This window comes from Acinetobacter sp. H1(2024), from assembly GCF_046557555.1.
Lineage (GTDB): Bacteria > Pseudomonadota > Gammaproteobacteria > Pseudomonadales > Moraxellaceae > Acinetobacter > Acinetobacter seifertii.
Window position 1 is genome coordinate 634,385 of the sequence record NZ_JBKGFO010000001.1, and the last position, 115,343, is coordinate 749,727.

The 115,343-nt window shown below is 38.9% G+C and carries 111 protein-coding genes and 1 pseudogene (2 of these 112 running past the window's edge); 51 read left to right on the forward strand and 61 right to left on the reverse strand.

Annotation, left to right across the window (positions count from 1 at the left end; translation table 11 throughout):
- Both ACLCEG_RS03005 and ACLCEG_RS03010 read right to left on the reverse strand, forming a co-directional pair.
- A protein-coding gene (locus tag ACLCEG_RS03005) for an acyl-CoA dehydrogenase family protein (protein ID WP_410565657.1) crosses the window boundary here: on the reverse strand, positions 1-920 show its 5' portion. Its footprint begins 376 nt before the window's first position; the window shows 920 of its 1,296 coding nt (coding positions 1-920); the start codon lies at positions 918-920; the stop codon falls past the left edge of the window.
- 118 nt (positions 921-1,038) lie between these two features.
- Complete coding sequence (locus tag ACLCEG_RS03010) at positions 1,039-1,857, reverse strand: hypothetical protein (protein WP_410565660.1); 819 nt, start codon at positions 1,855-1,857, stop codon at positions 1,039-1,041.
- A gap of 654 nt (positions 1,858-2,511) precedes the next feature.
- Here ACLCEG_RS03010 and ACLCEG_RS03015 point away from each other — a divergent pair.
- From ACLCEG_RS03015 to ACLCEG_RS03035, 5 genes are all read left to right on the forward strand, one after another.
- Positions 2,512-3,957, forward strand: a complete 1,446-nt coding sequence (locus ACLCEG_RS03015) for a cytochrome ubiquinol oxidase subunit I (RefSeq protein WP_410565663.1) — start codon at positions 2,512-2,514, stop codon at positions 3,955-3,957.
- Entirely contained in the window at positions 3,950-4,957 is a 1,008-nt protein-coding gene (gene cydB / locus ACLCEG_RS03020) for a cytochrome d ubiquinol oxidase subunit II (RefSeq protein WP_019458891.1), read from the forward strand. Before ACLCEG_RS03015 ends, cydB begins: the two co-directional genes overlap by 8 nt.
- Before the next feature lie 14 nt (positions 4,958-4,971).
- A complete protein-coding gene (locus ACLCEG_RS03025; protein WP_348910075.1) occupies positions 4,972-5,106 on the forward strand; it encodes a DUF2474 domain-containing protein in 135 nt (44 codons plus the stop codon).
- Positions 5,107-5,199: 93 nt separating this feature from the next.
- The gene (locus ACLCEG_RS03030) at positions 5,200-6,618 is read left to right on the forward strand and encodes a PLP-dependent aminotransferase family protein (RefSeq protein ID WP_410565666.1); all 1,419 of its coding nucleotides are present in this window, start codon (positions 5,200-5,202) and stop codon (positions 6,616-6,618) included.
- 298 nt (positions 6,619-6,916) lie between these two features.
- Positions 6,917-8,104: an MFS transporter gene (locus ACLCEG_RS03035; RefSeq protein WP_410565669.1), complete on the forward strand. Its 1,188-nt coding sequence runs from the start codon at positions 6,917-6,919 to the stop codon at positions 8,102-8,104.
- Positions 8,105-8,112: 8 nt separating this feature from the next.
- On the opposite strand, the gene ACLCEG_RS03040 is transcribed toward ACLCEG_RS03035, so the two are convergent.
- Both ACLCEG_RS03040 and ACLCEG_RS03045 read right to left on the reverse strand, forming a co-directional pair.
- The gene (locus tag ACLCEG_RS03040) at positions 8,113-8,706 is read right to left on the reverse strand and encodes a GNAT family N-acetyltransferase (RefSeq protein ID WP_017392935.1); all 594 of its coding nucleotides are present in this window, start codon (positions 8,704-8,706) and stop codon (positions 8,113-8,115) included.
- Between the two features lie 42 nt (positions 8,707-8,748).
- Positions 8,749-9,384 (reverse strand): FMN-binding negative transcriptional regulator, encoded by a 636-nt coding sequence (locus ACLCEG_RS03045; RefSeq protein WP_410565672.1) that lies wholly within the window; start codon positions 9,382-9,384, stop codon positions 8,749-8,751.
- 114 nt (positions 9,385-9,498) lie between these two features.
- Here ACLCEG_RS03045 and ACLCEG_RS03050 point away from each other — a divergent pair, with 114 nt between their 5' ends.
- Complete coding sequence (locus ACLCEG_RS03050) at positions 9,499-10,989, forward strand: PLP-dependent aminotransferase family protein (RefSeq protein ID WP_410565675.1); 1,491 nt, start codon at positions 9,499-9,501, stop codon at positions 10,987-10,989.
- Positions 10,990-10,996: 7 nt separating this feature from the next.
- On the opposite strand, the gene ACLCEG_RS03055 is transcribed toward ACLCEG_RS03050, so the two are convergent.
- On the reverse strand, positions 10,997-11,686 hold the full coding sequence (locus ACLCEG_RS03055) for an LrgB family protein (protein WP_002157453.1): 690 nt from the start codon (positions 11,684-11,686) through the stop codon (positions 10,997-10,999).
- A gap of 12 nt (positions 11,687-11,698) precedes the next feature.
- Positions 11,699-12,130, reverse strand: coding sequence for a CidA/LrgA family protein (locus ACLCEG_RS03060; RefSeq protein ID WP_410565678.1), 432 nt, complete (start codon positions 12,128-12,130; stop codon positions 11,699-11,701).
- A gap of 110 nt (positions 12,131-12,240) precedes the next feature.
- Between ACLCEG_RS03060 and ACLCEG_RS03065 the strand changes: the two genes are divergently transcribed.
- The 3 genes from ACLCEG_RS03065 to yghU all read left to right on the forward strand — a co-directional run bounded on the left by ACLCEG_RS03065 (position 12,241) and on the right by yghU (position 14,787).
- A complete protein-coding gene (locus ACLCEG_RS03065; protein ID WP_410565681.1) occupies positions 12,241-13,146 on the forward strand; it encodes a LysR family transcriptional regulator in 906 nt (301 codons plus the stop codon).
- Between the two features lie 120 nt (positions 13,147-13,266).
- Positions 13,267-13,893, forward strand: a complete 627-nt coding sequence (gene yfcF, locus ACLCEG_RS03070) for a glutathione transferase (RefSeq protein ID WP_410565684.1) — start codon at positions 13,267-13,269, stop codon at positions 13,891-13,893.
- Between the two features lie 33 nt (positions 13,894-13,926).
- A complete protein-coding gene (gene yghU / locus ACLCEG_RS03075; protein WP_410565687.1) occupies positions 13,927-14,787 on the forward strand; it encodes a glutathione-dependent disulfide-bond oxidoreductase in 861 nt (286 codons plus the stop codon).
- Positions 14,788-14,824: 37 nt separating this feature from the next.
- Here yghU and ACLCEG_RS03080 read toward each other — a convergent pair whose 3' ends face one another.
- Positions 14,825-15,745, reverse strand: coding sequence for a LysR substrate-binding domain-containing protein (locus ACLCEG_RS03080; protein WP_410565690.1), 921 nt, complete (start codon positions 15,743-15,745; stop codon positions 14,825-14,827).
- A gap of 125 nt (positions 15,746-15,870) precedes the next feature.
- Here ACLCEG_RS03080 and ACLCEG_RS03085 point away from each other — a divergent pair, with 125 nt between their 5' ends.
- The 5 genes from ACLCEG_RS03085 to ACLCEG_RS03105 all read left to right on the forward strand — a co-directional run bounded on the left by ACLCEG_RS03085 (position 15,871) and on the right by ACLCEG_RS03105 (position 21,421).
- Positions 15,871-16,608 carry an SDR family oxidoreductase gene (locus ACLCEG_RS03085; RefSeq protein ID WP_410565693.1) on the forward strand — a complete coding sequence of 246 codons (738 nt, stop codon included), beginning with the start codon at positions 15,871-15,873 and terminating at the stop codon, positions 16,606-16,608.
- A 239-nt stretch (positions 16,609-16,847) separates the two neighbouring features.
- The gene (locus ACLCEG_RS03090) at positions 16,848-17,357 is read left to right on the forward strand and encodes a rhodanese-like domain-containing protein (RefSeq protein ID WP_410565696.1); all 510 of its coding nucleotides are present in this window, start codon (positions 16,848-16,850) and stop codon (positions 17,355-17,357) included.
- Between the two features lie 18 nt (positions 17,358-17,375).
- The gene (epsC, locus tag ACLCEG_RS03095; protein ID WP_410565699.1) at positions 17,376-18,317 is read left to right on the forward strand and encodes a serine O-acetyltransferase EpsC; all 942 of its coding nucleotides are present in this window, start codon (positions 17,376-17,378) and stop codon (positions 18,315-18,317) included.
- A gap of 235 nt (positions 18,318-18,552) precedes the next feature.
- Complete coding sequence (locus ACLCEG_RS03100; RefSeq protein ID WP_001107602.1) at positions 18,553-19,485, forward strand: family 2A encapsulin nanocompartment shell protein; 933 nt, start codon at positions 18,553-18,555, stop codon at positions 19,483-19,485.
- Positions 19,460-21,421, forward strand: a complete 1,962-nt coding sequence (locus tag ACLCEG_RS03105; protein WP_410565702.1) for a family 2A encapsulin nanocompartment cargo protein cysteine desulfurase — start codon at positions 19,460-19,462, stop codon at positions 21,419-21,421. Before ACLCEG_RS03100 ends, ACLCEG_RS03105 begins: the two co-directional genes overlap by 26 nt.
- 632 nt (positions 21,422-22,053) lie before the next feature.
- On the opposite strand, the gene ACLCEG_RS03110 is transcribed toward ACLCEG_RS03105, so the two are convergent.
- Positions 22,054-22,692, reverse strand: a complete 639-nt coding sequence (locus ACLCEG_RS03110; protein WP_410565705.1) for a LysE family translocator — start codon at positions 22,690-22,692, stop codon at positions 22,054-22,056.
- Positions 22,693-22,783: 91 nt separating this feature from the next.
- On the opposite strand from ACLCEG_RS03110, the gene ACLCEG_RS03115 reads away from it, so the two are divergent.
- A complete protein-coding gene (locus ACLCEG_RS03115) occupies positions 22,784-23,719 on the forward strand; it encodes a LysR family transcriptional regulator (RefSeq protein WP_410565709.1) in 936 nt (311 codons plus the stop codon).
- Positions 23,720-23,795: 76 nt separating this feature from the next.
- Positions 23,796-23,915 carry a hypothetical protein gene (locus ACLCEG_RS03120; protein ID WP_289738579.1) on the forward strand — a complete coding sequence of 40 codons (120 nt, stop codon included), beginning with the start codon at positions 23,796-23,798 and terminating at the stop codon, positions 23,913-23,915.
- A gap of 43 nt (positions 23,916-23,958) precedes the next feature.
- On the opposite strand, the gene ACLCEG_RS03125 is transcribed toward ACLCEG_RS03120, so the two are convergent.
- The 5 genes from ACLCEG_RS03125 to ACLCEG_RS03145 form a co-directional block, all read right to left on the reverse strand.
- Positions 23,959-24,825 (reverse strand): cysteine ABC transporter substrate-binding protein, encoded by an 867-nt coding sequence (locus tag ACLCEG_RS03125; protein ID WP_004709351.1) that lies wholly within the window; start codon positions 24,823-24,825, stop codon positions 23,959-23,961.
- Positions 24,826-24,908: 83 nt separating this feature from the next.
- Entirely contained in the window at positions 24,909-25,769 is an 861-nt protein-coding gene (locus ACLCEG_RS03130; protein ID WP_069030610.1) for a transporter substrate-binding domain-containing protein, read from the reverse strand.
- A 30-nt stretch (positions 25,770-25,799) separates the two neighbouring features.
- On the reverse strand, positions 25,800-26,531 hold the full coding sequence (locus ACLCEG_RS03135) for an amino acid ABC transporter ATP-binding protein (protein ID WP_410565713.1): 732 nt from the start codon (positions 26,529-26,531) through the stop codon (positions 25,800-25,802).
- A 2-nt stretch (positions 26,532-26,533) separates the two neighbouring features.
- Positions 26,534-27,199, reverse strand: coding sequence for an amino acid ABC transporter permease (locus tag ACLCEG_RS03140; protein ID WP_279718467.1), 666 nt, complete (start codon positions 27,197-27,199; stop codon positions 26,534-26,536).
- Entirely contained in the window at positions 27,189-27,848 is a 660-nt protein-coding gene (locus tag ACLCEG_RS03145) for an amino acid ABC transporter permease (protein ID WP_032047610.1), read from the reverse strand. Before ACLCEG_RS03145 ends, ACLCEG_RS03140 begins: the two co-directional genes overlap by 11 nt.
- 64 nt (positions 27,849-27,912) lie before the next feature.
- On the opposite strand from ACLCEG_RS03145, the gene ACLCEG_RS03150 reads away from it, so the two are divergent.
- Complete coding sequence (locus ACLCEG_RS03150) at positions 27,913-28,017, forward strand: hypothetical protein (protein WP_079378143.1); 105 nt, start codon at positions 27,913-27,915, stop codon at positions 28,015-28,017.
- A 115-nt stretch (positions 28,018-28,132) separates the two neighbouring features.
- On the opposite strand, the gene ACLCEG_RS03155 is transcribed toward ACLCEG_RS03150, so the two are convergent.
- A complete protein-coding gene (locus tag ACLCEG_RS03155; RefSeq protein ID WP_001025680.1) occupies positions 28,133-28,417 on the reverse strand; it encodes a GNAT family N-acetyltransferase in 285 nt (94 codons plus the stop codon).
- Between the two features lie 263 nt (positions 28,418-28,680).
- On the opposite strand from ACLCEG_RS03155, the gene ACLCEG_RS03160 reads away from it, so the two are divergent.
- Complete coding sequence (locus ACLCEG_RS03160) at positions 28,681-29,886, forward strand: MFS transporter (protein ID WP_410565717.1); 1,206 nt, start codon at positions 28,681-28,683, stop codon at positions 29,884-29,886.
- Here the strand turns inward: ACLCEG_RS03160 and ACLCEG_RS03165 are convergent.
- Positions 29,864-30,754: a LysR family transcriptional regulator gene (locus tag ACLCEG_RS03165; protein ID WP_410565720.1), complete on the reverse strand. Its 891-nt coding sequence runs from the start codon at positions 30,752-30,754 to the stop codon at positions 29,864-29,866. The two genes, ACLCEG_RS03160 and ACLCEG_RS03165, sit on opposite strands and share 23 nt — an antisense overlap.
- Positions 30,755-31,039: 285 nt before the next feature.
- On the opposite strand from ACLCEG_RS03165, the gene ACLCEG_RS03170 reads away from it, so the two are divergent.
- Both ACLCEG_RS03170 and ACLCEG_RS03175 read left to right on the forward strand, forming a co-directional pair.
- The gene (locus ACLCEG_RS03170) at positions 31,040-31,516 is read left to right on the forward strand and encodes a cyclophilin-like fold protein (RefSeq protein WP_049064328.1); all 477 of its coding nucleotides are present in this window, start codon (positions 31,040-31,042) and stop codon (positions 31,514-31,516) included.
- A gap of 45 nt (positions 31,517-31,561) precedes the next feature.
- A complete protein-coding gene (locus tag ACLCEG_RS03175) occupies positions 31,562-32,632 on the forward strand; it encodes an alpha/beta hydrolase (RefSeq protein ID WP_410565723.1) in 1,071 nt (356 codons plus the stop codon).
- A gap of 45 nt (positions 32,633-32,677) precedes the next feature.
- Here ACLCEG_RS03175 and ACLCEG_RS03180 read toward each other — a convergent pair whose 3' ends face one another.
- Positions 32,678-33,637: a response regulator gene (locus ACLCEG_RS03180; protein ID WP_410565726.1), complete on the reverse strand. Its 960-nt coding sequence runs from the start codon at positions 33,635-33,637 to the stop codon at positions 32,678-32,680.
- A complete protein-coding gene (locus tag ACLCEG_RS03185) occupies positions 33,634-37,098 on the reverse strand; it encodes an ATP-binding protein (RefSeq protein WP_410565730.1) in 3,465 nt (1,154 codons plus the stop codon). The genes ACLCEG_RS03180 and ACLCEG_RS03185 overlap by 4 nt, the downstream gene beginning before the upstream one ends.
- Before the next feature lie 194 nt (positions 37,099-37,292).
- On the opposite strand from ACLCEG_RS03185, the gene ACLCEG_RS03190 reads away from it, so the two are divergent.
- Complete coding sequence (locus ACLCEG_RS03190; protein ID WP_410565733.1) at positions 37,293-38,909, forward strand: purine-cytosine permease family protein; 1,617 nt, start codon at positions 37,293-37,295, stop codon at positions 38,907-38,909.
- A gap of 57 nt (positions 38,910-38,966) precedes the next feature.
- Here ACLCEG_RS03190 and ACLCEG_RS03195 read toward each other — a convergent pair whose 3' ends face one another.
- A complete protein-coding gene (locus tag ACLCEG_RS03195) occupies positions 38,967-39,422 on the reverse strand; it encodes an Lrp/AsnC family transcriptional regulator (RefSeq protein WP_000376211.1) in 456 nt (151 codons plus the stop codon).
- 156 nt (positions 39,423-39,578) lie between these two features.
- Here ACLCEG_RS03195 and ACLCEG_RS03200 point away from each other — a divergent pair, with 156 nt between their 5' ends.
- Positions 39,579-40,190 (forward strand): LysE family translocator, encoded by a 612-nt coding sequence (locus tag ACLCEG_RS03200; RefSeq protein ID WP_410565736.1) that lies wholly within the window; start codon positions 39,579-39,581, stop codon positions 40,188-40,190.
- A gap of 70 nt (positions 40,191-40,260) precedes the next feature.
- Here the strand turns inward: ACLCEG_RS03200 and ACLCEG_RS03205 are convergent, their stop codons facing one another.
- Positions 40,261-40,872 carry a LexA family protein gene (locus ACLCEG_RS03205; protein ID WP_024433330.1) on the reverse strand — a complete coding sequence of 204 codons (612 nt, stop codon included), beginning with the start codon at positions 40,870-40,872 and terminating at the stop codon, positions 40,261-40,263.
- Between the two features lie 282 nt (positions 40,873-41,154).
- Here ACLCEG_RS03205 and ACLCEG_RS03210 point away from each other — a divergent pair, with 282 nt between their 5' ends.
- Positions 41,155-41,391: a hypothetical protein gene (locus ACLCEG_RS03210; protein ID WP_004702323.1), complete on the forward strand. Its 237-nt coding sequence runs from the start codon at positions 41,155-41,157 to the stop codon at positions 41,389-41,391.
- A 63-nt stretch (positions 41,392-41,454) separates the two neighbouring features.
- Here ACLCEG_RS03210 and ACLCEG_RS03215 read toward each other — a convergent pair whose 3' ends face one another.
- Positions 41,455-42,666, reverse strand: coding sequence for a KGG domain-containing protein (locus tag ACLCEG_RS03215; RefSeq protein WP_410565739.1), 1,212 nt, complete (start codon positions 42,664-42,666; stop codon positions 41,455-41,457).
- A gap of 483 nt (positions 42,667-43,149) precedes the next feature.
- Between ACLCEG_RS03215 and ACLCEG_RS03220 the strand changes: the two genes are divergently transcribed.
- Together ACLCEG_RS03220 and ACLCEG_RS03225 are read left to right on the forward strand one after the other, a co-directional pair.
- The gene (locus tag ACLCEG_RS03220) at positions 43,150-43,554 is read left to right on the forward strand and encodes a DUF6367 family protein (protein ID WP_410566545.1); all 405 of its coding nucleotides are present in this window, start codon (positions 43,150-43,152) and stop codon (positions 43,552-43,554) included.
- Between the two features lie 140 nt (positions 43,555-43,694).
- Positions 43,695-44,573 (forward strand): SDR family oxidoreductase, encoded by an 879-nt coding sequence (locus ACLCEG_RS03225; protein WP_410565742.1) that lies wholly within the window; start codon positions 43,695-43,697, stop codon positions 44,571-44,573.
- 55 nt (positions 44,574-44,628) lie between these two features.
- Here the strand turns inward: ACLCEG_RS03225 and katE are convergent, their stop codons facing one another.
- Entirely contained in the window at positions 44,629-46,773 is a 2,145-nt protein-coding gene (katE, locus tag ACLCEG_RS03230) for a catalase HPII (protein WP_410565745.1), read from the reverse strand.
- 53 nt (positions 46,774-46,826) lie between these two features.
- Positions 46,827-48,236 (reverse strand): iron-containing redox enzyme family protein, encoded by a 1,410-nt coding sequence (locus tag ACLCEG_RS03235; protein WP_410565748.1) that lies wholly within the window; start codon positions 48,234-48,236, stop codon positions 46,827-46,829.
- Between the two features lie 312 nt (positions 48,237-48,548).
- On the opposite strand from ACLCEG_RS03235, the gene ACLCEG_RS03240 reads away from it, so the two are divergent.
- The 3 genes from ACLCEG_RS03240 to surA1 all read left to right on the forward strand — a co-directional run bounded on the left by ACLCEG_RS03240 (position 48,549) and on the right by surA1 (position 49,954).
- Entirely contained in the window at positions 48,549-49,028 is a 480-nt protein-coding gene (locus tag ACLCEG_RS03240) for a CinA family protein (RefSeq protein ID WP_134261528.1), read from the forward strand.
- A 285-nt stretch (positions 49,029-49,313) separates the two neighbouring features.
- Positions 49,314-49,532 carry a hypothetical protein gene (locus ACLCEG_RS03245; RefSeq protein WP_049064913.1) on the forward strand — a complete coding sequence of 73 codons (219 nt, stop codon included), beginning with the start codon at positions 49,314-49,316 and terminating at the stop codon, positions 49,530-49,532.
- 104 nt (positions 49,533-49,636) lie between these two features.
- Positions 49,637-49,954 (forward strand): surface antigen protein 1, encoded by a 318-nt coding sequence (gene surA1, locus ACLCEG_RS03250; protein WP_410565751.1) that lies wholly within the window; start codon positions 49,637-49,639, stop codon positions 49,952-49,954.
- A gap of 232 nt (positions 49,955-50,186) precedes the next feature.
- On the opposite strand, the gene ACLCEG_RS03255 is transcribed toward surA1, so the two are convergent.
- Together ACLCEG_RS03255 and ACLCEG_RS03260 are read right to left on the reverse strand one after the other, a co-directional pair.
- Positions 50,187-50,615 (reverse strand): hypothetical protein, encoded by a 429-nt coding sequence (locus ACLCEG_RS03255; RefSeq protein ID WP_004702333.1) that lies wholly within the window; start codon positions 50,613-50,615, stop codon positions 50,187-50,189.
- 266 nt (positions 50,616-50,881) lie between these two features.
- Positions 50,882-51,028 carry a hypothetical protein gene (locus ACLCEG_RS03260; RefSeq protein ID WP_166739875.1) on the reverse strand — a complete coding sequence of 49 codons (147 nt, stop codon included), beginning with the start codon at positions 51,026-51,028 and terminating at the stop codon, positions 50,882-50,884.
- A gap of 964 nt (positions 51,029-51,992) precedes the next feature.
- On the opposite strand from ACLCEG_RS03260, the gene ACLCEG_RS03265 reads away from it, so the two are divergent.
- Complete coding sequence (locus ACLCEG_RS03265) at positions 51,993-52,280, forward strand: hypothetical protein (protein WP_134261527.1); 288 nt, start codon at positions 51,993-51,995, stop codon at positions 52,278-52,280.
- A 4-nt stretch (positions 52,281-52,284) separates the two neighbouring features.
- On the opposite strand, the gene ACLCEG_RS03270 is transcribed toward ACLCEG_RS03265, so the two are convergent.
- Entirely contained in the window at positions 52,285-53,190 is a 906-nt protein-coding gene (locus ACLCEG_RS03270; protein WP_134261526.1) for a LysR family transcriptional regulator, read from the reverse strand.
- Between the two features lie 111 nt (positions 53,191-53,301).
- On the opposite strand from ACLCEG_RS03270, the gene ACLCEG_RS03275 reads away from it, so the two are divergent.
- Positions 53,302-54,540, forward strand: a complete 1,239-nt coding sequence (locus ACLCEG_RS03275) for an SGNH/GDSL hydrolase family protein (RefSeq protein WP_410565756.1) — start codon at positions 53,302-53,304, stop codon at positions 54,538-54,540.
- Between the two features lie 46 nt (positions 54,541-54,586).
- On the opposite strand, the gene ACLCEG_RS03280 is transcribed toward ACLCEG_RS03275, so the two are convergent.
- The 4 genes from ACLCEG_RS03280 to ACLCEG_RS03295 form a co-directional block, all read right to left on the reverse strand.
- Positions 54,587-55,870 (reverse strand): DcaP family trimeric outer membrane transporter, encoded by a 1,284-nt coding sequence (locus tag ACLCEG_RS03280; protein ID WP_410566547.1) that lies wholly within the window; start codon positions 55,868-55,870, stop codon positions 54,587-54,589.
- 242 nt (positions 55,871-56,112) lie between these two features.
- The gene (locus ACLCEG_RS03285; protein WP_410565759.1) at positions 56,113-56,784 is read right to left on the reverse strand and encodes a class I SAM-dependent methyltransferase; all 672 of its coding nucleotides are present in this window, start codon (positions 56,782-56,784) and stop codon (positions 56,113-56,115) included.
- Between the two features lie 72 nt (positions 56,785-56,856).
- Positions 56,857-58,551: an AMP-binding protein gene (locus ACLCEG_RS03290; RefSeq protein ID WP_410565762.1), complete on the reverse strand. Its 1,695-nt coding sequence runs from the start codon at positions 58,549-58,551 to the stop codon at positions 56,857-56,859.
- Between the two features lie 110 nt (positions 58,552-58,661).
- Positions 58,662-59,279, reverse strand: a complete 618-nt coding sequence (locus tag ACLCEG_RS03295; protein WP_000120687.1) for a TetR/AcrR family transcriptional regulator — start codon at positions 59,277-59,279, stop codon at positions 58,662-58,664.
- Positions 59,280-59,423: 144 nt separating this feature from the next.
- Between ACLCEG_RS03295 and ACLCEG_RS03300 the strand changes: the two genes are divergently transcribed.
- From ACLCEG_RS03300 to ACLCEG_RS03320, 5 genes are read left to right on the forward strand one after another with little or no spacing between them, the layout of a single operon-like run.
- Positions 59,424-60,596, forward strand: a complete 1,173-nt coding sequence (locus ACLCEG_RS03300; protein WP_002114559.1) for an isovaleryl-CoA dehydrogenase — start codon at positions 59,424-59,426, stop codon at positions 60,594-60,596.
- Positions 60,597-60,620: 24 nt separating this feature from the next.
- Positions 60,621-62,222, forward strand: coding sequence for a carboxyl transferase domain-containing protein (locus ACLCEG_RS03305; protein WP_042076048.1), 1,602 nt, complete (start codon positions 60,621-60,623; stop codon positions 62,220-62,222).
- Between the two features lie 9 nt (positions 62,223-62,231).
- On the forward strand, positions 62,232-63,035 hold the full coding sequence (locus ACLCEG_RS03310; protein ID WP_410565766.1) for an enoyl-CoA hydratase/isomerase family protein: 804 nt from the start codon (positions 62,232-62,234) through the stop codon (positions 63,033-63,035).
- An 11-nt stretch (positions 63,036-63,046) separates the two neighbouring features.
- Complete coding sequence (locus tag ACLCEG_RS03315; RefSeq protein ID WP_410565769.1) at positions 63,047-65,038, forward strand: acetyl/propionyl/methylcrotonyl-CoA carboxylase subunit alpha; 1,992 nt, start codon at positions 63,047-63,049, stop codon at positions 65,036-65,038.
- Positions 65,035-65,937 carry a hydroxymethylglutaryl-CoA lyase gene (locus tag ACLCEG_RS03320; RefSeq protein ID WP_410565772.1) on the forward strand — a complete coding sequence of 301 codons (903 nt, stop codon included), beginning with the start codon at positions 65,035-65,037 and terminating at the stop codon, positions 65,935-65,937. The genes ACLCEG_RS03315 and ACLCEG_RS03320 overlap by 4 nt, the downstream gene beginning before the upstream one ends.
- A 250-nt stretch (positions 65,938-66,187) precedes the next feature.
- Here the strand turns inward: ACLCEG_RS03320 and ACLCEG_RS03325 are convergent, their stop codons facing one another.
- Positions 66,188-67,129 carry a LysR family transcriptional regulator gene (locus ACLCEG_RS03325; RefSeq protein WP_057085100.1) on the reverse strand — a complete coding sequence of 314 codons (942 nt, stop codon included), beginning with the start codon at positions 67,127-67,129 and terminating at the stop codon, positions 66,188-66,190.
- A gap of 204 nt (positions 67,130-67,333) precedes the next feature.
- On the opposite strand from ACLCEG_RS03325, the gene ACLCEG_RS03330 reads away from it, so the two are divergent.
- Positions 67,334-70,816: an indolepyruvate ferredoxin oxidoreductase family protein gene (locus tag ACLCEG_RS03330; RefSeq protein ID WP_410565775.1), complete on the forward strand. Its 3,483-nt coding sequence runs from the start codon at positions 67,334-67,336 to the stop codon at positions 70,814-70,816.
- A gap of 72 nt (positions 70,817-70,888) precedes the next feature.
- On the opposite strand, the gene ACLCEG_RS03335 is transcribed toward ACLCEG_RS03330, so the two are convergent.
- Entirely contained in the window at positions 70,889-71,692 is an 804-nt protein-coding gene (locus ACLCEG_RS03335) for a thioesterase family protein (protein ID WP_410565778.1), read from the reverse strand.
- Between the two features lie 534 nt (positions 71,693-72,226).
- Between ACLCEG_RS03335 and ACLCEG_RS03340 the strand changes: the two genes are divergently transcribed.
- Positions 72,227-72,853 (forward strand): LysE family translocator, encoded by a 627-nt coding sequence (locus ACLCEG_RS03340; RefSeq protein WP_410565781.1) that lies wholly within the window; start codon positions 72,227-72,229, stop codon positions 72,851-72,853.
- Between the two features lie 227 nt (positions 72,854-73,080).
- On the opposite strand, the gene phnX is transcribed toward ACLCEG_RS03340, so the two are convergent.
- The 7 genes and pseudogenes from phnX to ACLCEG_RS03375 form a co-directional block, all read right to left on the reverse strand.
- Positions 73,081-73,896: a phosphonoacetaldehyde hydrolase gene (gene phnX, locus ACLCEG_RS03345; protein WP_410565784.1), complete on the reverse strand. Its 816-nt coding sequence runs from the start codon at positions 73,894-73,896 to the stop codon at positions 73,081-73,083.
- A 36-nt stretch (positions 73,897-73,932) separates the two neighbouring features.
- Positions 73,933-75,120, reverse strand: coding sequence for a 2-aminoethylphosphonate--pyruvate transaminase (gene phnW, locus ACLCEG_RS03350; RefSeq protein ID WP_410566549.1), 1,188 nt, complete (start codon positions 75,118-75,120; stop codon positions 73,933-73,935).
- Positions 75,121-75,146: 26 nt separating this feature from the next.
- Positions 75,147-76,302, reverse strand: a pseudogene (locus ACLCEG_RS03355) (TIGR03364 family FAD-dependent oxidoreductase).
- 101 nt (positions 76,303-76,403) lie between these two features.
- Positions 76,404-78,113 carry a putative 2-aminoethylphosphonate ABC transporter permease subunit gene (locus tag ACLCEG_RS03360; RefSeq protein WP_410565787.1) on the reverse strand — a complete coding sequence of 570 codons (1,710 nt, stop codon included), beginning with the start codon at positions 78,111-78,113 and terminating at the stop codon, positions 76,404-76,406.
- Positions 78,107-79,309 carry an ABC transporter ATP-binding protein gene (locus ACLCEG_RS03365; RefSeq protein ID WP_410565790.1) on the reverse strand — a complete coding sequence of 401 codons (1,203 nt, stop codon included), beginning with the start codon at positions 79,307-79,309 and terminating at the stop codon, positions 78,107-78,109. Before ACLCEG_RS03365 ends, ACLCEG_RS03360 begins: the two co-directional genes overlap by 7 nt.
- 22 nt (positions 79,310-79,331) lie before the next feature.
- Complete coding sequence (locus ACLCEG_RS03370) at positions 79,332-80,369, reverse strand: putative 2-aminoethylphosphonate ABC transporter substrate-binding protein (RefSeq protein WP_410565793.1); 1,038 nt, start codon at positions 80,367-80,369, stop codon at positions 79,332-79,334.
- A gap of 91 nt (positions 80,370-80,460) precedes the next feature.
- The gene (locus tag ACLCEG_RS03375; RefSeq protein WP_000434318.1) at positions 80,461-81,183 is read right to left on the reverse strand and encodes a UTRA domain-containing protein; all 723 of its coding nucleotides are present in this window, start codon (positions 81,181-81,183) and stop codon (positions 80,461-80,463) included.
- A 1,246-nt stretch (positions 81,184-82,429) separates the two neighbouring features.
- On the opposite strand from ACLCEG_RS03375, the gene alr reads away from it, so the two are divergent.
- Entirely contained in the window at positions 82,430-83,722 is a 1,293-nt protein-coding gene (gene alr, locus ACLCEG_RS03380) for an alanine racemase (protein ID WP_068936012.1), read from the forward strand.
- A 148-nt stretch (positions 83,723-83,870) separates the two neighbouring features.
- Here the strand turns inward: alr and pobA are convergent, their stop codons facing one another.
- Positions 83,871-85,085, reverse strand: a complete 1,215-nt coding sequence (pobA, locus tag ACLCEG_RS03385) for a 4-hydroxybenzoate 3-monooxygenase (protein WP_410565797.1) — start codon at positions 85,083-85,085, stop codon at positions 83,871-83,873.
- Between the two features lie 141 nt (positions 85,086-85,226).
- On the opposite strand from pobA, the gene pobR reads away from it, so the two are divergent.
- Positions 85,227-86,042, forward strand: a complete 816-nt coding sequence (gene pobR, locus ACLCEG_RS03390) for an IclR family transcriptional regulator PobR (RefSeq protein WP_151761624.1) — start codon at positions 85,227-85,229, stop codon at positions 86,040-86,042.
- Between the two features lie 56 nt (positions 86,043-86,098).
- Here pobR and ACLCEG_RS03395 read toward each other — a convergent pair whose 3' ends face one another.
- Positions 86,099-86,695: an NAD(P)H-dependent oxidoreductase gene (locus tag ACLCEG_RS03395; protein WP_410565801.1), complete on the reverse strand. Its 597-nt coding sequence runs from the start codon at positions 86,693-86,695 to the stop codon at positions 86,099-86,101.
- Between the two features lie 98 nt (positions 86,696-86,793).
- Between ACLCEG_RS03395 and ACLCEG_RS03400 the strand changes: the two genes are divergently transcribed.
- The 3 genes from ACLCEG_RS03400 (at position 86,794) to ACLCEG_RS03410 (ending at position 88,627) form a co-directional block, all read left to right on the forward strand.
- The gene (locus ACLCEG_RS03400; RefSeq protein ID WP_410565804.1) at positions 86,794-87,711 is read left to right on the forward strand and encodes a LysR family transcriptional regulator; all 918 of its coding nucleotides are present in this window, start codon (positions 86,794-86,796) and stop codon (positions 87,709-87,711) included.
- Positions 87,712-87,926: 215 nt separating this feature from the next.
- The gene (locus ACLCEG_RS03405) at positions 87,927-88,277 is read left to right on the forward strand and encodes a hypothetical protein (RefSeq protein WP_410565807.1); all 351 of its coding nucleotides are present in this window, start codon (positions 87,927-87,929) and stop codon (positions 88,275-88,277) included.
- Entirely contained in the window at positions 88,274-88,627 is a 354-nt protein-coding gene (locus ACLCEG_RS03410) for a hypothetical protein (RefSeq protein WP_410565810.1), read from the forward strand. Before ACLCEG_RS03405 ends, ACLCEG_RS03410 begins: the two co-directional genes overlap by 4 nt.
- A gap of 156 nt (positions 88,628-88,783) precedes the next feature.
- Here ACLCEG_RS03410 and ACLCEG_RS03415 read toward each other — a convergent pair whose 3' ends face one another.
- The 3 genes from ACLCEG_RS03415 to ACLCEG_RS03425 all read right to left on the reverse strand — a co-directional run bounded on the left by ACLCEG_RS03415 (position 88,784) and on the right by ACLCEG_RS03425 (position 91,916).
- Entirely contained in the window at positions 88,784-89,347 is a 564-nt protein-coding gene (locus ACLCEG_RS03415) for a TetR/AcrR family transcriptional regulator (RefSeq protein WP_410565813.1), read from the reverse strand.
- Positions 89,348-90,056: 709 nt separating this feature from the next.
- A complete protein-coding gene (locus tag ACLCEG_RS03420; RefSeq protein ID WP_410565816.1) occupies positions 90,057-90,971 on the reverse strand; it encodes an alpha/beta hydrolase in 915 nt (304 codons plus the stop codon).
- 24 nt (positions 90,972-90,995) lie between these two features.
- Positions 90,996-91,916: an alpha/beta hydrolase gene (locus ACLCEG_RS03425; protein ID WP_114271596.1), complete on the reverse strand. Its 921-nt coding sequence runs from the start codon at positions 91,914-91,916 to the stop codon at positions 90,996-90,998.
- A 106-nt stretch (positions 91,917-92,022) separates the two neighbouring features.
- Here ACLCEG_RS03425 and ACLCEG_RS03430 point away from each other — a divergent pair, with 106 nt between their 5' ends.
- Together ACLCEG_RS03430 and ACLCEG_RS03435 are read left to right on the forward strand one after the other, a co-directional pair.
- Positions 92,023-92,673 carry a LysR family transcriptional regulator gene (locus ACLCEG_RS03430; RefSeq protein WP_410565820.1) on the forward strand — a complete coding sequence of 217 codons (651 nt, stop codon included), beginning with the start codon at positions 92,023-92,025 and terminating at the stop codon, positions 92,671-92,673.
- A gap of 19 nt (positions 92,674-92,692) precedes the next feature.
- Positions 92,693-92,911: a LysR substrate-binding domain-containing protein gene (locus ACLCEG_RS03435; protein WP_410565823.1), complete on the forward strand. Its 219-nt coding sequence runs from the start codon at positions 92,693-92,695 to the stop codon at positions 92,909-92,911.
- A gap of 53 nt (positions 92,912-92,964) precedes the next feature.
- On the opposite strand, the gene eat is transcribed toward ACLCEG_RS03435, so the two are convergent.
- Positions 92,965-94,380 (reverse strand): ethanolamine permease, encoded by a 1,416-nt coding sequence (gene eat, locus ACLCEG_RS03440; RefSeq protein WP_410565826.1) that lies wholly within the window; start codon positions 94,378-94,380, stop codon positions 92,965-92,967.
- Between the two features lie 181 nt (positions 94,381-94,561).
- On the opposite strand from eat, the gene ACLCEG_RS03445 reads away from it, so the two are divergent.
- The 3 genes from ACLCEG_RS03445 to ACLCEG_RS03455 all read left to right on the forward strand — a co-directional run bounded on the left by ACLCEG_RS03445 (position 94,562) and on the right by ACLCEG_RS03455 (position 98,305).
- A complete protein-coding gene (locus tag ACLCEG_RS03445) occupies positions 94,562-95,563 on the forward strand; it encodes a phosphotransferase enzyme family protein (protein WP_410565829.1) in 1,002 nt (333 codons plus the stop codon).
- Between the two features lie 74 nt (positions 95,564-95,637).
- Positions 95,638-96,963: a haloacid dehalogenase-like hydrolase gene (locus tag ACLCEG_RS03450; RefSeq protein ID WP_410565832.1), complete on the forward strand. Its 1,326-nt coding sequence runs from the start codon at positions 95,638-95,640 to the stop codon at positions 96,961-96,963.
- Between the two features lie 307 nt (positions 96,964-97,270).
- On the forward strand, positions 97,271-98,305 hold the full coding sequence (locus tag ACLCEG_RS03455) for an AraC family transcriptional regulator (protein ID WP_198078839.1): 1,035 nt from the start codon (positions 97,271-97,273) through the stop codon (positions 98,303-98,305).
- Between the two features lie 152 nt (positions 98,306-98,457).
- Here ACLCEG_RS03455 and ACLCEG_RS03460 read toward each other — a convergent pair whose 3' ends face one another.
- The 4 genes from ACLCEG_RS03460 to ACLCEG_RS03475 all read right to left on the reverse strand — a co-directional run bounded on the left by ACLCEG_RS03460 (position 98,458) and on the right by ACLCEG_RS03475 (position 102,520).
- A complete protein-coding gene (locus tag ACLCEG_RS03460) occupies positions 98,458-99,798 on the reverse strand; it encodes an aspartate aminotransferase family protein (RefSeq protein WP_174740809.1) in 1,341 nt (446 codons plus the stop codon).
- 235 nt (positions 99,799-100,033) lie between these two features.
- On the reverse strand, positions 100,034-100,618 hold the full coding sequence (locus ACLCEG_RS03465; protein WP_410565835.1) for a TetR/AcrR family transcriptional regulator: 585 nt from the start codon (positions 100,616-100,618) through the stop codon (positions 100,034-100,036).
- A 685-nt stretch (positions 100,619-101,303) separates the two neighbouring features.
- Positions 101,304-102,029 (reverse strand): hypothetical protein, encoded by a 726-nt coding sequence (locus ACLCEG_RS03470; protein WP_410565838.1) that lies wholly within the window; start codon positions 102,027-102,029, stop codon positions 101,304-101,306.
- 32 nt (positions 102,030-102,061) lie between these two features.
- Positions 102,062-102,520, reverse strand: a complete 459-nt coding sequence (locus tag ACLCEG_RS03475; protein ID WP_410565840.1) for a hypothetical protein — start codon at positions 102,518-102,520, stop codon at positions 102,062-102,064.
- Positions 102,521-102,907: 387 nt separating this feature from the next.
- Here ACLCEG_RS03475 and ACLCEG_RS03480 point away from each other — a divergent pair, with 387 nt between their 5' ends.
- Complete coding sequence (locus ACLCEG_RS03480; RefSeq protein ID WP_410565842.1) at positions 102,908-103,354, forward strand: hypothetical protein; 447 nt, start codon at positions 102,908-102,910, stop codon at positions 103,352-103,354.
- Between the two features lie 38 nt (positions 103,355-103,392).
- On the opposite strand, the gene ACLCEG_RS03485 is transcribed toward ACLCEG_RS03480, so the two are convergent.
- The 5 genes from ACLCEG_RS03485 to ACLCEG_RS03505 all read right to left on the reverse strand — a co-directional run bounded on the left by ACLCEG_RS03485 (position 103,393) and on the right by ACLCEG_RS03505 (position 106,906).
- Positions 103,393-103,854 carry a hypothetical protein gene (locus ACLCEG_RS03485; protein WP_410565845.1) on the reverse strand — a complete coding sequence of 154 codons (462 nt, stop codon included), beginning with the start codon at positions 103,852-103,854 and terminating at the stop codon, positions 103,393-103,395.
- Complete coding sequence (locus ACLCEG_RS03490) at positions 103,829-104,542, reverse strand: hypothetical protein (protein ID WP_410565848.1); 714 nt, start codon at positions 104,540-104,542, stop codon at positions 103,829-103,831. The genes ACLCEG_RS03485 and ACLCEG_RS03490 overlap by 26 nt, the downstream gene beginning before the upstream one ends.
- A gap of 132 nt (positions 104,543-104,674) precedes the next feature.
- Positions 104,675-105,214, reverse strand: a complete 540-nt coding sequence (locus tag ACLCEG_RS03495) for a hypothetical protein (RefSeq protein ID WP_410565851.1) — start codon at positions 105,212-105,214, stop codon at positions 104,675-104,677.
- Positions 105,211-106,539, reverse strand: a complete 1,329-nt coding sequence (locus ACLCEG_RS03500) for a glycoside hydrolase family 19 protein (RefSeq protein WP_198071284.1) — start codon at positions 106,537-106,539, stop codon at positions 105,211-105,213. The genes ACLCEG_RS03495 and ACLCEG_RS03500 overlap by 4 nt, the downstream gene beginning before the upstream one ends.
- On the reverse strand, positions 106,532-106,906 hold the full coding sequence (locus ACLCEG_RS03505) for a hypothetical protein (protein ID WP_198071285.1): 375 nt from the start codon (positions 106,904-106,906) through the stop codon (positions 106,532-106,534). The genes ACLCEG_RS03500 and ACLCEG_RS03505 overlap by 8 nt, the downstream gene beginning before the upstream one ends.
- A 76-nt stretch (positions 106,907-106,982) precedes the next feature.
- On the opposite strand from ACLCEG_RS03505, the gene ACLCEG_RS03510 reads away from it, so the two are divergent.
- From ACLCEG_RS03510 to ACLCEG_RS03520, 3 genes are read left to right on the forward strand one after another with little or no spacing between them, the layout of a single operon-like run.
- Positions 106,983-107,678 (forward strand): hypothetical protein, encoded by a 696-nt coding sequence (locus ACLCEG_RS03510; RefSeq protein ID WP_410565855.1) that lies wholly within the window; start codon positions 106,983-106,985, stop codon positions 107,676-107,678.
- A complete protein-coding gene (locus ACLCEG_RS03515) occupies positions 107,666-107,869 on the forward strand; it encodes a hypothetical protein (protein ID WP_198071287.1) in 204 nt (67 codons plus the stop codon). The genes ACLCEG_RS03510 and ACLCEG_RS03515 overlap by 13 nt, the downstream gene beginning before the upstream one ends.
- Positions 107,866-108,300 carry a hypothetical protein gene (locus ACLCEG_RS03520; protein WP_191102749.1) on the forward strand — a complete coding sequence of 145 codons (435 nt, stop codon included), beginning with the start codon at positions 107,866-107,868 and terminating at the stop codon, positions 108,298-108,300. The genes ACLCEG_RS03515 and ACLCEG_RS03520 overlap by 4 nt, the downstream gene beginning before the upstream one ends.
- A gap of 172 nt (positions 108,301-108,472) precedes the next feature.
- Here ACLCEG_RS03520 and ACLCEG_RS03525 read toward each other — a convergent pair whose 3' ends face one another.
- From ACLCEG_RS03525 to paaG, 8 genes are all read right to left on the reverse strand, one after another.
- A complete protein-coding gene (locus tag ACLCEG_RS03525; RefSeq protein ID WP_410566551.1) occupies positions 108,473-109,018 on the reverse strand; it encodes an SMI1/KNR4 family protein in 546 nt (181 codons plus the stop codon).
- Positions 109,019-109,172: 154 nt separating this feature from the next.
- Positions 109,173-109,556: a PaaI family thioesterase gene (locus tag ACLCEG_RS03530; RefSeq protein WP_198071289.1), complete on the reverse strand. Its 384-nt coding sequence runs from the start codon at positions 109,554-109,556 to the stop codon at positions 109,173-109,175.
- 77 nt (positions 109,557-109,633) lie between these two features.
- Entirely contained in the window at positions 109,634-110,239 is a 606-nt protein-coding gene (locus ACLCEG_RS03535) for a DapH/DapD/GlmU-related protein (protein ID WP_410565860.1), read from the reverse strand.
- Entirely contained in the window at positions 110,226-111,191 is a 966-nt protein-coding gene (paaX, locus tag ACLCEG_RS03540; protein WP_000062822.1) for a phenylacetic acid degradation operon negative regulatory protein PaaX, read from the reverse strand. The genes ACLCEG_RS03535 and paaX overlap by 14 nt, the downstream gene beginning before the upstream one ends.
- 53 nt (positions 111,192-111,244) lie before the next feature.
- A complete protein-coding gene (paaK, locus tag ACLCEG_RS03545) occupies positions 111,245-112,534 on the reverse strand; it encodes a phenylacetate--CoA ligase PaaK (protein WP_199944787.1) in 1,290 nt (429 codons plus the stop codon).
- Positions 112,535-112,574: 40 nt separating this feature from the next.
- Positions 112,575-113,783 carry a 3-oxoadipyl-CoA thiolase gene (gene pcaF, locus ACLCEG_RS03550; RefSeq protein ID WP_032058582.1) on the reverse strand — a complete coding sequence of 403 codons (1,209 nt, stop codon included), beginning with the start codon at positions 113,781-113,783 and terminating at the stop codon, positions 112,575-112,577.
- Positions 113,784-113,795: 12 nt separating this feature from the next.
- The gene (locus ACLCEG_RS03555) at positions 113,796-115,334 is read right to left on the reverse strand and encodes a 3-hydroxyacyl-CoA dehydrogenase (protein ID WP_410565865.1); all 1,539 of its coding nucleotides are present in this window, start codon (positions 115,332-115,334) and stop codon (positions 113,796-113,798) included.
- 2 nt (positions 115,335-115,336) lie between these two features.
- Positions 115,337-115,343, reverse strand: the 3' portion of a protein-coding gene (paaG, locus tag ACLCEG_RS03560) for a 2-(1,2-epoxy-1,2-dihydrophenyl)acetyl-CoA isomerase PaaG (RefSeq protein WP_410565868.1). Its footprint extends 785 nt past the window's final position; only the last 7 of its 792 coding nucleotides appear in the window; its start codon lies off the right edge, out of view; the stop codon is at positions 115,337-115,339.

Genomic DNA, 115,343 nt, shown 5'->3' on the forward strand with positions numbered 1-115,343 from the left:
CCTACTACTTGTAAAATTTGTGGATCCTGTTTTACAAATTGAGCATTCGCATGCGTATAGTTTCGGGTACGTTTAGCAACAGCTTGAGAAACATCATAGGTTGCAGCACGCCCTAGACCTGTAATGATTGCCAGTTGGACCAGTTGATAGTAAGCCGCTGAATATTTAAAACGATCATCATCAGGTAAAATTTCAGTTTCATCGACCAATACATCATGGAAATATGCTGTACCACTTGCAGTGAGTTGCTGACCAAAGCCATTCCAGTCATCAACAATTTCGACACCTTCATCTTCACGGCGAACAACGACCGAGCCAGATTCACCCTTTAAATCTGTTACACCAACGTCAACCCAGTCAGCATACAAGCTACCAGTGGTGTAATATTTTTTTCCTTTAACGCGAATTTTTCCTTCACCGTCTCGATACAAATGAGTTTCGAACTGATCAATTGACTCTTTCCCGCCTTCAGACCATGCACTACCGACTGTTTCTCCATTTGCAATTCGGCTAAGCCAACGCTGTTGAAACGCTTTGTCTTTACTTACCAAGACATCTTCAGTGAAACCAAAATGCACACGCAAAGCTTGCGGTAAGTTTGAGTCAGCTTCTGCAAGTTCAATGAGCAATGCAAATAGTTCAGGAATGGTTGCATCAAAGCCACCATGAGCTTTGGGAAGTCTTAGCCGTGTAAAACCAACATCTTTGAGCCACTGAAGTTGTTCATAGGGCAAAATATGCTGCTGCTCACGGATTAAAGCCCCTTCTTTAATACGGGCAAAAGTTGGTCTGAAATTTTTTGCCAATTCATCATAACGTTCTGAAGGCCCTTCACCCCACACGCGAGAAATGATTGAAGCCTGACTAAGTGCTGCATGCGTTAGTGAACCGAGATGATGCTCAAAATTTAAATTTGTCATGTAAGTAAAACCAATATTGCTTTGCTTTTACCATAAAATATTTATTTCACATGAAAACGATTATTTTTTTATAACAGTATTCAATCTTGATATAACACCAATTAAAAGCATGACAGCCCTAAGCGATCTCTTTCTTGGTAAGACTATGCTGACTTTGCAATAAGGTTTGCATATATTCTGAATAGACAGAAAGTTTTTCGAAAATATGCTCTGAATAAAACATATCATCGATTAAGTGCGTCATTTGACTAGTAGTAAAGGTATCGCATAGGCCGACCAGTGCTGCATTCATTTGCGCAAAATGAGCACATAACTGTACATATGCTTCATCTTTATTTTTAAATAATAATTTTCGCATATCCAACTGATCTACACCTTTTAGACCCTCATCTTTTACGACTTTTACCCAATGAATTTTTATTTTTAAGAACTGTTCAAGTTGCTTTAAAGCCTCTAAATCAAGCTCTAAATGGGTGATTAAAAAAACTGTAGAGATATCACTTCGGCACAATGCTTTGATTAATTTTAAATAAATAAAGTCAGCTTCTCCCATCTCTATTAATTCTAAATCAAGATATATTTTTAGGCTTTCTAAAACTTCATCTATCTTAAATACGACCTTCTTGTCTGCTTGATAGTATTTATTCAGAATAGTAAGCACAGGTGGTGTTGCAGGTGTTGTATAAATAGCAGCCTTGTTTAAGTTCGCAAAAATAAATGGCGAGAATAGATAAGCCAAACTACTTTGCTGTGGCTCAATATGCGACTGAATTAAATACACGATTTGAGTTTTAGAAAAATCCCTGAGTACTTTCGCTCTAAGTAAGGTTGCTTCAAGGTTCACATAAGTCTGTTCTAACTGATCTATTACCAAGGTAGAAATAGACTGATTTTTAATAATTTTATGTAGAACATTCAGTTGAGAAGTAATAAACATTTTTTAACATCCAAGCTATTTTAGAAGCGCTACACTTACACTTAGGTCTTTAAGAAACACGCAGCAACCGAACCCTACACAAAACAACAATGGAAATAGAAAAGAAGAACATAATCATGTGCTTAAAAAAAATCTAAAGCAGCGTTCACATTGAGTCTTGAAGGTTGGTTTAGGTCGACGGTAAATCCTGTTCATTTTTATTGTGAACTTTAGAGGACTGAATATATAGCTACAGATGATTGAAAAAAAACTATAGCACCCCCTCGAAACAACACTGAACTGTTATAGTTTTATAAAAAATTTCTGTATCTACATATACAAATAGAGCGAGTGCATGATTAAGAAAACTTCTTAAGGTAGGTAGTTTTCATGAGACGATCTATTGCATATCACCAGATATTTCATCAATGTTTCAATGCAACATGCATTTTTACAAATGCAACATCAAGCATAAACTTTGCTAACAGATTGAAAACAATCAATCGCCCTATTCTACTGAAATATCAAGCAATTATATTGCTTTACCCTGTTGGCATTTTACTTGCTAAGAACATTTATCACAGAAGTAAGTTTAATCGCCAGAGTACTTTTTTACCTGAAAATAAGTATTTAACTCATTCAATCATCATCAGCTAGTTCACAGGGGGAAAGTTTATGAGCCTCGGTCTAACCGCTCTAGAATTAGCGCGAATACAATTTGCTTTCACAGTATCCTTCCATATTATTTTTCCAGCCACTTCCATCGGACTTGCCTGCTTTTTGGCAGTTTTAGAATGGAAATGGTTAAGAACGCAAAACCCAATTTATAAAGATCTATTTAAATACTGGATTAAGATCTTCGCCGTTGCGTTTGGTATGGGAGTTGTTTCCGGTGTCGTAATGAGCTACCAGTTTGGTACCAACTGGAGTGAATTTTCACGCGTAGCCGGAAGTATTACTGGTCCTTTACTTACCTATGAAGTGTTAAGTGCCTTCTTCTTAGAAGCAGGTTTCTTAGGCATTATGCTGTTTGGCTGGGGCCGTGTTGGTCCTAGAGCCCATTTCTTTGCAACGCTTATGGTTGCCATCGGAACATGTATTTCCATGTTCTGGATTTTATCTTCCAATAGTTGGATGCAAACCCCGCAAGGTTTTGCGATCGAAAATGGCATTATTGTGCCTAAAGACTGGCTAGCTATCGTTTTTAACCCATCGTTCCCTTACCGCTTTGCCCATATGGGTGCTGCTGCCTTCTTGGTTTCATCTTTATTGGTCGTAGGAACATCTGCATGGCATTTAGTAAAAGGCCGTCGTGATGAACTGGTGAAAAAATCATTCTCGATGGGTCTTTGGATGGTACTTGTGACTTCATGTTTACAAGTGGTGATTGGTGATAACCATGGTTTAAACACTCGTGAACATCAACCTGCCAAACTTGCCGCAATGGAAGGTCACTGGGAAACCAATCACAATAAACCTATGCCATTACTGTTATTTGCTATTCCAGATATGAAAGAAGAACGTAACCACTTTGAAGTGGGAGTTCCATATTTGGGTAGCTTAATTTTGACTCACAGTTTAGATGGTCAAGTCACTGGTTTAAAAGATTTCGCACCTGAAGATCGTCCAAACTCGACCATTATTTTCTGGAGCTTCCGTGTGATGGTTGGCCTTGGTGTCCTTATGGTTACGTTATCACTGATTGCCCTTTGGCTGCGTAAAAGCGGAAAACTTTATGAAACATCATGGTTCCACAAATTTGCTTTACTAATGGGTCCAGCAGGTTATGTTGCATTACTTGCAGGCTGGGTCACCACTGAAGTAGGACGTCAACCTTGGGTAGTGTACGGCATTATGCGAACCAAAGATGGCTTATCTCATACGGTGTCGGCAGATCAAGTCGGCCTCAGTCTCTTTATTTTTGTAGTGGTGTATACCATCGTTTTTGGTAGCGGTATTTACTACACCTTAAAACTCATTAATAAAGGCCCATCATTTATCGATACACCAAATATCGAATCTGGTGGTGTTGGACACTTTAAAACACCAATGCGCCCACTCAGTGCAGTTGATGAAAATATTGACAGCAACCAAAAATCTGGGGAGAACCGTCATGATTGATCTTTCTTTAATATGGGTCGGTATTATCGGTTTAGGTGTCATGATTTATGTGGTCATGGATGGCTTTGACTTAGGAATCGGGATCATGTTCCCATTCATTAAGAACAGCCAAGAACGTGATGTGATGATGAATACCGTTGCCCCTGTCTGGGATGGTAACGAAACGTGGATGGTACTCGGAGGTGCTGGTCTATATGCAGCATTTCCACTGGTCTATTCAACAGTTTTATCAGCACTGTATTTACCGATCATTTTCATGGTGATTGCACTGATTTTTCGTGGGGTTGCTTTTGAATTCCGCTTTAAAGCTCATCGAACCAAACATCTTTGGGACTTGGCTTTTATTTGGGGTTCAGTTTTAACAAGCTTCCTTCAAGGAATTATTTTGGGTGCCTATATCCAAGGGATTAAAACCGAAAATGGTATTTATGCTGGTGGGTCTCTTGATTGGTTATCACCATTTACGATCTTTACAGGTATTGGCGTAGTGGCTATGTATGCCACTTTAGGTTGTGGCTGGCTCATTTTAAAAACTGAAAAAGGCTTACAGCAACGTATGTATGAGCTTATGCCTAAGCTAATTATTGCACTACTCATTATTTTTGGCGCTGTAAGTTTATATACGCCTTTGACTCATCCTGAAATTGCAGATCGCTGGTTCTCTTTACCAAATCTGTTCTATTTTAGCCCTGTACCTATTTTGGTCTTATTGTTTGTTGGCCTAATTTTATCGGCATGTAAAAAGCAGAATCACGACCTCAAACCATTTGCATATACATTGGCTCTCGTTTTCCTTGCCTTTACTGGTTTTGTGATTAGTTTATGGCCCTATATTATTCCGCCATCAGTCACCATCTGGCAGGCTGCAGCGCCTCATTCTAGCCAAATGTTTGCTTTGGTTGGTGCGCTTATTTTGATTCCAATCATTATTGCTTACACCATTGTTTCTTATTGGGTATTTAGAGACAAAGTCCGTGTAGGTGATGAAGGCTATCATTAAGTATGGAGGGTTTTATGAAAAAGTCATCCGTTAAGCTCAACCAAACCCAATGGTTTATTCTGCTATGGCTTGGAGGTTTTTTTGCCTTAGCTTTAATTGCGGGATTGTTTAAAGTGATATTGATTTATGCAGCCCCTTACTTAAAGTAATTCCATCCTTATAGACAAATGCCGTTTGTAGATTCTGCAAACGGCATTTATTATTGATTCAGTGCATCTTTTTTTATTTCGTGCAGCTCATACATGTATAAATCAGAACAACTCGCCCATAGCATTCGCCAACTCATTGAGAGCGGTACTTTAAATGCACATGAAAAATTACCTTCGTTAAGAGATCAGGTACAACGCTCTGGTTTTAGTCTAATGACCGTAATGAATGCTTACCAAGAACTTGAATCACAAGGTCTGATTTATTCAAAAGAAAAATCTGGATACTTTGTTGCAGAGCAAATTGCACTAAAGCCACTCGAGCAATATTCAGTTGTTTCATTAAATTCTAAAATTGAAATTAACTCATTAGTTTTTAAATATCTTAAGTCAATTCAACATGAATCTGTTGTGCCTTTTGGTTCAGCTTTTCCAGATAGTCAGCTTTTAGCTGCCCCCAAACTTATTCAAATTATGGGGCAACTTGCGCGTCAAAGACAAAGCTATGATCAAACAGCAAGTCTACCTCCCGGTAATTTAGCGTTAAGGAAACTGATTGCTCAGCGCTATTGTATGCAAGGCATACAGACTGATCCTGATGACATTGTCATTACATCAGGAGGTTTAGATGCACTTAATCTTTCATTACAAGCAGTCGCTAAACCAGGCGACTATATTCTATTGCAACAAACCGTGTTTTACGGCGCTTGGCAAGCTGCAGAGCGCTTAGGACTTAAAGTCATTACCATTCCTGAACATCCTCAACATGGTTTTGACCTAGAAGCTTTTGAACAAGTTATTCAAACATATCCTATCAAGGTATGTTGGCTCATGCTGAATGCCCAGAACCCGATTGGTTTTACTGTTAGTGATGACATTAAATATAAAATTGCCAAATTGCTTCATGAACACCAAATTTACTTAATTGAAGATGATGTGTATGAAGAGCTTTTTTATGGCGGTCAAAAACCACTTTCGATGAAGTACTTTGACCAACAAAATCTGGTACTGCACTGCTCTTCATTTTCTAAAACTTTAGGGGCAAGTTTTCGGGTAGGTTGGGTCTATGCGGGTAAATTTTCAGACCATATTCAACACTTGCAGCTTATGAGCACCATTTCAGTAAATGCACTTATTCAAAATGCATTGGTTGAGTTTTTATCTCATCATCATTATGAAAAGCACTTGCGTACACTTAGACTTTCACTTGAGCGTTATAAAAAGCAGTTTTATCACTATTTAAAGCAGCATTTACCGAGCTCTTGCGAAGTGTATTACTACCCAAGTGGCTATTTTCTATGGGTCAAACTTCCTAGTACGTTAGACAGTATGCAAGTTTATGAAGCGTTGATTCAGCAAGATATTGGCGTTGCACCAAGCCCTTTGTTTAGTGTTTTACCCGCACAACAGCATTATTTGCGAATCAACTGTTCTTTTGAATGGAACACTAAAATTCAAAGCGCATTAGATCAGGTTATCAAAACCATTCAACAAAGAGTTGAAGTAGGTTTATAAGAAGGTACGACGCCTTAATGAAATCGAGAGAATAAAGACAACATCCCCTATGTAAATGGACTTATTTAGGAAAATTGGGGCTTCGACTGTTTTGTATCAAACTATCAGATGATAGAATATTAAGTCTGATAATTAAGCTGCAGTTACTTGATAAAAAAATAGTTTATGCCAAAGAAATATTGTTATCTCTACCGCCAAAAACGCCTCAACATTTTCAAGCTGAGCTGTTGATACTTTCTTCCTATGTAAAAACGCAGCATCCAGACTCATCGATTAACACATATAATTAAAGGTTCTAATGCTTCAAAATACGATGCATCGCCAAGTTCTTATTTTGGCGAGTTCTCAGTCACTTTACCAAACCGTATCGATCATGGTCATGACGATTGGTAGTTTGGCTGGGGCAAATATTTCTAATACACCGATACTTGCAACTTTACCCATCGCATCTATGTTTTTGGGGACAGCCTTAATGATGTTCCCTGCATCAATGTTGATGGCATATGTGGGACGGCGTAAGGGTTTTCTTTTCGGCGCTTTTTTAGGTTTAATTGGCGGTATTATTGCCGCCATTGGTATCTTTTATAGTTCACTTACTCTCTTAGCCTTAGGCACGTTATGTGTCGGAGCCTACCAATCCTTTGCCCAGTTTTATCGTTTTGCTGCCAGTGAAGTAGCAGATGATGCATTCCGTTCACGTGCTATTTCTTGGGTTATGGCAGGTGGAATTGTTGCCGCACTGATTGGTCCGACTTTGGCGCGCTTTGGTGGCCCATTATTTCAACATTTAGAATATATCGGTTCATTTTTAATTATTAGTATCATTTCACTTGTGGCAATGGGTATTTTATCTAGCCTACATATTGCCAATACAGTTGAGCAAAAATCTGATTTTACTGCTGGTCGCCCATGGCAACAGATTGTCTTTCAACCCACCTATCTAGTTGCTCTGTTTGGTGCAGTCACAGGCTACGGCATCATGATTTTAGGTATGACCGCAACACCCATTGCCATGCGACATTCACACCATGAACTAGGCACGATTACAACTGTCATTCAGCTTCATGTGCTTGGTATGTTCCTACCTTCATTCTTTACAGGACATTTAATCGCTCGATTCGGTGTGCTTAAAATCATGTTTGCAGGTCTTTTATTATTTGCCTGCTATATCGGATTTGCTCTCTCCGGTATTCAGTTCGCATCGTTTGCAATCTCACTCATTTTATTAGGTGTGGGATGGAACTTTTTATTTATTGGCAGTACTTCTTTACTCACAGGAACCTATTCCGTGGCTGAAAAAGCCAAGGCCCAAGCCATTAACGACATGACTGTTTTTGTTGTCGGTTTAATCTGCTCTTTTAGCGCTGGTGCTTTACTTGATTTATTTGGCTGGGAAGCAATGAATATGGCTTTAATACTGTGGCTGGTAATTGCAGGGGTTTCTCTTTTCTGGTTAAGCCAAAAAAGAGAAAAGCAGCTTGCTTAAAATTCCTTTTAACGCGGTTTATTCAACATCCATTCCAAGTTTTGGCGAACCGCAGGCCACTCATGTTTCAAAATGCTGTAAACGTGAGTGTCCCGTAAAATATCATCTTTTACAATTTGATGGCTTCTGAGTACACCGTCTAACTTTGCACCCAAGCGTACAATCGCGGCTTGACTTTGAACATTTAAAGAAGATGTGCGTAACTCGACTGCAATACAGTTTAAAGTCTCAAATGCGTGAGCCAGCAATAGCTTTTTACACTCAGTATTTACAGGCGTACGCTGTGCAGACTTTCGATACCACGTCGAACCAATTTCTACACGGCGATGTGCTTCTTCAATATGCATTAAAGTCGTCATACCCAACGCCCGACCTGTTTTTCGGTCTTCAATATAAAAAGGCAACATAGAACCAGATTTTTGTAAACCGAGACGTCTTTCAATTTCAGCAGTCATCTGTTCAGGTCTTGGCACACGGGTATACCAAAGATTATAGAGTTCCCCATCGCAAACGGCCTCTGCCAGCGATTCAGCTTGAGTGACATCTAGTGGCTTTAAAATAACGTGTTCGCCTACCAACTCAACAGGTGTAATCCAAGCCATCTTTATCTCCTCCATTAATATTAAGCTTTTACATTTCCAAAGTTATTTATTTAAATCAGCCACACTATACATAGCGTCTGCTATGGTTTGATGACCAGATTTCGATAGACCATCTGCCGCGCCCAAAATGTCTCGACGTTCTTTGTTTTGCCCAAGTTTTGATTTACCTCTCAGCTTGGTAATTTCAATCTCAATCCCTACAATGGCTTTTAACATCGGTTCAAGATAGTCCTTTGGTGCATCGGACATTTTCCATGGTTCAGATTGAGATGCTTCATGAGTACGGGTTAAACGAGCCACAACACCACGGACATATCGTTCATCATCTCGAATGGTTACTTTGCCATAAGCATGCACAACCCTATAGTTCCATGTCGGTACTTGTCTGTGCTCTTCATGTTTGGATGGGTACCAGTTTGGTGAAATATAAGCATCGCCTGCTTGAAACACGACGAGTACCTCATCTCCATTTTTAATGTCCTGCCAGACTGGATTAACTCTAGACACATGCGCACGTAGTACACCCAATTCCCCTTCGCTTGCCTGTAATTCGAATGGAAGATGATTTGCATCTAAGCCATTACTTCCATGCGTAAAAAGCACACCAAACGGATATTCGGTAATAAGAGAGTGCAATACATCCAAACGGTTTTCTGCATAATCATCGGGGATATACATGGCTAAAACCTCACTGTAAATATCAGGGTTATTTATATTTTGTGTTGTAAATTTTCTGGTTTCTGTGGTTTATTAAAAAGAACCACTTTGTATTTTTTTAAGTAGACCAGAATTATGGCAAGAATGGCAAAAGTTGTTGAACTTCCGTCGATTGCAAAGATTAATAAAAGCCAAGGAAAGATAAGTGCTCAACTGACCCAAGCTTTGCGTGAAGCTGTACAAAGTGGTGATTTACAGCCTGGCGATCCGCTGCCTTCTTCTCGTGAACTGGCTCAAACACTTGGGGTCGCTCGCGGAACGATTATTGAAGCGTATGATCAGCTTTTAGCTGAAGGTGTTTTTGACTCTCAAGCACGAACGGGCACCTATGTGTCTCATGCTTTAACTAAAAAAACTACGCCGCAACATTCTCAAAAAGAAACCATACCTAGCGTAATCCCTTTGACGAAGTCGGCACTTTCCTATGCCCAAGTGCTTAAAGAGTTTAAACCACTTCCTCATGCCCCTTTTGCAGTGTCTGTCCCGATTGCGCGCACCCAACCGAGTGATATTTGGCGTAAGTTTGGTAATAAATTTAGATCTCGAGGTGCAGGCGCTCCTTCGGGTTATGGCGAACCTCAAGGCGTTTTATCACTCAGAGTTGCTATAGCAGACTATGTACGCCGATCACGCTCTGTCCACTGCGAACCTGACCAAATTGTGATTACTCCTGGCATCCAGCAATCACTTTATATTTGCAGCCAGATTTTATTTGAAGCAAAAGATGAAGTTTGGATTGAAGATCCAGCTTATCGGGGTACAACAGCTATTTTTGAACATACTGTACAAAACATTCGGATGGTACGTATTCCTGTCGATGAAGAAGGCATTCAGGTTGAAACTGGAATTAAGCTTTCTAAACATGCACGTGCTGCGTTTGTGACACCATCTCACCAATATCCACTTGGCATGCCGATGAGTCTAGCAAGACGCACGGCATTATTGGCTTGGGCAAAACAGCAAAATGCATGGATCATTGAAGATGACTATGACAGTGAACTTCGCTATAACGGACAACCCTTCCCATCTTTACAAGGTATGGCGCCCGACCAAGTCATTTATCTTGGGACTTTCAGTAAGGTCTTATTTCCATCCCTTAGACTTGGCTATGCAGTATTGCCTAAAGAATTGGTGGCACCTTTTTGTGGGCTCAGAGTGTTAATTGATCGACACCCACCGGCTGCCGACCAGCATGTTTTGGCTGCTTTTATTCAAGAAGGCTATTTAGAGCGGCATATCCGACGGACTCGGAATGTCTATGCGGAAGTTCGGCAATACATTATTGGCTTGATTGAAAAATACATACCTCAAGAACTGGCTTGGTTACAGCCGGGCGATCAAGGCATGCATATGGTGTTATGGCTTGCTCACCATATTAATGACATTGAAGTTGCAAGCTCAGCAGTCGATGCAGGCATTGCCATTAAAGCAATTTCACCGACATTTTCAATAGAGCAACAACGTTCGGGGTTAATTGTTGGCTTAGGCGATTTTGAACCTGAACTGATGAGACAAGCTATCAAAAAACTATCAAAGATTATTCAACAACATGACAAATCAAGTTAGATAAAACCTACAACAGCAACCATAGATGAATCGCAAATGGCCCAATCAGTACCATTAAAATACCGGCAATAACCATGGTTAAACTGGCAATCACACCTTCTTCACTATTGCGCTGCTGTGCTCTAACTGTACCAAAACCATGCGCTGCATTGCCGAAAGCTGCCCCATTTGCCACATTAGAACGGATTTTAGTAATCGCTAAAATCGCATCGCCGCAAATCATACCAACCAAACCAGTAATGACTGTAAATAGTGAAACCAAAGCTGCCGAACCGTGAATATCTTCCGCTAAAATCATGGCAAATGGTGTTGAAATAGAACGGGCCATCAAACTATTGGTGACTTCAGGGCTAAAGTGGAACCACTGTGCCATTTCATAGGCAGACATCACACCTACACTCATCCCCACAATAATCGCAATCGAAAGGACCCCAAGGTTTTTACGAATCGTTTCCCGATAACGATAAATCGGTACAGCAAACGCAACCGTTGCTGGTCCTAATAAATTAACAATCCACTGCGTATCTTCAGCATAAGTTTGATATGAAATTCCAAAAATCGTCATCAAAATGATGGTGAGTACAGGCACGCTAATCGCGGGTGACAACCAAAGTTTTGGATTTTTCTGATAGATCCGCTTTGCCACAACATAGGCTGCCAGAGTCCAGATCAGACAAAGAATTGACCAGATATTCATGTCGTTTGCTCTTTAGATATGCTTATGTTGAAGACGTTTTCGAGCCTGTAAATAAACTTTCAAACGATTGTAAAAGTGAATCGTCAGGCAGGTACTGAGCATGACCGAAATGGTTCCGACTGCGATGCTCAAGACAATTTGCCAGCCTTCAGTCATAAACAAAGTTTTATATTGAACTACGGCAACCACAACAGGTACGAAAAACAGCAACAGTTCACCTAAAACAACGGTTGCTCCCATTGCTACCTGATCCATTTTGATAATTTTAAAGAACAGGCATAAAAGCAATAAAAACATACCTAAAATACCTGCCGAGACAGGTACGCCAAGTTTTTGATGTAAGAGATATCCGACCCACCAAAATCCAGCCAGAATCAAAATTTGTTTAACTAACACGAATAGTGAAGGTTGTGTGGGTGTGCCAGAAGCAGATTCAGTACTCATTTTGCGAAATTAAATGGTTAACTACACCATTATGCTATCTTGGTTAAATCTGCTAAATATGAATTATTCATGTTAATATTATTCCAAAATTGAATAATTTATTCTTTATTATGCTTTCTCTAAAATCACTACAGTGCTTCGTTACGCTGGTAAAAACTAAAAGCTTTACACGTACGGCTGAAGAGTTGTATCTGACTCAACCCACTATTAGTAAAATATTACAGCAGCTTGAAGAGCAACTTCAGGTACAGCTTTTGGTTAAACCCAATCACGGCCGTAAAAGACAAATCGAGTTAACTGAAATTGGAGAGCGCATTTATCAACATGCGATTGAGCTTATTCAGGCAGAACAGAACATCTTTCTTGAAATTGAAAACTACCAACAATTAAAAACAGGAACTTTAAAACTTGGCGTTCCGCCTTTAGGCTCGCAGCTCTTAACGACTGCCCTGTTTGATTATCATCAGCAATTGCCAGATATTGAATTGGCTTTTATGGAAGTGGGTTCACGTGGTATTGAACAGGCCTTGCTTAATAATGAGTTAGACGTTGGTGTTTTATTGCAGCCTTTTGATACGCAAATTTTCAATAGCATTGAGCTATGTAACTACCCTTTAATGGTTCTTTTACGTCGGGATGCCACTTGGGCAACCCGCAAAAAAATAAATTTAGAAGAGCTACAACACCAATCATTTTTAATGTTTCCTGAAAATTTCTCTTTAAACAGTATTATTCTCGATGCCTGTAAGCAGCATGGTTTTTATCCAACCATTGCTTGCCGCACCAGCCAATGGCACCTCTTGGCAGATATGGTGCTACAACGTATGGGGATTGCGCTTCTCCCACAGTATTATACCGACATGCTTGACCCTAGTTTATTTGCAGCAGTGCCACTTGAAAAACCAAATATTCAGTGGCACTTGGTGATGGCTTGGAAAAAAAATCTTCCTGTATCACCAGCAGTACAAGCGTGGCTGAACATTGTTCGTGAGCATTTCCAGCACATTAAGCCCTAACATTGAACACTGAAATAGCTTAATTCAAAAACCGATAAAGCTTTTCCACAAAAAAGCTACCCAATCTTGGATCAGCTCACTTAGACTAGATTCGATTGTTTTATGACATGGACAATAACAATGAATAATGAATATTTTAAGCTGTACACAGATTCACAATTTCTAAGCCCCTATGCATTTACAGTTTTTGTAGGGCTACATGAAAAACAAATTCCATTTGAAATAGCGACCATCAACTTAGGCCAGCAAGGCCAATTTGAAAAATCTTATGTAGCAAAGTCATTAACTGCCAAAGTGCCTGTACTTGAGCACAATGATTTTGCCTTATCAGAATCTTCTGCCATTTTGGAATATTTAGAAGAGCTTTATCCAAACACATCTATTTATCCAAAAGATATTCAAGCACGTGCAAGAGCAAGACAAATTCAGGCATGGCTCCGATCAGACTTAGTGGCACTAAGAACTGAACGTCCAACCGATGTTATTTTTATTCAGCCCAAGTCCACTCCACTTTCAGAAGAAGGCAAAAAAGCTGCGGAGAAACTTTTCTCTGTTGCAGAAAAACTTCTTGCACCCGATGCCGAATTTCTTTTTGGTACATGGAGCATTGTGGATGCTGAACTTACCCTGATGTTGCAACGCCTTATTCAAAATGGTGATGCTGTACCAGAACGTTTAAAAAACTATGCATTACAGCAATGGCAATGTCCGACCGTACAAAAATGGCTTGCCTTGCGACATAAATAAATCCTTATATTTACACCAAACACGAGATAAAAAATGAGTGATTCAAACTATATTCCTCCACAAGTTTGGCAATGGTCTGGAGAAAAAACTGATTTAAACCAACCTACTTCGGGTGCGCGTTACGAACATGAACTTCCTGTCGGTAAACATCCGCTTCAGCTCTATTCTTTAGCAACGCCTAATGGTCAAAAAGTCACTATTTTGCTTGAAGAGCTTTTAGCATTAGGACATCAAGATGCTGAATATGATGCTTGGTTGATTAAAATCGGTGAAGGACAGCAATTTGGCAGTGGCTTTGTAGACATTAATCCAAACTCTAAAATTCCAGCATTGGTTGACCATAGCCAAAACCCGCCATTAAGAGTATTTGAATCTGGCTCAATTTTGCTTTACTTAGCTGAAAAGTTTAAAGCTTTCATTCCAACTGATATTGCTGCACGTACTGAATGCCTTAATTGGTTATTCTGGCAAATGGGCAGCGCACCTTACCTAGGTGGCGGTTTTGGGCATTTTTATGCTTATGCACCCATTAAAGTTGAATATGCAATTAACCGCTTTGCCTTGGAAACAAAACGCTTGCTTGATGTGTTAGATAAGCATCTAGCAAAGCATGAATATTTGGCAGGCTCTGAATATAGCATCGCCGATATTGCAGCATTCCCTTGGTATGGCGGTCTTGTTAAAAACTGGGTCTATAACGGCGCGGAGTTTTTAGGTGTCGATCAATATAAAAATGTTCAGCGCTGGGCAGATGCGATTTTAGCTCGCCCTGCGGTTCAACGTGGTCGTATGGTCAACCGTACTTTTGGTGATTTAGCTACACAGTTGCATGAACGCCATGATGCCAGCGATTTTGAGACCAAGACTCAAGATAAATTGCAGAATCAGTCTTAAAAAGATCATTCAGTTTTTGACTTACCCGCAAGATATTTCATTTTTGCGGGTATTCAAAGTTGGCAAAATACCCCGTATATAATTCATTCAGCCAAGCGACAAAAACTCGTACGCGTGGCGAGAGCTGCCGATGCTGCGGATATAGTGCAGAAACTGACATCTTCGGGATTTGCCATTCAGATAAAACCTCAACCAGTTGTCCGTCTTTTAACTCATTCGCTACATGATAGCGCGGAACCTGAATTAGACCTGCCCCACGTAAAGCAGATAATACATAGTTTTCAGCATCATTTACCGCGATCCAACTTTTCAAAAAATAATCTTGTTTTTTTCCATTCACCATTAATTCAAATGGATAATTCCGCCCGCCTGATGTCGAAAAGAAATTAACGCAATAATGTGATAACAAATCTTCTGGTTGCTGTGGCATTCCATGTTTATTTAAATAGTCAGGACTCGCACAAATCACTTGTGGCATATCCACCAAATGTCTAGCAATTAAAGTGGAATCATCCAAACGCCCCGCTCTCACCACACAGTCTATCCCTTCCCGAATCAGATCAACTAAACGATCGCCTGTACTAATTACGAGTTCAATGTCGGGATATAACTCGTGAAATTGATCGATATTGGGTAAAACAATTTTAGTCGCATGTGCACCTGATAAATCGATACGTAGTAAACCACGGGGCTGAGCAATTACATTACGTAAGGACGATTCGGCATCATCGAGTTCCGATAATATTTGTGTACAACGCTCATAAAATGCCTGTCCATCTAGTGATGGCCTTACATGCCGAGTCGTTCGCTCTAGTAAACGGCACTGTAAATTATTCTCTAAATCTTTAATGGCATTACTTGCTGTAGCACGTGGGATATTGAGCTGATCGGCTGCCTGACTAAAACTACCCAGCTCTACGATGCGGGTAAAAAGTTGTAAGGTATCAAATTTATCCATGGTGCTCGCTTTTAACCCTATCTATTGTTAATAAATATGGAATTATCTTATCCAATTATGAAGATTTATCCCATATTTCTATATTATTAAAATAAGCCATACCTACTCAAACAGGCAATTTAAAAATGAATATTTCAAGAAAAACAGCTCTTGTTACTGGTGCATCACGCGGTATAGGTCGTGCTATTGCAGAACGTTTAGCTCAAGATGGTTTTTATGTGATTGTTAACCATGCGGGCAATAAGGTGCATGCCCAAGCAACTGTAGATCATATTATTGAGCAAGGTGGTCAAGCCTCAGCTATTCAAGCAGACGTTGCAAATAAACATGAAGTGAGCCGTTTATTTCAAGAAGCTAAGGCGATTAATGGTCAAGTAGATGTGGTAGTTCATAGTGCTGGTATTATGCCTATGGCAAAAATTACACCTGAAGATCTGCCAGATTTCGATAAAGTAATTCATACCAATTTACGTGGTGCATTTTTAATATTGGCGCATGCAGCCGAAACAGTTCCAGATGGTGGCCGAATTATTACGCTTTCAACGAGTGTAATTGCTAAATCTTTTCCAGCATATGGTCCCTATATTGCCTCGAAAGCGGGTGTAGAAGGCTTAGTACATGTGTTAGCAAATGAGTTACGCGGCCGAAATATTACTGTGAATGCCGTTGCGCCCGGCCCGACAGGTACTGACCTTTTTTATAATGGAAAAACTGAAGAGCAAGTAGCGGCTATTGCAAAACTTGCTCCCTTGGAAAGAATCGGAACACCTGAAGAAATTGCCAGTGTAGTTGCCATGCTAGCTGGCCCAGATGGACGTTGGATAAATTCACAAGTCGTTCGAGTAAATGGTGGATTTGCTTAATTTTTAAAACCGTGTGAATTAAAAATAATCCACACGGTTTTCTTAACTATTAAAATAATTATTCCATGAATTTCAATTAAAAAACTATATAAGCTTAATTAATACTTTTTCTATAAAAATATCCCCCATTCTTATTTATAAAAATAATATATATAAATAGATATTCCTTATTTTTGCTTATATTTAAAACCACGTAAATTGAACAATAACAATCTGAATCGAAGATAAGGATATATTAAATGAATGCTAAATTAAATACAGAGGCTCCACAAAGCTTTATCTCAAATGGTTCAAATACATCTTTTTCAGCCCAAGAAATTGTTTCTAAAGCACAGCAATATGCACAAGACCATGAATTGAATTTTAGTGGCAGTTTATCACCTACTGATGCATGGCAACTCGTACAACAAGGCGAAGCTGTTTTAGTTGATGTGCGTACCAATGAAGAACGTAAATTTGTGGGTTATGTCCCTGAAAGTGTTCATATTGCTTGGGCAACAGGCACATCGTTTAACCGTAATCCACGCTTTTTAAAAGAACTCGAATCAAAAGTTGGCAAAGACAAAACCATTCTTTTGTTATGCCGTAGTGGCAACCGTTCAGCACAAGCTGCCGAGGCCGCATTTAATGCTGGTTTTGAGCATATTTATAACGTTCTTGAAGGCTTCGAAGGCGACTTAGATGATAAGCAACAACGTAACCAGAAAAATGGCTGGCGCATCCATCAACTTCCTTGGCAACAAGACTAATATTTTAATCAATTTTCAGTGAATCAAGGAAAGCTTGTGACTCAATGGAACATTAATGCTGTTGTACAAGGTTTACAACAAGCAAGGCATGACTGGCGTCAGCAGCAACACAGAACCAAAGAATTTGGGGGCCGTGAACTTCCATCTAAAGAAGCTTTAAAAGCTATTTTAGATGACCTGTGCGGAATTTTATTTCCAATGCGTTTAGGCCCTGCCGACTTACGTCAAGAAACTGAAGATTCTTATATTGCCTATACTTTAAATCGGGTACTGACAGCCTTACATGCTCAAGTACAACTGGCTTTAAATTATGAAGCAAAACGTCATTTGGGTCATTCAAGCACAGACCAGCAGCCACAAGAACTTGCTCAAAATATTGTGCAGGATTTTGCCAACACCTTGCCTTCTATACGGCGCCTTTTAGATGGTGATGTGCGAGCGGCTTATGAAGGTGATCCGGCAGCACATAGTGTAGATGAAGTACTGCTCTGCTATCCGGGCATATTTGCGATTATTTATCACCGAATTGCCCATCAGCTCTATGCCCAAGTGCCTTTATTGTCTCGCATTATTTCTGAGTTGGCGCATTCTGCAACAGGTATTGATATTCATCCGGGTGCAAAAATCGGTAAAGGATTCTTCATCGATCATGGTACTGGTGTGGTGATTGGTGAAACTTGTGTGATTGGAGAGCGTGTCCGTATTTATCAGGCAGTAACTCTTGGAGCAAAACGCTTTGAAACCAATGATGATGGTGCTTTGAAAAAAGATTATACACGCCATCCAATTGTTGAAGATGACGTGGTGATCTATGCAGGCGCGACTATTTTAGGCCGTATTACGATTGGTCGAGGGTCCATTATTGGGGGAAATGTCTGGCTTACGCATAGTGTTGCAGCAGGTAGTCAGATTTTACAGTCTCCTAATGAGTCTTATCAAAAAAATCATATTGCCGGTTAAACACTATAGATGTGAAATAAATAGATAAGGAGATAAATAAACAAAGAACGTGCAGATTAATAAAATGCTTATTTCTAGTTTAAATATATTTTTATTTAGAAAATAGATAACTCATTAATAAGCTCAGTATTTAAATTACAACGCTATTTTAATTTTAAACCAGAACTAATTCTAGTTTATATGCACCCTAGAATTTTTATTTTCAAAAAGCCAATGTAATAAGGAAAAATGATTCATGGCGAAAAATACAGACAAAGCCCAACTTGCACTTGGGGATCACGCAGCGCGTCAACTAGCCAATGCGACCAAGACAGCTCCCCAACTTTCTACGATCACTCCCCGATGGCTGACTCACTTACTTCAATGGCTTCCTGTTGAAGCAGGTATTTATCGCTTAAACCGTGTAAATAATACCGATGATATTCAAGTAGCTTGCACCCAACGTGATGAAGCCACTTTACCTCAAACTTTTGTTGATTATGACCCAGAGCCACGCGAATACTTTTTAAATGGTGTATCTACTGTTTTAGATGTACATACACGTGTTGCTGACCTTTACAGCAGCCCACACGACCAAATTAAAGAACAGCTCCGTTTAACGATTGAAACCATTAAAGAACGTCAAGAAAGTGAGCTTATCAATAACCCTGAATACGGTTTACTGGCAAGTGTGACAGATGACCAACGTATTTCGACTTTAAATGGCCCACCTACTCCAGATGATCTTGATGATTTGTTACGTAAAGTCTGGAAAGAACCAGGATTTTTCCTAGCGCATCCTGATGCAATTGCAGCATTTGGACGTGAATGTACACGCCGTGGTGTACCGCCTCCAACAGTTAGTCTGTTTGGTTCGCAGTTTATTACATGGCGCGGTATTCCACTCATTCCATCAAATAAAATTCCTGTAGAAGATGGCAAAACTAAAATCTTGCTGCTTCGTGTTGGTGAAAAGCGTCAAGGGATTGTTGGTTTGTTCCAGCCGGGTCTTGCAGGTGAACAGTCACCGGGGCTTTCAGTACGTTTTATGGGAATTAACCGTAACGCAATTGCGTCGTATCTAATCTCATTATATTGCTCACTTGCAGTACTCACTGATGATGCGTTGGCAGTATTAGATGATGTGGAGGTGGACAAATATCATGACTACCCAGTTAACTACAAGTAATCTGCAAGATAGTCCAACAGGGCCTGATGTGACTGGTGTTAACCCACCAGCCAACTTCCCTGATGAGTCCACCATTGCTCGACTTGCTAATGAGTTTTTTTCAGCATTGCCAAGCTCAAGCAGTTCAGCTTCTCCATCAGGCCTTAACTTAGACTTACCTGTCGGAGCGCCACCACACCCTCCACAACCGGGTGAACCATTCTCTGCTCTCAGTGGTCGTGCGCCCAATATCGCCTTTCAGAAAAGTCTTAATCCGGAATATCCTGAGCATATTCCAAATTTGCCAGACTACCCTGAACGCCGAATTGTAACGTCTGCGCCTGTGGTGGGTGGAGCTAATTTGCCACGCCCACCATTTGAACCACATTTGCCACAAGCTGCTCATAGTGAACCCAATGTGCCACGCATTGAACCAAACTTACCTACTGGTGCAGGTGAATCACCTTATTATTTTTTAAATGATTTTTCTGCTCCCAATGCAGCAGAACCGTCTGTTAAAGGTGTTGAAGATAATTATTCGGTTGCACAGTCTTTTCAATTGCCACATGGTGACCAGCTGAAATCATTGCTAACGGAAGATCGTTTTGCAACAAACACGCCTCCCCAAAGTTCGGCAAGCTCTGGATTTTATTTTTTAGACTTGCCTCAAAGTGGACAAAGTTATAGTCACTATCAACCATCGCAACCCACTTTTGTAGCAAGTAGTGCTCAACCACTCGATGTACATGCTATACGTCGCGACTTTCCAATTTTACAGGAACGCGTCAATGGCCGACCTCTGGTCTGGTTGGATAATGCTGCGACCACACAAAAACCGCAGCGCGTGATTGACCGGATTGCTTATTTTTATCAGCATGAAAATTCAAATATTCACCGTGCTGCACATGAGTTAGCGGCTCGTGCAACCGACGCCTATGAGCATGCAAGAAATGTAGTTGCCCGATTTATTGGTGCACCCTCTTCTAAAGAAATTATCTTTGTTCGAGGAACAACCGAAGGCATTAACCTGATTGCAAAAACATGGGGTGAACAAAATATTGGCGAAGGTGATGAAATTATCGTTTCTCACTTAGAACACCATGCCAATATTGTACCTTGGTATCAACTCACTAAAAAAACTGGAGCGAAATTACGAGTCATTCCTGTGGATGACACGGGCCAGATTATTTTAGAAGAGTTGCCAAAACTGATTAATGAGCGCACTAAACTGCTATCGATTACTCAAGTTTCGAATGCTTTAGGAACAGTCACACCTGTTGCTGAAGTCATTAAAATTGCGCATGCCAAAGGTGTTCGTGTTTTAGTTGATGGTGCTCAATCTGTTTCTCATATACCCACTGATGTACAAGCGCTTGATGCTGACTTTTTTGTGTTTTCTGGTCATAAAGTGTTTGGGCCGACGGGTATTGGTGCGGTCTATGCGAAACCAGAGTTACTAGAAAGCATGCCTGTTTGGGAAGGTGGCGGTAACATGATTCAGGATGTTACATTCGAACAAGTAGTTTACCAACCTGCACCAAACAAGTTTGAAGCTGGAACTGGAAACATTGCCGATGCTGTTGGTTTAGGTGCTGCACTTGAATATGTTGAAAGTCTAGGTATTCATAACATTGCTCGCTATGAACATGATCTGCTCGAATATGGTCAAAATGCACTGAGCAGTGTGTCTGGTTTACGCTTGATCGGAACAGCGTATCATAAAGCCAGTGTTATGTCCTTTACCTTACAAGGCTATTCAACTGAACAAGTCGGTAAAGCTTTAAATCAACATGGCATTGCGGTACGTTCTGGGCACCACTGTGCACAGCCAATTTTACGTCGTTTTGGTGTAGAACAAACCGTGCGTCCGTCTTTAGCTTTTTATAACACGACTGAAGAAATTGATTTATTGGTATCGGTGTTACATCAACTGACGCGTAATAGGCGTACCAGTTAAATATATTTCTAGACTAGAAAAGGCTGCTTTTGAGCAGTCTTTTTTATAATCAACATGCCATTATTAAAATTCAATTTTTCTATGAGGAAACCATTAAAACTCAAATACCCCTAGCACTACATTTACTCGAGCAAAAGTCGTCTGCAACCTGCGTAACATCAAAAAAATTCTGTTTCTGTGAAATATTAGTTAAATGAAATAAGTCGACAGATTTTGCAGATGACAATGCTTTTGCTTACTTTGAGCGAAACCACAGTAAGTCCAGCCGAAGGCGACTGAAGAAATTAAAACTTTAAGCGATAATACTCTGTCGTGCTATGCAATAGTTCGCAGATGACTTTAGGTTGAGCTAAAAATTATTAGTGGTTATCACGGCGGAGTCTTACCGTTTTACTCCAAAGAAAGTAGCTAATTCCATTACTTTTTTAAAAAAGTAACCAAAAACTTTCTCATCCACAGAACCTGTTCTCTGTTTTCATTTTTCAAAAAATATTGCAAATACATTATCTTTATAAATTATGGGCAGGCTGTGGATGAAATTCAGCACGAGCAAATACAGGTATGAATGTCGTGAAAACTATATATACAATTCACAATCGTACTTCTGTAATATCCTCAAATACCCAAAGCAGTTAAACAAACAATCCCCAAATCAATCTCAATGCAATCCCAATTAATAAAACTCCCATCACCCGCTCAAAATAAACCCCAAACTCTAAAAATCTTTTACGTACAATAGGCTGTGCAAACAGTACACTCACCACCATAAACCAGATGGCATTGACCATACACATCCAGACCCCATAAAAAAACTGAACTTTCATTGGTGTGGTTGTACTCACAATCGTCGTAAAAATTGCTAGAAAAAAGATAGTGGCTTTGGGGTTTAACGCATTGGTAAGAAAACCCATTGTAAAAACTTTAAATAAACTCGGTGTATCACTGTCTGCTTGGCCATTAATCTCAATATTGGTATTCGGCTGGCTACGTAAACACTGCCATCCTAAATACACTAAGTAAGCTGCCCCCGCTGTTCTGATCAGTGACATGAGCCATTCGCTTTGTTGAATCAAAAACCCAATACCAACCAGTGTATAAAAAACATGTACTGAAATCCCGAAGCCAATACCAATTGCGGTTAGACATCCAATCAAATAACCATAACGAACACTTTGTCTTACCGTAATCACAAAATCTGGTCCCGGTAAAATCACCGCCATAAAGTGAATAAGAGCTAGCGTTAAAAACTCATGTCCATACAACTGCCACATAACAATTTAGTTTCCTGAAAATCACCTAAAAGATTGTATTGCGATTTTTTAAACGCGATAATCCAATCAAAATCCAAATAACTTTTGCCTCATGAGCACAAATCAAAGTCTGGTTCTGTTAAATGAAATGGCGACTTTCGTTAAGGTTGTCGAGTCGGAAAGTTTTTCTGAAACGGCCCGCCAGCTTGGTACAACACCTTCTGCTGTTAGTCGTGCGATTGCCCGTTTAGAACGTGCTTTAGGTACACGATTACTCTACCGGACCACACGAAAACTTCGTTTAAGTGAAAGTGGACAACAAGTCTATCAACGTTGCTTAGATATGGTGAATGCTGCGCAAGCAGTCATGGAAAGTTCTGGCCAATTTCATGTCGAGCCAGAAGGTATTATTCGTATGAGTGTTCCCAAAGCTGTGGGACATTTTATGATTCATCCGCATTTACCCGAGTTTTTAGAACGCTACCCGAAAATTGATATACAAATGCTTTTAGAAGATCGTTATGTAGATCTCATTGATGATGGAGTCGATTTAGCACTTCGAATTACAGAGCAACCACCAGGTGGCCTTATGGGTCGAAAACTCATTGATATTGATCACTTGGTTTGTGCTACGCCTGAATATTTGGCAAAGCATGGCACTCCGAACCACCCTCATGATTTAAAGCAGCATGAATGTATTTACTTGGGCGAACAAGCCAGTGACTCAAAATGGAAATTTCAGCAAGGAAACAAATTGATCAGTGTGGCTGTGCGTGGGCGTTATGCAGCAAACCATACAGGTGTTCGTTTAAGCGCAGCCCTACAGCATTTAGGTATTGCGAGCTTACCTTACTTCGTTGCACGCCATGCTCTACAACAAGGTACCTTAGTTCAGGTTTTACCAGATTGGTATTTTAAGACATATTATAGTGGTGGGCTGTGGTTACTTTACCCACCGACACGGCATGTCCCGCCTAAATTGAGTGTATTGATTCAATATTTGGCTGATAAATTAGCAGCAGAGCCGACTTTATTTAAATTAAAGTAATATAAAGTCAAGGAGTTAGCACGATGAAATCCTACCTTTTAACCTCTAAAGCACTCAGCTAATTCTGTTACTTTTTTTGAAAAAAGTAACCAAAAAACTTTCTCATCTACAGAACCTGACCACTATTTACATCTATAAAAAATATTGCAAAAACATTATCTTTATAAATTATGGGCAGGCTGTAGATGAATCTTAGCTCGAGCAAAGACTATCTAGAATTCTAATCGTTATTAGCACGATTACTCAACCAATAGATCTTTTGGATTAATGGTATCACCATAGACTGGTTTTAACGTTTTTTCATAAGCCTGATGAATCACGCCTTCTTTAGCCAGTTTCTCTAAATCTTGGTTCAACCAGTCCAATAACTCTTTATCGCCTTTTTTCACTGCTGGTGCAATTAAGTCCTGCTCACCTAAATTGGTAATGCCAACAGTGTAATTTGGATTTTCTTTAGCCCAAGCTAAAACCAGCAAGTTATCATGTGCTAGCGCAGCACCACGACCATCTTTTAAAGCATCGAAAGTTTCTGTGTTTTGCTCATACTTTTGTAGCTTAATTTCAGGGTGAGTCTTAGTGAAGAATGAATCAGCCGTTGTACCTTTGTTTACCAACAAAGTTTTATCTTTAAGTTGAGCAACATCGGTAATCGGATGACTTTTTGGAGAAACCACACCTAGTGCCACTTTTAAATAAGGCTTTGCAAAATCGACAACTTCCTTACGTTCTGGCGTAACAGTAAAGTTGGCAAAAATAATATCCACTTTATTGGCTTTTAAGTATTCGACACGGTTAGCCGCTTCAGTTAAAACAAACTCAACTTTGTTTTCATCACCCAGCAGATCTTTAGCGACATGCTTAGCAATTTCTACATCAAAGCCCTGATTCTTACCTTGGGCATCTAAATATCCAAACGGCGGTTTATCACTAAATACACCAATTCGTACCACGCCATTCTTTTTGATCTGTTCAATACTCGACACCTTTTGTGTGGTATCGGCCGCTTTTTCAGTAGATTGAGTTCCTTTGTCACATGCAACCAAACCTAAACTCAGTAAAGAGGCAGCTAAAATATGTTTCACGTTTTGAAATGTTAATGTTGTCATTATTTCACCCTATCGTTCTTGTAAAAGTCTTATTTAAAAATAGCAGCACCTACTTTTAGGCACTGCTCTAGCGATATCGAAAATTATTGGCCTACATCTAAAAACACATTTGGATTGACCGAGTCACCGTAAATTGGCTTCAAGGTTTCATCATAAATTTTCTTAATTTCACCGCTTGTTCTTAGCTGCTTAATTTCAGTATTGAGCCAATTCAATAATTGGGTATTGCCCTTTTTAACTGCTGGTGCAATAAACTCTTGATCACCAATAGACTGAATACCCGCCACATAACTTGGATTCTTCGCGGCCCACGCCAAAGCATAGGTACTATCTTGTGAAATTGCGTCACCACGACCGTCGGTTAAGGCTTTGAAGGCATCCGAATTTCTTTCAAACTTGAGTAAATTTACTTTCGGATAATGCTTGGTAAAGTAGGTATCTGAACTTGTGCCTTTATTTACAATTAAGGTTTTACCTTCTAATTGAGCAATGTCAGTAATCGGCTTGGCTTTAGGCGAGACTATACCAAAAGCACCTTTTAAATAAGGCTCGGCAAAATCGACAACCTCTTTACGTTCTGGCGTTACCGTAAACGTCGCGAACACCACATCGGCGCGATTCGATTTTAAAAACTCCACCCGATTTGAAGCTTCAGTCACAATAAACTCAACTTTCTTTTCATCACCGAGCAAATCTTTAGTCACACGTTTTGCTAAAGCCACATCAAAGCCCTGGTTATTCCCCGCACTATCTACGTAACCAAATGGCGGATCATCGGCAAAAACAGCAACTCGTAGAACTCCATTTTTTTTGACTTGCTCTAAAGAATGGTCTTCTTGAGTATTACTTGCCTGTTCAGTGGATGGCGTTTTACTACATGCAGTTAATAACACCCCAGCAACGGCAATACTGCTTAATATTTTTATTGAATTACGTTTAAACATTCACTTCCTCATGATTCAAATAATAAAAATTTAGTACGACAAAATATTTAAGAAAGCTTTCGCTCGTTCTGTTTTCGGCTGTTCAAAAAATTCTTCGGGTGAAGCCTGTTCAATAATCTTGCCCTTATCCATAAAAATAATGCGGTCAGCAACCTTACGGGCAAAGGACATCTCATGTGTCACAATCAGCATGGTCATTCCTTCATTCGCTAACTTGAGTACCACATCGAGTACTTCCCTAACCATTTCCGGATCAAGCGCAGCGGTAATTTCATCAAGTAAAATCACTTGAGGTTGCATGACCAGTGAACGGACAATGGCTATACGCTGTTTTTGTCCACCAGAAAGTTGGCGTGGATAATCAAGTTTTCGCTCATATAGCCCGACTCGCTTTAACAACTCATCTGCGACTTGCTCTGCTTCATCACGGTGGCGTTTTTGTACTTTGAGTGGCCCCAGCAAAATATTGTCAATAACGTTCATATGCCCAAATAGCTCATAGTTTTGAAAAACCATGCCAATTTTTTGACGAGCATTAGTCCAGTCCACATCTTTACCGAGCACGCCTGAACCAGTTAAACGAATCTCACCACCCTGAATCGGTTCTAAGCCATTAATAGAGCGCAATAAGGTACTTTTACCGCAGCCCGATGGACCTAAAATAACAACCACCTCTCCTTGTTCTACATCCAGATCAATGCCTTGTAAAATATGACTTTGTGCAAATGATTTCTGTAATTGTTGTATCGATAACAAAGGCATAATTACTCCCAGACCTTTTCTAAATGTGCCGCCAAACGCGATAAGGGGTAGCAAATCAGAAAATACAAAATAAAAATAAAGCCATAAATCCAAAGAGAAGCGCTTGGCACAGTCAACAGCGAATTTTCAATAATTTGCTGGCCAACTTTAATGACCTCAACTACACCAATCAGGACTGCCAAGGAACTAGTTTTCACCATTCGGGTAAATAAATTAATCGCGCCAGGAGTTACTCGTTTTAAACTTTGCGGAAAAATGACATAGACCAAAGCTTGAACATGGGTAAGTCCGAGCGCATAGGCCGAATCACGTTGATGCTGATCAATCGAAGTAATGGCAGCACGAACCAAATCGCCCATTTCAGCCGTACCCCATAAAACAAACACAACAATGCACACCCACATTGCAGAAAACTGCCAGTTAAACCATGTCGCAAAGCCGAAATAAAAAACAAACAGCAAAACTAAAATTGGAATGATTCGAATGGCTTCTAAATACAGACGGCACAATGCTTTAACCACTATGTTCTTAGAAGTCATAATGACGCCGAAAACTGTGCCGAAAATTGCAGAGAAAAACACTGAAATAAATGCAATTTTTGCAGTTACCCAAAGTCCCCACATTAAACGTTCGAGGTGACTCGCTTGAAATAGATAATCAAGTTCCATGGCTCACCTTCCGACTTCTGTGCTCCAGATAGCTGGTTAAAATAGACACGGGCAATAAAATAATCAGATAAGCCATAATGAGTAAGAACAAAGCTTCGGTGGTTTTATAGTCCATGCCAATTAAGTCTTTGGTGACAAAAAGCAGCTCAACAACAGCAATGGCACTGACCACAGAACTTTCTTTAATTAGAAATAGGCAATTTGCCCCTATTGCCGGAATTGAAATAGCCAGTGCTTGAGGGAAAATGACATATCTAAAAATTTGAATCGGTTGCAGACCAATACTTTTTGCTGAGTCAATTTGCCCTTTTGCCACAGACTGTAAACCTGCTCGGAAAGCTTCAGCCATATAGCTTCCGCCTAAAAAGGTCAGTCCGATTACACCGCAAGTGAAACCATCGATTTTGATACCGAGTTTTGGCAAACCGTAATACAAAAAGAACAGTTGGATTAATAAAGGGGTATTTCGAGATAACTCAATATAGAACTGGGCAATTCTATTTAGTACCCGCACGCGATATGTGATTAAAATGCTGCAAATCAGCCCTACAACAATCGCCAAAATAATGCTGATAATTGAAATTTTCAGCGTGGTCAAAGTTGCAGAGAAAAATTGCGGCAACACACTATGGATATACTGCCAGTTCAAGGAAAATTCCAACAAATAATATTAAAACGTTATAAATATTTAGCTTTCGTCAGCCATTAAATATTTGTGTAACGAGTTTATTTTTTTCCCAATTGGTCTAAAACTATTTTTATTAGATAAGCTTTTCTATAAGTTTGATAAATTCGATCTGGCAATCGAAAAGTGTTAAATCAGTTGAAGACAACCGCTTAAAACATATTCACTAAAACAAAGATGAATAATAAAATCAATAAAAAATCGGACACCAATGCCCGATTTTTATTAAATGATTTTCAATTTATTGCTTATTTTCTAAGTACATCACCAATACTTGGGTCTTTATCAAAAACCGATTTAGCATATGGGCAAAGCGGAATTACTTTTACGTCTTTTTCACGAACAAAAGCTACCAAAGCATCAAGTAATTGGCGACCTACCCCTTGTCCACGATAATTTTCGTTTACATCTGTGGCATCAATAATTAGCATGCTTTCGCCTGCCCATGTATAAGTCATTTCACCTGCAACGGTTTCACCATCAAGTAAGCTAAAGCTGCCGTGTTTTGTATCATCTTTTTGTTGAATATTCACAGTGAATTCCTCGTATTACGACTCATATTTATTTAGAAATGACTTTGTATAATCTTTATCTATAAGAACAAATCTAAGTGTAAAAAAATAGCCTGTTTTTAGCAGCGAGTCTGTATGCTTTTTAAATACAATTCATGCATAAAACTCATAATTCTATTCTTAATTCTGCGTCTAATGATCTCAAATCATTACTGTTAAGCTCTGCGACCAGATTTTATTCATTTCATTTATGAAAATTCAATGGTTTTGAGATTGGAACTTTTATGCCTTCTTTTCATCAAATTGAGCAAAGCACATATGAACATTCAACACCTGCCTGGGGTGCCGTCTTTGTAATGTCGCTCTGCTGCGCAGTATTAATTGCATCTGAGTTCATGCCCGTAAGTTTACTCACCCCAATCTCATTAGATTTAAATATGAGTGAAGGCCAAGTAGGTCAAGCAATCGCAATTTCTGGTATTTTTGCTGTGATGACCAGCTTATCGATTAGCCGTGTATTTAAGGCATGGGACCGACGTTATATCATTTTATTACTCACCCTACTGATGATTGTCTCGGGCATAGTCATTACATTTGCCCATTCTGCGGCTTTGTTTATGTTGGGTCGTGCAATCTTAGGCGTAGTTATTGGTGGTTTTTGGGCAATGTCGACATCAATTGTCATGCGACTTGTCCCTCCGCTTTCAGTACCTAAAGCTCTCGGTTTATTAAATGGCGGAAATGCTCTAGCCACCACAATTGCAGCACCATTAGGAAGTTTTTTGGGTTCAATTATTGGCTGGCGTGGTGCTTTTTTCTGTATTGTCCCCATCGCGATTGTTGCACTTATTTGGCAATTTAAAAGTATGCCTTCTCTTCCTGCAATATTGTCAGTTGAGAAATCTAAAAATCCATTTGGTTTACTAAAACGCCCAATTGTACTTTATGGGATGACCGGAATTTTATTACTCTTTATGGGCCAATTTGCGCTATTTACCTATCTACGCCCATTTCTAGAAACCGTTACTCATGTCGATGCGACAATGCTATCCATTTTATTATTAATATTGGGTTTAGCAGGTTTAGTGGGTACATTTGTAATTAGTTTAATTCTCCACCAACATGTTTATCGTTATCTGATTCTTATTCCATTCATCATGGCATTGATTGCTGGAGCTTTTGTGCTAGGTGGTGAGCATTTATGGTTTGTTGCCATATTGATGGGTTTATGGGGCTTTATTGGAACGTCGGCACCTGTTGCATGGAATACATGGCTTGCCCAAACACTACATCAAGATGCCGAAATTGGTGGTGGTTTAATGGTTGCGATTATTCAATTTGCAATTACTCTAGGTGCAACTATAGGTGGATTATTATATGACTCACATGGCTATAGTGCCACGTTCTATATGAGCACAACTATTTTGCTATTAGGCGCAATTACTGCATTTCTCACATGGCGAAACGCTATTCACGTAGCACATCAATAACCAACCGTAACGCAGGTGAAAGTTGTCTTCGATGTGGATAGTACAAATGGTATCCAGGAAACTGGATACTGTACTCTTCCAAAATTTGAATCAGCTTCCCCTCTTTTAAATCTTCTCGAACCAAATCTTCGGGAATATAAGCAAGTCCAAATCCAGCTCTAACCGCCTCGACGATATCGTAGCTTTCATTAAATATCCATTGCCCCTGAATTTTGATTTTTGCCTCTTGACCATCTTTCACAAATTCCCACGCATACACGCTGCCTTGGGTGGTTAAACGATAGCCAATACATTGATAATTTACCAAATCTTTAGGAGTATTAGGAATTCCATATTGTTCAAAATATGCTGGTGTTGCTATTACCGCCATTTTGACATCTGGACTAATACGTACTGCAATCATGCCATCAGCTACGCGGCTTCCGAAACGAACGCCTGCATCAAAGCGCTCTGCCACAATATCGACCATCCCACTATTGGCAGTTAGTTCAACTTGCACATCTGGGTAATCACCAGCAATCTTTTTAAGTTTTGGAATCAGCACTTCCCGTATCGCATGGCTACTGGCATTAATCCGAACCGTACCAGCGGGTTGGTCTCGAAATGAAGTTAAAAGGGATAATTCATTATCGATTTGGTCAAAACTAGCACTAATTGTCTGTTTCAACCTTTCGCCTGCTGCTGTAGGTGAAACACTACGTGTAGTTCTGGTCAGGAGCAACATTCCCAAACGTTCTTCTAAACCCCGAATCGTATGGCTTAGCGCAGATTGTGAAATTCCCATTTTCCCTGCGGCTTTAGTAAAACTCCCCTCTCTTGCCACCATTAAAAAAGCATAAAGATCATTATAGTTTTCTTTATTTATCATCTGCTTTATCTCTTATTGGGGAGTCAACCTCATTATAAAGGATAAAACTATTCATGAATATTACTCATAAGTCCATGTTTGTTTTTTAGACTAATTATTAAAAAGAAGATTCGTTAAAATCCATATCAAGCAGTAAATCTGAAGATTTAAATAAACTGAGGCGATTATTATGAGTCATTTTATTATTGTAAAAAATTAATAAATTCCACTCATATCTTTACCTTAAAGAATAAATAGCTTCATTGCTTTTATGTGCTTTTTCTTAAAGAAGCGAGGTGAATTGATATGGCTAGTTATAAGTTTTTTAAAGGCTTAGTCAGCCTATGTGTTTTGTTCTCAGTGACTTCCGCTTCTTATGCAATAAAGCCTCAAGGTAAAAATCAACAAAGGGGATCGATGATGAAAATCCGTATTGATATTGATGGAACACAGCAACCGCTATTTGCCACATTAGCCATGTCACCTACTGTTGAAGATTTTGCCAAGCAGCTTCCACTGACATTAATACTTAAAGATTATGACTCTACTGAAAAAATAGCTGATCTACCCACCAAGCTAACTACACAAAACGCGCCTCATGGATATGCCGGAAAAGCGGGTGATCTTACCTATTATGCTCCTTGGGGTAATCTGGCTTTTTTCTATAAAGATTCTCATGTTGGTTATGCCAATGGCCTCATTTTTCTCGGAAAACTAGATGCTATTCCCCAAGCATTCAAGCAAAAACAACAGATCAAAATTTCAATTTCACAAATCAAATAAGCATGCACCTACTCACCCATTCACATTGTTTAAATTGAGGTATTTATGAGTACATCTCCCTTATTTAAAAAGCTTAAAACCCATACGGCGGCTGCAATTTGTGCAGCAACTATTGGTCTATTTTCTTCAACTTCAGCTATGGCGGCCGATATGTCTAATGGTGCAAATAACTTTTATCAAAGTCAGCAAGTGACTATTCAAAAAGTGACTTTTAAAAATCAATACAATATGGATATTGTTGGCAATCTGGTTATTCCCAAAAATTTGAATAAAAAGACCAAAGCCTCTGCAATTGTAATTGGTCACCCTATGGGGGCTGTAAAAGAACAAAGCTCTATGCTTTATGCACAAAAACTGGCTGAACAAGGTTTTGTGACCTTAGCAATTGATCAATCATTTTGGGGTGAAAGCGCGGGCCAACCAAGAAATGTGGTGGCACCAGACATTTATGCAGAAGCGTTTAGTGCCGCTGTAGATTATTTGGGAACACAATCTTTCATTGATCCTAATAATATTGGTGTATTAGGTATTTGTGGAAGTGGGAGTTTTGTCATTAGTGCAGCAAAAATTGATCCGCGTATGAAAGCGATAGCAACTGTCAGCATGTATGATATGGGCGCAGCAAACCGCAATGGCTTACGTCACTCACAAACCCTAGAGCAGAGAAAGCAAATTATTGCAGAAGCCGCTGCACAGCGTTACGTTGAATTTACAGGTGGTGAAACCAAATATACCAGCGGAACTACGCATGAGCTAACAGCAGATACACACCCTATTCAACGTGAATTTTACGACTTTTATCGTACTCCACGCGGAGAATATACGCCTGAAGGCTCATCGAGAGAGCTTACAACCCACCCAACTCTTACCAGTAATGTCAAATTTTTAAACTTCTACCCATTTAACGACATTGAAACGATTTCACCACGTCCGATGCTATTTATTACAGGTGATCAGGCCCATTCAAAAGAGTTTAGTGAAGAGGCTTACAAACGCGCAGGCCAACCAAAAGAACTTTACTACGTTAAAGGCGCTGGACATGTTGATTTATATGATCGAGTCGATCTCATTCCATTTAATAAATTAACCAGTTTCTTTAAACAGAACTTGAAGTAAGAAAAATGATAGAGGCTCAACAGGGGCCTCTATTTTTAAATGAACTCAATGAAACTCTTGTACCAGACTATTAATATGCGCTACGGCAGCAGTTCGATTTTCAACACAAAGTTTTTCAAAAACATGCTCTAAATGCTTGTTTACCGTCCGTGGACTCAGCTCCAAGATTTCTGCAATATCTTTATTGGTTTTGCCTAACAATAACCAGTGCATGACTTCTGCTTCACGCTGAGTCAACTGCGGACAATATTTTAAAATATCAGCCACTTCCAAGGCAGGTGTAGATGTCTTGATCTGGATAAGATAATTTTTAGCCACACTTGGCTCGGTCTCCCACGGCGTGAGCAATAAAAGCTGTAATTGCTGAGATGGTGTTGAATAAGAACAGCTGGTTAATTTTTTGGGGTCTTTTTCATTTTCCAAGTCTGAAAACCAAGCTTTTAAGCCTGCTTCAAAGCCCTCTAACTCAGGTAAATATTGATTCAGTAAATCACTGGCTTTTTGGGTTTTCCAAACAATTTTACCGTGAACATCTAGTGCAAGAATGGCTGTTTCCGTTGCATCAATCACCTGTTTTTGTTGTTGCAATAGTTTGGCATGTGCCAAATGTGTTTTTACCCTTGCTAATACTTCTTCAATATTCAGAGGTTTGGTTACATAGTCTACCCCACCGACCTGAAAACCACGCACAATATGTTCTGTCTCAGACAAACCTGTCATAAAAATGACGGGAATAAACTGCGTAATTGGACTTGCTTTAAGCTGTATGCAACTTTCAAAACCATCCATATGTGGCATATTGCCATCAAGCAAAATCATATCTGGTAAGCATCGGTGTGCAATTTCAATTGCACTCAACCCATCAGTTGTGACAAGCACGCGATAACCTGCCTGATCCAGACTTTCATGTAGCAAGCCTAAATTTTCTGGCACATCATCCACAATCAGAATAACAGCCTGCTCGTTTGGCGAAGCTTGCTGAAAAGAAACATGTTGCGTACTCATTGTTTATCCTGAATTAATCGTTGCGCGTGTTTTAAATCAAACTTTTGAATAGCCTGTTCAAGCTGTTCCCATAACTCATCATGCTCCGGAAAATTTTGACGGCACTGCATTAAAGTCTGTTGAATTCCACGGACATAACCCTGCCCAATTAAATCATTTAATTGTTGCAGACTTTGCGGTAAATCAAGCAGATCATTATTTTCAGGTTGTGTAATTGATGTATGAACAGTAGCTTGCTCTTGCTTAAACACCTTTACATCAAGTGCTTGAACTTCATCATTTTCAAGGAATGTCTCTGATTTGGAATCAATCCAAACTAAGCCTAACTTGTCTCCAATTTTACTGAGCAACAAATTCAGGTCGATTGGTTTTAGCATAAAGTCTTCACTTAAGACTGCATCTTGTGGATTGACTTCGCGCTCGCCTGCATTGGCGGAAATAATTAAGATCGGCACATTGGTAATATTATTCTGACGTAATAATCGTGCTGTTTCCCACCCGCCCATCAAAGGCATATTTAAATCCATCAAAATCAGATTAGGTTGGAAAATAGGTACTCGTCTTAAACAGTCAATCCCCGACTCGGCTTCTTCAATTATAAACCCTAATGGTTTTAGAAAATTAGCAACTAAACCTCGGTCCACCGCTTCATTATCGACAACCAAAATTCGTTTTCGCTCGCCTTGATAACCTGTGATTTGGTTGGAGTAAACATTAGAAATTGGATGAACCACTTCTTTTGAAGGTAAGTAAAACTTAATCTTAAACTGAGAACCCTGATTGAGCTGACTAGCCACCGATAACTGCCCGCCGAGTAAATCGACTAATAATTTTACAATTGGTAGTCCGAGTCCTGTTCCGGTAAATCCGCCTTGCACGACATTGCTGCCCCGTTCAAACGGGTTAAAAATTCGTTCTAAATCTGCCTCGGCAATGCCGCAGCCCGTATCTCTAATTTCAAAATAAGCTGTTTGGAAACGGTACTCAACTTTCAAAGTAATTGTTCCGCTCGTCGTAAATTTTAAAGCATTGCCCAGCAAATTGATGAGCACTTGTTCTAAGCGTTTTTTATCGGTACGGACATAGTGCGGTAGGTTCTCTCCAATTTCATAAACAAACTGCAAATTCTTCTGTTCAAACTGTGGCTGAAACATTTGAATAATCTGTTCTATAAAATTAGGGAAATGAACATCTACTACATTTAAAGAAATCTTGCCTGTTTCAATCCGTGCTAAATCTAGTAAACCATCAATCAGTGAAGTCAAATGCTGTCCACTACGGCTAATCACACCGAGCGCCATTTTGCCTTGTTCCGAAAGCTGCTCTTGTTTTTGAAGCAATTGGCTATAGCCCAAAATACTATTTAGAGGTGTTCTTAGTTCATGGCTAATGCCAATGACATAACGGCTTTTTGCATCATTGGCCCGCTCTGCTGAAATTCTGGCATCTTGCAGATCTTTTGAAGTGACTTCATGGGCAGCAATTTCATCAATCAATAATGCAGTTTGCTGATGCGTTTCGATTTCGGCATTACGACGGCTTTCATCGTTTAGCACTAACCACCATGCAGCAACACTCATCAATAGAAATAAAATGGTGTAGATTTTCACAAACAGCGTAAATAACTGAGGAACAGCTGCCGCATTAATTGTTTCTAAGTAGGTTTTTTCTTGGATATAAACCAGACTTAAACTCACGGCCAAAACGATCGACAGCCCTAAAGTCAATAATAAATACAAACTAACCCTGCTATTTAAACGACTAGCCCAACGTTCTGGTAAATAGTGCCAAATGGCTTTTTTTAGTTGTATTGACCAACGTGCATCAGGTTTACATAAATCGTGACAGCGGGCTTCAAGTGAACAGCATAGAGAGCAAATCGTACCGTTATAAGCTGGACAGCCCGCCATATCGGCAAGTTCATAGTCCCGTTCACACACGACACAGTTAGCAACCGAAGTCGCCTGAATTTTTTCAGGTTGGCGTGCAATGTAATATTTGCCTTTAGTTAGGTAAGCAATAACAGGCACACATAACACCGCACTCCCCAAAGCAATGAAACTTGCTAAACCTTTCGCCATCAATCCGAAAAAGCCCAAATAACTGAGCATTGATAACACTGAAGCAATCAGTAAGGCGCCCACACCTACGGGGTTAATGTCGTATAAATAAGCACGGCGGAACTCAATTCCCTTTGGGCTTAAACCCAAAGGTTTACAGATAATTAAATCGGCAACAACGGCGCCAATCCATGCCAAAGCGATATTGCTATATAGACCTAAAATGCGCTCAACTGCATGGCTAATGCCCATTTCCATCAAAACAATAGCAATAAAAACATTAAAAAGAAGCCAGACAATTCGTCCCGGATGACTATGAGTTAAACGGGCAAAAAAGTTAGACCATGCCAATGAACCAGCGTAGGCATTGGTCATATTAATTTTAATTTGCGCCAAGCAAACCAGTGCTAGAGTCAATATTAACGCTAGCTGAGGATTTGGAATAAATTGTTGATAGGCAACCCAATACAGATATGTAGGATTGTCTAGTTCAGGGACAGGAATAAACAGCTGAAAAGCCAAAACCATCAGCAACATGCCCATCAAAACTTTTAGAAATCCGAAAATAATCCAAGATGGACCACCTAAAAAAACGGCAAACCGCCATGCAGTTCTGTTCTTTTCTTTTTGCGGTAAAAAACGTAAATAGTCGGCTTGCTCCCCAATTTGGATCACAAATGAAAAAATAAGAGTGCACGCCGCACCAAAATAATACAGATTAAAATCGGTCGAGTTTGAAATCGCACCAACAAAATGCAGGCTACTACTTAAAATTTGTGGCTGTTTCCAAAGTACAAAAAACCACGGTAATAACAGCAATAAGAGCCAGATTGGCTGAGTGATTGCCTGAACTTTGTTAATAAAACCAATACCTTTGACCACTAAAGGCAAAATTACTAACGCAGAAATTAAGTAACCAATAACTTGTGGAATGCCTAAAGCCAGCTCGAGTGCCATCGCCATAATGGCGGCTTCAAAAGCAAGCAAAATAAAGGTAAAGCTGGCATAAATTAGAGACGTAATAGTCGAGCCAATGTAGCCAAAACCTGCACCACGAGTAAGCAAATCAACATCTACATTATATTTTGCGGCGTAGTAACTAATCGGCCAACTGGTCAAAAATATGATGGTACATACGACAATTGCTGCCCAGACTGCATTACTAAAGCCATACTGCCAAAGCATGGTCGCCCCAATGGCTTCCATCGCCAAAAAGCTAACGGTCGAAATTGCGGTATTGGTCACCGTCCAAGGTGACCATTTTCGTACTGAGGTGGGTGCATAGCGGAGCGCATAATCTTCGATACTTTCATCTGCCACCCAAATATTATATTCACGGCGTGTTTTGATCACACGTTGTGGCGCTTGTTGGGGGCGTGAAGAATCTGGCATAACACTCATGTTTTGGATAAGGCTGCATTAAACCCAGCAATCCTTATGCCAAAAGTCATTTATCATGGCGATTTTATCGAATACGCACATATACGCAAAATAACGTATTTTCAATTTTTCCCAAAAATCACACACTCAAAACATCAAAAAACAATGATCAATATTTGTGTTGATTGACCGAAAATGATTGGGAGATTGATGTTATGAGTGTATCTGAACATCCAAATCTGGACACTGTGCAAGGTACAGATTCACAAAAAGCAGTGAATGAAACCTTAGAAGATTATACTTTACGTTATGCTCCACACAGCTTTCGGCGCTGGAGTCCCAAAGTTGTCGCTATTACTGCACTTGGTGGTATTGCCTATCTTGCTGACTTTTCTATTGGTGCCAGTATTGGTATGTCTTACGGAACAACCAATGCTGTTTTCTCCATTTTATTTGCAGCGATTATTATCTTCTTAACTGGCATTCCTTTAGCCTACTACGCAGCGCGCTATAACATCGACCTTGATTTGATTACTCGTGGCGCTGGTTTCGGTTACATCGGTTCGGTTCTTACCAGTATCATTTTCGCCAGTTTCACATTTATTTTCTTTGCCCTTGAAGGTTCAATCATGGCGCAAGGGTTATTGCTAGGTTTAGGCATTCCGCTTTGGGCTGGTTACCTCATCTCAACCGTTATGGTCATACCGCTGGTAATTTACGGCATGAAAGCTTTAAGTAAATTACAAGTTTGGACTACCCCACTTTGGCTCATTCTGATGATTGGTCCTGTGGCCTACCTGATTTATCAAGAACCTACCTTAGTCAGCCAATTTGCTACTTTTACAGGTAAAGAAGGTTTTGCAACCGTAGACATGGCAGCAATCATGTTAGGTGCTGGTATTTGTTTATCCCTCATCATGCAAATTGGTGAGCAAATTGATTACTTACGCTTCATGCCTGCAAAAACAAAAGAAAATAGCAAAGCATGGTGGGCTGCGGTTATTTCAGCGGGTCCGGGTTGGGTGATTTTAGGGGCGATTAAACAAATTATCGGGGCATTTTTAGGGTTCTATTTACTTACTAAAATACCGGGCGTAAACAGCACTGAACCTGTTCAACAGTTTAATGCAGCGTTTCATGACATGCTTCCGGGCTGGGCAGCTTTAACACTTGCAGTGATTTTGGTGGTTATTTCTCAAATTAAAATTAATGTGACCAATGCTTACTCTGGTTCCCTTGCATGGACAAGTGCCTACACTCGTATTAGCAAACATTATCCTGGTCGTATTGTCTTTGTGATGGTGAACTTAGCAATTGCGCTTGCTTTGATGGAAGGCAATATGTTTGCGGTACTAGGTAAAATCTTAGGGTTCTATTCAAACTTTGCAATTGCTTGGGTGGTAGTTGTTGCAACAGACATTTCAATCAACAAATATGTTTTAAAACTTTCACCTAAAGAACCTGAATATCGCCGTGACATGCTCTACAACGTAAACCCTGTCGGTATGGTTGCATTCCTTGTATCAGCAGGCTTATCAATTGCAGCATTCTTCGGTTTACTTGGTAGCTTCTTGGCGCCTTACTCACCGCTTATCGCACTTGTACTTGCTTTTGTCTTAACTCCAATCATGGGTTTATTAACCAAAGGAAAATACTACATCAAGTCACATGGTGACGGTATTAAAGAACCACGTTACGATGCTGAAGGTACACCTGTAGCAACGGTTTACCACTGCCGCGTATGTGAGCAAGGTTATGAGCGTCCAGATATGATGTTCTCTCACAAACATAACGGCACGATCTGTTCTTTGTGTAAAACACTCGACGCTTAAATATTCTTAAAACTAAAAAAGAAGCTTTAAAGCTTCTTTTTTTATATCTGATGATTCTTAGCCAATCGGAAATAAACGTTCAGGTACTACATCTTTCATCACAATGGTTGAGATGAGTCGTTGCACACTTGGAATAGCTGATAATTTTTCATCGTACAAACGCTGAAAAGCCGGTAAATCTTTAGCCACCACATGCAACAAGTAATCTGGCTCACCAAACAAACGCTGAGCCTGAATAATTTGCGGGATGTCTATCACAGCATTTTCAAACTTCTCGACGGCCTGTTTATCACCTTCTTTAAGCGTAATAAAAACAATCGCTGAAAATTCAAAACCGACTAAATTCGGATCGAGTTCTGCCCGATAGCCTTTAATAGCTCCCGACTCTTCTAAAGCCTTCACTCGTCTGTGACAAGGTGAAATGCTCAAACCGACTTTTTCTGCCAATTCGGTGATAGATAATCGGCCATTTAATTGCAATTCAGCAAGAATCTTTTTATCTGTGCGATCCATTTAGAAAAATTTACCCCAAATGAGTGTGATATGAGCAAACATTTAAAAGCACATTCTAAATACATGAGCATATTATTTTCAACAAGCTCAAATAAATAGGGATTTTTTCTAAACCACGAGCGAAACCTTTGGAAAATAGTTTGCCGAGATAAGCATATGGCTTTTAACATTTTTATTGCATTTTGGAGTGTCTCCATTCTTTTTATTATTACGCCAGGGGCAGACTGGGCCTATGCCATTTCGGCAGGCATTAAAGGCAAAGTCGTCGTACCTGCTGTTGCAGGTATGTTATTTGGGCACTTTATTACGATTTTATTGGTAGCGGCTGGTGTTGGTCTACTTGTAGCAAATAACCCAACTGCTTTGATGATTCTTACTGTGGCGGGTTCTGCTTATTTGTTATGGATGGGAATAAACTTATTACTTACCCCTCCTACTCCAAATCAGTCTGGTTCTGAAAAGGCTCAGTCATGGTTGAGCTGGGCAACCAAAGGCGTTTATGTGAGTGGCTTAAACCCGAAAGTTTTTTTACTTTTTTTAGCGCTGCTTCCTCAATTTATTGACACTACTGCTTCATGGTCAGTGACAACACAAATTCTTGCCTTTGGTGTTGTCCACATGATTAGCTGCACGATTATTTACTTAATGGTAGGTTATGGTTCAGAAGCTATTTTGAAAACTAGACCACAGGCAGCTCAGTTAGTCGGCCGTTTTTCAGGTGGTTTGATGGTCGTTATCGCAACGTGCTTATTGATTGGGCAAATTTAAAAGTCATTTAGCAAAAGTTACTGACTCACTTTTCGGGTCAGTAACTTGAATAGTAAAATATAAGAAAAATTTATCTCATTCGTTTGAGGTTATAAGTCACCACTCCCCAAATAACCAGTTCCTGCCCCTCTTCAATATAAATATTCTGATAATCAGGGTTTTCTGCTTTTAGCCAAACTTTAGGCGGCTTAAATTGACTATCAATCATTAAGCGCTTCACAGTGAAATCATTGTCGATGAGTGCAATCACAATATCACCCGATTTAGCGGGAATACTACGGTCCACAATAAGCGGATCATTAATATCGATTCCAGCATCTAACATAGACAACGAATTGGCTTTGACAATAAAGGTGGCATTTTCATTTCTAATTAAATATTCATTTAAATCGAGCGCTTGCTCAATATCATCTTGCGCAGGCGAAGGAAAACCTGCAGCCACACGCTCTGTTGCCAAAGGAATCTGATAAATTTTATCGTTGTTTGGATGCACCTGCTGTATTTTTAGTTTTGAGGTGAAATCTGTCTGGTTATCGGTTTTGACATTATTCAGTAACCAATTTTTGATAAAGTTGACTTGAGATTCAGGAACACGAATCACTTTGGTGGGTTCATTAAACTGTGCTTTACGACCAGCATTTTCCCGTGCACCGCCATGCTCGAATTCTTTTTTCTTTGGCATACCGCCTCCATCTCACCGTTCAAATCCTACACAAACAATGTAACTTGAAAAAGTTACATTTTCAAGTTGACGAAATATTTTTTTTGCATAACAATAAATTTCATGATCAGATTTTAATCCATTTTGTTTTAACAGGGATGCTAAAACGAAAATGGCAATTTGAAGAGAATCAAAACCCATTGTGAAATAGTCCTTATTACTGACTGTTTTGATTTTTATCAAATGAAATTCTGGACACTTAAATATGAGTTAGATTCAGTTTTTGGTATGGAGACATGCGAAATGAAAAATCAACGTGATGCAGTTTTAGGTTATGCAAATGAGCAACATGCTTACTTTATCCGTCTTATTGAAAATGATGCGGTATTAGGTGAAAGCTATGGAATTTTCTGTGAAAATCCGGAAAGTGAAGCAGCCGAAAGTATTATGACGACACTATTTTTAAAGAAATCTTTTTGGTTAAATGGCTCAGAATTTACAGATATTGTAAAAGGCCTACACCCTCTTACTCACTCATAAGTTTATAAAAATTATAAAAATAGAGGAGGCATAATGCCTCCTCTATTCTCAAAAACTGTCTGCTTAAGACGTAAAGCGTCCATACGCATCGCGTTTTTGATTACGAGAGTTTTGTCCACGACCATCTGAACGGCCACGGCGATCATCTTCGTCATCGTCATCATAACGGCTACGACCACGTCCTCGACCACCTGAACGGCCTCGATCATCATCTTCATCGTCGTCATCACGGCTGCGACCACGGCCTCGGCCACTTGAACGGCCACGATCATCATCTTCGTCATCGTCATAACGACTGCGACCTCGGCCTCGGCCACTTGAACGACCGCGATCATCATCCTCATCGTCGTCGTCGTCACGACGGCTGCGGCCACGTCCTCGGCCACCTGAACGGCCACGATCATCATCTTCATCGTCATCATAACGGCTACGGCCACGTCCTCGGCCACCTGAACGACCGCGATCATCTTCATCGTCGTCATCACGACTGCGACCACGTCCTCGGCCACCTGAACGGCCACGATCATCATCTTCGTCATCATCATCACGACTGCGACCACGGCCTCGGCCACCTGAACGGCCGCCGCGATCATCATCTTCATCGTCGTCATCACGGCTGCGACCACGACCTCGGCCACCTGAACGACCACGATCATCATCTTCGTCGTCGTCATCACGGGTACGACCACGACCTCGGCCACTTGAACGACCGCGATCGTCATCTTCATCGTCATCATAACGGCTGCGGCTACGGCCTCGACCACCTGAACGACCGCGATCATCATCTTCATCGTCGTCATCACGACTACGACCACGACCTCGGCCACCTGAACGGCCACGATCATCATCTTCGTCGTCATCACGGGTACGACCACGACCTCGGCCACTTGAACGACCGCGATCATCATCTTCATCGTCGTCATCACGACTGCGACCACGACCTCGGCCACCTGAACGGCCGCCGCGATCATCATCTTCGTCGTCGTCATAACGGCTGCGACCACGACCATTACGATCATCATTTTTATGACTTAAAGCACCAGCTTCACGAGCCTCTTCTGAGGTAAATTCATGTGCGTTACCACTGGCATGTGCAGCTCGTCCAGCTTCACGAGCTTCTTCTGAAGTAAATTCATGTGCATTGCCACTTGCATGCGCAGCACGCCCACCTTTACTGGCTATTTCTCTGACTCTTTCAGGATCCATACTTGCAAATCCACGATTTGAAGTACCTGAACTATTATTATCTTGATCTTCATATCTAGTATTAGCCATAGTTATATCTTCCTATATTAAAATTATAGTCGCTACCGCTTTTACTTAACGGATAAATTTAAGATAAGAGATTTAGAATATTTTTATACCGATGCTATGTTTCAATCTTTTTAAATGTATATAAATTAAAATAGGGATAAATATACTAAGATGATTATTTAAATAAAGATTTTATCAATTAAAAAATTTATAAATTATTATACAATTTTACCTTTTAAATACTCATCATACTTATTATTACTCAAACCTACATAACAATATATTTTTACAAATGCATTTAAAAAACCATTTTAGATAACATAAACTTTCATAACGTACAAATCAATAAAAAACAAAAACATCTTCTCTCTTGAAGAAACAAATTAAAAATACAATTAAAATTATTTAAAAACAATAAAATAAATGATTACTTTTCTAAAAACAATTCACTTGAGCTAACAAAATCAAGATTTAAAATTAATATATAATATTTATGGGAAATGAATCATGCAATTAACTCAAACACAATCAACGCTACAATATATTCATATTTCTGTACCTGAAATTTTATTGAGTAATATACAGCTTAAAAACTCTTGGCAGAATTATAATCAAGATTGGAGCTACAGATTAGACCCGCCTCATGCAAGTCACCCTTTCCAAAGAGACTTATATATTATTAAATCAAAAGATATTGAAAAAGAGGATATAAAAGAGCTAGTAGATAAAGTAGCTTCCAAAAATAAATACAACTTAAAGACAATAGTAGAAGCAGAAACCTTAATAAAAGAAATTTTAGATTTATCTAATTATATACCTATAGAGAATTGGTTAAATGACACAGGCAACCGATCTATTATTGAAAGTATGATTGATAAAAATAAGGTTAAATTATTAGATATTACTTAATAAACTCTCAATGTTATATTTTTTTACATCCTTATATATAAAATAACAAAGTCAACTTTTTAAAAAAGACTATTTACTCATATTCACGTGCAAATTAATCACTATAGAGGGACTGAAATTTAAATAGAGGTAGTCTAGACATGGAAAATATAACAAATGAGTATCCATCTGCAGTTCCTGCACAAGTTCAACCTCATCAACCAGGTGATCAGGAGAAGATGCATCCTGAACCAGAAATTATTAAAGCATCGCATAAAGGTAGTGAGAAACTAAAAGGTAAGGTTGCGATCATTAGTGGTGGTGATAGTGGTATAGGCCGTTCCATTGCCGTGTTGTTTGCTCGTGAAGGTGCCGATGTTGCTGTACTGTATCTTGAAGAAGACCAAGATGCCGAAATCACCAAACAGCTCGTTGAAAAGGAAGGACAACATTGTCTTTTATTAAAAGGTGATATTTCCGATGCAGAGCTTGCCAAACAGAATATTGATAAGGTTTTACAGCACTTCGGTAAAATTAATATCTTAGTAAATAATGCTGGTGTTCAATATCAGCAAAAAGAAATTGAAAGTATTAGTAATGAGCAATTAGAAAAGACATTTAAAACAAATATTTTTGCCATGTTTTATTTAACCAAAGAAGCGATTCCTTATATGGAAGAAGGCGATACTATTATTAACACCACTAGTATTACTAGCTATCAAGGTCATGATGAGCTCATTGATTATGCAAGTACTAAAGGTGCAATCACCTCTTTTACTCGTAGCTTATCGAACAATTTAATGAAACAGAAAAAAGGTATTCGTGTAAATGGTGTTGCGCCAGGGCCAATTTGGACTCCTCTTATTCCAAGTAGTTTCGATGCAGAAACCGTCGAAAAATTTGGTAAAGATACTCCAATGGGTCGAATGGGTCAGCCAAGTGAAGTCGCCCCTGCTTACCTTTTCCTTGCCTCAGACGATGCAAGTTATATCACGGGTCAGGTTATTCATGTAAATGGCGGCCAAATCGTTAATGGCTAAGCACTAACATGATTTGAAAAAGCCCTGAAAGCTTCAACTTTCAGGGCTTCTTTATTTAAGCCGGTACGTGTGCGGCTATTTGTTCTCGTGACCAAACACGATGAGCTTTTATCAGATTTTTAAATTTTTCCGCAATATGCTGGAATTCATCTTCTATTAAAGTTCCTTCATCTGCAACCAAACCGAGTGGCTCAAGCAAATCAGATTTATTGCCTAAAAATGCAATTGGTTTTAAATGCTTATAAGCTTCTAGTACATAATGGCGCGCTACCCCATCTTGCATCACTGCATTTAAATTATCGCCATCTGGAACAATTACAGCATCATAAGCAATTGAAGGTTCAGCCATTTGCATACCATCAGCTACAATAATACTGTCTTTATGGTCTTTTACTGGAGCCAAGCTTGGCGCTAGTAAATGAACAACCACACCTTCTTTAATCGCCCAATTTTTAATAGCTTGGAGTGTATCTGACTTCACAAGATTATGAATAAGTACAGCAACTTTTCTACCTTGAATGTCTTCAGGAGGGAAAGCTAAAAGAGATAACTTGGCGGATTTTTCAATTGCTGTTTTCTTATAATCTAATGTTAAGTCAGGTACTTCAATACCTAGGTTCGCACCGACTTGACGTGCCAAATCGAGGTCAATATTTGCCAAAATTTGTTGAACTTGGCGCTCACGAATATGTTTTCTTTGAACTTTACTTAACTCAAAAGTATAGGCATCGACCACATGTTTTTGCTCATGCGGCGCAAGGCTTTTGTAATAAAGTCGAGGCTGTGAAAAATAATCAGAGAATGTCTCACTTCTTTGACGAAGTTTATGTCCACTAATTTTTTCAGGATAACTTTCAAAACCACCATTTGAAGCCGCTGGTGGAGTTTCGACTGGCCAATTTCCCTCAATTGAGTTTGGTTGATATGAGGCTTGGCCTTTATGGATGGTATGTTGATGAATGCCATCACGTTGATTGTTATGGAATGGACACACTGGTTTATTAATTGGAATTTGATGGAAGTTTGGTCCACCTAAACGGCTTAATTGGGTATCTGTATACGAAAATAGACGTGCTTGTAAAAGTGGGTCATTTGTAAAATCAATACCAGGTACTACATGGCCCGGACAGAAAGCCACCTGCTCTGTTTCAGCAAAGAAGTTATCGACATTTCTATTTAAAACAAATCGGCCAATTGGCGTAACAGGAACTAATTCTTCAGGAATAATTTTGGTTGGGTCCAACAAATCGAAATCGAAGTTCATTTCATCTTCTTCTTCAACAATCTGCACGCCGAGTTCCCATTCTGGATAAAAACCTTGCTCAATTGCTTCATAAAGATCACGACGATGGAAATCTGGGTCTTTACCAGCAAGTTTTTGAGCTTCGTCCCAAACGAGCGCACTTAAACCTTGTTTAGGCGTCCAGTGGAATTTCACAAAATGAGATTTCCCTTGGGCATTAATAAGACGGAATGTATGAATACCAAAGCCTTGAATTGAGCGTAGATTACGTGGAATCGCACGGTCCGACATTGCCCAAATTACTGCATGAGCTGACTCAGGAACTAAAGACACAAAATCCCAGAAAGTATCATGGGCAGTTGCTCCTGTTGGCATTTCTGTATCTGGTTCAGGTTTTACCGCATGCACAAAGTCTGGAAACTTAATACCATCTTGTACAAAAAACACTGGTGCATTGTTGCCAACTAAATCAAAATTACCCTCTTGGGTATAAAACTTAATGGCAAAACCGCGAATATCACGAACAGTATCTGCCGAACCACGAGGCCCTTGCACTGTTGAAAAACGTACAAAAATAGGCGTCTGAATAGTTGGGTCTGTTAAAAAACCAGCCTTGGTTAAACGTTCATTTCCTTCATATGCCTGAAAATAACCATGTGCTCCTACACCACGTGCATGCACAATACGTTCAGGAATACGCTCATGGTCAAAATGAGTAATCTTTTCTCTTAAGATAAAATCTTCCAATAAACTTGAGCCGCGAATACCCGCTCTTAAGCTATTTTGGTTATCCGCTATTTTAACCCCCTGATTGGTGGTTAATGCCTCATTGGTTGCATCATCTCTTACGGTGTCTAACTGTTCAGTTTTCTGGGTAGTATTGGCTTTATTTGCTGCATCGGCGCCAGCCATTTCACTTGTTTTATTAGTTAATTTAGTTTTGTCGTTCATGTCCATTACCTATGTTTTGAAAGTTAAACTTGGGGTTGAAGTTGAAAACGTTTATCAAACTAGTTTTTAAACGTACCTAAATAAGGAAAAAGAAGTTCTACGTATTTACGAGTACTCCAAAGACCAATACTTTTATGATGAGAATCAGGGGCTAGAAATGGGGTAAGTTTGCATATTTTTATTGCAAGATCGCTTGATTGCAGCACGCGCTGTTGCAGTGCATCAAGCTCGCCATCAGAGATATAACTAAATAAATAGTCCTGAATACGCTGGCTATTCTTAAGTTCTCGGCTGTATGCCAAGAAGTTAGAAGAATGATCACTACCAGCAATCCAGTCATGAATAATTTGGCGCTCTACAGGGTTAAACACCCCAAACATTTTTCCATTTTCTTCATTAATCATTCGCCAGAACACGCTCTGTTCAGGGTCGGTATTAAACTTAATCCATTTCTGTTCAGTTAAATGAGTGATTAAACCTGCAATATCATCAGGGTTTGATAACCATTGATTAATGGTTTTACAGCCAAACTGTCTGGTTTCGTTATGAATGAGCTGCCCGACAAGTGCCTTTCTTTTCAAAATTTTATGAACAAAGTCTTCAAGACTTAAATTCTTGATAATATTTGAGGAAGATTCACCACTGCTATTCAAGGCAAAACCCTGTTTTAACTTGGTAAAGAAAAGCTCTTTATCTCTGTATTTGTTGTAAATATCTTCAATAAATTTAATGGCTTTATGGGCATGGCCATTGTCAATGTTATCAATGGTGATATGTAGATTAAAATATTTAGAATCAATGCCTAATTCGGCAAGCTCATAATTTGAAATTAAAAGATGCAATGGAAGCTGTTCATATCCTAAATTAAAACCGACCATTTCAGGAATAAACTCAGGTGGTGCATACCCTAGTGCTAGTTGAACGACTGCTTGATGATAGTATTCGTCTTCTAAAAGTAAATCGAAGCTGTCGAGTCCGAGACTGCGTAAAAGGTCATCATAAATACAGACATGATTCGCTTTCGGTTCACCTAAACCAAGTTCTTCCAAATAAGTAATAATGAGCTCATGAAAGACTGGATCATTCCAATAATGCACTGAGCTATATAACCATGCACCATCGACCTTTTTAGTCGGCGATACTTTTATTAGAAATTCAAACGCCTGAGCAACACTCTGAAAATACTCTCTATCTTGACCAGCTTGTCTACGGTTTAAATATGCCTGAAATTCCTGACAATTTTTTTTATTATCGTTCTCACACCATGATTTAATCGAATTGATATCTGAAGGAAAATCTATTTCCTCTATCTCTAATTTTTCAATCTCTTTAATCAGAAAATCTCTTGCCTTTTTCTCTTTCTCAAAACTTGAAACATCAGGATCAAGAAAAAAAACAAACAATTCATAATAATTTTTTTGATTATCTTGTAATAAGTCTAATAATCTTTCTTTCACTACAACAGGCATTTTCATTCTCCGTTTGTGAGATATCAATTACCATACGTCACCCGAATTATAATCAAGTTTTAAGTTTGTTATTTTGCGTTATTAAAAATTAAGATAAACCACATAAATCAAAAAATTCAAAGATATACAAATTAACGTAAAATTACATTTAAACTTTTAGAATTATTTAAGCCACTGTTTTTATATAAAATTTGCAAAAATTAATCTAAATTTACATTAATTTAACCATCAAAAGTAAAATGTTAAAAAATAACGAATCAAAATTTCAAATAGTTCTATAACATTTAAAAAATAATTAAAGGGAGAATTAGAATGTTTAATTCATGTTGTAAATTATTAGCAGATAAGAAAATCAAAATTGCTTTTTTTGAAAGCGCTTCTGCTGGCTATCTTGCTTATCGTTTTTCTTTGAGTCCTTATTCAGGAGATATCCTTATAGGTAGTCTTGTAAGTTATGATCTTCTAGTAAAGGAAAACATCCTGCATATTTCAGAGCAACTTATTGAAAAATATACTGCCGAATCAATGCAAGTGACTGTTGAAATGATTAATAAAGGAAAGGAACTTTTGCATGCTGACCTGTATGTTGCCTGCACAGGCCTCTTAAAAAAAGGGGGTTCTGAAACAGAGGAAAAACCTGTAGGAACGTTCTTTTATTCAATATATTATAAAAATAATTTTTATAATTTTAGACGTGTTTTAAAAGGACCAGCCTTTTTAAAACTTAGAAATTTGACGCACTATATTACTCAAGATATAAAACTTATTATATTAGATGAAAAAGCCTCTTAAATTATATAAAAAGTTAACAAATATACATTTGGAAATATTTATTATCTTTCTTAAATATTATGTGCTGAAATGTAATTTTTTAAACATTCATATTAATAATGTTTATGACTAAAAATCACATTCACTAAAAATCAGCAAGTTATTTAAAATTGATAACTTTTAAATTTACATTTAAATATGGGGTAACACCCCTACCCTACACATTTTAAAGCTACATGTTTTAATAACCCTATCTGAAGCTCTCAGATAAAACACATCGTCATAATTGATATGAGGTATTAAAAAATGAGCACTACTAATAATCAAGCAAATCAACGCAATAATCAGCAACAGCAACAACAGCAAAATGACAACCGTAATCAACAACAACACGGTAACCAACAGCAAAACGATCAACAACGCAATAATCAGCAGCAACAGCAAAATGATAACCGTGGCCAACAACAAGGATCTAACCAAAAAGATTCTGGCCAACAAAATTCAAATAACAACCAACAACGTTAATCGTTTGTAGTTGTTCTTTGATGCGGTCAATCATTTAGGAAGGTGAACTCACCTTCCTAAATTTAATATAAGCATAAAATTCAATAAAATATGAGGGAATTCTGATGACAGATCAAAATACAGATCATGCTCAATTAGTAGCTGGCGATCATAACTATTCTGACTCTCGCTGGCGTGAAAGCTATCTTACCCGACCTTATTACCAAGAAGCGCAATTAACAACACCAGATCTAGATTATGATCGTGATTTTTCTGCTGCTTATGAACTTGGTCATCGGGCTCGTTCTGAATCTAAGGAAGGAACTCAGTTTGAAGACATGGAAGGTAGTTTGCAGCAAAAATGGGAAGAACTCAAAGCTGAGTCTCGCTTAAAATGGGAACATGCGAAACAAGCCATTAAAGATGCATGGGATGGTATTTAACATCCTCAAACGGTCCAAAGCTATAAGCTTATTTCCTATTGGCCCTGGGAAATAGGCTTTTTTATCGTTCTGTTTTGCTCACTTTTGCTTTTATACCATAAATTTCCGAATCGCTAATGCAAGTTGCTTGTGTAAAATGTACAAACATACATCTCATCTTAAATATCTATAATTACTAGCTTATCAAAATAAAAACCTGACTTAGATAATCAAGTCAGGTTTTCGCTAAAAATCAATTTTGATTTTTCTTAAAATATTCAATTATTTCTTCGCCATTATTTACCGGCTTTTTCTGTGAAGGATAAGTTTCCTCATATGCATAAGCTGGTAATGTAATTTTGGCCCGAATTGGAGGTAATTTCTCTTGTCCACCCGTAGTAATCCGCTCAATAAAACCAGCAAGCCAGAGTACAAACTCCTGTGTATTTTTACTTTTAGGAATAAGACTTAAATCCAATTTAATTTTTGACTCTTGCAAAGGCTTAATTAGCAGCTCAGCGAAATCAATATAATTATATAAAAGCTTTAGCTGTGTCCCTTTTATTTCATGTCTGAGTTCGATCATCAAGTTGTTAAGATCTTCCATCGGCTCATCCGTAAACCCTTTTTTTTCTTTGACATTTTGATATATTTTCTCAGCTATTTTTAAATATTGGGGCATATCCTTACCGTTATAGTTCATTATTACTAAAATGAATTTTGGATGAATATAAGTAAGCTATTGTGTTTGTTTTATTAACTTTTTGAAAAGATATATTCATTTTACAACAATTCAGTAACACTTAGATTCCCAAGCAGTAAAAAGATAATAAACAATTGATAAATATTATATTTTAATATATTTAATTTTTATTATGCTATATTTTTTAGATAAAATAACAATAAAAAAAGCCCACTTAATAAGTAGGCTTTGTTAAGTAAAACTAATTATTGTGAATTTCTATTCATATCATGAGGTGCTGCTGGATCACTTGCTCCATGCATTCGATCATTTCTTGAATTGCGGTCTTGGCATGCGCTCACGCCCATAGCTATTACAAGTACCATACTCACTGCACAAAAGATTCTAACCATTTAAATCACCTTTATAAATATTAAAATGTAGGTTTATGAATAGCATTATCTTATGTTGGCCTACTGCTGTGGTTCTCTTAACTTTTGTAGATTATGCAAGCTTATGTAAAAACCTAAAATATGATGAGTAAAATTATATTTATTGCAATTGAAATTCTGATTATTTTTTGGCATGCAGTGTATACACTCCTTAGTCCAACTTATAAAAATAGAATTATTAAATAGTTTAGCAAAACGATACATCCAATTAATGACACTCATATACTATATAAATAAACAATTAATAAATAATTGATATATATGATTAAAAAACAACACCTCACGTAAAATAAAAATGAGTTACATTAATGTTATACGTTTTAGTTTTTCTATTTTCTAAATAAAAACAGGCAAATATTTATATGAAATTATATAAATCAATCTTTTATTTTTGCAATTGACCCACTCTAATGCTCAGCTTATGATGCTCGCGCTGACCAATTTTGTCAGTCGGTTTTAGCAGACCGTCTACCTAAGTGCACTAAAAACACGTTTTTTGGTGTGAAGCCCCTCGTGCCTTTGATGGAGGAACGAGAGTGGGACACCTTCGGGTGTGCTGGTTTCTTAGGTATCAGTCTGCTAACCCTCTTTCGTTTCACCACCATAATGATTAGCAATGAATGGGCGTAACTTCTTTAATCAAGGAGTCACTCATGACTATTATTTTATATTTTTTAAATTCTTTTATTAATCATATTTATATTCGACATCTTTTACTTATTCAGGCATTTTTTAGAGATCGCCCCTCACCTTTCTCTAAAATAAAAACCTTATATAGAGTTCAAAAATTGTTTATTTAATCCTTTTACCTACCCATCTATATAAGTTTAGGTAAGAGTTTTATGTATTCAAAAAAACCGCATAAAGATAAGAACTTCTATCAGCATCACTTAGCGATAACAACAACCTATGCAGAGTAACAATAATGTTTTTTCTCCGTCGTTTTGTTCTGGTGAGCCTGCTTGCGATAAGTGTTTTAAATTTAATAGGATGCAGACCATTGAGCAAAAAAGAATTTAATACACATTGTGTTTGGGCAGGACATGACCTTTCACAGTGTAATTGTATTTATAACTCTTTAGAACAACACTATTCACCACAATTTGTTGAAAGCTTACCAAAAGTGAGTTTGCAGAATATTGATGCCAAAATGAACTTTGTAGACACCATGAATACAACAATGCAACAGTGCCAATTTAGTGCTAGAAAATAGCTATCTACCTTATAAGGGCATGTTCTACCAGAAAATCTAAAAATACACGTACACGTTTAGGAACATATTTATCATGACCAATCCAAACAGCATGAAATTCTTCAAAAGCTTTGATATTCCAGTCTTCAAGAATTTTAACGAGTTGTTTTTGCTGTAATGCATTTTGAATTTGAAATTCATTAAGCTGAGCAATACCTACATCTGCAAGGGCCAATTGTAAAATAGCTTCACCGTTGTTTACTTTTAAAACCTTAGAGGGTGCTAGGTTAATTTCCTGATCTGCTTTTTTAAATAGCCAAGTTTTGTTCTGGCGCTGATAGCTTACATCTAAAAGCTGATGTTCATGCAGTTCATCTGGATGTTGGGGACAACCATACTTTTCAATATATGCGGGTGAACATACATAAACTTTATGAGTAGTCCCGAGTGAGCGAGCCACCAAATTTGAACTTTTTAATGGCCCTGTCCGAATTGCAACATCAATTCTTTGCTCAACCAAATTAATCACTTCGTCACTCAAATGAGCCTCTAACTCAATTTGTGGATAGCACTCGTTAAACCGAGAAATACAAGGCAATAAAAAATGCGTCCAATATGAAAGACTGGTATGAATTCTGATTCGCCCTTGTGGTATATGATTTGCGGTAACGGATTGTTCTAGTTCATCTAAGTTATTGAGTATTTGAAGACCTTGCTCATAAAACTGGCATCCTTCACTCGTCAGCTGAAACTGGCGTGTCGAACGGTTCAGTAGTCTGACACCAAGTCTTTTTTCCAACCGAGAAATTAATTTACTGACCGCAGATGGCGTCATGTCACAAGCTCTTGCAACGGCAGAGAAACTTCCAAGCTCGACCACCCGTATAAAAATTGCCAACTCACCAGATCGATTAATATCAAAATAAGACATAACAAAATTTATTTATGAATTGTATTCACAAATCTTATTCCGCTTAGCTCGCTATAACAAGCCAGCAATTTATTTCAAGATAACTTTAATTCGTTTTAAAGAGTTCACGAGATGAAACTTTATCAAGCCACCCTATTTTCTTTAACTTTAATTACGAGCGTTGCACAAGCAGAAGTACCACAGCATCAGTGGATTACCACTTGGTCTGCGAGTCCTCAAAAAGTCTGGAATAAAGACTTCGTTTTTCCCACCCTTATCCCAGAGCAAATATCCAACCAAACAATTAGGCAGGTAAGCCCAATTAGTTTAGGTGGTGAAGCTGTTCGGCTTGTTTTTACCAATCAATATGGCGAGCAACCGCTTTATATTGATCAAACAACAATTGGTTTAGCGAACGCCGCAAGCCTGAAATCTAAGAGCACCTATCCTGTTTATTTTTCTGGTCAACCTAAAGCAAAAATTTTACCGAGCAAACAACTCATAAGTGATCCAATTCCGTTGCCTGTACCCGACCACACTCAATTGGTGGTAAATAGTTTTATTCAAAAGCCTACAACGTTTAAAACTTTCCATTGGGATGCGAAACAAACCAGTTGGCTCATTAAGGGAAATCAGACAACAAATTTAACTACGCCAACTGATGCCAAAACAACAACGGCGCGATTATTACTGTCTGCAATAGAGGTAAAACCCAAACAGAAAGCTCAGGTGGTTGCAGTTATTGGAGACTCAATTACCGATGGGGCGACTGCGACTTTAGATGCTAATAGCAGGTGGACCGATTTTTTAGCGAAACGTTTATCAGCACACCAAGTGGCAGTGATCAATAGTGGAATTTCAGGAAATCGACTGCTTACCGATGGTATGGGTGACAGTGCTTTAAAACGTTTAAACAGTGAAGTATTTCAATATTCTGGAGTTAAAACTTTAATTGTTTTGATTGGTATCAATGACATTTCATGGCCAGGTACAGCCTTTGCTTCTAAACAGCAAATACCTTCTTTTCAAGCCTTAACTGAGAGTTATAAACGTGTTGTGAGAGAAGCTCACCAACAAGGTATTCAGGTAATTGGTGCAACCTTACTTCCGTTCTCTGGTGCTTTGCCCAATACCCCTTTAGATAATTACTATCAACCGAATAAAGATCAATTACGTCAGCGCATTAACCAATGGATAAGAACCAGTCATACGTTTGATGGTGTACTTGATCTTGATAACGGCTTAAAAGATCCAAAACATCCCAATCGTTTAAATCCCATTTATGATTCTGGAGATCATTTACATCCGAATGACCGTGGTAATCAACACATGGCGGAATTGGTACGGTTAGACCAGATTATTAAAAATTAATAATTGCCCCTTCAGGTGAACCTATTCACCTGATGGGAATAACTATTTAGAAATCGTAACTCGCTATCATGTTGAAGCGGTTATCAATCCCGTTACGACCATCGAAAGTTTCTCGTTCGCCATATACATACTCAACACCTAAGGTAATTGGTTTGTATGGGTTATACATCGTATTTACCCAGCCCTGCCAAAGCTGTTTGTTTTGAGTCGTGCTATTGTGCTGTAATTCGGCAAAACGGTTATCATCTTTGGCCTTCATATAGCCATAAGCTAAAGTCGAGCGAATTTTTGGCGTAAATTGATGAGTTACCCCCAAAGACACCGTATCAAATTCATTACTATGCATGTTGTTTTGATCATCTATTGCATAGCCACTATTGCTCCACAATAAGAAACGCCCATCGCCTTTGACATGGTAATAATCGGCTTTAAGTAAAGTATCTGGTGTCATTTGGTATTTACCACCGAAACCTACGCCCCAAGCCCACTCACTGTCATTATTGGTTCTTTTTTCTGCAACAAAACTACGGCCTGAAAGCATCGAACCATTGGCAAATTTATGATTTAAACGTCCGACTAAAGCAGGTAAACGCATTTTGTTATCTGGGTCTGTTGCCGCAGTATATTTCGGGTCTTCAACTGATACTGCAAAACTTGTATTTGCCGTTAAATTATCGCTATAGCGAACCATTGGCGATCTAAGCAAGGCACTACCTACAAATGTTCCTGCATCGATTGTTTCTGGGTAATACTCAGGTGCAATAAATGTCGACCATGTTTGACCAACGAGCCATTTATCAAAAGTTAAATAAGCATGGCGTATACGAAACTGATCACGCGTGGTAGCCCCAAAGAAGTCCATTTCCAATTTTCCACCCACATCACCAGCAGTTGTCGGTGTTTTAAAATTCAATCCGAAACGGGTCACATAAACCGTACTGTGCAATTGGTCCTTTTGAGCAGATTCTTCTGGCGTATGTTCAAGTGGAACCCCACTAATATTGTTATACATCGTAGATGCACCCTTAATTTGATAAGAAGCATCTGCCCGTATATATCCATATAAGTTAAATTCTGTACCAGATTTAGTTAATGTTTGCTGTATAGATTGCGGAGCTTGGGTAACGACAGGAGTGACTTGTTCTACTTTTTCTTGGGTTAAAGATTTCTGAGTTTGTATATCTGCCTGTAGCATTGCCCGTAATTCGTTTACTTCTTGGCGAAGTTGCTCTATTTCAGAGTTTACTTGACCCGCAAAAGCAGAAGACATAAGTAAAGACACAGAAACCGCCAATAGGCTTTTTTGAACCATTGTATTTAAAGCTTTCATCATGAAATTTTCCTTTAGACCTTTAAACAGACTTAAAGATCTCGACATCCTTTTTGTTATGTACCTATCTAAAATAGATCCTTGAAAATTTGCCTTTCTTTCACAAGAAAGACGTTCCCTCATATTTTTAGTTCCATCCTCCCTAAAGCAGCAAAAGCGACTTTTTAATTTTTCATTTTTTATATTCTCATCCACATTGAGAATATTCGGTTTTAAGACCTTATTTATATTCCCCAATAGTATTATTTTTTTGCAATAAACCCCTGATAAGTCAAAATTTGCGTATAAGTCTGTGCACTTTCAAAGCCCGTCTTTTCCAAAAGTTTTATATATCCTTCAGTCGTTAAACTAAAAAAGTCCTCCGCCATACGCTCTAACATTTTTTGACACTGCTCTTCTGTTAGACCTTGTGCCAAGCACAAATAACGCAATGCTTGAAGTTGATTTGGGTTTATACAGGTCATGAGGTCATAAGTAAGTAAAGGCGCCTTTTCTTTTAAGCGATCATAAATATCTTTAAAGAATGCAGGCTTTATATCATCGGCAACGAAATGAGCCACAAGAATAGACAATGCAGCATCGAAACATGGTTCCAAAGGCAGTGCTGAAGTATCACCATGAATAAAAGTCACTTGTGAAGATTTATCTAAAAGTTCAACCTGTTCCTGTGCTTTTTGCAGCATGGTTAAAGATGGGTCAACTGCTGTAAATTTCCAGTTTGGATGTCTTTTAAGTAAATATTCGAGTTCATAACCCGTACCACAGCCCACAATTAAGATATGAGCATTAGGTTTCAACACTGATTGCAAAATGGCATCCACCTGTTGATGGATGACTTCATAACCTGGAATTAATTTACGAATATGTGCGTCATATCCTTCGACTACTTTGGGGCTATTAAAGTCTTTTGCCATTTTGTTTTATCCTCTATTTAAACTGCCTTTTAATTTATAGTTTGCTGCACTTTGAATGGGCTTTCGACTTCTTTAGTCAAACACATTCCCAGTTAAATTAAGTTCAGCTCGCATAATTTCCTGCAATTTAAACTTTTGTGCTTTGCCCGAAGCAGTCATTGGAAACTCATTAAAGAATCGGACATAACGCGGCACTTTATTATGAGAAATGTGCTCTTTGCAGAATTGGCGAATACTGTCTTCGTCAATTTGATGATGTTCATGCAAAATAATACAAGCACAGAGTTCTTCGCCATATCTGGCATCTGGTAAACCAATCACCTGCACATCGCTTACATCAGGATGGGTATATAAAAAGTCTTCAATTTCTTTTGGAAAGAGATTTTCCCCGCCGCGAATCACCACATCTTTAATACGGCCTTTAATTTTAATAAAACCGTCTTGATCCATTTCGGCAATATCACCTGTATGCATCCATCCAGCAGCATCAATGACCTCTTTGGTCTTTTCTTCTTCGCCCCAATAGCCAGCCATCACTGAATAACCGCGAACGCATAGCTCACCCAAAGTTCCTTGCGGAACAATCTGCCCTTCTAAATCGACAATTTTAATTTCAACATGCGGGTGAACATGCCCGACTGTACTTACTCGTTTATCAATCGAATCGTTTACCGAACTTTGTACACTTACTGGTGAGGTTTCAGTCATACCGTAACAAATCGTGATTTCGGACATATGCATACGGTCTATAACCCGCTGCATAATTTCACGTGGACAAGGGCTGCCTGCCATGATGCCGGTTCTTAAACTCGATAAATCAAACTCATTAAACTGTTCATGTTCTAAAGTGGCAATAAACATAGTTGGCACGCCATAAGCTGCCGTACAACGTTCTTGATGAATCGCTTTTAAAGTTTCTAAAGGATTAAATATAGCCGATGGATAGACCATGGTTGCCCCATGTGTAACACAGGCTAAATTCCCCATCACCATGCCGAAACAATGAAACAAAGGCACAGAAATACAGACTTTATCATGAGGTGCAAGGCGAATGCCTTCGCCAACAAAATAACCGTTATTTAAAATATTATGATGGGTCAACATGGTCCCTTTAGGGTTACCTGTTGTACCTGAAGTAAATTGGATATTAATGGTTTCATCAAACTGATGTTGCTTCGCTAATTGTTTTAATTGTTCCAGCTGCTCAGAAGTTGGTGTAGTAACTAAATCACTAAAACGATAAATACCCGTATGTTGTTGGTCATCAATTTTAATGACAAATTTTAAATGTGGCAGTCGCGCTGAATTCAGCACTTTATCTGGACTGTTGGTTAACTCAGGAGCAATTTTTGTCAGTAATTCTTGGTAATCAGTGGTTTTGAATTGAGAAGCAATAATCAATCCTTTGCATGAGACTTTATTCAACACATATTCAAGTTCATGGCTCTTATAAGCTGTATTCAGGTTAACTAAGATAATCCCTGCTTTAAAGGCTGCAAATTGGGTTACCGTCCATTCCACACAGTTAGGCGACCAGATGGCTAGCCGATCTCCTTTTTTTAATCCCAATTTTAAAAGGCTACAAGCAAAAGCATTTACTTCATCCTGTAAAGCTTTATAGGTTAATCGTCTGTTTTGATGAAAACTAACGATTGCTTCCTTTTCAGCATATTTCCGACAGGCCTGATCAAATTGTTCACCAATGGTCATACCCAATAAGGGCTGCGTGCTTGGTCCCGAGGCGTAGCTTAACCGTTCTTGTTGCATTGAATCATTCTCCTTGATTCTTCTAATTCTCTTCTTACCTGATCTAATTGTTGTTACTGCAACTACTTTTCCAAACGACTTATTTTGTGTTGTTTTACTCTTTATATGCCCTATTTCTTCTGCACAGCGTCCACACAAAAGTCAGCAATTTGTTTTGAAAAATAGTCTTTGTGTGCGTGATCAAACTTTGTATTTTGAGCTGGGTCTAGGGGTTCAACCACCACATAAGTCATAGCACCGACTACACAAAGTGCTGCTGTGTTTAAATCATCCAAGACAAACTCACCACTTGCATTTCCATCCGCAAGTATTTTTTTAATACTTTGTTTAATCAATTGCTTCACACGAAAACGCTCATGTTCAACCGTTGAATCGACGGGTTCAAACATAAGTGAATATGCAAGCTGAGGACTATTCAGTGCCCGTTTTACAAAGGTTGCCACCGCCTTGTGTAATTTCTGCTTTGCCGATAAATCACTTTCGGTAATCGAATCGATGACCAATAGCTCTGTATTAATCGCATCAGACAAAACTTCAATGAGCACTTGGCTTTTATTATCAAAGTAGCGATAAACCAGTCCACTAGATACACCCGCTTGCTCTGCAATTGTTTGTATTTGCGCGTCTTTAAATCCTCCCTCTGAAATTATTTTTCTGGCTGAATTCAAAATCGACTTCCGATTTTGCTCCATCCGCTCTTGCATTAAAGATGATCGTTTATAGCTCATAATTTATTCTCTAACAAATAAAATGAATTGTAAATCATTTTATGAATCAGTATTCACTTTTTCAAAAAATCATTGTATGGTAATTATCAAATACCCACAAAATATTTTATGGACAACAAATATAACCAATAGGATGAAAATATCATGAACCTACGCAGCTTGAATTTCGGTCTAGATGAAACTTTAATTGCGCTTCAAGATTCGGTAGCCGCATTTTGTGCAAAAGAAATTGCACCAATTGCTCAACAAGTTGATCAAGACAATAAATTCCCTGCACATCTCTGGAAAAAATTCGGAGATATGGGCCTTTTGGGCATGACAGTTTCTGAAGAATATGGCGGTGCCAATATGGGTTATTTAGCTCATATTATTGCCATGCAAGAAATTTCTCGTGCTTCGGCAGCCATTGGTCTTTCTTATGGTGCTCATTCTAATTTATGTGTAAACCAGATTAACCGTAACGGTAACGAGCAGCAAAAACAAAAGTATTTACCAAAATTGATTTCTGGTGAATATGTCGGTGCCCTTGCAATGTCTGAACCGAATGCGGGTTCTGATGTCGTCAGCATGAAATTACGTGCTGAACAAAAAGGTGATCACTTCGTTTTAAATGGTTCAAAAATGTGGATCACTAACGGCGGTGATGCAGATGTATTGGTCGTTTATGCTAAAACTGACCCGCAAGCTGGCGCGAAAGGCATGACCGCTTTCTTAATTGAAAAAGGCATGAAAGGCTTTAGTCACGGTAACCATTTAGACAAACTCGGTATGCGTGGCTCTAACACTTACCCGCTGTTCTTTGACAATGTAGAAGTACCTGCTGAAAACGTACTCGGCGGTGTCGGTAACGGTACAAAAGTACTCATGAGTGGTTTGGACTATGAGCGTGCAGTTTTAAGTGCCGGACCTTTAGGTATTATGGATGCCTGTTTAGATGTGGTCATTCCATACTTGCATCAACGTGAACAGTTTGGTCAGGCGTTAGGTGAATTCCAACTTATGCAAGGCAAACTTGCCGATATGTATTCAACTTGGTTGGCATGTAAAGCACTTGTTTATGCTGTTGGTGCTGCCTGTGACAAAGCTGACCATGACCGCAGTTTACGCAAAGATGCCGCAAGTGCCATTTTATATGCTGCCGAAAAAGCAACATGGATGGCTGGTGAAGCAATTCAAACTTTAGGCGGTAATGGTTATATCAATGAATTCCCTGCTGGCCGTTTATGGCGCGATGCAAAACTTTATGAAATTGGTGCAGGAACTTCTGAAATTCGCCGCATGCTAATTGGCCGCGAACTTTTCAATGAAACCAAATAATAATTATAAATAAGGACGCATCTTATGAACCAATTACAAAGCAAGATTAATGTTCGAAGCGAAGACTTCAAAACAAACCAGCAAGCCATGCAAACATTGGTCACAGATCTCAAACAGGTTGCCCAGCGTATTGCTTTAGGCGGTGGTGAAAATGCCCGACAAAAACATTTGGCTCGAGGTAAACTTTTACCCCGTGAACGTATTGATCAACTGATTGACGTCGGCACGGCATTTTTAGAAATTGGTCAATTGGCAGCGTACAACGTTTATGAAGATGATGTTCCTGCTGCCGGTGTGATTGCTGGTATTGGTCAGGTCAACGGCGTAACTTGCATGATCGTTGCCAACGATGCAACGGTTAAAGGCGGAACGTATTACCCACTTACAGTTAAAAAGCATTTACGCGCACAAGAAATTGCTGAACAAAATCACTTGCCTTGTATTTATTTAGTAGATTCAGGCGGTGCTTATTTACCAATGCAAGATGAGGTTTTCCCAGACCGCGATCACTTTGGGCGTATTTTCTATAATCAGGCACGCATGTCGAGCCTAGGTATTGCTCAAATTGCCGTGGTGATGGGGAGCTGTACCGCTGGTGGTGCGTATGTGCCTGCCATGTCTGATGAAACCATTATTGTCCGTAATCAAGGTACGATTTTCTTAGGCGGCCCTCCTCTGGTAAAAGCTGCAACAGGCGAAGTGGTAAGCAGTGAAGATTTAGGCGGCGGCGATGTACACACACGTCTTTCAGGTGTAGCTGACCACTTAGCTGAAAATGATGAACATGCCATTGCGATTGCACGAAACATTGTTGCTAACTTAAATAAAAAGCCAAATGAGTTAAACAAGCAAATTGATGAGCCGCTGTTTGATGCATCGGAACTCTATGGCGTGGTGCCAAGTGATGCGCGTAAACCTTTCGATGTGCGTGAAGTCATTGCACGTATTGTAGACGGTTCTCGTTTTGATGAATTCAAAGCACGCTTTGGTTCAACCCTCATTACTGGTTTTGCTTCACTCTATGGTATGCCAGTCGGCATTATTGCAAATAACGGGATTTTATTTTCTGAGTCTGCACAAAAAGGTGCGCACTTTATTGAGCTATGTACACAGCGCAATATTCCATTGTTATTCCTACAAAACATTACGGGCTTTATGGTTGGTCGCCAGTATGAAAATGAAGGGATTGCAAAAAACGGCGCTAAATTAGTGATGGCAGTTGCCACCGCAAATGTACCTAAACTCACCCTGATTATTGGTGGTTCGTTTGGTGCAGGTAACTACGGTATGTGTGGCCGCGCTTATTCACCACGCTTTTTATGGACTTGGCCCAACTCTCGTATTTCAGTCATGGGCGGCGAACAAGCAGCGAGCGTACTTTCGACTTTAAAACGTGACCAGATTGAGCAAAAAGGTGCCCAGTGGTCAGCGCAAGAAGAAGACGAGTTTAAACAACCGATTCGTGAACAATACGAGCGCCAAGGCCATCCGTACTATGCTTCTGCCCGCCTTTGGGATGACGGTGTAATCGACCCAGCTCAAACCCGTCAGGTACTTGGTTTAAGTTTGGCTGCGGCCATGAATGCCCCTATCCAGCCAACCAAATTTGGCGTGTTCCGCATGTAAGAGGTGTATATGAGCTATCAATTTTTACAACTCGAACAGCAAGGTCAGGTTGCCTATGTTTGGCTGAACCGCCCTGAATTGCACAATGCATTCAACACCACAGTCATTGAAGAACTGCATGCTTGCTTTAAACAAATCAATACACGTGATGATATTCGTGTTGTGGTTTTAGCGGGTCGCGGCAAAAGCTTTTCGGCAGGTGCCGACCTCAACTGGATGAAACAGGCAGGTCAGGCATCTTCAGCAGAAAATGAAGCAGATGCATTAAAACTTGCGCAAATGTTAGATGCACTCGCAACCCTAAAACAACCGACTATTGCCCGAGTGCATGGCATTGCCATTGGTGGCGGCATGGGTTTAGCGTCAGCATGTGATATTTGCATTGCCAGCACTGATGCCAAGTTTGCAACTTCTGAGGTTCGTTTAGGGCTTGCTCCATCTACCATTAGTCCCTATGTGATTCGTGCAATTGGCGCAAGACAAGCCTCTCGTTACTTCTTAACTGCCGAGCGAATTTCAGCACGTGAAGCTAAACACATTGGTTTGGCACACGAAGTAGCAGATGCCGAAGATTTAAATAAAAAAGTTCAAGAAATTATTGATGCTCTATTACTTGGTGGCCCGCATGCTCAAGCGGCCTCAAAACAACTGATTCAAATGGTGAGCAACCAGACCATGAGCAATGATTTGCTGCAACAGACAGCACATCATATTGCTCAAGTTCGTCAAGGTAGTGAGGCAAAAGAAGGTCTGAGTGCCTTTTTAAATAAACAGCAGCCTGCTTGGGTTTCTAACTCGAATAACAACAATTAAGGACGATCATCATGTTTGAAAAGATTTTAATTGCGAACCGTGGCGAAATTGCCTGCCGTGTAATTCGTACAGCTAAAAAATTAGGTATTGCAACGGTTGCCGTTTACTCAGATGCAGACGCAAATGCACAACATGTCAAACTTGCAGATGAAGCGGTTTATATTGGTCAATCCCCTGCAACGCAAAGTTATTTGCAAGCCGACCGTATTATTCAAGCAGCGATTGATACAGGCAGCCAAGCGGTTCACCCAGGCTACGGCTTCCTTTCAGAAAATGACCAGTTTGCACTCGCTTGCCAACAACACAACATTTGCTTTATTGGGCCGCCAGTGGATGCCATTTTAGCGATGGGCTTAAAAGCAACCTCGAAAGCTTTAATGGAAAAAGCAGGCGTTCCTTTAACACCGGGTTATCACGGAACCAACCAAGATGCTGAGTTTTTAAAACAACAGGCAGACCGAATTGGCTATCCAGTTTTAATTAAAGCCAGTGCTGGTGGCGGCGGTAAAGGCATGAGTCTGGTTGAACGCAGTGAAGACTTTCTGCATGCCTTAGCTTCGTGTAAACGTGAAGCCAAATCGAGTTTTGGTAATGATGACGTCTTAATTGAGCGTTATGTGATTCAACCTCGCCATATTGAAGTCCAAGTGTTTGGCGACACACATGGCAATTATGTACATTTGTTTGAACGCGACTGCTCTGTACAACGCCGTCACCAAAAAGTGCTAGAAGAAGCCCCTGCTCCACAAATGCCAAGCGAGAAGCTCGATGCAATGCGCCAAGCGGCAATGGATGCTGCACGTGCCGTAAATTATGTCGGTGCCGGTACGGTTGAGTTTATTGTCGAACAAGACGGTACGGCGTATTTCATGGAAATGAATACCCGCCTACAAGTCGAACACCCAGTCACCGAAATGATTACAGGTGAAGACTTGGTTGAATGGCAACTTCGAGTCGCTTATGGCGAACCTTTACCTAAACTACAAAACGAATTGCAAATTCACGGGCATGCGCTCGAAGCACGTATTTACGCCGAAGAACCAGAAAAAGGCTTTTTACCTGCCATTGGTAAAATTAACTATTTGCACTACCCAACGCAAAACCAATATGTTCGTGTAGACAGCGGTATTGTTGAAGGCGATGAAATCACGACCTATTACGACCCAATGATTGCCAAACTCATTGTATGGGGTAAAAACCGTGAAGCTGCGCTCATTCAAATGCAACACGCTTTAAGTCAATTCCATGTGGATGGTTTAGGCAACAATATTGCCTTTCTTGAAAAGATTGTTCGTAGTGAATCTTTTAAACAAGCTAAGCTTGATACCAACCTGATTCAACGTGAACAAAACTTCTTGTTTAGCCCTGAAGAGATCAAACCTGAACTTGTGGTAGCAGCGGCATTTATTGAGTTCCTCAGTAAACTTAATAACAACAACTCAAGCCAAAAACAGCTTTGGCAGGCTCAACCACTTTGGCGTTTAAATATTGCTTATCAGCACAGTATTAAACTGAATTATTTAAACCAAAATATCCAAATCAAATTTGCCTCAAATGAAGATGGTTTCACCGCAAAATATAACGGTCAAAGCTACCCGATTTCTGGACAATTGATTGATGCGCATACGGCCTCTGTTCAAATTGCTGGGACTAAGCAAAAACTGTCTTTTAACCAAAGTCAGCAAGGCATTACCTTATTCCAAAATGGACAAAGCTATAAGTTTGCTTATATTCGCCAAGACTTTAATCAAGCAGATAGCCAAGCCGATGAAGGCCACCTAAAAGCACCAATGCCGGGTGTGGTAACGCAAGTACTGGTGAGCGCAAATCATAGCGTGAAGAAAGACGATATTTTAATGACGCTTGAAGCGATGAAAATGGAATATACCATTCGTGCCCCTAAAGACGGCTTAATTGTAGACTCCTATTTCCAAGTCGGTGATCAAGTCAAAGCTGGCGACGAGCTTGTGGAATTTCAGCCTGCTCAGGAGGAAGTTGCATGAGTGAGTTTGTCAAAATCGTGGAGGTCGGTCCCAGAGATGGCCTCCAAAACGAAAAGCAGGCTTTAACCGTCGAACAACGCTTAAATTTTATTAATGACTTGATAAATGCTGGCCTAAAATCGATTGAAGTCGGTTCATGTGTTTCGGCAAAATGGGTACCTCAAATGGCTCAAAGTGACGAGCTATTTAAGCAACTCCCCCAAACAACCGATGTGCAATTTAGCCTGCTCACCCCCAATATCAAAGGTTTTGAAACTGCTCAAGCGGTAGGATGCAAAGAGGTTGCGGTGTTTACCGCAGCTTCTGAAAGCTTTACCCGTAAAAATATTAACTGCTCAATCGACGAGAGCTTTGAAAAATTTAGCGATGTCATGAGCGCTGCAAAAGCCCATAACATTCGTGTACGCGGTTATGTCTCTTGTATTGTCGATTGTCCCTATGAAGGCGCAATTGCTCCTGAACAAGTGGTGAAAGTTGTAAAACGGCTCTATGACATAGGCTGCTATGAAGTGTCTTTAGGTGAAACCATTGGTACCGCAACACCAGATCGCGTTCAAAAGGTTTGGCAAGCCTGCCTTGCTGAACTCGACAGTAAAGTTTTAGCTGGGCATTTCCACAATACCTATGGCATGGCAATTGCCAATATTTATCAATCTTTACAGCAAGGCATTCGTGTTTTTGATTCGTCTCTTGCAGGTCTTGGTGGTTGCCCTTATGCCAAAGGTGCCTCTGGCAATGTATCGACCGAAGATCTGTTTTATTTGCTGTCGCACATGGGGTTTGAAACGGGCATTGATTTAGAGAAACTAATGCAAGCCAGCCAAAATATTAGCAATGTATTAAACCGAAAAAGCTTGTCGAATTATGCAAATGCGTATTGGCAGACCAAGTGTGCATAGTCATAAATTAAAATAGCTCAGCATCTGGTATAAAGCTGAATATTAGGCAAAGTACCAGATCATCCTATCTCATCTTTATCTCATTTCGTTCAGGAATTGGGACTAAATCTCTCATGCTATTTATTTAAAATTTATCATTTATCTCTGTATCAAATGCCTCTCTCAACAGAAGCATTCTCTACCCTATTTTTATTCTAAATCCGTATTATTCTTTATCCTTTTCTAGCTTAATCCTTAAAAATTTATCTGATTATTTATAAAAATAAGATGCATCCATTTCAATTCTTGGCGAAATATGTTCTTCCACCCAATCTAGCCATGCACGTGTTTTTGCATCAATAAAGTGGCGTGAAGGCAATAAGGTATAAACTCCTATATCGGGCGAACGCCACTCTGGCAAGATATGACATAATCTTCCATTTTGAACCGCATCTAAAGCCGAAAACATCGGCAATAACGCCACACCCATATCTTGTTGCACCACATCTAATAATAATTCAGGGTTATCTGCAATCAGTTGCCCACCAGTATCAATTTGGTAAGACTCACCTTTTGCATTTAACAAGTGCCAATCTGGTGTAATAGATGGGTTTACTAAGCGTAAACAGGCATGGTTTTTTAAGTCTTCTGGGGACTTCGGCACACCATGTTTTTCTAGATACGCAGGTGAAGCACATAAAACAGAAAAGATGGTGCCAATTCTACGTGCAACAAAACGAGAATCTGTTAATGATTCAGTTAGATAAAGACTGACATCGACCCCTTTTGCCAACAGGTCCGGAACGTACTGTGAAGTCGTATATTCCACGGTTAGTTCGGGGTAATGTTTACAAAACTCGGCCATCACTGGAAAAACATAATGATGCCCAAAGCTTCCCATGCTTAACACACGTAAACGTCCTTTCGGTTTAGAAGCCGTTCCTGTTACTTCTGATTCTGCTTCATCCACCATTGAAATGACTTGGCGACAGCGCTCTGCATAAGTCGCACCAATATCGGTCAGTGCCTGCTGGCGCGTTGAGCGTTGTATTAATTTTGTACCTAAGCGTGTTTCTAGCTCGCTGATAAGACGTGAAACCTGTGCTGTGGTCAGATCCATCTGCTCAGCTGCTGCTGTGAAACTCCCGCTATCAATCACTTTCAGGAATGCATGCATTGCATGCAATAGTCCACCATCGAGATTTTTGCGCATAACGTAAATATGTTTTCCTAAATTACGGATTGTTGCACCAGTTTAGTTCAACCACAATGACTAAATGTACATACATTGGCACTAATTCTTTTTAAGAAGAGGAACCGATCTTTTTTTATTTCGTATGTCACTTGCTCCAAATATTCAACTGGATGTTGAAAAAAGAAAGTAGTCCGAGCTACTAAAAATTCTAAGGAGATATAAATGAATATAGCTACAAAAGTCACTCCAAATATTATTGCAACAAAGGATGTGTCACTTGAAGATAAATATGTAAGTGATAACGGTACAGCATATATGACCGGCATTCAGGCACTTGTTCGGTTGCCTCTTGCCCAAACTCGCCGTGACGCGATCAATGGTTATCATACTGCTGGTTTTATTTCTGGTTATCGCGGTTCTCCAGTTGGTAACTATGATAGTTTCCTTTGGCAAGTTCAAGGATTACTTAAATCCCATAATGTTGTATTTCAACCTGGCGTAAATGAAGACTTGGCTGCTACCGCAATTTGGGGTACTCAACAAGTTAATCTTTCAGGCCAAGGCAAATATGATGGAGTGTCTTCATGGTGGTATGGTAAAGGCCCGGGTGTTGATCGTTCAGGCGACGTACTCCGCCATGCGAATTTAGCTGGTACCTCTGAACGTGGTGGTGTCGTTGCTTTATTTGGTGATGACCACTCATGTAAATCTTCTACAATCCCTCACCAATCTGAACATGTCATGATTGGTTGCGGTATTCCAATTTTCTACCCAACATCCGTTCAACAAATTTTAGACTTTGGTGTTCACGCCATTGCAGTTTCACGTTTTTCTGGCCTGTGGTCTTCAATGAAGCTGGTGAGTGAAATTGTAGAAACTTCTGCTTCTGTTCATGTCGACTTAGACCGTGTCACTCCAGTTATACCGGAAAATATGAATTTCCCAGAGGGCGGCGTCAATATTCGTTGGCCAGATCACGGCATTCAGCAAGAAGAACGTCTTTATAAATATCGCTTACCTGCGGTTTTGGCCTATGCCCGCGCGAACAAAATCAATACTGTTACATGGCCTTGTGAAAATGCCCGTATTGGTATTGCCGCAAGTGGTAAAGGTTATTTAGATACGATTGAAGCTTTACGTATTTTAGGTATTGAAGATGAAACTGCTCAGCAGCTTGGGCTACGTGTTTATCAAGTTGGATTGATTTGGCCTTTAGAACCTCAAGGTGTTCGTGACTTTGCCGAAGGTTTACAAGAACTGATCGTTATTGAAGAAAAACGTCCAATTATTGAAACACAAATTAAGGATGAGCTGTACTCACTGCCTGATGGCAAACGCCCACATGTGATTGGTAAAGCAACTGACGGCAAAGGCGAATGGAGTACTTCTATTGAAGAAGCGCCGCTCATTGGTCACTATGAGTACCAGCCTGAACCTATTGCAAAAATGCTGGCTGCTCGCTTCTTAAAACTCGATATTCCTGAAAGCTTAAAAACACAAATCCAAAACAGAATCGACTTACTGCTAAAAGCAGAGCAAGAATCAAAACGTGTTATTGATCTTGCTGAACGTAAACCGTATTTCTGTAGTGGTTGCCCACATAACTCTTCAACAGTCGTCCCTGAAGGTAGCCGTGCATTAGGCGGTATCGGTTGTCACTATATTGCCGTTTCACTTGACCGTGGTACAGAAACATTCTCGCAAATGGGCGGTGAAGGTGTAAGTTGGGTGGGTGCATCACCATTTACCAATGAAAAACATATTTTTGCGAACCTTGGTGACGGAACTTACTTCCACTCTGGTTACTTAGCAATCCGTCAGTCCATCGCTGCAAAAACTAATATTACCTATAAAATCCTCTACAACGATGCAGTCGCTATGACAGGTGGTCAGCATGTAGATGGGCATTTGAGCGTTGCACAGTTAACTCGCCAGCTCGCTGCCGAAGGTATTAAAAAACAAGTTATTGTGACGGATGAAGTTAAACTATTAAATGAAGAAGACGGTATTGCACCAGGTGTCGAAATTCGCCACCGTAATGAACTCGATACGGTTCAACGCGAGCTTCGTGAAGTTTCAGGTGTAACCGCTTTAATTTATGTACAAACCTGTGCCAGTGAAAAACGCCGTCGCCGTAAACGTGATGCCTACCCTGACCCTGCTGAGCGTTTATACATTAACAGTGATATCTGTGAAGGCTGTGGCGACTGTTCGAAAAAATCAAACTGTCTATCTATTGAACCTGTAGAAACAGCTTTAGGTACTAAACGTCAAATTAACCAAAGTAGCTGTAATAAAGACTTCACTTGTGCTGAAGGGTTCTGCCCAAGCTTTGTGACTGTTCATACACGTGATATGAAACGTCCGGCTAAATTTGAAGGTATTGGTGCAGGTTGGCCAACATCACCAGTTATTCCTCAGTTATATGATGTTCCAAGTCGTATTATGGTCGGCGGTATTGGCGGGACAGGTGTTGTGACTATTGGCGCACTGCTTGGTATGGCGGCTCATCTCGAAGGTAAAGCAACACGTGTTATGGACATGGCTGGACTTGCGCAAAAAGGTGGTACGGTTTATTCATACGTTCAACTTGCAGCAACTGATGAACAAATTTCTTCTACCAAAATTCCAGCGGGCCAATGTGAATTACTGATTGGTGCCGATGCGGTAGTTGCTGGTGGTAGTGCTGCTCTATCTCGCTTAAAAGATGATGCTTTGGTTATTGTGAATGAAGACAGTACGCCTACTTCTGAGTTTATTAAATCTCGTGACTGGTATGCACCGATTAGCGATTTAATTGATCGTCTTCGTGGCCGTGTTCGTCAAGGTCAACTGGTTTCTCTGCCAGCGGCTCGTATTGCAACACAACTGTTAGGTGATTCAATTTATACCAACCAGTTATTACTCGGTATGGCATGGCAATCTGGACGCATTCCACTATTACGTGAAAGCATTGAAAAAGCAATTCACCTAAATGGGACTGCTGTTGAAAAGAACCTTGAAGCTTTCCGTGTAGGTTGTCATCTTGCAAGTGACCCAACTTTAGCTGCACGTTTAGTGGCTGCAATGCCAAAAACCAAAACACCGCAAACTTTGGCTGAACTTGTTGAAGACCGTTCTGCTCGTCTCACAGACTATTGGAATGAAGCTTACGCAACTAAATACCGTACGCTTGTAGAGTTGGCAGCTAAAAAGTTACCTGAAGAATTAACAGGTACCATTGCAACTCAGCTGTATAGAGTTATGGCGTATAAAGATGAATATGAAGTTGCTCGTCTGTTAACAGGTAAAAGCTTCAAAGAATCGATTGAAACCCAGTTCGGTAAAGGCTTACGTTTAACATATCACCTTGCTCCGCCAGCATTACTCGGTGGTCTGCAAAATGTCCGTAAACGTGCGTTCGGTTACTGGATGCGCTTCCCAATGATGATGCTTGCTCGCTTACAATGGCTTCGTGAAACTTTCCTTGACCCATTTGCACGTCAAGAAGAACGTCAACACGAACAAGCATGGCGTGACCGTTACATCGCATTTGTTGAAGCACTCGTTGAAGCACCAGACAATCATAACTTAGCTGTCGCTGAACAAATTGCGAAATTACCAGCAGAAGTTCGTGGTTATGGCCTTATCAAAATGAAAGCAATGGACTCTGCAAAACAGCGTTGGGATAAACTAACACCAACACTCATTAAAGTACGTAGCTAAGAAATTGCTTAAAATTTAAATCTCAAAATAAAAAAGTCATCCTTAGGGATGACTTTTTTATTGGCTTAAAATTTATTTAGCCATTTTACGTAAAGTTAAAATCTGCTCGCTTCGTCCAAATGGGCCATACACATCATGTAAAACTGCACTGGTTAAACCAATACCATCTGAGCCATATTGCTGAACGGTTTCCAGCCCCAACCATTTACCTTGCGGATAACGGTGCATGTGAATTTGCAAATCTAGATTTGGAAAGCCCCACGTAAATTCGCCCTCTTGTCTTGGTACAATTCCGTTTGCGGTATCTACCATGCCAATTAAATGCGCAAAATCTGTGGTCGGCTGCCCTTCAACCATTTCTTTATCATTGTTTAGCCAAACAATACCTTTGCCCGCGCGATGCTGATCATCAGTTTTAGTGACGAGTGTCTGGATAAAACCACCCGGCCATCTTTTCATGCCCGTCCATTCGGTAAAGGTATCGGGATGATGAATTGGTTGATCTTCAAGCCCCGCAATCTCGGAACTGTCTTGAGTGCACATGCGCCATGCTCTAGCCACAATACAAGTTTTACCTTGTGCTTGTAGTTCTGCTTCAATCAATTCAATCGTTTTACCGGCACGAATGACATGTGTTTTAATCGTAAATTCACCAAATGCAATCAATCCAAAAATATCAAAACTAATTCGACCAATTCGCATATCTTGTCGCGGTGAAAACTGTTCTAACTCTGCTGCGATGACACCACTTGCAGGCGCCATGTGTTGTTCATGAGGGTTCCATGCCCCTTGTGCATGGACAGTTGAGCAATAATGAGCAATAACTTCACCTTGAGGACCAATTGTTCTATTCAGCAATTGATAATAAGCATTCATGATTTTCTTTCCCTAGTCCTTATCCAACATCAATATTTGATGAAAATTCACATTTTAATGCTTATGTTAACTCTCTATTTCTTTGGCTCAACTGGTTTTTCCTACCAAAAACTGATGAGTCTAAAATTACAAATTTAATCACTAGGTAAAATTTCGCATGTCAATTTCACCCGTAGTTGTAGAAAAATATGGCATAAATTTTTTTACTATAAATAGTAATCAATAGAACTTACTGAACAAATTCAAATTTGGAATTGTTTTTCTGTTATAGCTAATTTTGCAAAATGCTAGATATTACTTATTCCACTATTTTATTATTCTCAATTTAAAATATTTAAATTTATTAATATTATTTAAAATAAAGTTAAGATAAATTTAAATTATTATCAACAATAAAATAAAATTCCATAACCACTCAAAATCTACACACCAATTAATCAATCAAAAACATATAGAAATAAATTATATTTTAAAGCATTATAAACCATTTCCCAATCTGCACTCTAAAAAACACCTTGATGGAAATAACAAGTAATGAATTATAGTTTTTTATCTTTTGTTCTAACGGCGCTAGTGATTAATTTAGTACCTGGCCCTGCTATGTTTTATGTAATGAATCAATCATTAAAATATGGAATAAAAGCGGGACTAAAAGCAGCAGCAGGAGTTGAATTTGGCGTATTTTTCTATGTCTTGTTATCAGCATTTGGATTAATGTTTGTATTTCAACAAATTCCTCTATTATATAAAATTCTTCAATTCACTGGCGCTTTATATTTACTATATCTTGCTTATGTAGCTTGGCCCAAACGTAAATCAATAGAAAGCTCGAATGTTCCCTCACAAAATTCTACAGAATCAGCTCGTTATTCATTTAGCAAAGGTATGTTAATTAACTTGTCTAATCCAAAGATTGGTCTCTTCTTTGTTAGCTTGTTACCACAATTTATATCTTCGGATTCTCATCCAGCTTGGCTATATTTCCTATTATATGGCTTATTTTTTAACTTTGGTGGGATCTGTGTAAATATGACTGTAGGTGTAATGGCTCGAAAATTAAAATCTATTATACAAAAAGCATCATGGTTTGATTATATTCCACCCCTTCTATTCTTAACGATTGCGATTTTAACTATAGGACGAGATGCCTTGTCTAGCTAAACCATTAAAATCAACCTATTAAAATTGTGAGTACTAAAATTAATTCCTAAGATTTTATTAGATACTCTAGAAGATTAATTAATACCTAAAAGCACATTATGAAGTTTACAAATAATTATAAAAGACTTTATAATATACATATTCTTATTTAAATCTTACCAATACAGGCATTTCCAGCTTTCAAAAAAACCCGCTTTATAGCAGGTTCTTTTTACGCAAGCATTTGTTTAAGGTCGTTCACCCTGTCCCAAACGGCGTTCAATATCATCGAGTACATTTGGTAAGTCAGCGACACTATCAATCACATAATGAGCGCCCGATGCATTCATTTTTTGATAGGCCTTATTTTTTAGCACAATTTGTTCATCTGCCGATAGCGCACTCCACTCTTCATAGCTTAAACCGACTTCGTTACCACTAATCGCAAGTCCTACTGTCCAGCATCCGGCATTTAAACCTTCATCAATCCCCACCACGGTATCATCCACTTTTACAACAGTTTTGATGTCAGACACATCGAGTTGAATTAAGTTTTTCCATAACATTTCAGGATATGGACGGCCAAATTTCACATCACTTGCCGTAACGATACAGTCTGGACGGTAGCCCTGATCGGCAGCATCTTTAACCAAACGACCAATCATCATGGATGCATATCCCGTGTTACTGCCAATTTTTGCACCACGCTTTTTAATATTTTCAAACGTTTCCAATGCACCCGGTATTAAAGCCGAGCATGTTGGAATCGATTTTAACTGATAAGGAATAAAGTCCTTATATAAACGATCAATATCTGCTTCTGTTGCCGCTTGACCATAAACTTCCTGCCATGCAGCTGCTACGCGCGGCATTTTTAAAACTGCTGCAATATGGTCACGTTTTTCTAAACCCATTGGCGCTCGAGCTTCTTCAACCGTAATTTCAATTTTATTGTCTTTAAATAAAGCCATAAAAGCCAAAATCGGTGCGCGTGAACCAAAATCTACAGTTGTACCAGCCCAGTCAAAAACCACAGCCTGAATTTGTGTATTGTTGGTTGTCATGGTGTATTCCCTTTAATTCAAATGTTTTAATAAAAATTATGCTGTTACAGCTTGGTTTAGGTGGTTTTCACAGTAGCTCGCAATCGCAGCAAGAAGTCCTTCAATGTCATGAATATAAACTTCGCCAATATTGCCAATACGGAAGCAGTTAAGGTCAGTGACTTTACCCGGATAAATCACATAGCCTGATTTTTTTAGCGTTTCATAAAATGATTGGAAGCTAAATGTTTCATCTGTCGGGTAAAGGAATGTCGTGATAATTGGTGATTGGGGTGCTTGATTGCCTAATACCAATTCAAAACCAAGTTGTTGCATACCTTGAGATAAGGTTTGTTGGTTTTGTAAATAACGTTGATAACGTGCAGCTACTCCACCCTCTGCCTCAAGCTCAAGCAAGGCTTGATAAAATGCACGTACTACATGGGTTGGCGAGGTAAAGCGCCATTTACCGTTATGCTGTTCCATGGTATTCCACTGTTCATATAAATTGAGGCTGACCGAACGTGCCAATCCTTTACACGCTTCTAGGCAATCACGTTTCGCCAAAATAAAACCAAAGCCCGGCACACCTTGAATACATTTATTCGCGCTTGAAATTAGAAAATCAATTTCAAGCTCAGCGATATCCATTGGCACACCACCAAATGAACTCATGGCATCCACAATCCAGATTTTTCCTGCTGCTTTAACTAAACGACCTATCTCTTGAATCGGATTTAAAATACCTGTGGTGGTTTCGCAGTGCACACAAGCAACATGGCTAATAGTTTTATCTTCTAAAATACGTTCGATTTCTTGTAAATCTGGTGTTTGGGTTTCTAAATAGTTCAGCTCGATCACTTCAATATTTAGGCAACGCGCCATTTGCACCATACGTGCACCGTATGCGCCGTTATTAATGATCAAGATTTTGCCATCACGCGGAATAGCTGACCCAAGGACAGACTCCACAGCAAAACTACCACTGCCTTGCATTAACACAGCCGTATATTTTTCAGGTTGGCTGGTTGCCAAGTTGACTAAACGAGAGCGGATATCTTGTACCAGCGAGTTGTATTCTTGATCCCAAGTACACCAGTCTTTTTGCATGGCACGGCGGACTGTCGCCGATGTTGATAACGGACCTGGCGTTAGAAGCAAATATTTGTTCTCTAAGTCCATATCGAGTTGTGGTTGCATGTTCATAATGTTACTCATTTCTTTCGCGTTCATTTCAATATACATCAATCTGGTTTAAACCAGATGACAAACTAGTAAATATTTTGTTCTAATATTTCTTTCATAAAGCCAGCCCCTGTAGTCATGCCTTTGCCAGCAATTGCACTCACCAGAAAAATGTTTTTTTCAGCTTCAGTGACGCATGCCAAATCATGTTCATGGGTCAGGTAATAACCATTCCAACGCTTTTGAATTGAAGGTAAAGTCAGGCCTAATTTTTCGTGGCAGTAAGCTTGAATAAACTCATTAATCTCTTCGCGTTGCTCAAACTGAGGTGCTTCATTAATCGAATGATATTCGTGGCTATCGCCCACAATCAGTTCGCCAAATTCGTTTTGTTTAATCAGAATATGAATGCCGAATTCTTTGATCAGCCCTTGCTGTGATGTTCTAACCAGCTCAGCATGACTCGGGCAAATTTCAAAAGCTGGATAACGAGAGATAGATAAGCCGGAATAAAGAGAAGCATTTAATTTTTTTTTGAAATGGTTGAGTCAGCGCCATTTGTAAGCCACAACGTTTCAGATTCAAGCTTTGTAATAGATCTGGATATAAAACATCGATGATTTCACCGTGGCAGATCAAAACTTTATTTGCCCGATATACCTCGCCACTTGCCAAGCGAACCTGACAAATTTCATGTTGATATTGGGTTTGCACGACACAGGCATTGGTATAAATCTTTACGCCTTTACTTTCGGCATATGCCAACAGTCGCTTCCCAATCATATGTGGTTCGACCGAATAATCTTCTTCAAAAACCAAGCCGCCTTGAAACTGCTGTTCGGGATTTAAATAAGAAAATTGGGTGACCAGTTCATCATGCTTTAGCAAATGAACTGGAATTTGGTAATGATTTGCACGCTCGGCAAACTCTTTTAAAACCTGCCATTCAAGTGCAGTGTTTGCGAGATAAATACCTTGGCGTTGAGCAAACGAAATATCGGTTTCAGCCTGAATACGCTGATAAAAAGAACGCGTTTCAAGAGCGTATTTTCGCCACTGCTGTTCAGGATGGGTTAAGGTTGATGTTCCAACCATGCCGAAATTACGACGAGTTGCCCCCACTGGTTGAGCATTTTTCTCGAAGATACAAACTTTTAAGCCTTGTTCTTGCGCTTGTATGGCAGCGGACAAACCTAAAATACCGGCTCCTACAACAATTAAATCAAACTGTACGTGATTCATAAGACTTCCAATTTGCGAAATTTAGGATGAATAAACCCTTGCCTTGTTGAACAAAGCATTTTCATTTCAGTCGGTTAAATAAAAATTGTGTTTAGCTAAACTTATTGAGCACTTTCACGCCATTGCTGACTTCTTGCCATAATTTTTCGGGTAAATAACCAGTGAATGAGTTTTACAACACATGAGGTGGTTAAAATGAGAATGCTCATGGCAACAGCAGCAACCGTATCGCCTGCATCATCCATATTTAAAACCGCCACCGCCGCTAAACTGGTGTCTGGTGAATAGAGGAAAATCGCAGCCGATACAGTGGTCATGGCATTCACAAAAATATAGACCGATACATCGCATAGCGCTGGAAAACACATGGGCAAATATACTTTCCAAAAGGTTTTCCATTTTGATGTTCCTAGAGTTTGTGCTGCCTGATCGAGCTGTAGCGGAATCTGTTTAATGGCATTGGTTAAAGTAAGATGTGGCACGGTGTAATAATGCACAATGGTTGAAATCACCAAAATGGTCATGGTCCCATACAGCACATTTAACGGGTTGCTTTGCTGGTTAAAAAACAAAATATAAGCAATACCCAAGACCAATCCCGGCACAGCGAGTGGCAATAAAACCAAAGCTTGTACATAGTTTTTAATCAGTGGATGCGCTTTAAAGCGTTCGGTTAATAGCGCCACCATAAAAATGAGTGCCGCTCCAAAAACTGTACTAAAGAGTGCCATTCGAACAGAGTTAAAGTACGCTGCCCAACCACCACCATCAACATATTCAAAACTGTAATGTGCCAAGGTCAAAGACAAATCATATGGCCAAGACTGGATAAATGAAGCCAGCACTGCCGTAAAGATAATTAGTAAAATCGCACCTGAAACCAAACCACAAAATAGACTCAAAACCATTCCAAGTTTTTTATTCGATGTTGCAATATAAGGTTTAGCCTGAAAAGCTTGAAACCGTGCATGCCGCTTGCTTTGTATTCGGTCGAAAATGAATACAAAAATTGCTGGTAGCAATAACAAAATGGAAATTACCGCACCCATACTCATGTTTTGCTGACCAATAATCTGTTTATAGACATCAAGCGCCATCATGTTAAATGAACCGCCAATGACTTTCGGAATTCCGAAATCGGTTAATACATAAATAAAAGCAACTAGGCTTGCGCTGATGAGTCCATACCGAATTGCAGGTAATGTGACGTGGTAATGCGTCTTCCAAATATTTTTGCCGAGCGACAAAGAGGCTTCAATTAAACGCTGATCGACACTGCGAAAAGACACCATCATCAACATTAAAATTGCTGGAAATAGCCAAAAGCAATAACTGATTAAAATACCGACTGGGCCATAAATTTGTATATCGCCCAGTAAAGGTTTCAATACACCTTGCTTACCAAACAAATAAACCAATGCCAAAGAAGGCAAAAGTGATGGCGCTAAAATCGGTAAAAAAGCGACCACTTTAAAGAAGCCTTTGCCTTTCATATTCACATTGGTGAGTGCAAAAGCATAAATACTAGCAAGAAACACTGTAATGACAGTAGCAGCACAAGCGACCCACACAGAGTTAAATACAGAGCTGAGTAATGCTGGGCTTGCAAAATAATGATAAAAATTTTCAAGACCAACAAAGTTTTGATTTTCATCAAAAAATGCAGATTCAAACAGTATCATTAAAGGAGCAATAATCGCTAAAGTCAAAGCAATTGCGACGCTAGCCAAAGCAACATTTGATCTTAATGAATATTCAGTTTTTCGACGCGGCTGTGTTTTTAAAACCGCTGAAGCAGCTTCATTTAACATAGTGCGTACCCTTGTTCGTCAAAGACATGAATGAGCTGATTAGGCACTTTTATAAACATGAGTTCTTGCAAAGATTTGAACTTGGTATTTTCAATTTCAATTTGCAAAAGATGTTTTGCTTGCTCAATTCCATCAATATGAATAGTGCAAAACAAACGACGTTTTGCACCTAAAAATTCAGTGCTTAATACTCTAACTGGCAAATACAACGACTCTTTATCACTGCCAAAATCATCAACTAACTCGACGGCTTCGGGTCTAAAACCAATGTTGTAGCTTTGCCCTGCTTTAAGTTTTTGCTGTTCCAAATTTAGAGGAATAAAACCTAAAACCTCGAGCTGATTAACGACCGAACAAGTGGCTGCCAAAAAGTTCATGGTGCCAATAAACTTTGCAACGAATTGGGTTTGTGGCTTGTAATAAATATTATGCGGCGTATCAATTTGTTCAATAACGCCATGATTCATGACTACAACACGATCAGAAATGCTTAATGCTTCTTCTTGGTCGTGTGTGACCATAATAGTTGGCAAATTAAGCTGCGATTGAATCGAACGGATCTTCTGTCTTAGGTTTAGACGTACCTGAGCATCAAGTGCAGACAATGGTTCATCTAGCAGTAAAATATCAGGCTTCGGTGCAATTGCCCGAGCAAGCGCAACACGTTGCTGCTGCCCACCCGACAATTGGTTTGGATATTTTTTCGCAATATCGGGTAATTCAATCAGTTCTAATAACTGCTGAACTCGCTGACTACGCTGTACCTTGTCCCACTTTTTTTTGTCTAAGCCGAAAGCAATATTTTCTTCAACGTTTAAGTTTGGAAATAACGCATAGTTCTGAAACACAATGCCACAGTGACGTTTTTCAGCACTCAACACCGTAATGTCCGTGCCCTTTTTTATGACTTTTCCATAATCAGGCTTTTCTAGACCCGCAATTATCCGTAGTAATGTGGTTTTACCACAACCTGAAGGCCCCAAAAAGCTCACGAACTCGCCAGCTTTCAGGTCTAAATTAATATGCGTTAGGGCCTGAAAGTGTTGGAACTTTTTTTGAATATCCACTATTTCTAAAACTGACGGGCCATGTTCAGGATATTTATAGGTCGTTAAGGTCGACAATAAATGCCCTGCTAACTCGCCCTTTTGGTTTTGACCTAGCAGCGATGATTGCAATGACGAAGGAATTTGCATAATGAGGCCCTTATCCAAAAGATCACTTTTCAAAACGCTTTGACCATTCAGCCAAAATACGTTCACGCTGCTCGGCCGCCCAATAAAAATCATTTTTTACGAGCATTTGAGGAAGGTTTTTTGGGAAGTCCATGGTGGTATTTTCAATGCCTTTATAAGCCACCATTGAAAAGTTATGGGCATAGGCTTCATTTGCTGCTTTGCTTACCGACCAATTTATAAATTTCTGTACGCTACTTAATTTCTTGGTTCCTTTCACAATTGCTGAGGCTTCCATTTCCCAGCCTAAACCTTCTGTTGGATAAACCACTTCTAAAGGTGCACCCTCTGCTTTTAATTTAAATGCCGGATAACCGAAAGAAACACCAATTGGGATTTCACCTTGTGCTGCCATCTTGCAAGGTTTTGAACCCGAATGCGGATATTGTGAAATGTTTTTGTCTAAAGCCTGCATATAGTCCCATGCCTGCTTTTCACCCCAAATTTGCATCCAAGCTGTGACATCTAAATAACCTGTACCACTTGAGGCTGGATTTGGCATCACAATTAAGTTTTTATAAATCGGGTTGGTTAAATCTTTCCAAGTTTTTGGAATAGGTAACTTACGTTTTTCTAATTCGACTTTGTTGACACAAATTGCAGATTCCCATGCATCCATACCCGTCCAAGTCGGTAAAGGTTTTTGGCTTACAAATTCTGGTTTTAAATTTTGGATGCCTTCTGGCTTAAAAGGCTCAAGCATGTCCTTTTTTTCCATGACCAGCAAACTGGTTAAAGCCACACCAAAAACCACGTCCGCTTGTGGGTTTTTCTGCTCTGCCAAAAGTTTAGCGGTAATCACACCTGTTGAATCACGTACCCATTTTACTTTGAGTTCTGGATAGGCTTTGTGTAGTTCTTCTTGGTACTGTTTAAGTTGGTCGGCTTCCACTGCCGTATAGACTGTAATTTCTTCTGATTGTTTTGATGTTGCCGATGAACATCCCATTTGAATAGCAACCACCACACCTAAAACTGATGCAGTACCGAGTTTAATTGTCTGTTGAACATACTGTTTCATCTGCAAACCATCGAATGCAATTATTTGATGATCGTATTTCAACAGCTTTATATGACAGTTTAATTAATCTGGTTTAAACCAGATTGTATTTTTATGCTCGCGCTTCGAAATGCAAATCTAAAACATCGTGTAGCCAATATTCTTGGTCAACATCGGTAATTACGCCTTCTTCATTTCTGTTGCTACGGCAAATATATAAACCCAGTGCGCCAACATTCACATGCAATGCTTTGGCCTGCTGTTCCGATAAAGCGGTTGGATAGAGGTTAATGTCAGCTCTGGTGATATGGCAGTTATATTGATTTGCCATCAGTAAAGTAATGGATTGCTTGAGATCATGAGTTAAAAACTCAGGGAAAAGTTCGGCATTCACCCGTAAATGCTCAACCAAAACAGGTCGTCCATTAATACAACGACGTCGCCAAACTGAATAAATCGGATGCCCTTTTTCAACTTTTAAATGCTTGGCATCCCAAGAAGTAGCTTGCGTAAGTTCACTCGAAATTACTTCTGTAGAAGGTTCATAGCCTTGTTCAATCACAAACTGGTTAAAGTTTTTTGTCGATTGCGGGTGATAAATAATGCGAGGAGAACGAACATACCAACCACGGCGGTCTAAGCGATAAATCAAGCCATCAGTTTCCAAAGCCAGTAAAGCTTCACGTGCAGCCACACGAGTGGTTTGGAACTGTTCAGACAGCACTCTTTCTGATGGGAGTTTTGCGTGGGCTTCTAATACACCCGATTCAATATCATGGGCAATCGCATCGCGAATAGGAATATATTTAGGTATGCGAGCTTGGTCCTGTTCCATACAAACTTAGAATTTATAAATAAAGAAATTAATAGCAATATACTGAAAAAATGTGACAAAAGCTTTTATTAATGCTGATCTTTTAAGCAAAACGCGTCCTATTCCCCGCTTTTTTCAATTCAACTTTTCCATAAAAAATCGTGTGTGCACGCATACTCTGGCTTCGGAAAACTTTCCTTGACTCATCTGTATATCAAGGAAAACGGCATAGCTAAGTCATTACATCATATTTATTGAGACACTTATTTAAGATAAAAATTCATATTTTGTACTGACTCTTACACAGGAATTGAGGATTTTCCCTAACACTCAATATCCGCCCTCCTATATTACTGCCTTGTAGAATTAGAATAGCATGGTCAATAAAACCCCAAAACTTCTTTAGTAATTTAAAAAATAACCTACCATCTTATATTTAAAAACTCTCAATATAAAGTCACCCATTTAATAAAAACTAAAATATTAATAAAATTTCCTGATTTAAAAATAAACATAAAATTTTAATTTAATCAAAATTTCAAACAACAAATTTAATTAAAAAAACAAGATAAGGCCAATTCGTCGATTTATTACACAAAACCATAACTACACCTCCAAGGTTAAATAATACTCAACTATTTATTCAATCTAATTAATATTTCATTTATAAAATTTAAATTAATTAATTAAAAACTATTAAATATGACATTTGATGCATAAAAATTTGTCACGGTATAACCAAAAATTTCTAAATAATTTTAATAAAAAAATATAAACATATGATAAGTATAACAATTTAAATATTTCACATGCCCTAAAACAAAGTTTCGGATGTTTACCTCCATATATTTTTTATATTTTACCGAATGATAAAAAAATCATAATTAATAAATAATAAAAATAAAAAACCCCTTTTAATAATAAAGTTAATTATTTACCAAATGTTATATTTTAAAAATTGTTATTAAAAATATCACCAATAATTAGATTAAAAAAATAACATTCAAAAAAATATAATGATTTTTCTTCTTGTTTTTTCACAAATGTATATTTAGATTTAATTAAGATTATTTAAAATCACATTTGTATTTTCTGAATACAGTTTAAGCAAAATTAAATTTTACTTAACACTGACTATAATATTTTAAGGAGAAAGTATTATTACGACCAAATCGTGTGACATTTTAAATTAATTATATCTCTGTACTTAACCATAAAAATCCACCCAGCGTTAAATCATATTCAGCCAGGAAAGATTAAAAAACTCATGAAACTTAAAACAAATTTTTCGCATCTCGCTTATAGCTGTGCATTGGTATTATTCGGTTCCATACAATTTGCCCATGCTGCACCTTTACTCACGTCTCATATCACAAATGAAGTCAGCCCTGCACCTACAGCAAATGCATGGATTGAAGTTGACACTCAAGCTTTTGAAGATAATATTAAAAGGACAAATCAATTACTTAATGGCAAAACACAACTTTGTGTAGTCATGAAAGCAAATGCATACGGCCATAGTATTGATCTACTTATGCCGAGTGTTATGAAGTTAAACGTATCGTGTATTGGCATCACCAGTAATGCAGAAGCGGCGATGGTGCGTAAGCATGGCTATAAAGGCAAAATTACACGTTTACGTACAGCAACTGATAGTGAAATCATCAATGCACATGCGTTAAATATCGAAGAGCTTTTGGGTAATTATGATCAGGCTGCCCGTATCTCTAAATGGGCAGAAGCGAACAATACAACTGTTCATTATAGCTTGGCTTTAAATTCGGGTGGTATGGATCGTAATGGTCTTGAAATGTCTACAGCTCAAGGTAAAGAACAAGCTGTTGCAATCACTAAGCTTCCAAATCTTAAAATTGACGGCATTATGACCCATTATGCTGTAGAAGATGAAAAATATGTTCGTGAGCGCCTAGCTCAATTTAATGAACAAACAGCATGGTTGATTAAAAAAGCCAAACTGAATCGTAAAGAATTAACATTACATACAGCAAATTCATTTGCTACCGTAAATGTTCCTGAATCACATTTAGATATGGTCCGTGCAGGCGCAATTATTTATGGAGATTTTCCTAATCACCCTGAATTTAAACGCATGATGGCATTTAAAACACAAATTGCTGCAATTAATAATTACCTTAAAGGTTCAACTGTAGGTTATGACCAAACTTATACGTTGACACGTGATTCTAAACTCGCAAACTTGCCTGTAGGTTATTCGGATGGCTACCGTCGTAGTTTTAGTAATAAAGCTTTTGTCTTAGTCAATGGACAAAAAGCACCAGTGGTTGGTCGAGTATCCATGAATACTGTTATGGTTGATGTAACAGATATTCCAGAAGCCAAAGCGGGCGATGAAGTTGTATTATTTGGACGTCAAGGCAATGCTGAGGTTCAATCTAGTGATTTAACGAGTCTTACAGGCCATATTTTGACAGAGGCCTATACTCCATGGAGTAACTCTAATCCACAAGTGATTAAACCTATTCAATCTCAGCAATCAACGCAAATCAGTAATCATCAAGTTGCAGCAACCGCTGAGTAAACTTTAGGTTAATTGATAAGTAGCCCTATATTTCAAAAAGTATCGGGGCTACTTTTAGTATGACCACATCCCTTAATCTATTACATCCTACTTAAATTCTTATATAAAAAAAGAGCATTTTCATGCCCTTTTTATTTTTATTTAGTCTTTAGCTTGCATGCTTAAAACTATCAATTTGCTTAATTTCATAAGGCAAACCGACATAGTTTTCGGCTAAGGTTGTTTTACCCGCAATCGAACCCAGTACATAACTCAACTCGGCTTGTTTAATCTTGTGATCGAACTCACTTTCAGTTTCAAAGCGATGTAATAAATGAGTCATCCACCAAGAAAAACGCTCTGCTTTCCATACACGTTGCAGGCATTTTTCAGAGTATTCATTTATCCCTTGTTCGGAACCTTCGGCATAATATTCAATGAGTGCGCTTGATAAATAAGCAATATCAGACGCAGCAAGATTTAAACCTTTTGCTCCAGTCGGTGGAACAATATGCGCAGCATCACCTGCTAAAAATAGTTTTCCGAAACGCATTGGTTCTGTCACAAAGCTGCGTAACGGCGCGATACTTTTTTCAATAGAAGGTCCGGTGACTAACTTTTCACGGCTTTCAGGGTCTAGGCGGTTTTTTAACTCATCCCAAAACTTTTCATCGGACCAGTCTTCGACATGATCTGTTAAGGGAACTTGTAAATAATAGCGGCTACGCGTTTCTGAACGCATACTGCATAAAGCAAATCCACGTTCTGATTGTACGTAAATGAGTTCATCGGCTACAGGTGGGACATCTGCCAACACCCCTAACCAGCCAAACGGATAAACTTTTTCAAAGGTTTTAATTTTGTCTTCTGGTACGCTGGCACGGCAGACACCGTGGTAACCATCACACCCTGCTATAAAGTCACACTGAATTTGAAAGGCTTTACCTTGGTACTCAAACTCAACTTTTGGTGCAGTGTAGAAATCTTTTACTTGTACATTTTGAGCTTCATAAAATGAAGTGAGCTGCTCTGCTTCACGAGCAGTCATTAAATCTTTGGTGACTTCGGTCTGACCATATACGGTCACTTGTTTACCACCTGTTAGTGCGGCCAGATCAACCCGATGTAACTCACCATTGGTTAAGATTTCGATGCCCGAATGTGGTAATCCTTTTTCTTTTAAGTTTTGGTCAACGCCTGCTTGTTTCATTAAGTCGACTGAAACTTGCTCTAAAATTCCGGCACGAATCCGTGAAGCCACATATTCAGCACTACGTTGCTCAACAATAATATGATCGATCCCAGCTTTATATAGAAGCTGCCCAAGCAATAACCCTGCTGGTCCAGAACCAATAATTGCAACCTGTGTCTTTAAAATATCCATAACTTCATCCTTGTTTCATCCTGACTTTTAAATTACTGGTTTTAAGTTTTGTTCACTATGTAGGCAAGACGAAAATAACCGTTTATCATTTAGTTTGTCCGAATAGCGGACAGAAACAATCAAAATAACAGGAATGAAAGGATGCCTTCTCTCGATGCTTTTCTAGAGCACCCGAACTCGCATGAGAAAATTCGTCAAGATGACTACATTGCAGGGTTAGCAAAAGGCTTAGCTTTACTCGAAGCTTTTGGAACAGACCGACAACGGCTCAATGTTACTCAAGTGGCTGAGCGAACCGGCATTAGTCGTACAGCGGCAAGGCGTTATCTGAAGACTTTAAAATACTTAGGCTATTTAGAAACAGATGAACATTACTTTTGGCTCACTCATCGCGTGCTGCGCTTTTCGAGTTCTTATTTAAGCTCTGCCCACCTGCCTAAAGTTGCTCAATCCTTTTTAAATCTTTTGTGCGCGCAGACATCCCTGACTTTTTCAATTGTGGTGCTGGATGATAACGAAGTGGTGCCGATTGCCCGCAGCTATTTACCGCAGCAAGATAATTTACGTGTAAGTCCTTATGGCATGCACTTAGGAAACCGTCTCCCTGCCCATGCCACGTCCACAGGTAAAGTATTGTTAGCAGCACTGTCTGAAGAAGCTCAGCACGCATGGGTCAAAACTTATGGTTTAAAACGCTTAACGCCTTTTACCATAGTAGATGAGTCAAAGTTTTTTGAAGTGCTTAAGGGCATTACGTTATCGGATTATTGTCTTTCTAAAGAAGAACATGAGCTTGGCGTAATTGCGATTGCAGTACCCGTCTTTAACGCCCAAGGTCAAGCCATAGCAGCGCTTAACTGCATGTCTCAAACTAACCGCGTACAAGAAGATTATTTGGTTCAGCAAATTTTGCCATTGCTACGCAACACGGCAAATGAACTTAGAAATGTGATTTAAATAAACTTAGAAACTCTTGTGATCAATTAGAGGTACAAGAGTTTCAGGTTATGATTTTAAATGGCGAATTCTTTAACTTGCTGGCTTGCCAGATTTAATGCATTGCTGCGATAGGCCTGCATGTCTAAGCCTTCTGCATAAATAAATTCAACATCATGAATGCCCATTAGCCCTAACACTGCTTTGAGATATGGCGTGACTGCCTCAGTGTCTTGGCCAACATGAATACCGCCCCGACTGCTTACCACCACCGCTTTTACGCCTTCAACCAAACCTTGCGGATAAGTTTCGGTGTAGCGGAATGTTTGTCTTGCTCGTGCCACTAAATCAAACCAGTTTTTGAGTTGAGTTGGCACATTTAAGTTGTACATGGGTGCGCCTATCACCAATAAATCAGCACTTTTTAATTCAGCAATTAATTCATCAGATAAAGCAACGATTTGCTGAATGTCTTGATTGTTATTTTCCGCACCACGCAACGCCTGAAAAATTTCCAGATCTAATACAGGCAGGTTCATTTCAGCTAAATTGCGTATGGTGATGTCATCTTGCAAACCTTGATCTTTACGGTGTTCAAGCATTACATCAATTAAGCGATTGGTTTGTGAACCCTCACCCATAATGCTGGATTTTAGTACCAATATTTTAGCCATGACTGTCTCCACATTTTTGATGGAGCCATATTAACTCCACAATAAATTCAACAGTGGTGATATTATTTCTTATCATTGGTTCCTTTTAGGCAACAATCATGCAACATGAACTAAGTGCAATATCTATATTTGTGACTGTGGTTGAAGCTGGAAGTTTTGTAAAAGCTGCCGAGCAATTGCATTTAACTCGCTCAGCCATTAGTAAAAATATTGCTCGGCTTGAAGAACAGCTTGGTGTGGCTCTATTTAAAAGAACAACACGTTCACTCAGCATGACTGATGAAGGTGCTTTGTTTTATGAACATAGCCGCCGAGCAGTGAACGAAATACAAAATGCGGCGGCGTTATTAGACCAAGGCAAAATTAACGCAACAGGCCGTTTACGAATGTCTGTGCCAGTGCTATTCGGACAAGTCTTTGCAGCCCCGCTCATGGTTAAATTTGCTCAGCAGCATACGGACTTACAGCTAGAAATTTCATTTAATGATCGAACTGTAGACTTGGTCGAAGAAGGTTTTGATTTATGTATAAGAATCGGAACATTGCCTGATACAACTCAGCTCGTTGCCAAACCGATTGGTGAGCATCGAATGCTACTTTGTGCCTCACCTAACTATTTAAATGAAAATGAAGCAGTTCCCCTAGAACATATTGAAGACTTAGACAACCACACCACAATTGCCGATCCGCATTTTGGTCAAATAAAAAAGTGGCAACTTCAAAAGGAAAATAGCGAGCCTTTATTTATTAAGCCCAAAGCAAAACTTCTTTTAAATGACTTACAAGCCATTAAAAATGCAGCGCTTGCTGGAGCAGGTATCGCTTGGCTACCCGATTGGCTCATTCAAAATGAATTACAGGATGGTAAACTCGTACAAGTATTAGAAACCATGTCGAGCATTGCTTTTCCGATTCATTTGGTATGGCCTGCGCTGCCTTTTATGCCACTCAAAACCCGTCTTGCAATTGATTATTTGGCGCAGCATTTACCGTCTGAACTGAACAAACAAGCTTAAAATAAAAAAGGCCTTAACATGAGGAACTAAGCTTTAATAAGCCTCGTCTTCTCAATCAAATTTTCAACCCTATCTCTTCACCATGCAGCGCACTTGAAAAACTATTAAGTTATTCTTTTATTAGAAGAAAAATAATAAGGTGATGGTCAACTTTCTTGACTATAAAAAGCGTTTATGTGAGTATTCGCTCGATTCACTTTACAAGAATTACTTATATGAAATATAACGTTATCGCATTGCTTACAGGTTTTTTATTGGTCTCTGCTGTTCACGCAGAGGAAGCCCCTATGGATGCAACTCACTTGGGCTTGAGAGCTTTTGTATATAACGCATTTGCAGGTATAAAAAAAGCAGTGGATATGCCTCAATTTCCTAAAGGACATCCGTTGACGAAAGCTGAACTTTATAATGGTGTGGCGGCTGGTGTTCGAGTTCGTGGTAAAAACTGCAATAGTGTGGTTAACGCTCGTGCACTAGATGCCAATGGTTCAAAAATATCGGTGAAGTGTGCTGGCGGGGAAAGCTATCAAGTATTGCCTCTAACAGGTGAGGTTAAAGGTAAATGAAATCGCGCATTTGCCTATTTGGGTTTGTTTCAGCAATGCTGATGAGCAATGTTAATGCACAAACACAACAAGAATTGTCTCAAGCCCTACTTGGTCAATTACTCGGTTTTACGCAAAATGTTTATTTTAATGCCAATCAAATAGCTGAAATGCCAAAGATGCCAACCGAGCGTGCTGCAACTCAGACCGAAATATTAGAGGCTGTGGCTAGTGCGCTGAGACTGCAACAACATCCATGTACTTCGGTGTTGAATGCTGACTATGTTGATGAGAGTGGTAATCTGCTGTCCATCAATTGTGTGGATGGCAATTATGTCGTGGATGCGCGGCGTGGCAAGATCAACCCTTAAGCCTTACTTCTCAGCCCTCTCCTCACGATCTGAAAGTAAACGTATATGGCGGCTGCTTAAATCATTAATCAGCACTTGGTTCCAGCGATCAAGGCACTGTAAGTGCCTATCGCTTTACCCCAAAGTCACCATATAGACATCGACTTATCGCAATAGCTACTCACGCAAACCACAACCTTTTAGAAAATGCTCCACCACCACATCTCTTTCATCCAAACTGTTTGAGCTTAAAACCTGTAGCAATAAACCATCTATAAGGTTTACCACCATGTTCGCATCAAATTTTGGTTTGCGGATTACTCCGCTAAAAATCAGATCAAAAATTTCATGGCGCAGCCACTTTCGGTATTCAACTGCCATACGGTAAGCCTGCGGGTGAAGTAGTTTTATTTCAAAAATAGCTTTAAGTAAAAGGTTATAGAGGCTGTTTAAATTGGTATGTAAAACAATAATTTCTTTGATTTTATTTTTTGACGTGTAGTAACGGCTTGAATAAATAATGGCGAGCACTTCTTCTCTGAGCAGGCTTTTTTGAAAGGCGATGCACATTTCAACTAAGCGTTCTTTTGAGCCAAAATATTTATAAAACGTAGATTTAGTGATTTGGGATTCTTTAGCAATCAAGTCTACGCCTGACCTGTGAAAGCCACAAGTGGTAAAGAGTTGGATTGCAGTTTGAATAACCTGTAGTTTTTTGGAAGAGATTTCTAAATTTCGCATAATTTTTCCGTTATAAATTCTTGTTGTTTCTAAATGAGATAAAAAGCCTGTGCACTTTTTGGGAGAAAAAAGGCACAGCAAAGCCGTAAAGACTGTGCTTGGCACATCTCAAGTTTGTTATTGCTAAGTTTTAAATAAAAATGACTTTAAGCCTGAAAACCTTAAGGCGTTCAAGCTGCTTTAATTTTTAAGCTGTGTCGTTATAGCTTTTGGCATTGGGGGCCAAGAAATAATGGATGTGCAAAGCCAACTCCTTTTTTATTGGGAGTTCTGCCGACATCAATAGAAATTATGGTGGCAGAACGGAAGAAGGTTCGCGGACTGGTACAACAACCAGCACACCCGAAGGTGTCCCTCTCCCGTCCTACCGCTACGGGAGGAGACGAGGAGATGCTCACACAAAATTATCCCTCAGAAAGGAATAATTCTGATGCTGTTGTACTCGGTCCGCGACGACCGGCTGGTAATGTGACCAGCAGGCAAAGAATAGTGCCCAACCCTTTCGCAGTCAAGCACGCAAAATGCCATTTGTTTTAAATTAAATCATTAGAAAAGTAAGGCTAAATAATGAAGGGGTTATTGTTAAAGTTTGGTTTATAAATAGGTATTTTCTGTCTAAAGCAATCTTGTTCTTTCAATAAAATAAGCAAATTCTGTTTAAATAATAAAAGCCCATTAACGGGCTTTTATTAAATCAATAGTGGTAATTTTACAATTTCATTTTAAAGAAATCAGCAAGTACGTTCGAAGCTTCATTTACATATTTAGGAATGTCATATAACTCCATGTGGTTTGAACCTTCAATAATATGTAAAGTTTTATCCTGACTTGCAGCACGCTGAATTAGGTCTTCACTCATCCATTTACTACCTGCAACACTTCCAGCAATTGCAATTAATGGTTGAGTTAAGAAAGCTTCAGCTTTGTTATAAGCATCGTAAGTAATAATTTGAGTTAAGCTACGGGCTGTTGCAACCCCTGGTGAGTTAGGGTGCTCAGCTCTTGGCATATGGTAATATTCCCACGCCTGACGAAGCTCTTCATTCGGTGCATCTTCTTCTTTTAAAGGTGCAAGCGGAATGGTTGCAACATTTCCACTATTTGCATCTGCTGTACGCGCATCTGAACCCGCTTGGATGTATGGAATAGCATCTGCATCTTTAACTGTGTTTTCCCAACCATTTCTGAACATAGAGCCGATATTCACTGCGCTTACCGTACCTACTGCTTTAATACGGCGGTCATTGATTGCAGCATTTGCGGCATAACCACCGCCCGCGCAAATACCCATCGCCCCAATACGGTTTTCATCGACATAGCTTAAGGTTGTTAGATAATCAATCACGGCACTAATGTCTTCTGTACGAATGTAAGGGTTTTCTAACTGGCGAGGTAAACCTGTGCTTTCGCCCTGAAAACTTGCATCAAATGCAATTGCAATAAAACCTTGTTCAGCAAGCTTGGACGCATACAAACCTGCGGTCTGCTCTTTTACGCCTCCACCCGGATGAGCAACAACAATTGCTACGTACTTTTGTGTTTCATCAAAGTTTGATGGATAGTGAATATTTGCTGCAATGGTAATATCTTGACCATTTGAATTTTGAAATTTAACTGTATTCATGGTTAGCTCCTTTATAGGCTTAACTTAGATATTCTTTTGAAAAAATGGGATGAGTTTTGCTAATGCTTGTGCCACTGGTTCAGGTTTGTCATATAAATCGTAGTGAGACCAACCTTCTACAATCACAAGCTCTTTATTTTGTGAACGTGCTCGACCATAGATTTCCAAACTGTCTCGATATGAACCAAAACCACCGACCTTATCACCTGCAATCAGCAATAAAGGCTGTGTAAGTAATACTTCAGCTAGGTGAAATGCATCCCAACCGATTGCCACAGCCGAATGCGAAAATAATGTTTTAGCAACACCATTTGGTTGATAGCCACGATCTGTTTTGTAATAGTCAGTTGCTTCTAGTACATCAATATCTGTTATTCCAGCCGCTTTGGCTTCTTCAACTGAACTTGGCAGCAAATCATCGACTCTTCTTGTTTCTCCGCGAGCTTCGGCAGTACGTTGTTTTGCAATAAGCTCTAGTTTCTCTAAAGGATTCCAGTTACTAAAGCCTTCTCTCGACAAGCGACCAAAATTTACGGCGTCTACTGTAGCAACTGCCTTAATCCGTTTTTCGGTCATTGCAACATTGAGTGCATAACCACCGCCCCCGCAAATTCCTAATACGCCAATTCGGTTTTCATCGACATAGTTAAGTGTCATCAAATAATCAGTCACTAAACGGAAGTCTTCTACACGAAGTACTGGATTTTCTGTTGAACGTGGTTCACCGCCACTTTCACCCTGAAAACTTGCATCAAATGCAATCACAATAAAGCCAGCTTTTGCTAATGCTGCACCGTATACATTTCCAGAGGTTTGTTCTTTACAGCTTCCGATTGGGTGTCCACTAATAATTGCTGGGTATTGAATACTTTCATCAAAATTTTCTGGGAAATAGAGATTTGCTGCGATTTCCCAATAAGGTGCTTTAATTTTTACGCTTTTCATTGTTGACTCACCTGTGCTGAACTTCATGAAAAACATAGTAACAAGCAATGATTAACTTGATTAGATGCTATAATCTGATCGTAACTATTAGTAGAACTTATGAATCATGAAAATTAATCTGAATGATTTAAAAACATTTTCTGAAGTAGTAAAAACTAAAAATTTTACGAAAGCTGCGGCATATATGGGTGTTACCCAATCGGCTGTAAGCCAGAGTATTAATAATCTTGAAGCACAGTTAGGGATAAAGCTATTAAACCGTTCTACTCGTAGTCTTACCCTTACAGAAGCAGGTTCGCGCCTTATTGAGCTTGTTGGTCAAAATATTGAAAATATCGACTTAGGCATAGAACAAATTAGCTCTATGAAAGACTTGCCAAGTGGTCATGTGCGTATTTCAGCCGATGCATTTACCATTAAGTATTATTTATGGCCAAAGCTTAAAAAGCTTGTAAAACAATATCCCGATATATCTTTGGAACTGACGTCTGAAAACAGACGAATTGATATTGCAAAAGAAGGATATGATGCTGGGGTACGTGTTGGAAACTTGGTGGAAAAAGATTTAATTGCGGTTCCGATTAGTAAAGAAATTCCCTTCCGATTGGTCGCTTCACCTGAATATTTAGAAAAGTACGGAACACCTCGATCTATAGACGATCTAAAAAAGCACAAAGGCATCTATATCCGTCTTTTAACTGATAACTCTTTAATGGCATGGGAGTTTAAAGATAAAAATAAAAAGTGTATTTTTTAGAGGCCCTGTTCAACTGGTTATGACCAGTTTAGATGAAATGCTCGATGCTGTACTCGATGGTTGTGCAGTAGCTTATTTGCCCTACTTTTTAGTAAAACCTGCTTTAGAAGAAAAAAAGTTAGTCAGTTTATTAGACCAACACGCTGTTACCTTACCGCCTTTTTACTTGTTTTATACGAGCCGTCGGCTCATGTCTCCTGCCTTTAAAATTGTTAAAGATACATTGAGTGAGATATAACTTATAAAAACTTAAAAGAGGCCGAAGCCTCTTTATTTGTATTGCACTCAAACTCAGTCATCAATCATGGCGAACTCTTGCTCAGGCGTGCCTTTCACTAAATGGTGACGGCTATATAACAAGTAATAGAGTATAAATCCGACATAAATCAGCGCGGCCAATAACCAAACTTTTGGATTTACCATTAACCCTGCCACAACAGCAACAGCAGCAAGAATCAAGGCAATGCAAGACGTCCACATTCCACCAGGCGTTTTATAAGGGCGTGGTAATTCGGGGCGAGACAAACGTAATTTAATATGTGAAAGCATCATCAACACATAAGAAATGGTTGCACCGAATACTGCCATTAAAATGAGTAAGTCACCCTCACCTGTTAAAGAGAGTAAGAAGCCAATAATGCCCGGAATGATAATGGCCCAATATGGCGCTTTATTTTCATTGGTAAGCGATAAGTTTTTTGGTAAATATCCCGCACGTGACAATGCAAAAATCTGACGTGAATAGGCATAAATAATTGAGAAGAAACTTGCGACAAGTCCAGCAAGACCCACAAAGTTAACAAAGCTTGCCAACCATGTGTGCTGACCATATACCGCAATAAGTGCATCAACTAAAGGTGCCCCTGAATTTTTTAAAGCATTTGAACCCGCAGCGCCTGCACCCAAAAATAAAATTAAAAGTGCAAACGATGCCAATATCAACATTGAACCAATCAAGCCACGTGGCAATGAACGTACTGGATCTTTTGCTTCTTCGGCTGCCAGTGGAACTCCTTCAACCGCAAGAAAAAACCAGATGGCATAAGGTACTGCGGCCCATATTCCCATATAGCCAAACGGCAAAAAGCTACTTGCACCTGCATGAGAACTGACTGGAATATCAAACAAACGTGCGCTGTCAAAATGTGGAAGCATCGCGACAATAAATACGACCAATGCAATACAAGCAACGGCGGTAATTCCAAACATGATTTTAAGCGCTTCACCTGCACCTTTGAGATGAATGCCCATAAAAACTAAATAGCAAATTAAATAAACGGCCCAGCCGCCAATGCCAAAGAGTGATTGGCAATATGACCCAATAAATACGGCAATGGCAGCAGGTGCAATTGCATATTCAATTAAAATCGCAGTCCCTGTGAGGTATCCACCAAAAGGACCAAATGCAACGCGGGCAAAACTATAGCCACCGCCAGCGGTAGGTAACATGGTTGACATCTCAGACATCACAAAGCTCATGCACAGATACATAAACGCCACGATGACTGTTGCAATAAAGAGTCCACCCCAGCCGCCTTGTGCCAGTCCAAAATTCCAACCCGCAAAGTCACCCGAAATGACGTAAGAGACACCTAGCCCCACTAAAAGTAACCAACCTACTGCCCCCTTTTTTAACTGACGTTTTGCAAAATACTCTGCGTCCTGTTGTAAAGCACCAACCTCTACGCTTAATTCAGACTCTTTCATTGTCGTATTGCCTTATCGACCAAATTTACACCACCAATAGTTGCGCAAAAGATATTCATAAAACTTGACAGCAAAACATCTCCCCGACCACTTGAAGTCAAGTTGATTCATTTTTTCTTTTATAAGATCGACGGCATCTCAACACAAAACGTGTTTAAAAATTAAATTGAGGAGATGGGTTATGTCTGTAGAACAAAATGAATTTTTAAGCCAAGTTCAATTACAAATACTGGCAGAACAAGCAATTAAGCAATATCCATCAGACTATCAAGGACAGGTCAAACTACTGTGTCAGTCTGAAAATGCAACGTTTCAGGTTTCGACTGGTTCTGCCCGATATGCACTTCGAATTCACCGTCCGAACTATCACAGCAAACTGGATATACAAAGTGAGCTTGAATGGTTAGATGCTTTAAATGCGAGTGGAATCCAAGTTCCTGTTGCGATTGCAGATCAATCGGGTGAACGCGTCATTACCTTGAAACTATCAAATGATATTTGTCGTTATGCAGTTCTTTTTAACTGGGTTGAGGGCGATATGCCGACGGTTGAAGTTGACCCCACTGCATTTGAACAATTAGGACAAATTACCGCAAAGTTGCACGTACATAGTAAGACATGGCAAGCGCCTGAAAACTTTCAACGTATTGTGTGGAACCATGAAACCATGATCAGTGCAGATGGACACTGGGGGAACTGGAAAAATGCCCCTCATTTAAGACCACAAGATCACGGCGTGATTGAAGAAGCGATTGCACAGATTTCGAAAGATTTAAATTTCTTTGGTAAAACTCAAGAACGTTATGGCCTGATTCATGCCGATTTGCGTTTAACCAATTTATTACTACAACAAGAACGTATCGGCGTGATCGATTTTGATGACTGCGGCATGAGCTGGTTTATGCATGACCTCGCCGCTGCGATTAGCTTCAATGAACATTATGCAAATGCGCCTCATTGGGTTGATTACTGGTTAAAAGGCTACGAGCGCGTAGGTCATATTCAGTCTGAAGAATATGAAATGATCCCGACTTTTATCATGCAACGCCGCATTCAAATGATGGCTTGGAATGGTTCTCACGCACAAACAGAAATGGCTCAAAGTCTTGGAGACCAGTGGTCCAATGAAACTGTGCGTCTCTGTAAAAAATATCTAAACGGACAAATGCCTGTCGGAATTTGAAAAGTGATTTAGATCGCTTTTCTTCATTTTCACTTTTTAGTTTTTAATTTTTATAGAATTTAAAGGAAGGGTTTATGCAAGCTACCCATCAACTGAGCAAAGTTGCCAAAGCACTATTACTCACCAGTAGTCTGGCAAGTATGATTGCTCTAAGCGCATGTAACTATAACCCTCTACAAAGCACATCTCCCGCAGTCGCTATTCCCAAAAAGGAATATATTCAAAAAGGTCAATGGGATACTTTTAACTTTGACCAACTTAATCAATTAATTGCTACTTATGGAAAAGATAGCCCTAACTACAATCCTGACAAACGCCCGTATATTGTCACTGACTTTGATAATACCTCGGTATTTTTAGACATCGAAGAAGCAACTTTAATTTATCAGCTTGAACACTTAGCGTTTAATGTTACGCCAGATCAGCTTAATCAGATTATTCGTAAAGGAATTAGCTCGCAAAACTTTGAAGCGGCCTACAATAACCAGCAAGGCCAAGCCGTCAATATTGATAAAATTGCCCCAGATATTATTGCCAGCTACACATGGCTTTATCACCACTATAGCGGTCTAAAAGGCAAGCAAAGTCTGGATCAAATTAAACAAGATCCGCATTATCTCGATTTCATTACTAAAATGAGATATCTATATGCGGCAATTGGAGACACCTTTGATCATGAAGTTGCATATCCGTGGGTCACTTATTTATTTACTGGGCTTACCGAACAACAAGTCCGTAATTTGGTGAAAGCAACGGTAGCTTGGCAAATGCAGCAACCGATTGGACCTGTGACATGGACCTCTCCCGCAGCACTTTCGGGCCAAGCAGGTGTTGTGAAAACCACTTGGGAAAATGGTTTAAGACCATACCGTGAAATGCAAAATCTATTTAAAGCCTTTCAGGACAATGGCATTGATGTCTATGTCTGCTCGGCATCTTTTATTGATGTGATTAAGGAAATTATTTCTAATCCAGAGATCGGCTACAACATTAATGAAAAAAATGCCTATGCCATGGAGCTAGAACGAGATACACAAAATCGAATTTTACCTGAGTTTCGTCATGGCTATGCGCAAACTCAAGGTAAAGGCAAAACAGCAACCATCCAGCGTTTTTTAGTCTCTAAATATGGTTACGGGCCAATTTTTATCGCAGGTGACAGTGAGGGCGATCAAAATATGATGCAAGATTTTGCGGCGACTCAGAAGGTACTCATTATTAATCGATTGCGCAGTCCGAGTTCTGATATTGGAAAATTTTCTCAGCAGGCTGTGCAGAGCTACGGTCAAGCCAATACTAAATTTTTACTACAGGGCCGCGATGCCAATACAGGTCAATTTAGACCTTCAATGGCCAGTTTAAGTTATGGCGCACAAACGGCAAAAACTACAAAAAATTAATATTTCACTTATTTTCTCATGCCTACAATACATGTTGTATGCATGAGAAGCCGCTTAATTTCTTGTTTGAGTTCTGCCCTTTTTGCCTATCTCTAATGCATTTTCTGCCTTCTTTTAGTTCGCTACCCAACGTTAAATACAACTCTTGATCTCTTCTTAAAGAATCAAGCCTGAAACTTAAAACAGCAATACATAAGTCATTATTTTATAAAAACTTTTAAAACCACAAAATCATGGATGTAAGCAAAAACTGGTATGGCTTTTGCTTAATATAAGAATAGTAGGATTAAATATCATGAGACTTGACATGTTACATCTCAACCCAGCTCATCTTGTCGATTCAAATATGTGTAATCAAGGTGTATTGTCTGCAGCTGCCTCTGGATTAAGCGAGTTTATTCGTCAAAAAGGTGCAGATGTTGATCGCGTTTTAGGTATTAGTGGTATTAATCCTGAACTTTTAATTAGCCCAACTCTAAGCTTACAACTACCCAATTATTGCAAGGTGCTAGAACAAGCAGCGCTGGTTTCTGGTTGTGATAATTTTGGCCTGCATTATGGTCAACAGTTTCAACCGAAATCATTAGGGCTGATTGGATACATTGGTCTTTGTTCAAATACATTAGAGTCTGCACTCATGAACATGACCAATAACTTTTATTTGCATCAGAAAGATACGCTTAATCGAATGGTCGATTTAGGAGATAGCTGGCGCATAGATTATCAAGTTCAACACGGCGCGATTTTAACTCGACGCCAAGATGCAGAACTGACCATGGGCATGTTTATGAACGTGATTCGTGAAGTGATGGGCCCTCATTATTCACCACGCGCGATTCACTTTGAGCATACTCGGCCTGAATTTTGGCAAGAACACAGCAAATTATTTAATGCGCCTGTTTATTTTGATCAACCTTTTAACTCCATCATCATTTCAAAAAAAGACGTCCAACATACTATGCCGGGCCGCGATTCTATTTTGTTAACAGTGATTTTAGATACGCTGCTATTACTCAATCGTTCTTCACCCAGTCAAAGTCTTGCAGATCAGGTACGTTCTCACATCCAACTTGAACTTAGTGAAGGTGAACCAAACCTTGAAAAAATCGCTCATGATATTGGCTTAACGAGTTGCACCCTTACCCGCCGTTTAAAAAATGAAGGACTCACCTTTACTCATTTAGTCGATCAGGTCCGTTGTGAGTTGGCTGAACATTATATTAAGCAGAAAAATATTCCAATTTCAGAAATGGCATTCTTATTAGGTTACTCAGAAGTAAGTGCTCTATCACGTGCATTTAAACGCTGGTTTGGTGTTACACCACGTCAATTAAGACACTAAAACATCGCAAATACAGGCCTTGAATAAAGGCCTTTTTATTATTTAACTAATTCGAAATAACTTTTACAGCCACAAAATAATTGAACAACAAAATACCCTTCAAATTAGATTTAACATCCAACTTGAAGGGTATTTTTTATATTTAAAGTGACTTACTTTAATTTTGTTAATGCTTGATCCAAAGCGCCAACTAACCAATCGATATCTTTTATTTGGAAAGCCAAAGGTGGGCGCAGTTTTAATACATTGCCATAAGGACCTGCAACTGAGGTTAAAACTCGATGAGTATTTCTGAGTTCTTCAATAAGGTTCAAAGCCAATGCTTTATTTGGTTCTTTTGTGGCTCTATCTTTGACCAGTTCAAACCCTATAAACAGACCAGCGCCACGGACATCGCCGACCATCTCATGTTTGTCCATAAGTTTAGTGAGTTCTTTGAGAAGCAGCCCTCCCACATATTTACTATGGGTTTGCAATTCTTCTTCCTGAATGACTTTAAGTACAGCCTGTGCCGCTGCCATAGAAACAGGATTACCACCAAAGGTATTAAAATATGGAATTTTATCGCTAAAAGCAGCAAGAACTTCACTCTTGGCTAAAAGCCCTGACACTGGCACGCCATTACCCATTGGCTTACCTGTGGTAATGATATCAGGCACAACATTGTGGCGACCAAAGCCCCAGAACGAATCGCCAGTGCGCGCGAAACCCGGTTGTACTTCGTCAGCAATAAAGATACCGCCATTGGCATGCACGACATCAACCGCTTTTTTTAAGAACCCAACAGGATTAGGCATGACACCGTCAGAAGAAAATATTGAGTCCGCTAAAAAACCTGCAAACTTAATGCCTTTTGCATTCATATCATCAATTTGTTGCTGGATCTGCTGAGCAAACCAAGTGCCCAAATCATCAGTTTGAATTCGATAATAATCAGGTGCTGGAACTAGACGAGTTGTAGCATCTAAAGGCTGCTCAGTTCCAAGTGCTGGAGAGCATCCTGAGGTTAAACTACTGGTTCCATGATACGACTCTTGAGACACAATGATTCCTGTACCGCCGCTATATTCACGTGCAATACGAATCGCTAAATCATTCGCTTCCGAACCCGTACACATATACATGGCACGGTCAATTTCATCGGGAGTAGTTTGTAAGAGTTCTTCGGTATAATCCAAAATATTTTCATGTAAATAACGGGTATGGGTATTAAGCATTTTCATTTGCTCATTTACCGCTTCAATCACTGCAGGATGACAATGACCAATACTGGCAACATTGTTGTAAACATCCAGATATTGATGACCTGCTGCATCCCATAAATATTGCCCCTGTCCTTTCACCAGATGCACGGGATTGCGATAAAACAAGCGATAGGATTCACCTAAAATTTTATTTCTTTTATCGGTCAGTTTGCGGGTAGCATGGTCCAGCTCAGCAGCATGTTCTGGACGAAAGCTATTGGTATCCATAATGGTTGAACGCGTACCCATGAATGACTCCTCTATTTATATTCAGCATACTTTTGCGCGAGACGATGAATGACGTAGGCAACTCATAAGCTGATTCGAAATATTTCAGTATTTGATTGAAGTTACGCAAACCATATTGCTTAAGTATCTTTAAAAAAACTTGACCTCAGACCACTTAAGCCACGATTTGAAGTCAACTTATTGGTCTGATATTGCAATGCTCAAAGCTCATCTAATCGCTATTTATCATTAGGGCTTATACTTCCCGTAATCGTGGGCTAAAATTTCTAGCAAAAGAATTTAAAAAATAATCCAACACTACATCTCTTTCCTCCAAACCTTGCGAGCCTAAAACCTGTAGTAGTAAACCATCTATCAGGTTTACCACCATGTTGGCATCGAATTGTGGCTCACGGATTTCTCCGCTAAAAATCAAATCAAAAATTTCATGGCGCAGCCATTTTCTATATTCAACCGCCATACGGTAAGCCTGCGGGTGAAGTAGTTTTATTTCAAAAATAGCTTTTAGTAAAAGGTTATAGAGGTTGTTTAAATTGGTATGTAATACAATAATTTCTTTGAGTTTATCTTTTGACGCGTAATAACGGCTTGAGTAAATAATAGCGAGCACTTTCTCCCTGAGTAGGCTTTTTTGAAAGGCGATGCACATTTCGACTAAGCGTTCTTTTGAGCCAAAATATTTATAAAACGTAGATTTAGTGATTTGGGACTCTTTAGCAATCAGGTCTACACCTACAGTGTGAAAGCCACGAGTAGTAAAGAGTTGGATCGCGGTTTGAATAACCTGTAATTTTTTGGAAGAGATTTCTAAATTTCGCATAATTTTTCCGTTATAAATTCTTGTTGTTTCTAAATGAGATAAAAAGCCTGTGCCCCTTTTGGGAGAAAAAAAGGCACAGCAAAGCCGTAAAGACTGTGCTTGGCACATCTCAAGTTTGTTGTTGCTAAGTTTTAAGTAAAAATGACTTTAAGCCTGAAAACCTTGAGGCGTTCAAGCTGCTTTAATTTTTTAAGCTGTGTCGTTATAGCTTTTGGCATTCAGAGCCAAGAAATAATGGATGTGCAAAGCCAACTCCTTTTTATTGGGAGTTCTGCCAGACATTAAAATTATGGTGGCAGAACGAAAGGGGGTTCGCGGACTGGCCTTAAGATTCCAGCACACCCAAAGGTGTCCCCCTCCCGTTCCGCCGCAGAGGGGGCACGAGGGTGTACACACTAAAAGTATAAAACCTTTAATGCTCTTAAGGGACGATCCGCGACGATCGACTGGCAATGTAGGCCAGCAGGCAAAGAATAGTGCCCAACCCTTTTACAGTCAAGCACGCAAAATGCCATTTGTTTTAAATTAAATCATTAGAAAAGTACGGCTAAATAATGAAGGGGTTATTGTTAAGTTGAGAAATAAAAAACAGCCTTGGGAGGCTGTTTTATTTGAGCTAAAAATTATTTTGTATAAACCATACTATGTTGATTTTAATAAAACTATAAAGTTGATAGCTATTTAATTAATAGATACTATCAACTTTACTGTATTCAACTACTTTCATTTCATACCCATAATCTGTTCTATTTTTAAGATTAATCAAAACAAATCGGGTATCTATTGCTTCTAATAGTCTCCAATCAGACTGATTATTTGGATATGACGTTTGCAGATCAAACAATACTACTGGAAGTGTCTTATTATTAATGGCATTATTTGCATCATTCACACCACTTCCAAACATACAACCAAAAGCAATAATCGTTAAAAATAATACCAAGGGCGAGCTAAAGTGTTGCTCTATCTGTCCTCCAAATATAGAACTGTGTACATAAGCATAATAAAACACACCGAAATAAAGAGGAATTAACTTAGTTGCTAAGGTAATTGATGTATCTATACCTATCAAAAATATGGATATTATTACAAATAGTATGGAAAAAATGAGTGAATATATATGCCCTAGCCAAACACAAAAAGATAAATAAATTAAAGAAAGTACGCTCCCAAAAGCGAACAACAAAGTAGTAGTTAAAATCGAGTAAAATAAACTATAAGCAGATATAGATGGTAATATCCATAAAGCATCAAATGTAGAGAAATAACCAAACTTATAAGTTCCAGCTAAAGCTATCAGTATCAATGGCATGGCAGCATAAAGCTCAAAAACTTTCTTTAATGAGAAAGAGTTATACAAAAGAATCCCCAACTTAAAAATATAAGATTTATATACATCTAAAGAAGACACCAATTTAAGATGTCTTTTATTTAATAAAAAATTTAAAAGAAATTTTCAGGATATAAAAATGATGGTATATGTCGTCTAATTAACTGTGCTTGACCGTGATAACCTCTCATCTCTAACTCCAATAAAAATACTGGCCAAGGTGGGATATTACTACGATATATATTGATGGAAGATGTAGACATGCCACCACCTTGCATTGTAGATAACCCTCCACCTTGCATTGTAGATAACCCTCCACCTTGCATTGTAGATAATCCACCACCTTGCATTGTAGATAATCCACCATACTGCATCGTAGATAACCCACCATACTGCATCGTAGATAATCCACCGTACTGCATTGTAGACATACCGCCGTATTGCATCGTAGACATGCCACCGCCTTGCATTGTAGACATGCCACCGCCTTGCATTGTAGATAATCCACCATATTGGGCGGTACTTAAATTACGGGGCCAAGTTCTTAAATTGGGTATTTCAGGTCGTGACATAGTTTTAATCCTTAGATATTAATAATAAAAAATTTATTAGAACATATTACTATGTCTAAAAAATTTATTGAATTTTGTTTAAAAAATACACGACAAATTGTGTCGCTTTAATCCAAATTTACTCTCCATTTCGCAAGCTATTTAACATAATTGACGTTATATAATTTTTAAAAATTAAATTATTTAGAGTTCGATAGTTATTTGCATATACATTAATTTAATTACATCATTCTAGATTACCCTAAGCCAAGTACGATAACCACGACTTAGCTTTGAAAAATAAAAAAGTCTGTCTGAGAAGAACTTTTCAATATAAATGTACTCAGATGTTTTATATCAGGTTTAATATACTAACTTTAGCCAAGCCAATTGATCATATCTAAAACTATGGAAAGAAATGAATACCAAGAAGATAAATATAGAAAGTTCATTTATTCGAGTAAAAGACGCATTCAGCGTAGAGTTCTACAATTAGAGAAACTTACGGCCGAGGCCATTCATAACTATATTCACCTCAACTTCAAAGATGAATGGTTTGAAAGTAACTTTTCAATTTTAAGTTGTTGGAAATTTTCTAAAAAAGACTTTAATAGCACTGACAAATTTTGGTGTGATGCCATTTATTTTGAAGACTTCCATATAGAAAAGGAACGAGTATTTACTTTTAATGGACACGCGTGGATTGGTTTGGCAAGCAATGTTGGATCAGAATGGAAAGTTCCAGTGTCAGGCAAATTTTTTATCAGTTCAAATGGGAAAACTTTAAAAAGCTATACCTTAACTTTTTACAATGAAAGTCAGGAATTGGTTTTGGCAAAAAATAGAAAATGCTAAAAACTTAAAAATAAGAGTTCCCCCCTTTTGCAGTTAAATTAGAACTCTGATCGAAGTTTAATACCTTCTAATTTATTGATAATAGGCTTGCTCATATCACAACTTACAGTTGCAAGCTGTTCTTCCTCTTGCATTACATTGATACCAGCCGAGTTTTTACGTGTACTCCTATCAAAGCTATGAAATACATCATAGACGATCTTGCCATTTGGGATTTGAATTGAGTAATTTTCATCACGACCTATGCCAGCCCATTGGTAGGTCGTTACTTTATTGCGAGGAATAGACAATGTTATTTCAGGTGTTTTTAGCAATTTACCAAAAGAATATTGAATAGTCTTATCCGCATCAACAACCTTTATTACTTTATTATTTTTTGTAGTACATTGAAATATAGTTTCAGCATAAACTGGCGCTACAGCAAAGAAGCTATATAAAACTACAATTAAACGAAGTAATGTTTTTTTCAGAGAATCAACTACAAATATTCGTATCTTCACAGCGAATCCAACCAGTTGTGGTTTTGTGATTCTTATTAACATAAGAAATATTTAACCATCTAGAGTAAACACCTGAAATATTAAATTTATCACCAGAAATAAGATAACCAGCTTTTTCAGAATTTAGCCCAGCCTCTTTATAAATTTCAGTTTTATTTTTCACAACACCGGACTTTAACTGATTACTCCACCAGTTTTTAAAAAAATTGGAATTTAATTCTTTTTTTACATCATTAGCTACAGAATAAGGATATTTCCATATTGTTTTATAGCTTTTAACTTCGACTAAATTAGCACCATCACCAAAAAAATCAGTCATCTTTTTATTAGCTTTACAAGTAAAGTCATAACAATCAAATACTTTCATGAAATTATACTTACCATCTTCATATACGTATTTGGGATTTTCCTCATATTGATCTGTTAAAACATAAGTAGAAATAAATAAACGATTAACACCATCTATTTTTTGAAAAAAGTAATAATTTACTTTAGGGCTATCTCCAAAATATCCAAAAGTTTCTATTTTTTTAGATTTTTGATGACAATCAGTTAGGTAAGCATCCAAATCATACATATTTTCATTATTATAATGACTATAATCCTTCTTAAAATTAATACACTTATTTGTATCGGCATATACATTAAAGGATAAAAATACAAATAGAATCCATATATATTTTTTCACTTACACTCTCTATAATTTACTATAAACTCTGTTGTGCCATGTTTTCTCTATTATTTTAGCATTATTTAAAGTTATAGGGGACAAAAATCCCCCAGTTTTAAAGCAACTAAAGTTATATTTTAAAGTATCTAGCTATTTATAATTTTTTTCCAGCCATTTTTTAATTGATGCTATATCTTTAAATTTAAAGCTCAAATATTCATCAGAAACACCATCTAATCCAGAACTATTTTTACCTAAAATATTAGTTATTGGATCTATTTTTACATTATTATTTATCTTTTTTATTTTATATAAATCAACAGAATAAACAGTCCCTTGAGGTGAAGGATAACAACACCATTCTTGAGTATGTAAAGTAATTAAAATAGGTTCACTATTTTTCTTTGTATACACACTAACCGCAGCTAGTTTTTGAGGGTTATCACCACCATCCATACTGTATTTATTTAAAAAAATTTTTTGATTTTTAGAAACTAAAGTGTTTTCAATAAAAGGGTTACTTTCAGAATCACATGATTTACTAATAAGTTCAAAATCATTTTTTGTATATACTGTGAGTTTAGTAATTTGAGTTTTACAAAATTTTTCTGTATCAACTGAACTACCTGCATATCCAGTTGATACTATAAAAAAGCTACTAATAAACATCATTAATTTAATTATTCTCATTTTTTACCTTCTATACCTTTAAAGATTTTTTTTGCTTGATCAAATAACTCTCGTCTTTCTGCTAACATTTTATCAGTTGCTCCAGCATTAACACCCTTTGTCACTAAATCAACAAAATCATGAATTGCACCTTTATCAGCAAGATCATACAGTTTATTTGCTAACCAATAGACAAGAGCAGTTCTTGCAGCATATTTAGGCTGCTCAATTAATTCTGGATTTTCCACAAAATTTAGTTTTTCATTAGGCCAAGCTTTCATATAAAATTTATTAAACTGAGTGTAATTATACCTTCCTGTCAATTGTTTCATTCCTCGACCAATAAACCTATAACCATCCCCCTGCTTCACATTTCCTAATGCCAATTTCTTTGCCCGATTTATATCCATATATGCTTTATTACAAATAGTTTTTTCTTTTAATGCCCTATCTTTTATTGCGGCATCAATTTTAGCTTCGGCAGGATGTTTTTTATAATATCCCATATTATCTAAAAGATTTTTCTCTGTATACGAAGCAATATTTTCTCTAAGCTTGAAATAACGCCCTGATTCAGCACGAGCTTGTGCCATAAAATGAGCCTGCCTCAATCGAGTATCAAGTTTATACTCTTTAAGACCAATATTTAATTCATCTATAACAGTTTGCATGCTTGATGTATTTTTAACATCAGGCCACATTTTTTGCATTTGTGCCATAGTAATCGTCATATCGCTTTCAGGCGGTTTAGGCGTAGTTGTATCGGGCTTATCAGGCTCTAAACTAGCATCAACTCTGATTGATGGTTGAACTACTATTACCTCGTTTTTCATTTTTTTAGCGATAGTCTCATCTATATGAGTACCTTTCATTGGCTTTTTAGAAAGTGGATCAACAAGTTGATATTGTAGTGGTTCACCAATCAATATTCTAAGTTTAAGAACACCCGAATCATCCGTATCTCGAATACTGGTTTTTCCCATATAACTAATTTGGATTTGTGCTTTAGGCACAATTTGTGGAGGAGTACTAATATCTTTTGCAGTCAAAATGATAGATGCTAAATATGAATTAATTGGGTCATCTAGAACAATTTTTTGAGTACTGTTGTTTAAACCTGCCATAGCGTTAATGACTAATTTTTCTTGGTAACTATCATCTGGCATTAAAACAGAAATTTGATAAGCCGTACCAACTTTTAGAGTTAATTTACAAATTCCGTTCTCATCACATATCTTCTGTTTTTGCACAGTTTCATTAGAAAATTTCCCTCTAAATGGAAAACCTTTAAATTTTTCATTATTAGAGTCAAGAATTAAAACATTTACATCTATAAAATCAGCCATTTAAATCTTCCTCCCTTGCTTCTTCATCACTTTCATGAATATTCATCACAGGCAAGTCTACAAATAAATGAACGATAGCTTTAGTTGATTTGTCCGTATAAAAGCGATTTGTTTTAACGATTTCATCTGAATTATTTGGTTTTATATTTTCTGAAAAAATAGGTTTATGATCATCGGTTCTAAGTCCCAAAATATGAGTAGGTTGGCCAACTTTAATATTACTTTCTGTTGATTCAGTATTTGGAGGAATAAAAAATTTACGACTATAATCATTAGGTGCAGAAGGCAATATATTCACAGGCGAAACAATTTTCTCACCACTTTCAAACTTATGTTGCCCTGCTCTAACTACAAATTTTCCGCCCATTTTAAATTCTCTATTTATCAACTGCTTAATTTTTTGCTAAATTATATTATATATTAAAAAAATATTTGTAATTATTATGTCTTTAGTTATAGCTTTTAATCTGAATGATTTTGCCATTCTGGCAACGGACAGAAGAGGTGTATTACATTATGGCAATGAAAAAGAAAATATTATTTTAAAAATAGATGACAACTATCAAAAACTGAGAAAAATTCCTTTTGGCTTCTTTGCCTCAGCAGGCGACTACTTAATAGCTGAATGTTTTTATATTGAATGTATGACAGAGACAACACATAAAAGAAATTTAGATCAGATATTAGAAAATACCTACTATAGATATTGTAATTTAAAAGACGTTTGCCATTTTTCAGAAATGACAACCATCTTATTAATTGCGAAAGAGTTTAAACAAAATGGCAAAACTACCAAAGATGCGATTTTAGAAATCAATATCGAGTTTCAACATATAAAGATCCAAGAAGTTGATTCAATGAACCTTGTCGCATTGATGGCAAACATGAATCCTGATCAAAATTTTTGGAATAAAATTGGAGGCTATTTACGTTCTTCAAATGATTTTAATAAATTTGAAGATTTTTTTAGCTATCATGTCTGCCTCATAAAGTACATTTGGCAAAAACAACTTAAATTTGATGACCTTATTTCTCATCATACCGACTTTTATTTTCATGATAGAAGAACAAGTAAAGGCATATTACTTCCAGCAGAAAGATTTGAAAAACTTCCCTTGGAAGGATCATGGATTCAATAACACACCATAGTTCATCAGAGATTTGGCAAGTTCCAAAATCTGGGACAAGCTACCCTACATCAGGAGAAATAGATTTGATGAAATATGCCAAAGGTAATTTAACAACAATTCCAAATTGGGATAAAAATATGGTTGCAAATAAAAAAGATGTAACTGGGCTTTTATTTATTTCAGGAATCTCAAAACAATGAAAAAAATAATAACACTGCTACTCTTTTTTTGTATGACAGTAACTCTTACAGCTTGCTCACAGAAAGAAATTTATCTTACTCCGGAAGTGACAGGCTATATTTATAATAACGCTACGAAAGAACCTCTAAGACAACAAAAGGGCTTTATTGGATTTAATGGTTTAACTCCAAATGACGCTCCCGAGCTTGTTTCAAATAAAGATGGTAGCTTTACATTAAAGCCTATTGCAAAAAAATATTACTTTTTTAAACCAGACATGCAGGAATACTCTAATATGGCTGCTTTAATTTATATTAGTTTTGAGGGGTTTAAGGTAAAAGATATAGACTATTCTGAGGAGAAATATAAAAGAATAAAAGCTGATGAAGGTGAATTCAGACCTTATAAAAAAGTTAATTTAGGTGTTGTTTATCTAGACCCTGAAAAATAAAACCCCTTCACAACTCATTATTTATAAAAGTTGATTAGATTTTAAATGAAGTCTAACTCAAGTATACCCTTCCCAATAAGTCAAAGCTAAGTACAATAACCATGACTTAGCTTTGGAATATAATCAACTCGTGACAAACTGTTCAATTTGGTTCTTCTAATTTCAGAAATATTTAAAAATCATCTTCTTTCAATAATGCTATAAAAGAATTAAAGCTATCTGCTATTTTTATAGTTCTCAACTTATCTTGAGTAGGTGATATTGCAATAAGATCATCATGATAAATTAGAGTAATAGCAGGCTCATCCGTATTCAGATTATCTCTATAATCAAAAGCTATAAGGTCACCACCAGCACAATCACCTATAATTACCATATTTTTATACATATATTCATCATACATATATTCTTCAGGCTGATTTAACTCAATTGCTTCATACTCTTTGATAGATTCATTATATTTTTTACGGTCATCTTCATCCCAAATCTCTATCTTTTCATAACCATAGCTATAAAAACTAATAACTCTATCTGTGATTTCATCATTGTGATCTAAAAATTGAAAATAGTTCTTTTCAGGTGTTAAGCCATTGTGTTTACTTAATAATTGAACGTAAGATTTTGGAAATTTAAAGCCTAATGTTTCAGCATAATTTTCAATAATTTTTGCATCTATTTCGCCATAATCACTAAAAGCAGCAATATCTATGTTAGTTATCCAATTTAATTTATATCTCTATAAATTACAGATTAATACATTTTGATTTTTATATAAAATATATAAAAGCCTCTTAATTTTTTAGAGACTTTTAATTTGGCAAATGTGTCAAAATTAAACTAGCCTGAGCACTCTGCTCAAAACTAACCCCATATCACGGCGCAAGCCTATAACACGTAGACGTAAATAAAGCGACTCTATTATTCAAACCGTCTGTTATCACAACTTCATAATGCGCGAATTTTTTACTACTTCCGACCTTTGTTGCCGTTGCAAGTAACACCCTATCTTTCGCACCGCTCATATAACGAATATCAGCCTGTAGGCCAGTATATGGCGTATCCCCTGCATTACAAGCCATCGCAAAAGCAATATCAGCTAAAGAAAATATGACACCGCCATGTACACCGCCCAAGGCATTCATGTGTTCGTCTTTCACATTAAGCTTGCAACGCGCTTCATCAAAACTGCGATGCAGCACTTGGACACCCAATAGCTCTGCGAATTGATCAACCGCAGTAGTTTCCATTTTTTGCACAAACGTCTCCCTACTCGTGCGAGTATTCCTTAAGTGTTATGAACTCATGTGTATTGAAATCGACCGATTAAAAGCCTTTAAACACTATCTTGTTTAATCTGATAATTTGAAGAACGAAAGTCCTTATAGGTCAGGCGGTCATCTGACTCTGAGCTTAAAGGCTGAACTTCTTGCATTGAGTTTAAGCAGCGCTGTGCAAGTTCAATGTATTCTTGCGTGCCTCTGGTTTTCCACTTTTTTTCTTGTTCTGATAAATCACGTGCAACCTTGGCAGGACTACCCATTGCCAATACATTTGCCGGAATAATATCTTTTGTTTTGACTAAGCTATTTGCACCAATAATGGTGTTTTCACCAATTTCGGCATAGTCCAAAATTACGCTGTTCATACCGACCAAAACATTTTTACCAATGCGACAGCCATGTAAAGTTGTGCCATGCCCTATGTGTCCCATTTCCTCAACTAAAGTTACACTTTGTGGAAAGCCATGTATGGTGCAGCTATCTTGTACATTGGCATTTTGCTTAATATGAATACGACCAAAATCGGCACGCAATGAAGCAAATGGTCCTACATATACACCCGCTTCAATAATCACATCACCAATTAAAACAGCAGTTGGGTGTACAAAAGCTTCTGGGCTAACGACTGGAATAACACCGTCAATACTATAACAAGGCATGATTTAACCTCTCATTTGTCGCCACCAAACCTCCGAAACGGCGCCAATAATGTGCTGTGGCATTTGGCATTGGTCCTTCTGCTGTTGCGGCAACAGACAAGAAGTATTCATCGGCAGGTTCAAATACTTTTTTATAAATATTCATTGATAATGTTCGTGCACTAATCGCAGGCCAGTCAGTTGGCAACAACTCAAGCGGTAATGCAGGGTCTTTCAATAAAATCCGTCGATAATAATGAATCAGCAAAGTTCGAATTTGAAAGGCCTGAACAGGTTCGAGTTGTTCGTTTTCCTGCATCAGCAACACACCAATTTCTCTAAAAATATCGAGAAACTGTAGATATCTTTGGCGTAATTCATCGATGGGCCAGTTGGTTCTGAGCATACGGCCAATAGTATCGACCGAATTATTAAAGAGCTGTAAAGTTTCGGCTTTAAACACCACCACTTGCTCACTCATATTTAAGTCAACCAACAAGCGTTGCAGTTCAATACGGTTACACCCCGGATAAGCCATTAAGTTTGTTGAAATATTGGCAAATCCTAACCATTCGAGTTCTTTCTTTAACAACGCTTTATTTTCAGTGTCGAGGCTAGACATCAGAATAAGATCCCAATAATGATCCCACTCTTTCATCTGGTCGTTATAAATACGTTGTTCGGCTTGCAAATAGGTCGAACGGCTTGAATCGGTAATTCGATAAAAACTGGTTCTGCCGATTTTATCTGAACATAACCAATCATTTTTAACTAAACGAAAAACTGAGGTTCTTACAGCACGGTCATTAAAACCAAATAGTTCTAATAACTGAATCAGGCTTGCAAGACTAATGTTTCCACCCCGATGAAGTACTGAATCTCCAAAAATTGTCGAAATAAGCGAAGTTCCACTTAAGGTTTCATTCTTTACAACAGAATCAATTATTTGCTGTATTTTTGCACTCATACTCATGTCTTGGCGTTTAGTTTCAGGGTATAGATTCTATACCCTGAATGATCTTGATGTTAAGCAATCTGACGCATATCGATTACCCGCTTTGCCTTACCTTCCGAACGAGGTAAGGTCGCTTCTGTAACAACTTCTACAGTAACGCTAATCCCAATCATGGTTTTAATACGTTTCATCAACTCCTGAGCAAGCTGATTGGCCTGTATATTACAGTTATGACACATCTCTGTACGAATATGCAAAGTATCCATATGGCCTTTTTTAGTCACCAAAATTTCATAATTTGGAACTAAATTCGGAACTTGCAAAATTTGCTCTTCAATTTGGGTCGGGAAAACATTCACGCCACGAATAATCAGCATGTCGTCACTACGGCCCACAATTTTATCCATTTTACGCATTGCCAGATTTTCACCCGCCAGTAAACGGGTCAAATCACGGGTACGGTAACGAATAATCGGTAAGCCTTCTTTAGTAATGGTGGTAAAGACTAACTCACCAAGTTCGCCATCTTTACAAACTTCACCCGTTTCAGGGTTAATAATTTCTGGGTAGAAATGATCTTCCCAAATGGTTAATCCCTCACCCTCACCTAAGCACTGCATGGCAACACCCGGCCCCATGACCTCAGACAAACCATAAATATCGAGTGCTTTAATATTAAGACGTTCTTCAATTTCACGGCGCAGTTCGTTGGTCCATGGCTCGGCACCAAAAATACCGACTTTTAAAGACGTATTACGTGCAGTACCAAATTGTTGCTCGAGCTTTTCAATAATGCTCACGCAATACGATGGCGTAACCATAATTGCAGTCGGTTTAAAGTCTTGAATAAGCTGAACTTGCTTTTCAGTTTGGCCGCCAGACATTGGAATAACCGTTGCACCTAAGCGCTCGGCACCATAATGTGCGCCTAAACCACCAGTAAAAAGTCCATAGCCATAAGCAACCTGAACCATATCTTTGGCAGTTAAACCTGCCATGCGTAAGCAACGCGCAACAATGTCCGACCAAGTGTTAATATCTTTTTGGGTATAACCCACTACGGTCGGTTTACCCGTTGTACCTGATGATGCATGTAAACGCACAATCTGTTCTTGCGGTACGGCAAACATTCCAAACGGATAGTTGTCTCTTAAATCCTGTTTGGTAGTAAATGGAAACTTTGCCAAATCATCTAAAGTCACGAAGTCATCAGGATGTACACCTGCTTCATCGAACTTTTTCTTATAGACCGGACTATTTTCATATACAAAAGTCAGGGTTTGTTTTAACCGTTTAGTTTGCAGCTCTCTAAGCTCTGCAAGTGTTAATTGTTCAACATTATCCGTTGTAAGGCTGTCCATCGCCTATCTCCTCATTATGTAATTTTTAAAACCGTCTGAATTAATTTAAGTTTTCCAAAATCAGTGCAACACCTTGCCCAACACCCACACACATCGTGCAAAGTGCATAACGTCCACCGCGTTTTTTAAGCTCACGTGTTGCCGTAATCACTAAACGTGTACCGCTCATACCGAGCGGATGTCCTAACGCAATCGCACCACCATTTGGGTTCACGCGTTCGTCGTCATCTTTTAAACCAAGTTCACGCATACAAGCTAAAGATTGGGCTGCGAATGCTTCATTCAGCTCAATCACATCCATCTGATCTAGCGTTAAACCTGTTTGCTTTAAAATTTTCTGCACAGCAGGAACAGGACCTATACCCATATATTTGGGTTCAACCCCTGCACTTGCAATGCCAATCACGCGTGCTAAAGGTTTTAAACCATGTGTATCTGCAAATTCACGGTTGGTAATTAACACACATGCGGCGCCATCATTTACACCAGAGGCATTTCCGGCAGTCACCGAACCACCTTCTTTTTTAAACGGCGCTTTTAGTTTTGCGAGTGCTTCAAGTGTCGTTTCACGCGGATGTTCATCGCGATTAACAACGTTCACGTTTTTCTTACGGTCTACAATCTCGACTGGCAAAATCTCATCGTTAAAGAAACCATTTTGTTGTGCAGCAGCCGTTTTTTGTTGGCTACGCAATGCAAATACATCTTGGTCTTCACGACTAATCTGATATTTTTCAGCTACATTTTCGGCAGTTTCCGGCATGCTGTCGGTGCCGTATTGCGCTTTAAGTTGCTTATTTACAAAGCGCCAGCCAATGGTGGTGTCATAAATTTCAGGGGTACGGCTAAACGCTTCGGTCGGTTTAGCTTGTACAAATGGTGCACGGCTCATCGACTCAACGCCACCTGCCAACACAAATTGTGCTTCGCCTGCTTTAATTGAGCGTGCCGCAAGGCCTACCGCATCTAAACCTGAAGCACACAAGCGATTGACGGTCATCGCTGGTACTGTATCAGGTAAGCCTGCCAAGAGTGTTGCCATACGTGCAACGTTACGGTTGTCTTCACCTGCTTGGTTAGCACACCCTAAAAACACTTCATCTACCGTATTCCACGGTAAGTTCGGGTGTTTATCTTTTAAATATTTGATGGGCAATGCAGCTAAATCATCTGCACGTACAGCACTTAGGGCACCTGCATATCGTCCAATTGGGGTACGAATAAAATCGCAAATTAAAACGTCTTCCATGTTGACTCCTGATTATGCAAATTCGGTCATATCACGTGAATATTGAGTAGCAATGTTTTGGGTTTTCGCTACATATTGCTTGAGGTAGATACTCGCGCGATATTTTTCCTCTCCATACAGTGCATATAAGTTATTTAAAGTTTGGAGCACATAAGCACCGCCCATTTGAGTCAACCACTGGTAAGGGCCTTTAGGATAATTCACTCCATATTTCATGGCATTATCAATATCTTCCAGACTCGCAACACCATGTAAACTTGCCTCACAGGCTTCATTAATGAGTAAAGCGATGGTACGTAAGGTTAACAGTGCCGGATGGTCTTTAATCCACATCACGCTGATGCCAAACTGTGCAAAGTAAGCCTCAACTTTAGAGAGGTCACTTGCTTCACAAAGCTCGTTATGACTGAGTACTAAAGCCTCTGCGTGCTCAAAATCATGATGCCAATCCATCAAAACCACTTTACGGCTTAAGTAATGAATATTGGCCGACTCCCCTTGGCTTAAACGCAAGTCGATATCATCAATTTGAAGGATATTGTCATCGCTCGCAGATCCACTTTTTAAACCCAAACGCGTTAAAAACGCAGGTAGCTGAGACCAAGTCCCTTTTAGCTGAATATGTGCATCGACTGGCTTGGCAACCACAGCTTGAGGCTGAAATGTCTCGTACTGATTTTTTTCGTTATAGGTATAAAAGCCCTGTTTTGATTTACGGCCCCAAGCTCCTGCATCGACCAATTCTTTTTGAATGAGGCTTGGGCGGTAGCGTGGCTCGTAAAAAAACTCTTGGTAAACGCTTTGCGTCACTGAAAAGTTAACATCTTGACCAATGAGGTCGGTAAGTTCACACGGCCCCATCGCAAAACCGCCGCATTGCTTTAAGGCATAGTCTAGCTGGTCGTAGCTGGTAACTTGTTCTTGCAGTGCTCTAAAGCCCTCTGCATAAAACGGACGAGCAATTCGGTTAACAATAAAACCAGGAGTCGACTTGGTGAGTACCGGAATTTTTTTCCAGCCAAGCATTAAGTTTTTTAAAGCCAAACATAAGCTGTTTGGTGTTTTTAAGCCTTGTACAATTTCAACCAGTTTCATGACTGGCGCAGGGTTAAAGAAGTGTAAACCCACCACACGCTCAGGGTGAGCAATGCCCGCCGAAATTGCAGTCACTGAAATTGAAGATGTGTTACTTGCAAAAATAGTTTGCGCACTACAAATTTCAGCGAGCTCTTTAAATAAAGACTGTTTAACTTCTTTTTTCTCAACAACTGCTTCAATCACCAAGTCAGCATCACGTAGTGCATCAACTTGATTGACCACAGTTAAACGCGCTAAGGCTTCATCAGCTTGCTGCTCTGTGAGCTTGTTCTTTTCAACCAGCTTTTTAAAAGTCTGCCCCAAGCCCTCAACTGCTTGTTGCGCTTTTTGAGCGTCCAGATCATATAAAATGGTCGAGTGTCCATTGACGATGGCTAACTGGGCAATGCCGATGCCCATGGTGCCAGAACCAATAACGGCAATTCGGGCACGAGATAAGTCTAAATCTGTCATGCTTAGCGC

Bases quoted from the DNA above. Each gene is read 5' to 3' on its own strand.
- ACLCEG_RS03010 (WP_410565660.1), bottom strand. From the start codon at position 1,857: ATGTTTATTACTTCTCAACTGAATGTTCTACATAAAATTATTAAAAAT.
- ACLCEG_RS03015 (WP_410565663.1), top strand. From the start codon at position 2,512: ATGAGCCTCGGTCTAACCGCTCTAGAATTAGCGCGAATACAATTTGCT.
- cydB (WP_019458891.1), top strand. From the start codon at position 3,950: ATGATTGATCTTTCTTTAATATGGGTCGGTATTATCGGTTTAGGTGTC.
- ACLCEG_RS03025 (WP_348910075.1), top strand. From the start codon at position 4,972: ATGAAAAAGTCATCCGTTAAGCTCAACCAAACCCAATGGTTTATTCTG.
- ACLCEG_RS03030 (WP_410565666.1), top strand. From the start codon at position 5,200: ATGTATAAATCAGAACAACTCGCCCATAGCATTCGCCAACTCATTGAG.
- ACLCEG_RS03035 (WP_410565669.1), top strand. From the start codon at position 6,917: ATGCTTCAAAATACGATGCATCGCCAAGTTCTTATTTTGGCGAGTTCT.
- ACLCEG_RS03040 (WP_017392935.1), bottom strand. From the start codon at position 8,706: ATGGCTTGGATTACACCTGTTGAGTTGGTAGGCGAACACGTTATTTTA.
- ACLCEG_RS03045 (WP_410565672.1), bottom strand. From the start codon at position 9,384: ATGTATATCCCCGATGATTATGCAGAAAACCGTTTGGATGTATTGCAC.
- ACLCEG_RS03050 (WP_410565675.1), top strand. From the start codon at position 9,499: ATGGCAAGAATGGCAAAAGTTGTTGAACTTCCGTCGATTGCAAAGATT.
- ACLCEG_RS03055 (WP_002157453.1), bottom strand. From the start codon at position 11,686: ATGAATATCTGGTCAATTCTTTGTCTGATCTGGACTCTGGCAGCCTAT.
- ACLCEG_RS03060 (WP_410565678.1), bottom strand. From the start codon at position 12,130: ATGAGTACTGAATCTGCTTCTGGCACACCCACACAACCTTCACTATTC.
- ACLCEG_RS03065 (WP_410565681.1), top strand. From the start codon at position 12,241: ATGCTTTCTCTAAAATCACTACAGTGCTTCGTTACGCTGGTAAAAACT.
- yfcF (WP_410565684.1), top strand. From the start codon at position 13,267: ATGAATAATGAATATTTTAAGCTGTACACAGATTCACAATTTCTAAGC.
- yghU (WP_410565687.1), top strand. From the start codon at position 13,927: ATGAGTGATTCAAACTATATTCCTCCACAAGTTTGGCAATGGTCTGGA.
- ACLCEG_RS03080 (WP_410565690.1), bottom strand. From the start codon at position 15,745: ATGGATAAATTTGATACCTTACAACTTTTTACCCGCATCGTAGAGCTG.
- ACLCEG_RS03085 (WP_410565693.1), top strand. From the start codon at position 15,871: ATGAATATTTCAAGAAAAACAGCTCTTGTTACTGGTGCATCACGCGGT.
- ACLCEG_RS03090 (WP_410565696.1), top strand. From the start codon at position 16,848: ATGAATGCTAAATTAAATACAGAGGCTCCACAAAGCTTTATCTCAAAT.
- ACLCEG_RS03100 (WP_001107602.1), top strand. From the start codon at position 18,553: ATGGCGAAAAATACAGACAAAGCCCAACTTGCACTTGGGGATCACGCA.
- ACLCEG_RS03105 (WP_410565702.1), top strand. From the start codon at position 19,460: ATGACTACCCAGTTAACTACAAGTAATCTGCAAGATAGTCCAACAGGG.
- ACLCEG_RS03110 (WP_410565705.1), bottom strand. From the start codon at position 22,692: ATGTGGCAGTTGTATGGACATGAGTTTTTAACGCTAGCTCTTATTCAC.
- ACLCEG_RS03115 (WP_410565709.1), top strand. From the start codon at position 22,784: ATGAGCACAAATCAAAGTCTGGTTCTGTTAAATGAAATGGCGACTTTC.
- ACLCEG_RS03125 (WP_004709351.1), bottom strand. From the start codon at position 24,825: ATGACAACATTAACATTTCAAAACGTGAAACATATTTTAGCTGCCTCT.
- ACLCEG_RS03130 (WP_069030610.1), bottom strand. From the start codon at position 25,769: ATGTTTAAACGTAATTCAATAAAAATATTAAGCAGTATTGCCGTTGCT.
- ACLCEG_RS03135 (WP_410565713.1), bottom strand. From the start codon at position 26,531: ATGCCTTTGTTATCGATACAACAATTACAGAAATCATTTGCACAAAGT.
- ACLCEG_RS03140 (WP_279718467.1), bottom strand. From the start codon at position 27,199: ATGGAACTTGATTATCTATTTCAAGCGAGTCACCTCGAACGTTTAATG.
- ACLCEG_RS03160 (WP_410565717.1), top strand. From the start codon at position 28,681: ATGCCTTCTTTTCATCAAATTGAGCAAAGCACATATGAACATTCAACA.
- ACLCEG_RS03165 (WP_410565720.1), bottom strand. From the start codon at position 30,754: ATGATAAATAAAGAAAACTATAATGATCTTTATGCTTTTTTAATGGTG.
- ACLCEG_RS03170 (WP_049064328.1), top strand. From the start codon at position 31,040: ATGGCTAGTTATAAGTTTTTTAAAGGCTTAGTCAGCCTATGTGTTTTG.
- ACLCEG_RS03175 (WP_410565723.1), top strand. From the start codon at position 31,562: ATGAGTACATCTCCCTTATTTAAAAAGCTTAAAACCCATACGGCGGCT.
- ACLCEG_RS03180 (WP_410565726.1), bottom strand. From the start codon at position 33,637: ATGAGTACGCAACATGTTTCTTTTCAGCAAGCTTCGCCAAACGAGCAG.
- ACLCEG_RS03185 (WP_410565730.1), bottom strand. From the start codon at position 37,098: ATGAGTGTTATGCCAGATTCTTCACGCCCCCAACAAGCGCCACAACGT.
- ACLCEG_RS03190 (WP_410565733.1), top strand. From the start codon at position 37,293: ATGAGTGTATCTGAACATCCAAATCTGGACACTGTGCAAGGTACAGAT.
- ACLCEG_RS03195 (WP_000376211.1), bottom strand. From the start codon at position 39,422: ATGGATCGCACAGATAAAAAGATTCTTGCTGAATTGCAATTAAATGGC.
- ACLCEG_RS03200 (WP_410565736.1), top strand. From the start codon at position 39,579: ATGGCTTTTAACATTTTTATTGCATTTTGGAGTGTCTCCATTCTTTTT.
- ACLCEG_RS03205 (WP_024433330.1), bottom strand. From the start codon at position 40,872: ATGCCAAAGAAAAAAGAATTCGAGCATGGCGGTGCACGGGAAAATGCT.
- ACLCEG_RS03210 (WP_004702323.1), top strand. From the start codon at position 41,155: ATGAAAAATCAACGTGATGCAGTTTTAGGTTATGCAAATGAGCAACAT.
- ACLCEG_RS03215 (WP_410565739.1), bottom strand. From the start codon at position 42,666: ATGGCTAATACTAGATATGAAGATCAAGATAATAATAGTTCAGGTACT.
- ACLCEG_RS03225 (WP_410565742.1), top strand. From the start codon at position 43,695: ATGGAAAATATAACAAATGAGTATCCATCTGCAGTTCCTGCACAAGTT.
- katE (WP_410565745.1), bottom strand. From the start codon at position 46,773: ATGGACATGAACGACAAAACTAAATTAACTAATAAAACAAGTGAAATG.
- ACLCEG_RS03235 (WP_410565748.1), bottom strand. From the start codon at position 48,236: ATGCCTGTTGTAGTGAAAGAAAGATTATTAGACTTATTACAAGATAAT.
- ACLCEG_RS03240 (WP_134261528.1), top strand. From the start codon at position 48,549: ATGTTTAATTCATGTTGTAAATTATTAGCAGATAAGAAAATCAAAATT.
- ACLCEG_RS03245 (WP_049064913.1), top strand. From the start codon at position 49,314: ATGAGCACTACTAATAATCAAGCAAATCAACGCAATAATCAGCAACAG.
- surA1 (WP_410565751.1), top strand. From the start codon at position 49,637: ATGACAGATCAAAATACAGATCATGCTCAATTAGTAGCTGGCGATCAT.
- ACLCEG_RS03255 (WP_004702333.1), bottom strand. From the start codon at position 50,615: ATGCCCCAATATTTAAAAATAGCTGAGAAAATATATCAAAATGTCAAA.
- ACLCEG_RS03260 (WP_166739875.1), bottom strand. From the start codon at position 51,028: ATGGTTAGAATCTTTTGTGCAGTGAGTATGGTACTTGTAATAGCTATG.
- ACLCEG_RS03265 (WP_134261527.1), top strand. From the start codon at position 51,993: ATGTTTTTTCTCCGTCGTTTTGTTCTGGTGAGCCTGCTTGCGATAAGT.
- ACLCEG_RS03270 (WP_134261526.1), bottom strand. From the start codon at position 53,190: ATGTCTTATTTTGATATTAATCGATCTGGTGAGTTGGCAATTTTTATA.
- ACLCEG_RS03275 (WP_410565756.1), top strand. From the start codon at position 53,302: ATGAAACTTTATCAAGCCACCCTATTTTCTTTAACTTTAATTACGAGC.
- ACLCEG_RS03280 (WP_410566547.1), bottom strand. From the start codon at position 55,870: ATGAAAGCTTTAAATACAATGGTTCAAAAAAGCCTATTGGCGGTTTCT.
- ACLCEG_RS03285 (WP_410565759.1), bottom strand. From the start codon at position 56,784: ATGGCAAAAGACTTTAATAGCCCCAAAGTAGTCGAAGGATATGACGCA.
- ACLCEG_RS03290 (WP_410565762.1), bottom strand. From the start codon at position 58,551: ATGCAACAAGAACGGTTAAGCTACGCCTCGGGACCAAGCACGCAGCCC.
- ACLCEG_RS03295 (WP_000120687.1), bottom strand. From the start codon at position 59,279: ATGAGCTATAAACGATCATCTTTAATGCAAGAGCGGATGGAGCAAAAT.
- ACLCEG_RS03300 (WP_002114559.1), top strand. From the start codon at position 59,424: ATGAACCTACGCAGCTTGAATTTCGGTCTAGATGAAACTTTAATTGCG.
- ACLCEG_RS03305 (WP_042076048.1), top strand. From the start codon at position 60,621: ATGAACCAATTACAAAGCAAGATTAATGTTCGAAGCGAAGACTTCAAA.
- ACLCEG_RS03310 (WP_410565766.1), top strand. From the start codon at position 62,232: ATGAGCTATCAATTTTTACAACTCGAACAGCAAGGTCAGGTTGCCTAT.
- ACLCEG_RS03315 (WP_410565769.1), top strand. From the start codon at position 63,047: ATGTTTGAAAAGATTTTAATTGCGAACCGTGGCGAAATTGCCTGCCGT.
- ACLCEG_RS03320 (WP_410565772.1), top strand. From the start codon at position 65,035: ATGAGTGAGTTTGTCAAAATCGTGGAGGTCGGTCCCAGAGATGGCCTC.
- ACLCEG_RS03325 (WP_057085100.1), bottom strand. From the start codon at position 67,129: ATGCGCAAAAATCTCGATGGTGGACTATTGCATGCAATGCATGCATTC.
- ACLCEG_RS03330 (WP_410565775.1), top strand. From the start codon at position 67,334: ATGAATATAGCTACAAAAGTCACTCCAAATATTATTGCAACAAAGGAT.
- ACLCEG_RS03335 (WP_410565778.1), bottom strand. From the start codon at position 71,692: ATGAATGCTTATTATCAATTGCTGAATAGAACAATTGGTCCTCAAGGT.
- ACLCEG_RS03340 (WP_410565781.1), top strand. From the start codon at position 72,227: ATGAATTATAGTTTTTTATCTTTTGTTCTAACGGCGCTAGTGATTAAT.
- phnX (WP_410565784.1), bottom strand. From the start codon at position 73,896: ATGACAACCAACAATACACAAATTCAGGCTGTGGTTTTTGACTGGGCT.
- phnW (WP_410566549.1), bottom strand. From the start codon at position 75,120: ATGTATATTGAAATGAACGCGAAAGAAATGAGTAACATTATGAACATG.
- ACLCEG_RS03360 (WP_410565787.1), bottom strand. From the start codon at position 78,113: ATGTTAAATGAAGCTGCTTCAGCGGTTTTAAAAACACAGCCGCGTCGA.
- ACLCEG_RS03365 (WP_410565790.1), bottom strand. From the start codon at position 79,309: ATGCAAATTCCTTCGTCATTGCAATCATCGCTGCTAGGTCAAAACCAA.
- ACLCEG_RS03370 (WP_410565793.1), bottom strand. From the start codon at position 80,369: ATGAAACAGTATGTTCAACAGACAATTAAACTCGGTACTGCATCAGTT.
- ACLCEG_RS03375 (WP_000434318.1), bottom strand. From the start codon at position 81,183: ATGGAACAGGACCAAGCTCGCATACCTAAATATATTCCTATTCGCGAT.
- alr (WP_068936012.1), top strand. From the start codon at position 82,430: ATGAAACTTAAAACAAATTTTTCGCATCTCGCTTATAGCTGTGCATTG.
- pobA (WP_410565797.1), bottom strand. From the start codon at position 85,085: ATGGATATTTTAAAGACACAGGTTGCAATTATTGGTTCTGGACCAGCA.
- pobR (WP_151761624.1), top strand. From the start codon at position 85,227: ATGCCTTCTCTCGATGCTTTTCTAGAGCACCCGAACTCGCATGAGAAA.
- ACLCEG_RS03395 (WP_410565801.1), bottom strand. From the start codon at position 86,695: ATGGCTAAAATATTGGTACTAAAATCCAGCATTATGGGTGAGGGTTCA.
- ACLCEG_RS03400 (WP_410565804.1), top strand. From the start codon at position 86,794: ATGCAACATGAACTAAGTGCAATATCTATATTTGTGACTGTGGTTGAA.
- ACLCEG_RS03405 (WP_410565807.1), top strand. From the start codon at position 87,927: ATGAAATATAACGTTATCGCATTGCTTACAGGTTTTTTATTGGTCTCT.
- ACLCEG_RS03410 (WP_410565810.1), top strand. From the start codon at position 88,274: ATGAAATCGCGCATTTGCCTATTTGGGTTTGTTTCAGCAATGCTGATG.
- ACLCEG_RS03415 (WP_410565813.1), bottom strand. From the start codon at position 89,347: ATGCGAAATTTAGAAATCTCTTCCAAAAAACTACAGGTTATTCAAACT.
- ACLCEG_RS03420 (WP_410565816.1), bottom strand. From the start codon at position 90,971: ATGAATACAGTTAAATTTCAAAATTCAAATGGTCAAGATATTACCATT.
- ACLCEG_RS03425 (WP_114271596.1), bottom strand. From the start codon at position 91,916: ATGAAAAGCGTAAAAATTAAAGCACCTTATTGGGAAATCGCAGCAAAT.
- ACLCEG_RS03430 (WP_410565820.1), top strand. From the start codon at position 92,023: ATGAAAATTAATCTGAATGATTTAAAAACATTTTCTGAAGTAGTAAAA.
- ACLCEG_RS03435 (WP_410565823.1), top strand. From the start codon at position 92,693: ATGACCAGTTTAGATGAAATGCTCGATGCTGTACTCGATGGTTGTGCA.
- eat (WP_410565826.1), bottom strand. From the start codon at position 94,380: ATGAAAGAGTCTGAATTAAGCGTAGAGGTTGGTGCTTTACAACAGGAC.
- ACLCEG_RS03445 (WP_410565829.1), top strand. From the start codon at position 94,562: ATGTCTGTAGAACAAAATGAATTTTTAAGCCAAGTTCAATTACAAATA.
- ACLCEG_RS03450 (WP_410565832.1), top strand. From the start codon at position 95,638: ATGCAAGCTACCCATCAACTGAGCAAAGTTGCCAAAGCACTATTACTC.
- ACLCEG_RS03455 (WP_198078839.1), top strand. From the start codon at position 97,271: ATGTTACATCTCAACCCAGCTCATCTTGTCGATTCAAATATGTGTAAT.
- ACLCEG_RS03460 (WP_174740809.1), bottom strand. From the start codon at position 99,798: ATGGGTACGCGTTCAACCATTATGGATACCAATAGCTTTCGTCCAGAA.
- ACLCEG_RS03465 (WP_410565835.1), bottom strand. From the start codon at position 100,618: ATGCGAAATTTAGAAATCTCTTCCAAAAAATTACAGGTTATTCAAACC.
- ACLCEG_RS03475 (WP_410565840.1), bottom strand. From the start codon at position 102,520: ATGTCACGACCTGAAATACCCAATTTAAGAACTTGGCCCCGTAATTTA.
- ACLCEG_RS03480 (WP_410565842.1), top strand. From the start codon at position 102,908: ATGGAAAGAAATGAATACCAAGAAGATAAATATAGAAAGTTCATTTAT.
- ACLCEG_RS03495 (WP_410565851.1), bottom strand. From the start codon at position 105,214: ATGAGAATAATTAAATTAATGATGTTTATTAGTAGCTTTTTTATAGTA.
- ACLCEG_RS03500 (WP_198071284.1), bottom strand. From the start codon at position 106,539: ATGGCTGATTTTATAGATGTAAATGTTTTAATTCTTGACTCTAATAAT.
- ACLCEG_RS03505 (WP_198071285.1), bottom strand. From the start codon at position 106,906: ATGGGCGGAAAATTTGTAGTTAGAGCAGGGCAACATAAGTTTGAAAGT.
- ACLCEG_RS03510 (WP_410565855.1), top strand. From the start codon at position 106,983: ATGTCTTTAGTTATAGCTTTTAATCTGAATGATTTTGCCATTCTGGCA.
- ACLCEG_RS03515 (WP_198071287.1), top strand. From the start codon at position 107,666: ATGGATTCAATAACACACCATAGTTCATCAGAGATTTGGCAAGTTCCA.
- ACLCEG_RS03520 (WP_191102749.1), top strand. From the start codon at position 107,866: ATGAAAAAAATAATAACACTGCTACTCTTTTTTTGTATGACAGTAACT.
- ACLCEG_RS03535 (WP_410565860.1), bottom strand. From the start codon at position 110,239: ATGCCTTGTTATAGTATTGACGGTGTTATTCCAGTCGTTAGCCCAGAA.
- paaX (WP_000062822.1), bottom strand. From the start codon at position 111,191: ATGAGTATGAGTGCAAAAATACAGCAAATAATTGATTCTGTTGTAAAG.
- paaK (WP_199944787.1), bottom strand. From the start codon at position 112,534: ATGGACAGCCTTACAACGGATAATGTTGAACAATTAACACTTGCAGAG.
- pcaF (WP_032058582.1), bottom strand. From the start codon at position 113,783: ATGGAAGACGTTTTAATTTGCGATTTTATTCGTACCCCAATTGGACGA.
- ACLCEG_RS03555 (WP_410565865.1), bottom strand. From the start codon at position 115,334: ATGACAGATTTAGACTTATCTCGTGCCCGAATTGCCGTTATTGGTTCT.